Source organism: Pseudomonas sp. AK-TSAG1-1 (assembly GCF_056821665.1).
On the sequence record NZ_CM165965.1, the window covers coordinates 2,333,781 to 2,447,516 of the forward strand.

Sequence of the window (113,736 nt, forward strand, 5' to 3'; positions counted from 1 at the left end):
GGGCGAAGTGCGCCTGGGCTCCGAACGCTTCCCGATCCGCGAGGGCGATGTGATTGCCTGTCCGCCGGGCGGCCCCGAAATGGCGCATCAGATCATCAACACCAGTGACGCCGAGTTGCGTTATCTGGCGGTCAGTACCCAGCAACAGCCGGATATCTGTGAGTATCCGGACTCCAACAAATACGCGGTGATGGATAACTTCAAGGTCGATGCCCAGGGCAATGCGTCAGGCTTCGTCGCCGTGGCGCGGCTGGCGGATGGGGTGGATTACTGGGATGGCGAATAATCCGTAGATCCCATGCAGGCGTGAGCCTGCCCGCGATGGTGGCCTGTCAGGCAATGAATTTTTGAATGAGCCACCGCAATCGCGAGCAGGCTCACGCCTACAAGGGATTGTGGTGCTATTCGAGGCGGGCCAGGCGCTCTTCCAGTGCGGCGATCCGTGCTTCCAGCTCCTCGATGCGCTCGACCGAAACACCGCCGCTCGCGCGTTCCCCGGGATTGTGCCGCGCCGCCAGAATCGCCTCGATGTCCGCCGGATCGCCCAGTGCATGGGTGTAGCGGTCTTCCCGCTGACCGGCCTGACGCGGGATCAACACCGCGAGCCCGCGCGCGATCAGGCGCTCAAGCTGATGCACCACTTGTTCGGTATCTTCGAAATCATGCATGCGCCCGCTGCGGGTCAGCAGTTCGTTGACCGTCTGCGGGCCGCGCAGAAACATCAGCCCGGTGAGAATCACCTGGGCCGGCACCAACTCCAGCGCCTTGTCGATCTTGTGCTCCCAGCGATCAGCGCGACTGCCCATGACAAGCTTGGTGTAACCGTGGCTCTCCAGCGCCCGCAGGCTCTGGCCGACCTGGCCCTGCGTCAGGTTCATCACCGGTTCGCGGCTGGTTTTCTGATTGCAGGCCAGCACCAGTGCGTTGAGGGTCAGCGGGTAGGTTTCCGGGCTGGTGGCCTGTTTTTCGATCAGTGAACCCAGAATGCGAATTTCCGTGGCGTTGAGCCGTGGTTCGTCGGTGATGGTTTCAAGTTCGGTGGTCATCGCGCGTTCCCTCTGCAGTCGAAGGCGCCTAGCCTAATCCTTGGCTAACAAAAGGCAAGCCGTGTGGTCATCAAGCATGGCTATAATCGCCTCCACGTTCCACCCAGCCACCACACGAGACTGCCATGACCATTTCCCTGTACGCCGCATCCGTCCCGGTTTTTCAACAAATGCTCAACGCCCTGAGCGATGTCCTGAAAAAGGCTGAAGCCCACGCCACCGAGAAAAACATCGACCCGAACGCCTTCCTGCAAGCGCGCCTGTACCCGGACATGTTCCCGCTGGTGCGCCAGGTACAGATCGCCGTCGACTTCGCCAAGGGCGTTTCTTCGCGTCTGGCCGAAGTCGAAATCCCGAAATATGACGACACCGAAACCACCTTCGCCGAGCTGCAGGCGTTGATTGCCAAGGTCCTGGCCTACATCGGCGAGATCAAGCCTGAGCAGATCAACGGCAAGGAAGGCATCGAGATCGTTACCCGTCCGGGCACCCCGAAAGAAAAGCGCTTCAGCGGCCAGGCTTACCTGCTGAGCTACGGTCTGCCGCAGTTCTTCTTCCACGTCACCACCACCTACGCGCTGCTGCGTCACAACGGTGTTGAAGTGGGTAAACGCGATTTCATGGGCGCGTACTAAAACACCCGGCAACAAAAAAGCCCGCCAAGGTTTGCGCCTTGGCGGGCTTTTTCATTTCCCGTGCGGGACGGCGGTTATGCGGTGCGTTGGGCTTTCGCTTCTTCGCCCAGGCAAGCCGCAGCGGTAAACAGCACGTCGGTAGAGGAGTTCAGCGCGGTTTCAGCCGAATCCTGCAGCACACCAATGATGAAACCAACCGCCACCACCTGCATGGCGATTTCGCTCGGGATGCCGAACAGGCTGCACGCCAGCGGGATCAGCAGCAGCGAACCGCCGGCCACGCCCGAGGCGCCACAGGCGCAGATCGCGGCGACGAGGCTGAGCAGGATCGCGGTCGGAATGTCCACGGCAATGCCCAGTGTGTGTACGGCGGCCAGGGTCAGCACGGTGATGGTGATTGCCGCGCCGGCCATGTTGATGGTCGCGCCGAGCGGGATCGAGACCGAGTAGGTGTCTTCGTGCAGACCCAGACGCTTGCTCAGTTCCAGGTTGACCGGAATGTTCGCCGCCGAGCTGCGGGTGAAGAACGCGGTGATGCCACTCTCGCGCAGGCACTTGAGGGTCAGCGGGTAAGGGTTGCGGCGCAGTTTCCAGAACACGATCAGCGGGTTCATTACCAGCGCCACGAACAGCATGCAGCCCAGCAAAACCGCCAGCAGGTGCGCGTAACCGATCAGCGCGCCGAAGCCCGAGGTGGCGAGAGTCGAGGCCACCAGGCCGAAAATCCCCAGCGGAGCGAAGCGAATCACCACGCGTACGATCAGCGTCACACCGTTGGACAGGTCGCCGACCACTTCACGCGTGGTGTCGCCGGCATGGCGAATGGCGACGCCCATGCCGATCGCCCAGGCCAGAATGCCGATGAAGTTGGCGTTCATCAGCGCGCTGACCGGGTTATCGACCACGCTCAGCAACAGGCTCTGCAGGACTTCAGCGATACCGCCCGGCGCCGTCACTGCCACGTTGTCGGTGGACAGCACCAGGTGAGAAGGGAATGCCATGCTGGCGACAACCGCGACCACGGCCGCCGCGAAGGTACCGAGCAGGTACAGGAACAGAATCGGCCGGATGTGGGTTTCCTGGCCGTGCTTGTGGTTGGCAATCGAGGCCATCACCAGCACAAACACCAGAATCGGTGCCACGGCTTTCAGCGCCGAGACAAACACTTTGCCGATGAACGCCGAGCCTTTCGCCGCTTCCGGGGCGAACAGCGCCAGTGCGATGCCGGCAATCAGGCCGATCAGGATCTGCGTGACCAGGCTGAGATTTTTCAGGCGTTGCAATAGAGAAGGGGATGAAGCGGTCATAACGGCATCTCTGGTTTTTTATAGGGTGCAAGGTTGCGTGCAGCCGGTGATACATCGGGGGCAGGTCACCGGCACGAACCGAAAGGGTTGGTGCGCTACCAACGGCATTAAACCGGTCGTTGATCTGGGTGTACGTTTTTCGGGGCGCGGACTTTATCACAGCGTAGGCGTTATCCCTCAGGCCTGTGACGATCTGCCACCCGATTGATCGGCAAGTCGGCAGGTTTGTGCAAGTCAGCGCTGAAACACTCTGTTAAGATTCGCCATCCTCATTTTAATAGTTGCCAGCGGGCCTTTCGGTCATCGCTGGTGTCGTCGTTTTGCTGGAGTTGCTCATGCTGTTGCCCATTCTTCTGTTGTCCGCTGCCGGATTCACGGTGCTGACCACGGAGTTCGTCATTGTCGGCCTGCTGCCGGCGATTGCCCGCGACCTGGCGGTGACCATCCCGCAAGCCGGTCTGCTGGTGACTCTATTCGCGTTCACGGTAGCGATGTTCGGTCCATTCTTGACTGCCTATTTCGCCCGTTTCGAGCGGCGCAAACTGTTCATCACCATCCTGATCATGTTCGGCCTGGCCAACACCGTTGCGGCGCTGGCGCCGAACATCTGGGTGATGGCGATCGCCCGGTTGATCCCGGCGCTCGGCCTGCCGGTGTTCTGGGCGCTGGCCAGTGAAACGGCAGTGGACATCGTTGGTCCGGACTACGCCGGCCGCGCGATTGCCAAGATCGGCTTCGGTATTGTCTGCGCCACGGTGTTCGGCATCCCGGTGGGCACGTTGATCTCCGATGCGTTCGGCTGGCGCAGCGCGTTCGCGATTCTGGCGGTCATCGCCTTCGCCAAGGCCTTGCTGCTGTTTGTCTATCTGCCGAAAACCAGCCTGCATCAGCATCAGGTCAGCTTCGCCTCGCAGTTCAAGATCCTGCGCAGCCCACTGATGATCGGCCATGTGCTGTTGTCGATCCTGGTGTTCAGCGGCATGTTCACCGCGTACACCTATCTGGCCGACATCCTTGAGCGTCTGGCCGGGTTCAACGGCACCGTGGTCGGCTGGTGCCTGATGGGCTTTGGTGCGGTCGGGCTGATCGGCAACTCGCTGGGCGGCCGCGCGGTGGATCGTCATCCGCTGGGCGCTTCAGTGCTGTTCTGCGCGTTCATGATTGCCGGCATGGTGGCGCTGGTCCCGAACATTCACTCGACGTTGGGTCTGGCGGTTGCCATGGGCATCTGGGGCATCACCCAGGCCGCGCTGTTCCTGGTCAGCCATGTGCGTCTGATGAAAGCCGCACCCCAGGCACCGGCCTTTGCCGCCTCGCTGAACATCGCCGGGGCCAACCTCGGGATCGGCTTGGGTGCGATGATCGGCGGCCGGGTGATCGACAGTGCCGGTCTTGGGTTTCTCGGGTTCGCGGCGGCCGGGTTCATTCTGTTGTCGGTCTTCCTCGCCATGGTGCTGATGACGCTAAAGCCGCGCGAAGCCAGCGCCCAGGTGTCATAACGCAGTAAACAGTTCGCGTCGGGCACCTTCGGTAATCGCAACGATGCCGGGGTGCTTGACCTTGCGTTCCACCGAAATGGCATAGAACGACTCGGTCACCGCATCGGTCTGGCCAATCACCTCGACGCCGTACTGGCGTTTGACTTCGTCGGCAATCACGCTCGGGCCGATGAAAATCCCGCTGCCCGATTGGCCGAAGGCCTGCATCAGGGCGCTGTCATCGAATTCCCCAACGATTTGCGGCTGAATCTGCTGCTCGGCAAACCAGCGCTGCAAACGGCTGCGCACCACGGTTTCGGCGCCGGGAATCAACAACGGCGCGCCACTGAGACTGCGCGGGAAATCCTGTCCGTATTGCGCCGCCAACTGCGCGGTGGCGAAGAAACTGATCCCGCATTCCCCAAGCTTCTGGCTGTAGCCCTTGATGTCGAGGTGCGAGGGCATTGGGCTGTCGGAGATCACCAGATCCAGGCGCTGGATCGCCAGGTCCGCCAGCAGGCGTTCGAGTTTGTCTTCGCGACAGGTGATGCGCAGCGGCTCGTTGAGCTCCATGGTCGGCGCAATCAGGCGATAAACGATGGATTTGGGCACCACATCCGCCACCCCGACGCGGAACAGGATCTGCTGTTCGTTGGGCTGGGCACGCAGCATCAACTCCAGCTCGCCACCTAACTGGAACATCTGCTCGGCGTAGGGCAGGGCCTGGCGCCCGGCTTCGGTCAGTTCCAGTTGGCGGCCGACCCGTTGAAACAGTTCGATGCCATAAGTTTGTTCGAGCAGCGAAATCTGCCCGCTGATGGTCTGCGGCGTCAGGTTCAGCTGTTCGCAGGCGCGCACGATGCTGCCGGTCTTGGCGACCACCCAGAAGTAATGCAGTTGTCGGTAATTGAGCATCGCGCAATGGCCTCTGCGGGGAGAATGCTGGGTTCGTAAAAATCGAAGTATAGCCGCTAAAAATACGAATTTTCCTGAAGTGTTTGTCTCCCTAGAATGCCCAGCCATCGACGTGTGGTCTGTGACCCGGTCTGTTCATTCGAAGGAAACCTCATGAAATACACAATTCCAGCACTGATGTTTACGTCTTTACTGCTTATGGCCGGTTGCGACCAGGCCGAGAAAAGCGCTCAGCAGTTGATGGGCAAGGCGGCGGAAAGCGCCAAGCAGGCGATCGACGATACGCACAAAGCCGCTGAGCAAGCGCTCAGTGACGCCACCGGCGGCCTGATCGAGAAAAAAGAAGCACCGGAAAAAGACGCGGAAAAATCCGAATCTTCCTCCAAGACCATCTAAACCGTCTTACAAAGAGTCAGGACTGACCCATGGAATATCTGTTAGAACTCGCCGCCAGCCCCGCCGCCTGGGTTGCTTTGGCCACACTGGTGGTGATGGAAATCGTGCTCGGCATCGATAACCTGATCTTTATTTCGATCCTGACCAACAAGCTGCCCGTGCAGCATCGGCAGAAAGCCCGTCGTATCGGTATCGGCATGGCGCTGATCTTGCGTCTGGCCCTGTTGAGCACCATCGCCTTCATCGTCCAGTTGACCGAGCCTGTGCTCGACATCATGGGTCAGGCGTTCTCCTGGAAGGACATGATCCTGATCGCCGGTGGCCTGTTCCTGGTGTGGAAAGCCACGACCGAGATCCATCACAGCATGGACCCGGCGCCGCAAGACCCGAAAAGCGCAACATCGACCGTGACCCTCGGCTTTGCTGCCGCCATCGGTCAGATCCTGATGCTGGACATGGTGTTTTCCATCGACAGCATCATTACCGCGGTGGGCATGACTGAACACTTGCCGATCATGGTGATCGCAGTGGTGGTCTCGGTGATGGTGATGCTGTTCGCCGCTGAGCCGCTGGCCAAGTTCATCAACGACAACCCGACAGTGGTGATGCTGGCCCTGGGCTTCCTGATCATGATCGGCATGACGCTGATCGCTGAAGGCTTTGGCGCTCATGTGCCGAAAGGTTATGTGTACGCGGCCATGGCCTTCTCGGCAGCGATTGAAGTGCTGAACATGATGTCGCGCCGGGCGAAGCAGAAGAAACTGGCTGAGCACGTGTAAACACCGTAAAGCCAAAAGCCCCTTGAACACCGGATGTTCAAGGGGCTTTTTTTATGGCGGGTGCATTTGAGGTTTCAGTGCGCGGTCGCGTGGCGGGCGTTGTGTTTTTGCGGTTTCTCGACCGCTGCAGGCGGCAGTGGGTGATGGTGGCGCCGGGCAATGCGCAGCACGCCCCAGAGCATGGCGGCGGCAACGGCCAGCCAGCCGGCTATCAACATTACGATGGTCATGGTCAGGCTCATCAGTGCCTCCTCTTTGCCCTGCGTCGGGCACACACTTTTTCAATTCGCTCTGTTTCAGTGACAGTCTAGTCAATGAGGTGTTTCAGACTATTGACCAAAGGTCGGTGATGACCAATCAGTTCGCTCTATGCAATCGATCGGTCTGCGGTTTAAGGCTATACCGCAGGCGTGCGCCGCCCTATGATCGCAGGCGTTGCCGGAACACGATGACCGGCGTCTGATCAGAGAGTGACGATGGTGCAGGTATTGACTCGATTGCGAGGGGCGTTGCTGGTGGCCGGTTGCATGGCCGTGTTGGCGGGGTGTGCGGGCAGTGTGGCGCCGCAGGTCAAGCGCCTGCCGGAGCGGGTCGAACTCAGCGGCACCTTCTATCGGGGGGAAGCCAACCAGAGTGGTCCGCAAGTGCTGGCCAGCCTGTTGTCGCAACAGGGCGTCATGATCACGCCCGGTCTGCTGGAGAAGCCGTTGCATCTGCCAGGCGCGCAGGAACAGTTGCAGCAGAACCTGCAGAATCTTGCCCGCGAATACGGCATGGTGGTCTATCCGCTGGACAGCAACCTGCCGGCCTTGCTGACCCAGGTCGCGGCCGGTTATCCGGTGATGGTGCGTTTCAGCGAAGGCTCGGCGTTCTGGGCTGAACCGCGGTACGCAATTCTTTCCGGATATGACCGGCGCAAGCAGAAAGTGCTGTTGCGTGCTGGCATGAACCATCGTGAACTGATGAGCTTCAGCTCTTTTGAGTCGGCATTCGAAAAGTCGGGCGGCTGGGCCGTGCTGATCCAGAAACCCTCGCAGATTCCCGCCGAGGTCGACCGCCAGCGCTGGCTCAAGGCTGCTGACGAGTTGGCGCAGGCTGGTCAGGAGCGTGAAGCGGCGCAAGCCAAAAAGGCCTTGGCCGCACATTAAGTTCCGTTCGTCATCTGCCGGGCACCCTCACGTCCGGCAGACCTCTTATTGATAGAGCCCGAATGCGCGGGTGAATCAGGAGGCGAGCATGGCAGATTCCCCATCCCCGAAAGGCCCACACTCAAGCGAGCATTCCTCCGGTCATGAGCTGGGCTTCGATCCGGATTCGCCGGACCTCGACGATCCCCAGGTAGACCCGGTCGGCCCGGCCAAGGCACCGAAAGACGTGCAATCCGACGAAGGCAGCAAGCGCCAGGCCAAACCGTATGACCCGTTAGCCGATCTGAAACCCTGAAGTGAGGTGCGTATGAGTACCGATTCCAGCTTCGACGATAAACATCCGGACAGTCTGCCGACCACGCCTGAAGAGGAGGTGGACCCGGTGCTGGACCCGGACAGCCCGCTGCGTGATCCGTTGGCTCGGCCTAATGTGCTGACGCCTGAGCATCATCGTGATCCGAGTGCCGGCGATGGCATTCCCGATGACGAGCAGATGCCGCTGCCCAATGACTGATGCGCAGGCAATAAAAAGCCCCGACATGTCGGGGCTTTTTATTGTTTCGCGAATTACTTGGAGGCTTCGACCACGCCGCTCTGGCGTCCCTTGAGGTTTTTCTCGGCCTTATATTGCTGCGCTACTGCCGGGACGCTGGTGCTGCGCCCGGTTTCCATCCAGCTGCGGATGCGGCTCGCGTCGGCGAAATGGGTGTACTTGCCAAACGCATCGAGAATCACCAGCGCGACTGGGCGGTTGCCCATCCGGGTCACCAGCACCAGACAATGACCGGCCGGGTTGGTGAAGCCGGTTTTAGTGATCTTGATGTCCCAGTCGGCCTTGTTCACCAGGTGATCGGTGTTGCGGAAACCCAGGGTGTAATTGGGTTTGCGGAACGACACGGTTTTTTCCTTGGTGGTGGTCAGCTCACTGAGGATAGGGTGCTTGCTCGCGGCCACCAGCAATTTGCTCAGGTCGCGGGCTGTAGAGACGTTGCGCTCGGACAGACCCGTTGGCTCAACGTAGTGCGTGTTGGTCATGCCCAGCGCCTTTGCCTTGGCGTTCATTGCTGCGATGAACGCGGCATAGCCACCCGGATAGTGGTGGGCCAGGCTGGCGGCCGCGCGGTTTTCCGAGGACATCAGGGCGATCAGCAGCATCTCTCGGCGCGGCAGTTCGCTCTTCAGTTTGACTCGGGAGAACACACCTTTCATTTCCGGGGTGTGACTGATGTCGACGTCGATCCATTCGTCCATGTTCTGGTGCGCTTCAACCACGACCAGTCCAGTCATCAGTTTGCTCACCGAGGCGATCGGCACGATCACGTCCGGGTTGCTCGAATAGATGACTTTATTGGTCTGCAAATCCATAAGCAGGGCGCTGCCGGAGGCGATCTTCAGTTGCGAGGCATCGCGAGGCGCGGCGGTGGTTTCAGCGGCGTTGACGGTTGGCGTGACGAATGTGCCTGAAACAGCAAAAACCAGGCTCAGGATCGAAAGACGAATTTTCACGCGGGCGAACTCATAAAGGTTGGATATTCCGTTAGTTTGTAACGGGTTATTTCTTAGAAACGGCGCATTTTAGGAGTATGGCTGAAGAACTGTCGATGGTTGTTTGAATGAGCTGAAAATCTCGTGAAAACGCCTGTAAAAAGAGGGGTTTCCGGCGAACGGTTAGTGTTTTTTCTCAGATACAAAAAACCCCGCACAAGGCGGGGTTCTTTTACTGCTGAAAATTTGCCTCAGGCGTGCAGGGTTTCTGCTGCGTAGAGGGTATTTTCCAGCAGGCAGGCACGGGTCATCGGGCCAACGCCGCCCGGAACCGGAGTGATCCAGCCGGCGCGAGGCAGGGCGGTTTCGTACACCACGTCACCGACCAGCTTGCCGTCGTCCTGACGGTTGATGCCGACGTCGATCACGATCGCGCCTTCCTTGATCCACTCGCCCTTGACCAGGCCCGGCTTGCCGGCGGCCACGACCACCAGATCAGCGCGGCCGACGTGGCCGGCCAGATCCTTGGTAAAACGGTGCGTGACGGTCACGGTGCAACCGGCCAGCAGCAGTTCCATCGCCATCGGGCGACCGACGATGTTGGACGCGCCAACCACCACCGCGTCCAGGCCGTAAAGGTCTACGCCCGTGCTTTCCAGCAAGGTCATGATGCCTTTCGGGGTGCAGGGGCGCAGCAGCGGGATACGCTGGGCCAAGCGACCGACGTTATAAGGATGGAAGCCGTCGACGTCTTTGTCCGGGCGGATGCGTTCCAGCAGTTTGGAGGCGTCCAGATGCTCGGGCAGCGGCAGTTGCAGCAGCACGCCGTCGATGGCCGGGTCGTCGTTGAGGCGATCGATCAGATCGGTCAGCGCTTCTTGAGTGGTTTCGCAAGGCAGGTCGTAGGCTTGAGAGAGGAAGCCAACCTCCTCACAGTCTTTACGCTTGTGCGAGACATAAACCTGAGAGGCAGGATCGCTGCCGACCAGGATCACCGCGAGGCCGGGAGTGCGCAGGCCTTGCTGGCGACGCTCGGCAACTCGTTTGGCGATCTGCTGGCGCAGGCTGGCGGCGATCGATTTGCCGTCGATTAGTTGTGCAGTCATTGCGCGTGATTAACCATCGAGAGGGGAAAAAAAGAGAACGCATTCTCGCATGTCAGGCGGTGAGGGCAAAGGCGCTTGGTCAGCAAATTCCCCTAACTCCTTTAATTAAATGAATTTTTTTCAAAAAGGATTTGACGACCTTGGGAGCGCTCTATACTATTCGTCGCACTTGTCGGGCACAGCCTAGCACTGGTTAAGAAGGTCGAGCGGAATTAACGTTCTGCAAGACTGGAAAGCATTTAGTTTGTAGTCCTTCAAGGGTACAGATTAATAAGGCGCCCGTAGCTCAGCTGGATAGAGCATCCGCCTTCTAAGCGGATGGTCGCAGGTTCGAGTCCTGCCGGGTGCGCCATTAGGCAGCTTTGGCACAAGTAACGCGATATGGTGGGCGTAGCTCAGTTGGTAGAGCACGGGATTGTGACTCCCGTTGTCGTGGGTTCGATCCCCATCGTCCACCCCATATTTCGAAAGGCGCCAGATGTAACAGTCTGGCGCCTTTGCTTTAAAGCTTCATCTGCGGATGTGGTGGAATTGGTAGACACACTGGATTTAGGTTCCAGCGCCGCGAGGCGTAAGAGTTCGAGTCTCTTCATCCGCACCAATTAAAGCTTCATTCATGCCGCAGGCCTGATGAAGTTCCGCAAGCAAGTCGAAAGGCTTTTTTGCAATGCAATATGGTGGGCGTAGCTCAGTTGGTAGAGCACGGGATTGTGACTCCCGTTGTCGTGGGTTCGATCCCCATCGTCCACCCCATATTTCGAAAGGCGCCAGATTTAACAGTCTGGCGCCTTTTTTGTTTTACGGCTTGTGGTTGGGTTGCGCAGGTTTCGGGCCGTAAGGGCAGGGCGTTTCGTCGTGTTCGTGGGCCTGGGATTATCGTGCCGACCGCCGGCCATGTTCACGGGATCGGCCGTCAGGGAGATGGCGCGCAATGCTTCTATATATAGAAGCGGTTGAAGCAGAGCCCTGGCGTGATGATCTTTATTCGTCTTCGGGGTGGGGTGCATTGATGCATTCACACCTATAAATGGCCTGCTGTTTTTTTACCCGTTTTCAGTAGGGTGACTTCTTGAGTTTGACCCACTAGAATGCATGCCCTTGATTCTGGGGTCGGAAACGGCCGGCTTACGTCTGTGCAACGAGGAATATCCATGCAAGTTTCTGTTGAAAATACTACTGCTCTTGAGCGCCGCATGAGCGTCACCGTGCCGGCTGAGCGTATTGAGAGCCAGGTCAACAAGCGTCTGCAGCAGACTGCCCAAAAGGCCAAGATTGCTGGCTTCCGTCCAGGCAAAGTGCCAATGAGCGAAATCAAGCGCCGTTTCGGTGCTGACGCTCGTCAGGAAGCTGTTGGTGATGTCATCCAGTCGTCCTTCTACGAAGCTGTGGTTGAGCAGAAGCTGAACCCGGCCGGTTCGCCTTCGATCGAACCAAAATCGCTGGAAGCAGGCAAGGACCTGGAATACGTAGCCGTATTCGAAGTGTTCCCTGAGTTCACCGTTGCTGGTTTCGACGGCATCACTGTCGAGCGCCTGAGCGCTGACGTGGCTGACGCTGATCTGGACAAGATGCTGGACATTCTGCGCAAGCAGAACACCCGTTTCGAAGTGGCCGATCGCGCTGCTCAGAACGAAGACCAGCTGAACATCGATTTCGTTGGCAAGGTTGACGGCGAAGCATTCGCTGGCGGCTCCGCCAAAGGCACTCAGCTGGTGCTGGGTTCCGGTCGCATGATCCCGGGCTTCGAAGAAGGCCTGGTTGGCGCTAAAGCGGGCGAAGAGCGCGTTCTGAACCTGACCTTCCCAGAGGACTATCAGAACCTGGACCTGGCTGGCAAAACCGCCGAGTTCACCGTGACTGTCAACACCGTTTCCGAGCCTAAACTGCCTGAGCTGAACGAAGAGTTCTTCGCTCAATTCGGCATCAAGGAGAGCGGCATCGACGGTTTCCGCACCGAAGTTCGCAAGAACATGGAGCGTGAACTGCGTCAGGCCATCAAGTCCAAGGTCAAAAATCAGGTGATGGACGGTCTGCTGGCCACCAACCCGATCGAAGTGCCGAAGGCTCTGCTGTCCAACGAAGTTGACCGTCTGCGCGTGCAGGCTGTTCAGCAGTTCGGTGGCAACATCAAGCCTGACCAACTGCCGGCCGAGCTGTTCGAAGAACAAGCCAAGCGCCGTGTAGTGCTGGGTCTGATCGTGGCTGAAGTGGTCAAGCAATTCGACCTGAAGCCTGACGAAGCCCGCGTTCGTGAAATGATTCAGGAAATGGCTTCGGCTTATCAAGAGCCTGAGCAGGTCGTGTCCTGGTACTACAAGAACGAGCAGCAACTGAACGAAGTTCGTTCGGTTGTGCTGGAAGAACAAGTTGTGGATACTGTTCTGCAGAAAGCTAGCGTGACCGACAAATCGGTCTCTTACGAAGAAGCGGTCAAGCCGGTAGAAGCTCCAAAAGCCGACTGATTGTTTTTGCGTTAAGAAGTACACACATAAGCCAGCCTTCGAGCTGGCTTATGCGTATTCAAGACATAACTATTTGGGAGTGACTGCAGAGCATGTTCCGTAATTCGTATATTCAGCAGAACTCTGATATCCAGGCCGCAGGCGGCCTGGTCCCGATGGTTGTCGAGCAATCTGCTCGTGGCGAGCGCGCCTATGACATCTACTCGCGCCTTCTGAAGGAGCGCGTAATCTTTCTGGTGGGTCCTGTAGAGGACTACATGGCCAACCTGATCTGTGCGCAATTGCTGTTCCTTGAAGCGGAAAACCCGGACAAGGACATCCATCTTTACATCAACTCCCCAGGCGGTTCGGTGACAGCGGGCATGTCGATCTACGACACCATGCAGTTCATCAAGCCAAACGTATCGACGACCTGCATTGGTCAGGCCTGCAGCATGGGTGCATTCCTGCTGACGGCCGGTGCTCCCGGCAAGCGTTTCTGCCTGCCGAACTCGCGCGTGATGATTCACCAGCCACTGGGCGGTTTCCAGGGCCAGGCATCGGACATCGAAATCCATGCCAAGGAAATCCTCTTCATCCGCGAGCGCCTCAACACACTGATGGCCAAGCACAGCGGTCGTACGCTTGAAGAAATCGAGCGCGACACCAATCGCGACAACTTCATGAGTGCAGAAGCTGCGAAGGAATACGGCCTGATCGACGAAGTCATCAGCCAGCGTCCCGCGTAAAATAAGCAGCTCAAAATAAGGTTGGTCGGCAGGTCCGACCACCAGCGGGCTTGAAAAAGCCCGCAATAGCCTTCATCTTGTGTTGCAAGCCTATCGGATTTGGATCGAACGAATGACTGACACCCGCAACGGCGAGGACAACGGCAAGCTGCTCTATTGCTCCTTCTGTGGCAAAAGCCAGCATGAAGTGCGCAAATTGATTGCCGGCCCCTCGGTCTTTATCTGCGACGAGTGCGTCGACCTGTGCAACGACATCATCCGCGAGGAGGTGCAGGAAGCACAGGCCGAAAGCAGCGCGCATAAATTGCCTTCGCCTAAAGAAATCAGCGGCATCCTTGACCAGTACGTAATCGGTCAGGAACGTGCGAAAAAGGTTCTGGCCGTAGCGGTGTACAACCACTACAAGCGTCTGAACCAGCGTGACAAAAAGGCTGACGACGTCGAACTCGGCAAGAGCAACATCCTGCTGATCGGCCCGACAGGCTCGGGTAAGACCTTGCTGGCCGAAACACTGGCCCGCCTGCTGAACGTTCCGTTCACCATTGCCGACGCAACCACCCTCACCGAGGCCGGTTACGTAGGTGAAGATGTCGAGAACATCATTCAGAAACTGCTGCAAAAGTGCGATTACGACGTGGAAAAAGCCCAGATGGGCATTGTCTACATCGATGAAATCGACAAGATTTCCCGCAAGTCCGACAACCCGTCGATCACCCGCGATGTTTCCGGTGAAGGCGTGCAGCAGGCCTTGCTGAAGTTGATCGAAGGCACGGTCGCTTCCGTTCCGCCGCAAGGTGGCCGCAAGCATCCGCAGCAGGAATTCCTGCAGGTCGACACCCGTAACATCCTGTTCATCTGCGGTGGTGCGTTCTCTGGTCTGGAAAAGGTTATTCAAAACCGTTCCACCAAGGGCGGCATCGGTTTCAACGCAGAAGTGCGCAGCAAGGAAGAAGGCAAGAAAGTCGGTGAATCCCTGCGTGAAGTCGAGCCTGACGATCTGGTCAAGTTCGGTCTGATCCCGGAATTCGTCGGTCGTCTGCCGGTCCTCGCGACGCTGGACGAGCTTGACGAGGCTGCGCTGATGCAGATCCTCACCGAGCCGAAAAATGCTCTGACCAAGCAGTATGCCAAGCTGTTCGAGATGGAAGGCGTGGATCTGGAGTTCCGGACCGACGCACTGAAATCGGTCGCCAAGCGTGCCCTGGAACGTAAAACCGGTGCCCGTGGGTTGCGTTCGATTCTCGAAGGTGTGCTGCTCGACACGATGTACGAAATCCCCTCGCAGTCCGAGGTGAGCAAAGTCGTCATCGATGAAAGCGTGATCGAAGGCAAGTCCAAGCCACTGTATATCTACGAAAACAGTGAGCCGACGGCCAAGGCAGCGCCGGACGCGTAAGCGTTCACACTGCCGGAACAAAGAAGGGGCCTTCGGGCCTCTTTTTTTTTATGTCGTTTTTTACATCCGCTTTGCGCTTGTTTTTTTTCAAGGCAGCCCCCATCTTGGTTTCAAGCTTAATTCCATCTGATTACGGCCATATGGCCGCCGTAGAGGCGAAATCATGAAGACAACCATCGAATTGCCTCTCCTGCCATTGCGTGATGTCGTGGTTTATCCGCACATGGTTATCCCGCTGTTCGTGGGGCGCGAGAAATCCATCGAAGCCCTCGAGGCCGCGATGACGGGCGACAAGCAGATCCTGCTGCTGGCCCAGAGAAACCCGGCTGACGATGATCCCGGTGAAGACGCTCTCTATCGCGTAGGTACAATCGCCACCGTACTGCAGTTGCTGAAACTGCCGGACGGCACCGTCAAGGTTCTGGTCGAAGGTGAGCAGCGTGGGGCTGTAGAGCGCTTCAGCGAAGTCGACGGGCACTGCCGTGCCGAGGTCTCGCTGATCGACGAAGTCGACGCTGCCGAGCGCGAGTCGGAAGTGTTCGTGCGCAGCCTGCTGTCGCAGTTCGAACAATACGTTCAGTTGGGCAAGAAAGTCCCGGCTGAAGTCCTGTCGTCGCTCAACAGCATCGATGAGCCTGGCCGCCTGGTCGACACCATGGCCGCGCACATGGCGCTGAAAATCGAGCAGAAGCAGGAAATCCTCGAAATCATCGATCTGTCGGCCCGGGTCGAGCACGTGCTCGCCTTGCTGGATGCCGAGATCGATCTGCTGCAAGTTGAAAAACGCATTCGCGGCCGCGTCAAAAAGCAAATGGAGCGCAGCCAGCGCGAGTACTACCTGAATGAGCAGATGAAGGCCATTCAGAAGGAGCTGGGCGACGGTGACGAAGGTCACAACGAAATCGAAGAGCTGAAAAAGCGCATCGATGCTGCCGGCTTGCCAAAAGATGCCCTGGCCAAGGCCACCGCCGAGCTGAACAAGCTCAAGCAGATGTCGCCGATGTCCGCTGAAGCCACCGTGGTGCGCTCCTACATCGACTGGCTGGTGCAGGTGCCGTGGAAGGCGCAAAGCAAGGTACGCCTCGACCTGGCGCGTGCTGAAGACATTCTTGATGCCGATCACTACGGTCTCGAAGAGGTCAAGGAGCGCATCCTTGAATACCTCGCCGTGCAGAAGCGTGTGAAGAAGATCCGTGGCCCGGTGTTGTGCCTGGTGGGTCCTCCTGGCGTGGGTAAAACCTCGCTCGCGGAGTCGATCGCCCATGCCACCAACCGTAAATTTGTGCGCATGGCCCTTGGTGGTGTGCGTGACGAGGCGGAAATTCGTGGTCACCGCCGAACCTACATTGGTTCGATGCCGGGAAGATTGATTCAAAAGATGACAAAGGTGGGTGTACGCAACCCGCTGTTCCTGCTCGATGAAATCGACAAAATGGGCAGCGACATGCGTGGCGACCCGGCGTCGGCGTTGCTGGAAGTGCTCGATCCAGAGCAGAACCACAACTTCAACGATCACTATCTGGAAGTCGATTACGACCTGTCCGACGTGATGTTCCTGTGCACCTCGAACTCGATGAACATCCCGCCAGCACTGCTGGACCGGATGGAAGTGATTCGTCTGCCGGGCTACACCGAAGACGAAAAGATCAACATCGCCGTCAAGTACCTGTCGCCTAAGCAGATCACCGCCAACGGTCTGAAGAAAGGCGAGCTGGAGTTCGACGAAGAAGCCATCCGCGACATCATCCGTTACTACACCCGTGAAGCCGGTGTGCGTGGCCTTGAGCGGCAGATTGCCAAGGTCTGCCGCAAGGCCGTCAAAGAGCATGCGCTGGAAAAACGCTTCTCGGTGAAAGTGACAGCTGATGCGCTGGAACACTTCCTCGGTGTGCGTAAGTTTCGCTATGGTCTGGCTGAGCAGCAGGACCAGATCGGTCAGGTCACCGGCCTCGCCTGGACTCAGGTGGGCGGCGAACTGCTGACGATCGAAGCAGCCGTCGTGCCGGGTAAAGGCCAGCTGATCAAGACCGGTTCGCTGGGCGATGTAATGGTCGAATCGATCACCGCAGCCCTGACGGTGGTGCGCAGCCGCGCCAAGAGTCTGGGCATTCCGGTGGACTTCCACGAGAAGCGCGACACGCACATCCACATGCCGGAAGGGGCGACCCCGAAAGACGGTCCTAGCGCCGGTGTGGGCATGTGCACGGCACTGGTTTCGGCATTGACCGGGATTCCGGTACGCGCCGATGTCGCCATGACCGGCGAGATCACCCTGCGTGGTCAGGTGCTGGCGATTGGTGGTCTGAAGGAAAAACTGCTCGCGGCTCACCGTGGCGGAATCAAGATTGTGATTATTCCGGAAGAGAACGTGCGTGATCTGAAGGAGATTCCTGACAATATCAAGCAGGATCTGCAGATTAAACCGGTTAAATGGATTGACGAGGTCCTGCAAATTGCGCTGCAATACGCGCCGGAGCCCTTGCCGGATGTGGCTCCGGAGATAGTTTCCAAGGACGAAAAACGTGAGTCTGATTCAAAGGAAAGAATTAGCACGCATTAATACGTTTTTGCCTGGGGGGCTTCCTTGACAGCTTTTTAGAGCCCTTGTTATAAAGCGGCTCTTAAGTGTCTGTAGGCCATTCAGCACTCGTTTTTGCTTTCACCAAAAAACTTAGAATCATCTCAAAATAGATATAAGGGGACTTAGAGTGAACAAGTCGGAACTGATTGATGCTATCGCTGCATCCGCTGATATCCCGAAAGCTGCTGCTGGCCGTGCGCTGGACGCTGTAATCGAATCCGTCACTGGCGCTCTCAAGGCTGGCGACTCCGTTGTTCTGGTTGGTTTCGGCACTTTCTCCGTGACTGATCGTCCAGCTCGCGTTGGTCGTAACCCACAGACCGGCAAGACGCTGCAAATCGCTGCTGCTAAAAAGCCAGGTTTCAAAGCCGGTAAAGCACTGAAAGAAGCGGTTAACTAAGTTAGTTTGTTTCAGGTTTTTACCCATCCGGGTCGGGGTCATGCCTGACTTGGCAGCGGAGCGGTAGAGCAGGTCGCTGAAGCAGTGGCCTGTAACGCCGGGATCGAGGGTTCGAGCCCTGTCCGCTCCGCCAGTTACGAGAAGGCGCATCCTCGGATGCGCCTTTCTTCTATCCGGATTCTACCCACGCTCCACGGTTGCCAAATTTTTGAAGTTCAACCGTTTCTGGGGGACGCATGCTGCAGAATATCAGGGACAATTCACAAGGCTGGATTGCCAAGACCATTATCGGGGTCATCGTTGCACTGATGGCTTTGACCGGTTTCGATGCCATTTTCAAGGCCACCACGCACACCAACGATGCGGCCAAGGTCAATGGTGAAGAAATCAGCCAGAACGAGCTGAGCCAGGCCGTTGACATGCAACGCCGTCAGCTGATGCAACAGCTGGGCAAGGACTTCGATGCTTCCTTGCTTGACGAAAAAATGCTCCGCGAATCGGCCCTCAAGGGTCTGATCGATCGCAAGCTGCTGCTGCAAGGCGCAGAACAGTCGAAATTCGCTTTCTCCGAAGGTGCACTGGACCAGGTGATCCTGCAGACCCCTGAATTCCAGGTGGACGGCAAGTTCAGCTCCGAGCGCTTCGACCAGGTGATCCGTCAACTGGGCTATACCCGCATGCAATTCCGCCAGATGCTGGCTCAGGAAATGCTGATCGGTCAGTTGCGTGCCGGCGTGGCGGGCAGTGGTTTCGTCACTGACGCCGAAGTGCTGGCCTTTGCCCGTCTGGAAAAACAGACCCGCGATTTCGCCTCGCTGAACGTCAAGGCCGACCCTGCCGCAGTCAAGCTGACCGACGATGAGGTCAAGGCTTACTACGACGAGCACGCCAAGGAATTCATGACCCCTGAACAGGTGGTTGTCGATTACGTCGAGCTGAAGAAGTCTTCGTTCTTCGACCAGGTTGCCGTGAAGGACGAGGACCTGCAGGCGGCGTATCAGAAAGAGATTGCCAATCTGTCGGAACAGCGTCGCGCGGCGCACATCCTGATCGAAGTCAACGACAAGACCACCGATGCTCAGGCCAAGGCGAAGATCGAAGAAGTCCAGGCGCGTCTGGCCAAGGGCGAGAAATTCGAAGCGCTGGCCAAGGAGTTCTCGCAGGATCCGGGTTCGGCCAACAATGGCGGTGACCTCGGTTTCGCAGGTCCTGGCGTCTACGATCCAGCCTTCGAAAAAGCCCTGTACTCGCTGAACAAGGACCAGGTGTCCGAGCCGGTGCGTACCGACTTCGGTTATCACCTGATCAAGCTGCTGGGTGTTGAAGCGCCTGAAGTGCCGACCCTGGCCAGCCTGAAAGACAAGCTGACCCGCGAGCTGAAGACCCAACAGGTTGAGCAGCGTTTCGTCGAGGCGACCAAGCAACTGGAAGATTCGGCGTTCGAAGCATCTGACCTGGCCCAGCCAGCGGCTGATCTGAAACTGACCGTGCACACTTCCAAGCCGTTCGGCCGTGAAGGTGGCGAGGGTATCGCGGCCAACCGTGCTGTGGTGGCGGCTGCCTTCAGCCAGGAAGTGCTGGAAGAAAACGCCAACAGCACCGGCATTGAGCTGGATCCGGAAACCGTGGTTGTGCTGCGCGCCAAGGAACATCTGAAGCCTGAGCAGTTGCCGCTGGAAGCCGTGAACACGGCAATCCGTGCCCAACTGACCAAAGAGCACGCCAGCGCTGCTGCCAAGACCAAGGCTGATCAGTTGATTGCCAGCCTGCGCGATGGCAAGACTCCTCTGGACAAAGCGGTTGATGGTCAGAACTGGAAGGTTGTTGCTGCGGCGACTCGTGCTCAGGAAGGGGTTGACCCAACTGTGCTGCAGGCGTTGTTCCGTATGCCGAAACCAGTGTCCAAGGACAAGCCGACTTTCAGCAGCGTGACGTTGCAGGACGGTAGCCTGATGATCGTGCGCCTCAATGGCGTGAACGAAGCGGTGGCGCCGACTGATGAAGAGAAGGCGCAGTACCGTCGCTTCCTTGCTTCTCGTGAGGGGCAGCAGGACTTTGCGGCGTTCCGCAAGCAGTTGGAAAGTCAGGCGGACATCAAGCGGTATTGATGTTTGACTGAGTCGTGACAGGAAAGCCCCGATCTGATGGTCGGGGCTTTTTTTTGGCCTGGGTTTTTGGTCGTGGCGGCCTGACCGCCGAGCATTCCCCCACTGAACAAACCCAATCCCCCTGTGGGAGCGAGCCTGCTCGCGAAGGCGGCCTGACCGCCGAGCATTCCCCCACTGAACAAACCCAATCCCCCTGTGGGAGCGAGCCTGCTCGCGAAGGCGGCCTGGCAGCCACCCACCCCCTCAAAATCCCAATCAAGCAAACCCATGCCCCCGCGCCCTGACCGCCGCACCCAAGGTCAAAACCAGCAGCCCCACCACAATCCACGGAAAGCCCCCAACTCCCAGATTCCCCAGCAGCAAACCACCCGCCAGCCCACCCCCGGCAATCCCGACATTCCACAGCGTCACCAGCATCGATTGCGCCGTATCGGCAGCCTCTCCAGCGGATTTTGCCGAGGCAGTCTGCAGCAGGGAAGGCATCGCGCCGAATGCCAGACCCCACACGGCGACAGCGCTGTAGACCACTGACGCCGATTCACGCCACAGGCCAAGAGCGACGGCCGAGAGCATGAACAGCACCGTGCTGATCAGCACCAGTTCGCGCAGCCAGCGATCGATCAGGCTGCCGACGATCCACAGACTCAGCACCGAGGCCAGACCGAACACCAGCAACACCCGATCGATATCACTACCCAGTCCCGATGGTTGCAGGAACGGTGCGATGTAGGTGTACAGCAGGTTGTGGGCGATCACGTAGGACAGGGTTACGAACAGCACTGAGCGCACGCCGGGCAGGGTAAAGACCTGACGCAAGGGCAGGCGTTTTCCTGTGCGTTCGCCGGCGAAATCCGGCACTTGCAAACGCACCCAGATCACCAGCAGTAGCGTCAGTGCGGTCATGATGGCGAAGCTCAGGCGCCAGCCCACCAGGGTGCCGAGCAGCGTGCCGGCTGGTATGCCCAGCGACAGTGCAAGCGGCGCGCCCAGCATGGCGACGGTGATCGCCCGGCCTTGCAGGTGGGGGGCAACCATGCGGCTCGCATAGCCTGCCAGCAGCGCCCACAACAGTCCGGCAAAGACCCCGGCGAGCAAGCGTGCGATCAACGTCAGCCAGTACAGCTCCGACAGGGCGGTGATGCTGTTGGCGATGGCAAACCCGCCGATGGCTGACAACAGCAATGGTCGACGACGCCAGCCTCGGGTGGCGATGGTCAGCGGGATGGCCGCCAGCATCGAGCCGATGGCATACAGCGTTACCAGTTGCCCGATCAGCGCCTGTGAGACATTCAGGCCCGCGCTCATTTGTGGCAACAGGCCGGCGGGCATGGCTTCGGTCAGCACCGTGATGAAGCCGGCGGTGGCCAGGGCCAGCAGGGCGCCCAAGGGTAGTCGTTCGCGTGCCTCGGCCGGCTGGGTGAGGTCTGCGGAGGTCAGTTGTGCATCGTTCATGAGTCAGCGTCCATTTGCCCAAGAGGGTGAAGGCCATAGGCTAGGGCGCTGCGCATTAGAGAAAAATGGGTTACGGTTCCGAACATATCGGACACAAGTGTCGTGAATGGGAGGATCGGGATGGACAGCCTGGGCAGTATTTCGGTGTTTGTGCAGGTCGCCGAAACCCGCAGTTTTACCGAGGCCGGGCGGTTGCAGGGGGTCTCGTCTTCGGCGGTCGGCAAGAGTATTGCGCGGCTCGAAGCGCGACTCGGCGTACGGCTGTTCCATCGCACCACTCGCAGTATCACGCTGACCAGCGAAGGCGCGCTGTTCCTGGAGCGCTGTCGCAAAATTCTCGCCGAGGTGGAGGCCGCCGAGTTCGAACTGTGCAATTCGGCATCACAGCCGCATGGCAAGCTGCGCATCAGCCTGCCGCAGGTGCACGGGCTGGTGATGCCGGTGATGAACGCATTCATGGCGCTGTACCCGCAGATCGAGCTGGATCTGGACCTCACCGATCGTATGGTCGATGTGGTCGAGGAGGGCTTCGATGCGGTGATCCGTACCGGTAAACCGCGGGATTCACGGCTGATGGCACGGCCCCTGGGTGAATTTCACATGGTGCTGGTGGCAAGTCCGTCGTATCTGCAGCAGCGCGGTGTACCGCAGGCACCTGCCGATCTGGCAGAGCATGCCTGCCTGCGGCATACCTTCCACGCCACCGGCAAGCTGGAGCCTTGGCCGTTGATCCGCGAGGAGGGCGCGCCTGAGCCGAGTTTGCCGACGCGGCTGGTCAGTACCTCCATCGAAGCCGTCAGCCATGCCGCCCTCGCCGGGATGGGCATCGCCTGCCTGCCGGACTTCATGACCCACGAGGCGGTGGGGCAAGGACGCCTGCAACGAGTCCTCGATGAGCATCTGCAACATGTCGGTCAGTTCTGGGTGTTGTGGCCTTCAAGCCGCCATGCAACCGCCAAATTGCGGGTATTCATCGATCATTTATCGACGCGGCTTTTTCCAGACGCTCATCATCGGTAAAGTTGTAACTGTTTTAAGACACTAATCCATACGCCGCGGGGCCGCGATCTGTAGCACAATACGCCCCGGACCGTTTTCCCTCAGGATGTTTAATGTTGATTTCAACTCCCATGCGTGTCGTTGGGTTGGCGCTGTTGTTGACCGCTGTTGCCGGCTGTTCGAAAGACAAGCCGATCTATGAGCATGAGAATTTCGACGATTCCGGTACGTATTCTCGCAATTACCCGGTGGCCGATGTCGCCAGTTGCGAGGCGGCCCGTCGTGCGCTGCTCAGCCAGGGCTACATCATCACCAGCAGTGACCCGAAACTGGTCAGTGGCCACAAGAGCTTCCAGCAGACCGGTGAAACCCACCTGGAAATCAGCTTCAACGTAGTGTGTGCCGAAGACGGCAGTGCCAAGCACCATGCCACGGTGTTCGCCAACGCCTTGCAGGACCGCTATGCGTTGAAGAAGACCAACAACTCCGCCAGCCTTGGGGTCGGCGTGTTGGGTTCGGTGTCGATGCCGATCGGCTCCTCGGACGACTCGATGGTCAAGGTTGCCAGTGAGACTGTGACCTCGCAGAAATTCTATGAGCGTTTCTTCACCCTGGTTGAGCTGTTCCTGCCGGCCGATGCGAAGAAAGCCGCGCACATCGAAGAAAAGCCCAAGACTGATCTGGGTGTGCCGGAGCCGAAGCCTGCCGCTGTAGCGCCGACAACTCCTGCAACACCAGCGCCCGCAGTAGAGACAGCGCCCGCGCCACCTCCGGCAGGGATTGTCGAGCCAGCCCAGACGATCACACCGGCAGCCCCGGCAGCGACACCCGCGCCAGCCCCGGTTTTACCGGCGCCGGTGGGTTCCGAGCCGGTGGTGCCGCCGGCCGAGTCTGCGCCGATCACTCCGGCGCCGAGTGCAGACCCTGCACCGGCCACCGAGACGATCACGCCGCCGGCCAACCCGAGCAATATTCCGCCGCCCTCCGAGCCGATTCCTGCGATGCAGTAACCGGCCAACAAGCTGCGAACCCTGTGGGAGCGGGCTTGCTCGCGAAAGCGTTGTATCAGTCGACATAGGCATTGACTGGCACTGCGCCTTCGCGAGCAAGCCCGCTCCCACAGTTGTTTCTGCAACATGTGAAATCTCGTTACATTCCCCCGACAAAAATCCCGCGATAAATTCCTGACCACCTGCTACGTTTTATTCATGAAGGCCAGGTTTCACTTTTCCTTCATACGGGCACGATATGCTCGAGGCACTGGTCATTTGACCGGGCTATTTTTCAAGCGGGCAGTAGGGGGATGACACGATGGACGACTATCAAGAAGAACTGCTCGAATACCAGGCGTTTGAACTGGATCAGCCAGAGCCGGCCGAAGACGCTACCGAGTTGTAAGGTGTCAGGCGCTTTTGCGGTGACTGCGGCGAAACTCGCCGGGTGTCTGACTGCTCCAGCGTTTGAAGGCGCGCTGAAACGCCTCGGCTGAAGCAAAGCCCAGCAGGTAGGCAATCTCGCCGAACGCCAGTTCGGTGTCGCGAATGTAGGTCATTGCCAGGTCGCGGCGGGTGTCATTGAGGATCGCGCGAAACTGCGTGCCTTCCTCGGCCAGTTTGCGTCGCAAAGTCCAGGTCGGCAGCTTCAGGCGTGCCGCCACTTCTTCCAGATCGGGTTCCCTGCCACCATTGAGCAACGGCCCCAGCAACTGAGTGATGCGTTCACGCAGGCTGCGGGTGCGGGTCAATTGTTCCAGTTCCCGCTCACACAACGCGAGCAAATGCTTCCAGGTACTCGGGCAGTGTTCCGGGTTGCGCAGGGCCAGACTGTTCAGGTTCAGACGCAGTTGATTGCGTTCGGCACCGAACTGGATCGGGCAGTCGCCCAGTACGCTGTAGGCATCGCGGTAGTCCGGCTGGTCAAACTCGATGTCGATACGCTCGGCCCGCAGTGGCTCGCGGCCGACGCTGGACAGCTGATGCAGCCAGCCGGCGATGATCGAATCCACCACAAAGCGGTTATAGGCGTTGTACGGGCTGATCGAGTAGAAGCGCAGCCACGCGCCATGGGCGTCTTCGTGAAAACTCGATTGCCCACGGTAGTTGGAGCCATACAACGGCTCGAAACGGATCAGGCAGCGGGCCGCTTCGCGTACGGTCGGCGCTTGCGCGGCGGTGACTCCGGCGAGTCCAGCCTGGCTCAAGCGGCTGAGCTGGCCCATGCGCAGGCCCAGCGCCGGATCGCCGGTCAACTGGATCGCGCTGTGCCCCAGACGCATGTAGCGCGGGATCGACAGCCGCGCACCGGCCTCGGCCAGTCGCGCGGTGTCCAGGCCATACTGTTCGAGTAGCGGTTGCGGATCGGCGCCATGGCTGCGCACCGCATCGGCAAGGCTGTGGACGAAACCTACCGACAGATCCCCAAGGCGCATCGGCAGTGGTTTCATGGCTTACAACCAGATATTCAGCAGGCGCGCGCCACGGGCCTCGCCATCGGCGAATTGCTGACCGTTGCTGCTGAGGAAGCTTTGCCCCGCACTGGGCTTGTCCCAGAACTGCCCGCGCAGGAACACGCTCATGCCGGCGATGGCACGGCTGCTCGGTGGCTGCGCAGTCAGGGTCAGGCGATGCCAGGCCTGGCCTTCACTGATTTCCCCGGGCTTGAGGCTGACCGAGTCCGGTGTACTCGAACCCTTGTAACCGCCCCACGGCTGGTTCCACGCACCGTGACCGACCACAAACGCCGGGACCGCCACCAGTTGCGCGCCGAGTTCGTCGAGTTGGCGATAGTTGTCCGGGTACCAGCTGTCGCTGCCGATCAGCACGCCGAGACGCCCGGCCGGGGTATCGACCACGGTGATCGCATGCTCGTCTTCGCTTTCGATCACGTCGCGTTGTTCGAAGATCGGGTGCATCTGCCGCTGGGGCTGGCCCAGCGGCACGCCATCACGGCCAAACACCACGCTGCTGTTGAACAGCGAACCGCTGCCGGGCTTGAGTTGGCCATCACGGATGCTCGGCTCGGGCAGCACAATGGAGCCGGCCACCAGCGTTACATGGAACTCTTTGGCAAGACCGCCGAACAGGGCCTGGTAATCCTTGGCCATGGCCCTGGACTTCATGCGCAGGTGCGCGTCGTCGAGGCGGTTCTCGCCCTTGGCGCTGAGCCAGGCGCGGGCGAACAGCAGCGGATTGCTCGCCGCCAGCCAGTTCATTGCTTCAGCGAGGGTGGGAGCCTGATACAGCTCGTCTTTCTCGCCGCTGATCATCAGCCAGGTGCCGACATGCTCAGGCAGGACCACCACGGTTTTTTCGTTCAACAGCCCCTGATCCTGCGCCTGCTGCAGATAGGCCGCGAGTTTGCGGTGCAGGCGTTCAGGGCTTTGGTAGTCGGTAGGAAACAGTTCTGGCTGAATCCCCAGCAAGTTGCCGCGATCGGCCGGTGTGCCCTGATCGACCGCCAGTTTGATGCGCAGGTCAGACAGGTAATGCCCCGCCGGCCGGTCCGCCGCCCACATGGCGTAGGTGGTAAGGGCGGCAACGATGGCCATGGAAAAGAACAGGTACAGAAGTTTGCGCATGAAAACCAACAACAACCGGGTACAGAGAATGGCAACTAGGGTAGGGCGCATGCTCGCGCTTGCCAAGGGGCGCTGCGCATTTGGATCAATAAGTTGTCAGTTTCGGTCATTGAGTGACAGCAGTGCGACTCTTAGGCTGTCGAACATGACTGATGGGGGACGCAGAGCTCCCGCAATTTCCGTGATCGCTCGTTGTGGAGTTACCGATGACCGCCGCTCATTACCCGCACCTGTTGGCCCCGCTGGACCTGGGATTCACCACGCTGCGCAACCGTACCCTGATGGGCTCGATGCACACTGGCCTTGAAGAGAAACCGGGCGGCTTCGAACGCATGGCGGCCTACTTCGCCGAGCGCGCCCGTGGCGGTGTCGGCCTGATGGTTACCGGCGGCATTGGTCCGAACGACGAGGGCGGCGTGTACTCCGGCGCGGCCAAGCTGACCACCGAGGAAGAAGCGCTCAAACACCGCATCGTCACCCGCGCGGTGCACGAGGCGGGCGGCAAGATCTGCATGCAGATCCTCCACGCCGGGCGTTATGCCTACAGCCCGAAACAGGTCGCGCCGAGTGCGATTCAGGCGCCGATCAACCCGTTCAAGCCCAAAGAGCTGGACGAGGAAGGCATCGAGAAGCAGATCAGCGACTTTGTTACTTGCTCGGTGCTGGCGCAGACCGCTGAGTACGACGGTGTGGAAATCATGGGTTCGGAAGGTTATTTCATTAACCAGTTCCTCGCCGCACACACCAACCACCGCACCGACCGCTGGGGCGGCAGCTACGAGAACCGTATGCGCCTGCCGGTGGAAATCGTGCGCCGCGTGCGTGAAGCGGTCGGCCCGAATTTCATCATCATTTTCCGTCTGTCGATGCTCGATCTGGTCGAGGGTGGCAGCACTTGGGAAGAGATCGTGACCCTGGCCAAAGCCATCGAGCAGGCCGGCGCGACCATCATCAACACCGGTATCGGCTGGCACGAAGCGCGGATCCCGACCATCGCCACCAAAGTGCCGCGCGCGGCGTTCAGCAAGGTCACCGCCAAGCTGCGCGGATCGGTGAACATTCCGCTGATCACCACCAACCGCATCAACACCCCGGAAATCGCCGAGCAGATTCTCGCCGAAGGCGACGCGGACATGGTTTCGATGGCGCGGCCATTCCTCGCCGACCCGGACTTCGTCAATAAGGCAGCAGAAGGCCGTGCCGACGAAATCAACACCTGCATCGGCTGCAATCAGGCGTGCCTCGATCACACCTTCGGCGGCAAACTCACCAGTTGCCTGGTCAACCCGCGTGCCTGCCATGAAACCGAGCTCAACTACCTGCCGGTGCAGCAGATCAAAAAGATTGCCGTGGTCGGTGCCGGGCCTGCCGGTTTGTCTGCCGCGACCGTGGCTGCCGAGCGTGGCCATCAGGTGACCCTGTTCGATTCGGCCAGCGAGATTGGCGGCCAGTTCAACATCGCCAAGCGAGTACCGGGCAAGGAAGAGTTTTTTGAAACCCTGCGCTATTTCAAGCGCAAGCTGCAAACCACCCACGTCGAGGTGTGCCTGAACACCCGCGTCGACGTGGCGAAACTGGTTGAAGGTGGCTACGACGAAATCATCCTTGCCACCGGCATCGCGCCGCGGGTGCCAGCGATTCCCGGCGTGGAGAACGCCAAGGTGCTGAGCTACATCGACGTGATCCTTGAGCGCAAACCTGTTGGCAAACGTGTCGCAGTGATCGGTGCAGGCGGTATCGGTTTCGACGTCTCGGAATTCCTCGTGCATGAAGGCGTGGCCACCAGCCTGGATCGCACCGCCTTCTGGAAAGAATGGGGCATCGACACTCACCTGGAAGCACGGGGTGGCGTGGCCGGGATCAAAGCCGTACCTCATGCGCCGGCCCGCGAAGTATTCCTGTTGCAGCGCAAGAAAACCAAGGTCGGCGACGGTCTGGGCAAGACCACCGGCTGGATCCATCGTACCGGTCTGAAGAACAAGCAGGTGCAGATGCTCAACAGCGTTGAATACCTGAAGATCGACGACGAAGGCCTGCACATCCGCATCGGCGAAGCCGGCGAGCCGCAAGTGCTGGCGGTGGACAACATCGTGATCTGCGCCGGCCAGGATCCACTGCGTGATCTGCAGGAAGGTCTGGTGGCAGCGGGGCAGAACGTGCACCTGATCGGCGGCGCCGATGTCGCGGCGGAGCTGGATGCCAAGCGTGCAATCAATCAGGGTTCGCGCCTCGCCGCTGAACTTTAAGCTCCGCCGCTTAACCTGTGGGAGCGAGCCAGCTCGCGAAAGCGGAGTGTCAGCCAATACACATGTCGACTGACACGACGCCTTCGCGAGCAGGCTCGCTCCCACAGGGTTTGTGTTGTTCACAGATTCGGTGAGCACCATCGATCCAATGCAGGAGCGAGCCTGCTCGCGATGGCTGCTGATGAGCGACTAGAATGCCGGCTCTGTCCAGATCGAATCGCCGCCCATGCTTTTGCCTCCCTCCGATTGGCTACCCCAAGCCCCTCTCGAACGGCTTCAACTCGACTGGCTCACCCACGCCGCCATCGAAGTCGCGATCCTGCGTCTGGATCAGATCGACCCGCTGATCAGCGGCAACAAATGGTTCAAGCTCATCGAACACCTCAAGGTCGCTGACCGCGCCGGCGCGCAGGGCATCATCAGCCTCGGTGGCGCGCATTCCAATCATCTGCATGCGTTGGCGGCTGCCGGTAAGCGTCTGGGATTCGAAACCGTTGGCCTGTTGCGCGGGCATGCGCAGGAAACACCGACGGTGCGGGATCTGCAGGCGTTTGGCATGCAGTTGCACTGGCTCGGTTACGGCGGCTATCGGGCGCGGCATGAACCGGGGTTCTGGGAGCCTTGGCAGGCGCAGTACCCGAATCTGCACGCAGTACCGGAGGGCGGTGGCGGATTGACAGGTGCCTTGGGCTGCAAGGCGCTCAAGGAACAGGTGAGCGCGCAACTGAGCAAGCTGGGCTGGCGCGATTATCACGGCTGGTGGCTGGCCTGCGGCACCGGGACGACGCTGGCCGGGCTGGTGCTCGCCGAGGCCGGGGAGCATCCGGTGTACGGCGCGCTGGCGGTGCCTGATGATCATGGCGTGGCACCGCAGGTTGAGGCGATTGTGCGGGAAGCGGGACTGAGTGCGGCGGGTTACGCGTTGTTCGATGCTAGCCGGGGTGGCTTCGCCAAGGTTGATCCGGTGTTGCTTGAGTTCATCGAGCATGCTGAACAGAGCAGCGGCGTCCCCTTGGAGCCGCTGTATACCGGCAAGGCATTATTGGCGCTGAAGCAGCAGGTTGCAGCGGGCAGGTTCGAGCAAGGCACGCGGCTGATCTTCGTGCATACGGGAGGGTTGCAGGGGCGTCGAGGATTCATCCCCGGCAGTTGAACGTCTGTGGCGAGCGAGCAAGCTCCCTCGCCACAGGGGAATTTCACCGAGGCCATGTTCAGCCGCGCTTGGGCATCATCCGCAACAACGTGTTATCGCCCACCACATAATGGTGATAAAGCCCCGCCAGCGCATGCAGGCCGATCAGCCAGTAGCCGGTGTTGCCGATCAACACGTGCCAGTGCTCCACCTGCTTGGCGAAAGCTTTGTCTTCATGGACCAGCAACGGCAAGTCGAAACCGTAGAACATCACCTGATGCCCCTCGGCGCTGGTGATCAGCCAGCCGAGAATCGGCATGCTGATCATGAACAGGTACAACAGCCAGTGCATCACCCGCGCCAACAGGGTTTGCCACTGCGGCGAAGCCGGGAAGATTTTCGGTGCCGGGCCAATGCTGCGCGCCACAAGACGAAACCACACCAGCACGAACACGGTCAGGCCGAGCATGTAATGCACTTCGCGGATCAGCGTGCGCCCGCCACTGCCTTTGGGAAAGATCCCGCGCAACTCCATGCTGGCATACACCAGCACCAACAGGACCAGCATCAGCCAGTGCAGCAGGACGGACACGGTGCTGTAGCGTGATTCGGAACTTGTCCACGGCATACGGTATTTCCTCACAGATCAGGGTCACTACTGCCGCTCTTGTGCGACGGCATGCTTTAACTGTAATCCGCTTTGGCGGATTTGCCTGATGCTGATCGGTCTTTCAATGCGCTGAATCAGGGGTTCTGCTGCTTTTTCATGAAAAAACGCCAGTGTCGTAAAGACTCTGGCGTTTTTTAGTGCTGCAACGACTGCGTAAGTGGCGCGATCAGCTCGATTGCGGCATTTCACCCTTGGCCAGGCGTTTGTTGATGTCGGCAATCACCTCCGGCAAATCGCTGATGGTGTCGATCATGTAGTGCGGACGCGAACTGGCGAACAGCGCGTGGATGCGCTCGCGCTCGCTGGCCAGTTCGTCGCTGCCCAGCGCGCGGTAGCCGGCGTAATCCAGGCCCAGCGCATTGCCCGAGCAGATCAGCGCCACGGTCCACATCCCGGCACGGCGGCCTTCGAGAATGCCCGGCACGGTGTCGTCGATCTTCACGCAGGCGCCGACGTCGTCGATGCCCAGCGCGATCACGTTGGCCAGGGCCTGAGCCGGCCATGGGCGACCGTTCGGCACTTCGTCGGTGGCGACAACATAGTCGGCGACGTAGCCGTTGGTGGCGGCGAGGGCCACGACCTTGTCCATCACCTGTTTCGGGTAGCCGGAGCAGGAACCGATCTTGATCCCTTGCTGGCGCAGGTTGGCGATGGTTTCCAGCGCGCCGGGAATCAACGCCGAGTGTTCGGCGATCTTCTCGATCTGCAGCGGCATGAAGCGGTTGTAGATCGCGGTCACGTCATCGTCGGTCGGGGAGCGGCCGAACGCTTTGCGATAACGCTCGGCGACCTGCGGTTGGTCGCACAGGGTGCGGATGTGGTCCCACTTGCCCATGCCCATCGGGCCACGGGCCTCTTCGATGGAGACCTGAACGTCGAACTCGGCGAAGGCTTCGACGAAGATCTGGGTTGGCGCGAACGAGCCGAAATCGACCACGGTGCCGGCCCAGTCGAGGATGGCGGCTTGCAGTTTGTTTGGGTTTACATAGTTCATGGCAATCAATTCCTGAGTTGGCAATGCAATTCAAAATGGTGGGAGCGGGCTTGCTCGCGAATGCGCTGGCACATTCAACATTGATGGCGGCTGACACGACGCCTTCGCGAGCAAGCCCGCTCCCACAAGGGATTTTTGGTGTGGGTCAGATTTCCAGCACTTCCATCTCGCGCAGCACTTCACCCACTGCCGCCACGGCCTGGCGCATTTCGTCCGGGCTGACGTGGCCGATGCAGCCGACGCGGAAGGTTTCGACTTGGGTCAGTTTGCCGGGGTAGAGGATGTAGCCCTTGGCCTTGACTCGCTCGTAGAAATCCTTGAACTGGTAGCGCGGGTCCTGCGGGGCATGGAAGGTGGCGATGATCGGCGCCTGGATCGCGGCCGGCAGGAAGCTGCGTAGCCCCAGCTTGCCCATTTCTTCCATCAGTGCCTGACAGTTGGCGGCGTAACGTGCATGGCGCGCCGGCAGGCCACCTTCTTCGTTGTATTGCAGCAACGCTTCGTGCAGCGCGGCGACCACGTGGGTCGGCGGGGTGAAGCGCCACTGGCCGGTCTTCTGCATGTAGGCGTGCTGGTCATGCAGGTCCATCGCCAGCGAGTGCGAATTGCCGGCCGCTGCAGCCAGCGATTCCTTGCGAGCGAACACGAAGCCCATCCCCGGTACGCCTTCCAGGCACTTGCCGGAGGCGGCGATCAGCGCATCGAACGGCACTTTTTGCGCATCCACCGGCAATGCGCCGAAGGAGCTCATGGCGTCGATGATCAGGCGCTTGCCGTGTTGCGCCACAACCTCGGCAATTTCCGGCAGCGGGTTGAGGATACCGGTGCTGGTTTCGCAGTGGATCAGCGCGACGTGGGTGATGTCGCCATCGGCGCGCAGCAGACGGTCGACGTCAGCGGCGGTGGTCGGTTCGTCTTCAGCGGTTTCGAAGGTGCTGAACGAGCGCCCGAGCACTTCGCAGATCTTCGCCAGACGCTTGCCGTAGGCGCCGTTGATCAGCACCAGGACTTTACCGTCACGCGGCACCAGCGTGCCAATGGCCGCTTCGACAGCGAAAGTGCCGCTGCCCTGCAACGGCACGCAATGGTGAGTGGCGGCACCGTCAAGGATCGCCAGCAATTGTTCGCAAAGGCTGGCGGTCAGTTGGTTGAAGCGGTCATCCCATGACCCCCAGTCAACCATCATTGCCTGGCGGGTGCGGGCCGAGGTGGTCAACGGGCCGGGAGTGAGCAGGATGGGTGCGGCAGTACTCATTCGTGTGTCCTCGCGATAGCGCTGTGGGATGAAGCTACGGGGCATACGTTGCAATTGAGCGTCGCATCAATCAAATTGTTTGTTGTTATGCCAGCCATCAGTGAGGGTTATTCATGAATCTGTTCCAGCTGCGCGCCTTCGACGCCGTGGCCCGGGAAGGCAGCTTCACCCGCGCCGCCGCGCGGTTGTTCATCAGCCAGCCGGCGGTCACCGGGCACATCAAAGCGCTGGAGGAGCATTACCAGATCACCTTGTTACGGCGTACCGCGCGACGCGTGGAGCTGACCGAGGAGGGCATCAAACTGGCGGCGATCACTCGGGCCATGTTCGGTCTGGCCGAGGAAGCGCAGACCCTGCTCGAAGCCAACCGCCAGTTGCTCACCGGGCGCCTGGAAGTGGCGGCAGACGGCCCGCACATGGTCATGCCGATGCTCGCGAGCCTGCGCGCGCGGTATCCAGGGATCACGGTGAACCTGCGACTGGGCAATGCCCAGGAAACCCTCGCCGCGTTGTTGTCGGAGCACGCCGATGTGGCGGTGCTGACCGAAGTCGAACCGCGCAAGGGCCTGCACCTGCAAGCCTTGAGCGAATCGCGGATCTGCGCGCTGGTGCCCGCGACGCATCCTTGGGCGCAGCGCGCTGGCGAGGTGCGGCTCAAGGAGCTGGATCAGGTGATCATGGTCCTGCGTGAGCCGGGTTCGATTACCCGGCGCACGTTTGATCAGGCGTGCGCGCAGGCAGCGGTCAATCCGCGAGTGTTGCTGGAACTGGACAGCCGCGAGGCGGTGACCGAGGCGGTGGCAGCTGAGCTGGGAGTGGGCGTGGTGTCATCGGTGGAGGTCAGCCATGACCCACGGGTGGTGGCGATTCCGATTGTCGGGGACGGGCTGGTCAATCGGCACATGATCGGGTGCATGGAGCGGCGGCGGGAGTTGCGCCTGATTCAGGCGTTTTTTGGTCTGGCGCCGGCCTGATACACCGTGGTGCGTCCTTCGCGAGCAGGCTCGCTCCCACATTGGTCTTGCGGCACATACAAATTCCCTGTGGGAGCGAGCCTGCTCGCGAAGGGGCCAGAACTGTTCACACCAGACTCTCGCGAACCATATCGAGGAATGTCGCCACCACCCGCCGCGAGCTCTGCTCACGCAAGCACACCAGGGTCTCGGTCAAACGCCGGGTGCAATCGGTGATCGGCAACGCGCACACCCGCGAGTCGGCACCAAATTCCGCCGCCGACACCACCCCCACACCAATTCCTACCACCACCGCCTCGCGCGCCGCCTCCCGGCCCTCGACCTGAATCGCCGGACGAATGCGAAATCCGGCCCGCGCCATTTCCTCTTCCAGCGTCTGTCGGGTCACCGAGCCGTGCTCGCGCAGCACCAGCGGCGTGTCATCCAGATCCGCCAGGCAGATCGACTCACGCTCGGCCCATGGGTGATGGCGCGAGACGAACGCCACCATCGGGTCGTTGCGCAGCGGCACGCAGAGCAGGCGCTCATCACTGACATCGCGCCCGAGCAGCGCCAGATCGGCCTGATAGTTGAACAGGCGAAACAGCGACTCATCGGTGTTGCCGGTCTCGATTTTTACGCTGATTCCCGGGTAGCGCTCGCAGAACCGCGCAATCTGCGGCAGCACGTGCACCGGGGCGTCGACCGCGAGGATCAGGCTGCCGGTCTGCAGGGCCTGTGATTCCTGCAGCAGTTCCTGCGCCTCGGCCTCAATCACAAACAACCGCTGGGTGATTGCCAACAGGCGCTCACCGAGATCGGTCAGGCGCACCGAACGTTTATTGCGGTGAAACAGCAACACGCCGAAGCGTTCTTCGAGCTTGCGCACCTGGTCGGAAATCGCTGGTTGGGTGAGGAAAAGCCGTTCGGCGGCTTTGGTGAAGCTTCCATGCACGGCCACGGCGTGGAAGGCTTTGAGCTGGGCGTGGGAGACAGACATCGTGACTCCAGTAACAAGCTGAGCTTATGTGTGAAATACGATAAATCGATTTTATTTATTAAACAGTAATTGCTTTGATCCGCTCACGCCAGCGCTGACTGCCCGTTCGGGCAGCAACGCTGGCGATGAGCCTGGGCGTGCATCAACAGGACTCATCTGACCGTTATCGCCATAGGGATGGGGGCGATAGCGCAGTGCTCAACAATAAAAAACACAGGCGTTTACTCAACGATTCTGCCGGCACACTCACACCCTGAGGTCAGAACCACAATGAACAAGCACATTGGCACCATTGCGCGTTGGCGCATGCAGATCTTCGCTGTCACCTGGCTCGCGTACGCGGCTTTCTACTTCACCCGCAAAGCCTTTTCGGTGGCCAAACTGGGCATCGCCGAAGACCCGACCTTCATGCTCGACAAGATGGCCATGGCCAACCTCGACGCAATCTATCTGGCGGCCTACGCCATCGGTCAATTCACCTGGGGCATGCTCGCCGACCGCTTTGGCCCGAGGGTCGTGGTGCTCGGCGGCTTGTTGATTTCCGCTGGTGCAGCGTTGGTGATGGGCAGTTTCGCGACGCTGCCGATCTTCGCCACGTGCATGTTGATCCAGGGGCTGGCGCAGTCCACCGGGTGGTCGGGGTTGTGCAAAAACCTCGGCAGTTTCTTCCCCGCCGAACAGCGCGGGCGCGTGCTCGGTTTGTGGAGTTCCTGCTACGCGTTTGGTGGTCTGGTCGCCTCGCCGTTCGCCGGCTGGTGGGCGTATACGCTGATGGGCACCTGGCACGCGGCGTTCATTTCCAGCGCAGCGGTAGTGGCGGTGGTGGCGGTGCTGTTCTTTATCTTCCAGCGCAACAAACCGGAAGACGTCGGCCTGCCGGCGGTAGAGCCGGAGCCGGAATTGAGCGCAGAAGAAACCGCAGCCAACAGCAAACTCAGCGTCTGGGAGCCGTTGAAGGAAATCCTGCGCAACCGCACGGTGCTGGTGCTGGGCCTGGCGTACTTCATGTTGAAACCGGCGCGTTACGCGATTCTGCTGTGGGGGCCGGTGATCGTCTTCGAACAGATGCCGAGTGTCGGCAAGGTCGGCGCGGCGATCATTCCCACTTCGTTCGAGCTGGCCGGGTTGCTTGGGCCGATCATGATCGGCATGGCCTCGGACAAACTGTTCGGTGCCCGGCGCATGCCAGCCTGCGTGCTCAGCCTGCTGGCGCTGACCGTGACCCTGGCGCTGTTCATGGGTGCGCTACACACCGGCAGCGTGATGCTGGTGGTGGCGCTGCTGTTTGTCATGGGCCTGACCCTGTACGGGCCGGACTCGATGATCAGCGGTGCCGCTGCCATCGATTTTGGCAAGGCCAAGGCCGGTGCCACGGCGGCCGGGTTCGTCAACGGTTGCGGCTCGGTCGGCGCGGTGCTCGGCGGGTTGCTGCCGGGTTACTTCGATTCGGTGACGGTGTTCATCGTCTTCGCTGGCTGCGCATTGTTCTCGGCGCTGGTGCTGATTCCGCACTGGAACAGTCGCCCGGTCGGGGTGATGGAGCCGCGCGCGTCCATTCCCAATTGCCCGCTGACAATCAAACCGCTGCGTTCCTGAAACCCTTAGCCTCGCGGCCTGCTGCGGTGTTCGCGGCAGGCTGTGGCGTGGCCGTATGACTGGAGAATCCCATGAGACCGTTTTGGCTCGAGCAAGCCTTGCAGGCTGATCCATCCCCGACTTGCCCGCCGTTGCAAGGCGAAGTGCGCACTGACGTGTGCATCGTCGGCGGCGGCTACACCGGGTTGTGGACGGCGATCATGCTCAAGCAGCAGAACCCTGAACTCGACGTGCTGCTGATCGAAGCCGACATCTGCGGCGCCGGTGCCAGTGGGCGTAACGGTGGGTGTGCGCTGTCGTGGTCAGCCAAGTATTTCACCCTGGAGCGCCTGTTCGGCGTCGAGGAAGCGGTGCGCCTGGTCAAGGAATCCGAGCGCAGCATTCACGCCATCGGCGCGTTCTGCGAACAGTACGGCGTCGATGCCGATTACCGCCTCGACGGCACGCTGTACACCGCGACCAACAAGGCGCAGGTCGGCTCGACCGACGCGGTGATCGCGGCGCTGGAGCGCAATGGCATCAACTCCTTCACGCAGCGCCCGGTGGCCGACGTGCAGCGCATGGCCGGTTCGAGTAAGCATCTGGAAGGCTGGTTCTCGCCGGCGGCAGCCAGTGTGCAACCGGGCAAACTGGTGCGCGGGCTGCGTCGGGTGGCGTTGCAACTGGGCGTGAAGATCCACGAAAACACGGCGATGACCGGTCTGGAAGAAGGCCGTCCGGCGCGAATCCACACCGCCAATGGCTGGGTGATCGCCGACCGAGTGGTGCTGGCGATGAACGCGTGGATGGCTCGGGCGTTCCCGCAGTTCGAGCGCAGCGTGGCGATCGTTTCCAGCGACATGCTGATCACCGAACCGCGTCCGGATCTGCTGCAGGAAATCGGTTTGACCAGTGGCGTCACCGTGCTCGACTCGCGGATTTTCGTGCACTACTACCACAACACCCCGGACGGCCGGATCATGCTCGGCAAGGGCGGCAACACCTTCGCTTATGGCGGGCGGATGCTGCCGGTGTTCGATCAGCCTTCGCCGTATGCCGGGTTGCTCAAGCACAGCCTTGGCGACTTCTTCCCGGCGTTTGCCGAGGTAAAAGTGGATGCGACATGGAACGGGCCGTCCGATCGCTCGGTCACCGGTTTACCGTTTTTCGGGCAGATGAGCGCCAGTGGCAATGTGTTTTATGGTTTCGGTTATTCCGGCAGTGGCGTCGGTCCGTGTCATATGGGCGGGCAGATTCTTGCCTCGCTGGTACAGGGGCTCGACAACCCTTGGACGCGCTCGCCATTGGTCAACGGGCCGCTGGGGTATTTCCCGCCGGAGCCGATCCGTTATCTGGGGTCGTTGATGGTGCGCAACGCCATTCGCCGCAAGGAGCGTGCCGAAGATCATGGGCGTCGGCCGCGGCATCTGGACGTGCGTCTGGCGAAGTTGGCGGCGGCGGCGGGTAAGGCTGACAAGGGTTGAATGCACCGGGAAAATCCATTGCTGATGTACCCGAACCCACTGTGCGGGCTTGCTCGCGAAAGCGGCCAACCGGTTTCCGGCAGGTGTACTCGAATCCACTGTATGGAGCGGCTACGGATCGGCGCTGTTGAGCAGCCAGTCGAGTAACAGGCTGCTGTCGCGGTTTGGCGCAGTTTCACGCGGTGGCGCTGGGCGCGGGTTGGCGAGGCACAGGATCGGTCGATCCGGATCGGCGTCGAGGAAACTCACCCATACTTCGCTGCCGGCGTGGGGCAGTTCGTGGGCGGCGAGGCGGCCATTGGCGCCGGTCAGCGCAATCGGCAACCACAGACAATCAACATCCTCAGTCTGCGCAGGCCACAAGTTGACAGCGATGCGCCCCAGATCATCCAGTTGCGCGGGCTGACCGGGCGAACCCACCACCCGTGCCAAGAAATAGCCACCAATATTCGGACGTGGCTGTACCAGCGGCGGGCGAAAGTCGGTGGACCAGGGCAGGGCGCTGAAGTCGTTGTGGTAGTGATGCACATTGGTTGTCGGATCGAGGATCGAGGGGTGCTGGCCTTGATGCTGAAGCTCGGTGATCAGCCATTGCTCGTTGAACGCATTGATCGGGTGCCCGTTGATCTGCAGCAGGTGCCCGCTGCGCAGTGCGCTGCAATCGCTGCGCCCCTGGATCGAGCGGGACTGGCAGCGTTGGCGCTGCAAGTGGCGACGGCTGCGTTGTTCGGCGTGGCGCTGTGCGCCCGACAGTTGCAAGGGGACAAGTGTGGGCACGGGGTGATTGGCCGCGTCTTCGGCAATCACCTGCTGGCCCCGGTTGCGAATGCCCTGTGCGGGCATGAACGGTGTCGCGTCATGGCGCTGAAAAAGTGTGCTGAGGCGAGGAGAGGGGATGTCGTCAGCGACGGCGAACGGCAGCGGCAGCGGCTCCTGGGGCAGGCTCAGGTTGTCATCGGCAAACACCACGACGTGGCCATCCGGGCGATGTTCGAAGTGATAGTGAATGCCTTCCTCCTCGCACAGGCGTTGCAGCAAGGCGAGATCGCTTTCCTCGTATTGAATGCAAAACGGCCGAGGCGGGTAATGGCCGACGTTCATCTCGATCCGGTAATCGTCTGCAGTCAGCCGGTGTTCGCCAAGTATCTGGGCGAGGATCGCCGGTACGCTCGATTGCACGAAGACCCGGCGCCGCGGCGCCTGCGCCAGCCCCAGCAGCTGCGGAACCAGAATCAGCCGATAGCCGATCCGATGGCTGGCGCGGTGCTCGCAACTGACGCTGTGGATCAGGCCGTGAATTCCGTGATCGGCGCCCAGGCGCAAATATGCCGGTTGGTGCAGCAGGCTGCCTGGAGGCAGGGCCGGGGCCAGACCGATCACGTCAATCTCGAATCGAAAAGGCTGGTTGAGTGCTTCCGTGCCGCTGAAACGCAGCACCGGCAGGCACAGTGGGCCGTCGGTCAGGGTCAGGGTGAACGGGCTTTGCTGATCATTGAGCATGCATACGGGCTCTGTGGGGCAGTACGGACGGCAGAGGGTACGAAAACGCGAGCACGAATGGTCATGGCCAGTGGGTTTTTCAGAATCGCCCTACAAGGTGTGGTGAAGATGTCGATTCAACAATGCATTTTTTTGGTCGATTGCCGACTTTAGGCCGTATAAACTTGGCGCCACGCGTCGGCCAATAGATGTCTCGGCGCCACAGATCAAGAGAGTGAGTAATGGGCGCACAGTGGAAGGTTAAACACAAAGAAGCGGCAGCCAACGCCAAGGGCAAGATCTTCGGCAAACTGGTGAAAGAAATCACCATCGCTGCCCGCAACGGTGCCGATACCGCCACCAACGCACACCTGCGTCTGGTGGTCGAACAGGCCAAGAAAGCCTCGATGCCCAAGGAAACCCTGGACCGCGCCATCAAAAAAGGCGCCGGTCTGCTGGGCGAAACCGTGCAATACCACCGTGTGACCTACGAAGGTTTCGCGCCGCATCAGGTTCCGTTGATCGTCGAGTGCGTCACCGACAACATCAACCGCACCGTCGCGGAAATCCGCGTGGCATTCCGCAAGGGTCAACTGGGTGCTTCCGGTTCCGTGGCCTGGGACTTCAACCACGTCGGCATGATCGAAGCGTCGCCGGATACTCCGGACGCCGACCCGGAAATGGCCGCGATCGAGGCCGGTGCCCAGGACTTCGAACCGGCTGAAGAGGGCGCGACCCTGTTCCTGACCGATCCGACCGACCTCGACGCTGTGCAGAAAGCGCTGCCTGAGCAAGGCTTCACCGTGCTGTCGGCGAAACTCGGCTACCAGCCGAAGAACCCGGTCAGCGGACTGAGCGCCGAGCAGATGGCTGAAGTCGAAGCGTTCCTCGAAGGCCTCGACAACCACGATGACGTGCAGGACATGTTTGTCGGTCTGGCAGGTTGATCGGCTGAGTCACTGATACCGTCTTCGCGAGCAGGCTCGCTCCCACACTGGATCTGTGGCGTTCACAAATCCCCTGTGGGAGCGAGCCTGCTCGCGATTGACCGCCCAACGGTCACAGCCGCTCCAGCACCTCAATCACTTCGCTGAACCCCGGTCGCGCCAGCACATCCGCCTGGCAGCAACGCCGTTCCAGATCCTCCAGTACCTTGCGCCGTTCGACACTCAACCCCGCGTCGATGCGCGCCAGCAATTCGCCGAGCAGAACCCCGAACGCCCGTACTTCGATGCGTTGCAGCGCCTGTGTTTCCAGATTGTCGGTCGTGGCATGGAACGACGCCGCGCCAAAATCCCCCAGCAGGCAATCGCCCTGATCGTTCAACAGAATGTTGTGCCCGTAGAGATCACCGTGAGTGATGCCCTGCTGATGCAGGTGCTCGGCCGCCGAAGCGATGCCTCGGGCAATGTTCAACGCGACCTCGGCACTGAACCGGCAATCCTCGCTGTAAACATCCCGCGAGCAGCTCGCCAGGCTTGGCAGTGCCGCAAGGTTGCGAAAGCTCGGGTCGATCAGTTGCATCACCAGCCCCTGTTGCCCGTCAGGATGCCCCTGAATGCGGCCCTCCACACGGATCAGGTTCGGGTGCAGGCCGGCGGTGATGCAGGCGTTCATTTCGTGCAGCGGCGAACCGTCGCTGGTCATTTCACCTTTGTACAGCTTCACCGCGACCGGCACCGCCGAGTGTTCGGTGCGCTGCCACAGCGCCCGGGAAATCACCCCGGAAGCGCCTTCGCCCAAACGTTGTTCCAGACGCAGCCGCGACCAGTCGATCAGCGGCGTGGCCTCTAGTGCGGCGGCGTCGGCTTCGGTTTCCAGTGGATTGCCGGCATACGCCAGCCAGGTCAGGCTCGGCAGGGTCAGCAGCCACTGCGGCAGTTCGCGCATCTGGTTGGCGGCGATGCGGATCAGCTCCAGGCGATGACATCGGTGCATGGACGCCGGCAGCGCTTGCAGGCGATTGCCGGCCAGCAGCAATTTTTGCAGATAGGGGCGCTCGCCCAGTTCGCTCGGCAGGGTTTCGATGCAGTTGTCGGTCAGGATCAACCAGCGCAACAGCGGCGGAAGGGCTGCGCCCGGCACGTGACTGATGCGGTTGGCCTTGAAGCCGATCATCGTCAGCGCCGCACATTGACCGACGCAGGCCGGTACCTCGGTGAAGTGGTTGTCCGAGCAAAACAGAATGCGCATCTTCGTCAGCCGATGCAGGTCGTCCGGCAGGCTGCTCAAGGCATTGCCGCTGAGGTTGAGCACCTCCAGCGTATCGGCCAGCTCGAAAATTTCCCGGGGAAACTCGGTCAGTCCGCAGGACAGGTCCAACCGGGTGATGCCCGACAACTCGCCGGCGCGCAATTGAGCAAGGGTGTGCATGAAGGTGGTCACTATCAAGGGAAAGAAGCGCCAGGCGCCTGGAATGGGCGACATGATAACGGCAATGGCTGGATTTGCACTGATCTGACCCTCGATAACTCCGCAAACCCTGTGGGAGGGGGCTTGCTCGCGAAGGCGTACTGTCAGTCAGTAATCCGTCGCTGACACTCCGCTTTCGCGAGCAGCCCGCTCCCACAAAAGGGGATCTCCAGGGTCAGTGGATTTCCTGCAACTGCCCCAAACGGCTGCGCGTGCGAGCGAGGTCGATGGCGTTGCCGCCAAGGGCCTCGCGCAGCGGCAAGCGGCTGAGCAGGGTCAGGTGTTTGTCCTGGTCGTAAAGCACGTCGATCAGGTTGATGAAGCGCTGTTGCGCAGCGATCGAGCATTCATCCAGTTCCGGCAGATCGTCGATGATCCACTGGTCGAAACGCCGGCACAGCTCCAGATAGTCCATCACTGCCGTCGGTTGCTCGCACAGATCGTCGAAGGTGAAAGCGACCCGGCGGCCATCGCACAGGCGCGTCTGAACGTGCCGGCTGCCGACCGCCAATGCAATGGCCGGGGCACCCTCGGGGGGCAGGTTCAGGGTCTGGCGCTGTGTCGGTGTGGCCGGCCATACATAGTGGCCCTGAGTGAACAGTTGGTGCGCGTGGTTGCTCGCGTGACTGCGGTAATCGAGCGGGCCGCCGACCTCCATGACTTGCATCCGTGCGTTGATCAGGTCGATCACCGGCTTGAAACGAGCGTGATAGAGCGGATTGGGCAGCAAGCCTTCCGGCGGATAGTTGGAGGTCACCAGCAACAGGATGCCGCGCTGGAACAGGGCCTTGAACAATCGGGTGATGAGCATCGCATCGCCGATGTCATGCACATGAAATTCGTCGAAACACAGCACCCGGCAATCGTCCAGCAACTCATCGAGGGTAACGGCGAGGGCATCGTCATGTTCACGGTGGTTGAACATGCCCTTATGCAGTCGGGCAAAGAACGCATGGAAATGCACCCGTTGTTTCTGCGCAGTCGGCAGCGCCTGGAAGAAGCCGTCGAGCAGCCAGCTCTTGCCGCGTCCGACCGCGCCGTGCAGGTACAGGCTCACTGGCGTTTGCGCGCGGGCGGTGAACAACTGGCTGGCCTGTTGCGCCATGCAGTCGATCACCCGCTGTTGGCTGTGGCTGAGGGTGTAACCCTGGCCATGGGCCTTGTGGCGAAAGTAATCACGGATTGCCTGGCCACTGGCGTCATGCCCGCAATTGCCCGGCCGGCCATTGGCGAGCCAGCGGCGCAGCGCCGACCAGCGTTGGGTCAGTGGCGATCGTTTGGGCGCTCGAGAGGGCACAGTGCGGTCACTCCGTGTTCATCAGACCGGCTCCCGGGAGCGCGGCGACGTAGTGTAACCAGAGGCTGCAGCAGCCTGCCATCGCGGCTCGTCGACAGTGGGCGATAACTGAACAGCATTGTGCGGTACGTACAGCAATTTTCAGCGATGTAATTCGCCTTGTTGCCAACCTTTCGAAACATATCCCGACAGTTCGATGGATCCAATCGACTGGCGGATTCGTCGACCGTTGCTAACCTGAAACACAGTAACGTCATCCAGGTGTTCCCTCACAAGGAATGGGACAGTGATTGCACGTGTGGTGGTGGGCCTGCTCGGGTTGCTTGGCGGCTTGGTGTACGCGGCGGATCTTCAGGTCGAAGTCCGCGTTGACGTGCAGCGTGGTTGCCAACTGGTCGGCCAGCAACGTGAGGCGGGCATTGAACAACTGGGCGTGCTGGATTTCGGCAGCACTGCGCGTCTCGACGACCCGGCCGGGCCGTTGGGTGCGGCGCTGACCAACCAACGGTTGCCACGCCTGGAGTGCAACCCCGACACGCCGTATCAGTTGCGTGTCGACGGTGGCTTGCATGGTGGTGTCGGTGAGGTTCGTTACATGGCGGGGGCCGCGGGGAGCAAGCCGATTCCGTATCGCTTGTATCAGGACGCGGCGCGCCGGGTGCCGCTGGTGGTAGACGTGCCGCTCAGCGGCCGGGTGCCGGACACCGGCACCGTGGAACTGCCGCTGTACGCACGCATCGAGCGTCTGGCGCAGGTGCCGCAAGTCAGCCGCTATTCGGATCTGGTCAAGGTCACCGTGACCTGGTGACGGCAGGATTTCAGGCATTCCGCTGGAGGCGGTTTGCGCAGGGAAGGGGCGTTCAATGATGAACGCAAGGTTCGCAAGCATCCTGAAGGAGTAGGGACGGGCGCAATGACAGGCAAGCACTGGATGGTCATCGCCACAGGCACGCTGCTGTTGCTCGCTGAAGACGCACAGGCGGCGGTCAGTGGGCAGATACATGCGCGGCTGATCCTGATCGCCGGCTGCGAAGTCACCAACAGCGCCACGCCGGCAATCCCCGTGAGCAATCTGGGTACCCTCGATTTCGGTCAGCAGGGGCCGACCTGGACCGCACCGATCAAGGCCAGTCTCGACGGTGACAGCAGCGGCAAGCTGAATGTCGCCTGCAATCCTTCGGTCACCGGATTCACCGTCTCCATCGACGGCGGCTCCCACGGTGACGGCACCACTCGCCGCCTGAGCAACGGGCGCCAGACCCTGCCTTATCAGCTGTTCCTGGACGCCTCGGGCAGCCAGCGTTACAGCATCGGCCAACAACACAATTTCGCTGTCACCAGCGGTGCGCAGATACCGATTCCGGTATTTGGCTCGGTGGTGGCGAATACCCGCGCGGTACCGGCAGGTGTCTATACCGACACGCTGACAGTGACGCTCGACTGGTAACCCCGTAGAGGACGGACACCATGCGCAAGTTTGCATCAAGGATTGGTTTGTCGTTGCTTGGCCTGACGCTGGTTTCCAGTGTCAACGCCGCCACCACTGTCACCGGCCAGATCACTGCCAGTCTGACCCTGATCAGCAGCTGTCAGGTCAATGGCGCCGGTGGTTCCACCGGGCTGAACTTCGGTGCCCTGAACTTCGGCACCGCCAACAGCCTGTTCACCACCGCCAGTGGTCAGGTATTGGGCGGTGGCGGCGGCGCGCTGTCGATTCTTTGCTCCAGCGGCACGACACCGGTGGTCAAAGTGCGCGCCGGCGCTCACGACGGACAATCGCCGGGTGGCGCTCGTGCGCTGTACGACGGTGTCGCCAACTACGTGCCGTACGACTTCTACACCGATGCCGGGCATTCGACGCTGCTGCCGATTGACGGGACGATCAACCTGGCAACCAGCACCGGTGTGGCGCAAACGGTGAACCTCTATGGTCAGGCAGTGGGCAAGGCCGGGTTGCCGGCGGGGACGTACACCGACACCGTCGCTGTTGAACTGACATTCTGATGCCATGCGCCGCCATGGCTGCGTCGCGCTGTTCCTGCTCTGTGCGGGCAGTGTGCCAATTCCCGTCGGAGCGGCGACCAGTCAGAGCTTTCAGGTCAGCGCCACCATCACCCCGGGGTGCCTGGTGGTCGGCGGGGTATCGAACTATGGCGGGCTGAATTTTGGCTCGAATTCGGCGCTTTCCACCGGCACCGTGAAAGTGGCGCTGACCGGAGGCGTGCAACTGCAATGCACACCGGGAGTGACGCTGAACATGAGCGTCGATGGTGGTCAGTACAACAGCAGTGGCCGTCACATGCAGCTCAACAGCGGCAGTGCGCGGGTGGCATACGCGCTGTTTCGCGATGCGGCTTACAGCCAGAGCCTGGGCATTGGCCAGAGTGTGGCGGTGGCCTACAGCGATGCGAACAACATCAGCCTGCCGATTTACGGTCAGGTGCAATTGCCGGGCAATCAGCCTGGGGGGGCGTACAGCGACGTGTTGCAGGTGCAACTGTCGTGGTGAGGCGAATTTGAATGGCCGACAAGGAGCAGGTTCATGGGGGCAGTTACGTCACGGCATGGGTGTGTGCAGTACGCGATGTTGGCGTTGGTCATGCTCGGAACCGGCAGTGCGCAGGCCGCCAGTTCGGTGCTGATCTGGCCGATCGATCCGGTGCTGGAAGCCGATCAACAGGCCAGTGCGCTGTGGCTGGAGAACCGCGGTACGGAAACCGCCAACCTGCAGATCCGCGTATTCGGCTGGAGCCAGAGTGGCTTTGAAGAGCAATACCAGAACCAGCGCGACGTGATCGGCAGTCCGCCGGTGGCGAAGATCGAGCCGGGCCAAAAGCAACTGGTGCGCCTGACCCGAACCAAGGACGTGCCGCCGGGGCAGGAACTGGCCTACCGGATCATCATCGACGAAATCCCTTCCGCTCAGCCGCCTGCTGCCGAGGGCGGCAAGACTGCGGCTGCGATCCGCTTCCAGATGCGTTATTCGGTGCCGTTGTTTGCCTACGGCGCGGGGCTGTGGAGCAAGGAAGACACCACCCGTCCACGTGATCCCAAGGGGATCGGCCTGCCACAGTTGAGCTGGCGCACGGTGGCGATCGACGGTCGGCCTTATGTCGAAGTGCGCAACCAGGGCGCGGTGCATGCGCGGCTGACCGACGTGGTGCTCAAACAGGGTGGACAGAGCAAGCCAGTGGCCGAGGGGCTGTTGGGTTACGTGCTGCCGGGCGCAGCGATGCGCTGGCCGGCACCCGGGCCGCTGGCCGGCGAGTCGGCGCTGCAGGTGCGGGTCAATGGCGGAGCGCAGGTGCAGAGTATTGCGCCAGCGAAGTAATGGCCGGGCCGAGCAGTGCTCGTTAAGTGATTCTGTGGCGAATGAGCTTGCCCCCGTCCAACGGCGCTGCAGTTGTGATACGCGCCACTCAGTGGCGTGGGTAAAAGCAAGGGCGCTTCGCAGCCCAACGGGAGCAAGCACCCTCGCCACAATGAGGTGATCAGCCTCTTGTAGAGGGCAGTGGTATCAGGAGGATTCAGTCCATTGACGGACGTAAAGCGTGTATGAGCCCGGGATGGGCTCGCCGTATTCAGCGTCCGTTGTGGCTCATGACCGGCGCGTGGTGCCTGATGTTCGTTCAACCATCCGGGGCCGGGGAACTGCCGCCGCCTCCCAGCGGCATGGAGGCCGTGAGTGATGCACAGTTGTTTCTGGAATTGGTGGTCAATCAGATGAACACCGGGCGGGTGGTGGCGGTGCAGCAGCGTGACGGGCATCTGTTCCTGCCGGCTACCGCGTTGCGTGAAACCGGGATGACGCTGCCAGACAGCAGCGGTGAAGACGTCGACCTCGACGGTCTGCCGGGGCTGCACAGCGAATACGACAGCGTCGGCCAGCGCCTGCTGCTGGAGGTGCCGCCGCAGTGGCTGCCGGACCAGTTCATCGGCAACCGTCAGAACTATCCGCGCACCCCGGCCCTGAGCAGCTTCGGCGCACTGTTCAACTATGACTTGTACCTCAACGACACCGACGATGCCGGCACCTATCTGGCGGCATGGAACGAGGTGCGACTGTTCGACAGTTGGGGCACGCTGTCCAACACCGGGCAGTACCGGCGCACCTTGTCGGGTGACTCGGTCAGCACGCTCGACAACGGCTATTTGCGCTACGACACCACCTGGCGCTACTCCGATGACGAACGAATGCTCACTTACGAGGGCGGCGACGTGATCAGCGGCGCCTTGCCCTGGAGTAACTCGGTGCGTCTGGGCGGCGTGCAGTTCTCGCGGGACTTCGCCGTGCGCCCGGATCTGGTGACCTATCCACTGCCGCAGTTTGCCGGTGAAGCGGCGGTGCCGTCGTCGGTGGATCTGTTCATCAACGGCTACAAGTCCAGCAGCGCCGACCTGCAACCGGGGCCGTACACCTTGACCAACATTCCGTTCATCAACGGTGCGGGGGAGGCGGTGGTGGTGACCACCGATGCGCTGGGGCGGCAGGTGTCGACCACGGTCCCGTTCTATGTCACGAGCAGTTTGCTGCAAAAAGGCCTGAGCGATTTTTCCGTGGCAGCCGGTACGTTGCGCCGCGATTACGGTTTGAAGGACTTCAGCTACGGCACCGGCGTCACCTCCGGCAGCCTGCGTTATGGCGTCAGTGACAGTTTCACCCTGGAAAGCCATGCCGAAGCAGCAGACTCGCTGACCCTCGGCGGGATTGGCGGCAACCTGCGCCTGGGCAACTTCGGCGTGCTCAACAGCGCCATCAGTCAGAGCCGTTTCGAAGGTGACGGTGGCGACCAGTTGAGCCTCGGTTATCAGTACAGCAGCCAGCGCTACAGCTTTTCCTATCAACGCCTGCAACGCCGCGACCAGTATGCCGACCTGAGCGTGATCGATACCCCATACGTAAGCCTCAGCCGTCGTAGCGAACAGGCGACCCTGAGCGTCAACCTCGACCGCTGGGGCAGCCTCGGTGCCGGCTATTTCGACGTGCGCGCGGCGGACGATTCGCGCACGCGACTGCTCAACCTGAGCTGGAGCAAGCCGTTGTGGCGCAACAGCAGTTTCTACCTGTCGGCCAACCGCGAGATTGGTGACAGCAACTGGGCGGTGCAGGCGCAACTGGTGATCCCGTTCGATCTGCGCGGCAGCCTGGCGATCAGCAGCGAACGCAGCAAGACCGGGCAAAGTCAGCAACGGGTCAATTACAGCCGTTCGGTGCCGACCGAGGGCGGGGTCGGCTTCAATCTGGGGTACGCCAAGGGTGATGGTGCGGATTATCGACAGGCCGACGTGACCTGGCGTCTGCAATCGGTACAGTTGCAGGCCGGGGTCTACGGCACCTCAGACGCCGAAACCCGTTGGGCCGATGCCAGTGGTTCGCTGGTGTGGATGGATCGGCAGGTGTTCGCTGCCAATCGTATCGACGACGCATTTGTGGTGGTCAGCACTGAGGGCTTTGCCGACATTCCGGTACGCTACGAAAACCAGCAGGTCGGTCAGACCGACAAGAATGGCCATTTACTGGTGCCGTGGAGCAGCGCTTACTACCGAGGCAAATACGAAATCGATCCACTGAATCTGCCGGCCAATGTGCGCAGTCCCAATGTCGAGCAGCGTATTGCCGTGCGTCGGGGCAGTGGCTATTTGCTGGAGTTTCCACTGACCCGAGTGATCGCCGCGAGCCTCGTGCTGGTGGACGCGCAGCAACGAGAACTGCCGCTTGGCGCGGGCGTGCTGCATGAGCAGAGCGGCACGCGCACGGTAGTCGGCTGGGATGGCCTGGTCTATCTGGAAAACCTGCAGGCGCAGAACTCGTTGCAGGTGACACTGGCGGACGGCAAGACCTGCAAGGCGCAGTTCAGCGTGGACATGCAGCAGAGCCAGGTGCCGCTGATCGGCCCATTGGTGTGCCAGTGATCGCCACCCGGATCTGTCTGTGCCTGGTGTTGCTGCTGCCGGGGGCAGCGCATGCCCTGTGTTCGGTGACCAGCACCACGCCGGCGGCGTTCGGCTCGATCAGTTCGATTGCCGTGCGCACCACGACCCAGCCCAGTTCCACGCTCAATGCCGGGTTGAGTTGCACCGGCTCGCTGCTGTCACTGCTGACCAGCAACGACCACTTCTACGCCACCATCACATCGACCCAGAGCGGTCTGCTCGGACCCACGGGCGATGTCATCGGCTACACGATCTACGCCAACAACAGCACCAGCTACCCGGTGACCCGTGGCACCGCCTACGACTTTGCCCGCAACGGCATCATCGACGCCTTGGGGCTGCTCAATGGCACCACGCCGAAAACCGTGCCGCTGTACCTGGGCACGACCATTGGCAGCAACGTCGCCGCCGGGGTCTATACGGAAACCCTGAGTATTTTCTGGAACTGGAATTACTGCTCGGGCATTGGCATCGGTGCCATCTGTCTCGGGCGTGATATCGCCAACGGCACTGCCACGTTGACGGTGAACCTCACCGTGTCCAACGATTGCACGATCAGTGCGCCGAACATCGCCTTCGGCAGCGCGCCGGTGATCAGCGCTTTCACCCCGGTGACCGGGCAGACAATCAATCTGGCCTGCACCAAGGGCAGCGCCTACACCGTCGGTTTGAGCGACGGGCAAAACCCGGTCAGCGTTGGCGGCCGACGGCGGATGATTTCCGGGAGCAATTATCTGGCCTACGACATCTTCAAAAGTGCCGGCACCACCCGTTGGGGCAGTGTTGGCAGTGCACGTCGCAACAGCACCGACGCCGAGGTCAATCCGGGGAACGGTCTGGGCACCGGGAGCCAGATCTTCAATTACAACGCGAAGATCTACACCGACCAGACCACGCCACCGGCTGGAACGTATCTGGACAATGTGGTGCTCGACGTGGGGTTTTGAATTCACACAGTCCCTGTTGGAGTGAGCCTGCTTGCGATAGCTTTCTGTCAGTTACATCTGATCTGACGGGTACACCGCTATCGCGAGCAGGCTCACTCCTGGAGGGGATTTGAGGCGCTTTCAGAATTGCATTGATTGCTTGAGTTGTTTTGCCGCTGGCGAATCTGTCGGGCTGACCATCGCATAGTTGTACCCGCCACCGGACCAGTAATCGGCCTGCAGATCACCATCGCTGCGGCTGCCGCGCGGCAGGAAGGTGTTCTTCGGCCCCGGTGGGCGTACGTAGAAACTGACCTTGTGGCCGCCGCGATCCTCGTACATCACCATCGCCGCCGGGCCTTCGTCGGTGCTGAGCAGACGGCCGCTGACCGGTTCGAATCCAGCGGATTTCAGGTCCGGCAGGCGACTGGCCCGAGTGAAATAACGGTCGAGCCAACGCTGCATGTCGCCGTCGGAGTCGACCTTGTAGTCCGCCGGCAAAATCCCTTGCTGAGCGATCAGTCGATAGGCCTGCAGGGCGTCGGTCATCGGTAGCAGGGAGGAGCGCACCAAGGTCATCTCCCGCGCCTGCCAGCCACTGAAACCGCCGATGCCCACTGCGATCAGCAACACCGCCGCGCTGGCCAGGTGACGCCGCGCCTGTCGCTTTAGGCGCTGGCGAATCAACGCCGGATCCAGATCTGGATTGGCTGGTTGCTGCAATGCGCCGCCCAGTGCCGCACGCAATTGTTGGGCATCCTGCTGCCAGGCATGAACCTGCGCGGCTGCGTCCGGGTGATTGGCCAGCCAGGCGTCGAGTACGCGCCGATCGGCTTCGCTGAGTTGGTGGTCGACGTAAGCGTGCAGGTCGCGCTCGCTGGGGGGCATGCTGATCATTTGAGAATCCGCAAAGAAGGGCTGCTGATTTCGCCGTCGCTGAGCTGGCGTAACGCCTGGCGCGCACGGGACAGGCGTGACATCACGGTGCCGGTGGGGACGTCGAGGATGTCGGCGACTTCCTTGTACGTCAGGCCTTCCACCGAGACCATCAATAGCAGGGCACGCTGCTCGGTGGGCAGGCGATCGAAGGCTTGCAGGGTCGCTTGGGCGATCACCGTGCGCTCGGTCGACGGCTCGGCATCGTCGCGGCCGGTGAAGAACTCCAGCATCCGCGCATAACGGCGGGAACGGCGATGGGCATCGAGAAACTGCCGGTAGAGGATCGAGAACAGCCAGGCGCGTACGTCGCCGTCGGCACGTTTGCCACCCCAGCCGGACAGGGCCCGCTCAAGGCTGGCCTGCACCAGATCGTCGGCGCTGCTGCTGTTGCGGGTCAGTGACACGGCAAAGCGGCGCAATCTGGGAATGATTTCTCTCAACTGTTCGTCGAATTCGCTCATGAAATTCTGCTAGTCACTACGCTGTGGACTAGGGAGACGTCTACCGTTCGAGGTTATTCCACGTTCGGAAAAATAAATACCGGGCCATGGAATAAATCCTGCCGGGGTGCGTCTTGCTGATTCTTCCTACTTGTGGCCGATGGCCCTGGAGTTGTTCATGGTTGATCGCACTTCACCGCCGGGCAGGCCGCCGCGTCCGCCCTTGAGTGCCGCAAGCGCAGTGTTGCGCCTGACGGCCATAGCCGTGGTGGTTGCCGCAGTGGCCGGGGCGTTTGCCTACGTGCACGGTAACCTTGACCCACAACGTCTGACGCCCAAGGCACTGGTCGATGTGCTGGAGAAAAACAACGGCGTGCATCCCGGGTTTCGTCGCAACCATGCCAAGGGCGTGTGCGTGATCGGGCATTTCGAGAGCAGCGGCGAAGCGCGGGCGTTTTCCTCCGCGCAGGTGTTCAACGAGCCGCAGACCCCGGTGGTCGGTCGTTTCGCACTGCCGGCGGGTAATCCTTACGCACCGGACAATAGCGTGCCGATCCGCAGCCTGGCATTGCGTTTCACCCAGGCCAACGGTCAGCAATGGCGCACCGGGATGAACAGTATGCCGGTGTTTCCGGTTGGCACGCCCGAGGCGTTCTATCAGTTGCAGCAAGCCCAATCGCCGGATCCGGCCACTGGCAAACCGGACCCGTCGAAGGTGCCAGCGTTCTTTGCCGCACACCCGGAGGCCGTGCCATTCCTGACTTGGGTGAAGACTGCCAAACCGTCGGCCAGCTATGCCACCGAAACCTACAACAGCGTGAATGCGTTCTATCTGGTCAACGCCAGTGGCCAGAAGCAGGCTGTGCGCTGGAGCGTCACGCCACTGGCGCGTGATGCCGCCGTAGCCACGGCGCCGGAGGGTGCGGATTTTCTCGAGAAGGATCTGGTGCAGCGTCTGGCGGAAGGGCCGTTGCGCTGGCAGTTGAACATCACCCTGGCCAATCCCGGTGATCCGGTGAACGACGCCAGCAAGACCTGGCCCGAGGGGCGCAAGGTGTTGAACGCCGGCACGCTGGTGCTGGAGAAGACTCAGCCGCAACTCAGCGGCGAATGCCGTGACATCAACTACGATCCGCTGGTGCTGCCGGCCGGTATCGAAGGCTCCGACGACCCATTGCTCGCCGCGCGTTCTGCCGGTTACGCCGATTCTTACCTGCGGCGTACCAGTGAAGTCAGCCAATTGCCCGCCGCCAAGCAGGAGGCTCGCCCATGAGCACGCAACCGACTCATTTTGCACTGCTGGCGCGGCTGCTGCACTGGCTGATGGCGCTGATGATCATCGCCATGTTGTTCATTGGCGCCGGCATGGTCACCTCCGTTTCGCAGCGGCATGAATGGCTGATTCACCTGCACAAACCGCTGGGCATCGCGATTCTGCTGCTGGTGGTCGTGCGCCTGTTTGTGCGGTTTTCCACCCGACAGCCGCCGTTACCGGCAGATCTGCCCGGCTGGCAGGTGATGGCGGCCAAGGCGTCGCATGTGTTGTTGTACGCGTTGATGCTGGTGCTGCCGGTGCTCGGCTGGGCGATGATCAGTGCGTCAGGCGAGCCGGTGATGCTCAGCAGTACGTTGCAGTTGCCGTCGATCCTGCCGGCCGATGCGCAGCTGTTTGCCTTGCTGCGCAAGGCGCATGGCTACCTGGCATATCTGCTGTTCCTGACCGTGCTGTTGCACCTGGCGGCGGCGCTGTTCCATGGTTGGGTGCGCCGCGACGAGGTGCTCGACAGCATGCTGCGTGGTCGGGATCGCGACTAGCCTGCCTGGGTGGCGCACCGCTGCGGTGCGCCACTGTTCAGGGTCAGCCACCAGTAACCCAGCGCCAGCGCATTGATACCGGCGCCGAGCAGGCACACACCGGTCCAGCCGGCCCATGCGTACATCGCCGTCGAAATGAGCGAACCCACTGCGCTGCCGATCGAATAAAACAGCATGTAGCCGGCGGTGAGGCGGCTTTGTGCTTCGGGGCGCACGCTGTAGATCATGCTCTGGCTGGTGACGTGCACGGCCTGCAAGCCCAGATCGAGCGTGATCACGCCGAGCAACAGGGCCCACAGCGACGACTGAGTGAGGGCGATCGGCAGCCACGACGCCAGCATCAGCAATAACGAAAGTCCACTGACCCATTGGCCAAGCCCCCGGTCAGCCAGATGTCCGGCGCGTGCCGCAGCCAGTGCACCGGCGGCACCGGCCAGGCCGAACAAACCGATTTCACTGTGGGACAACGACAGCGGCGGCGCGGCCAGCGGCAGCACCATCGGCGTCCACAGGACCATGGCGCTGGCGAAGGTCAGCAAGGCGAGTATCGCCCGTTGTTGCAGCACCGGCTCTTGCCTGAACAGGCTGAACACCGAAGTGATCAGCGCGCCGTAGCCGCTGGCCGGCTGCGCGGACTCATCCTTAGGCAAGACGCGCAACAGCAACAGCGCCATCAGCAGCGTCAGCCCTGCCGACAGCATGTAGATCGCCCGCCACCCGGCCAGGTCAGCCATGGCCCCGGCCACAGTACGCGCGAGCAGGATACCGACGACGATGCCGCTGGTGACGACCCCGACGACCCGGCCACGTTGCGCCGGGAGGGCCAATGTCGCGGCGTAGGCGACCAAAACCTGCGTTACCACCGCGAGCAGGCCGGTCAGGGTCATGCCGAGCAGTAGCCACACGCTGCTGGGGGCCAGCGCGATCAGCAGCAGGGCGGCTGCCGAGAGCAGGGTCTGGGTGACGATCAGCCGTCGTCGGTTGAGCAGGTCGCCGAGCGGCACCAACAACACCAGACCGATGCCATAGCCGATCTGCGTCAGGGTGATGACGATGCCGATGGTTGCCGGCGACATGGCAAATGCCTCGGCCATGGCGTCCAGCAGCGGCTGCGCGTAATACACGTTGCCCACGGCCAGACCGCAGGCAACGGCGAACAGCAGCACCACGCTGCTTTTGAGTGATTGAGGTTGCATGCCCTGATTCCTTTTCGGGTTTCAAAATAAAACCAGAATCACGGTAAGCATTCTGGTTTTAATTTGCAACCTTGTTGGTCGTGGCGTTTGATAGCGCAAAAAAAAGATCGCAGACACAGCTGCGATCTTTTGGGTGTGGCGGGGGAGGGATCAGCGCAGGGTATCGACCATGTCGGCGATGGTGGTCAGTACGTCCTTGCCCAATTGTTTAGAGCGCTTGCCCGACCAGCCAGTGAGCGGATTCGGCGCGTCATCGTGGTCCTTGAACGGCATTTCCAGAGTCAGCGACAGGCAGTCGTATTTCTCGCCAACGCTGTTGCACGCCAGGGTCATGTTGGCCTGGCCTGGTTCGTCGCGGGTGTAGCCGTATTTGGTCTGGAAGTCTTTGGTGGTGTGCTTGAGGTGCGTGCGGAAATGCTCTTCGAGCTTCTCGATACGCGGCGTGTACCCCGGGTTGCCTTCGCAACCGGCAGTGAACACGTGGGGGATTTCCTCGTCTCCGTGTACGTCGAGGAACAGATCGACGCCGTACTTTTCCATCTGCTGCTGTACGAAAAGGACTTCAGGGCTGATGTCCTGACTGGCGCTTTGCCAGGCACGGTTCAAGTCCTGACCCATGGCGTTGGTACGCAGGTGGCCGTGGAAGGCACCGTCCGGGTTCATGTTCGGCACCAGATACAGGTCGGCACTGGCCAGCAGTTTGTTCAGCACCGGATCTTCGTGGCGTTCCAGACGCTCGATTACGCCTTCCATGAACCATTCGGCCATGTGCTCGCCCGGGTGCTGTTGCGCGATGATCCAGACTTTGCGCTGGCCCTCGGCGCCGCTGCCCTTGCGCAGCAACTGAATGTCACGACCTTCGACGCTTTTGCCGGTGGCCAGCAGTTCAGTGCCGGCCTTTGTCAGCGCCTGTTCGATCAGCCAGTCATGACGGCCACGGCTGTAGGGTTCGAAGTAGGCGAACCAGGCGTGGGTCTGCTCGGCTTCGAGGCAAAAGCGCAGGCTATCGCCTTCGAAACTGGTAGGAATGCGGAACCAGTTGACGTGGTCGTAGGAAGCAACGGCCTGATAGCCGGTCCAGGCTTTGTTATAGGAGGATTGGCTGGCGTTGACCAGGCGAAACCAGTGCTCTTGATGAACATGCAGGCCGCTGGCCTTGAAGTGAAACCACTGAAAATGCGCGCTGCGGGTATCCGGGCGGATGGCCAGAACCGGGTTGAGCGGGTTGGAGATGTCGATGACTTGAATGTTGCCGCTGTCGAAGTTGGCGCTGATGTCGAACGAAGATTTGGCCACGGTCATAATCGGTTCCTGAATATGATTTTTATGGCGGCTACTTTACACGCAAGACTGGGGGGAAACCGAGGGAAATTGCGGGGTTGCGGTGGGGGGGCGTCTTCCATGACGCGCAAGCAGCTTAGAGACTGTGCGATTGATTCTCAAGTGCTAATTGTCATTAGTTTGCCCCAATCTGGCCGGGCTTCGCTTGCCAAGCGATATTCTTTTGATATTATCCGCGCCATCGAATTTGCAGCACCTAAAGACTTCATTAGCCTGAAGCCATAAGCCCGAAAACGGGCAAAAAAAGACCCGGCAAAAAGCCGGGTCAAAAACCGTGATTAGCCTGATGAGGAGATAGTCCAGAAGACCGACCTAAGGTCTCTGGTCCATCGACTGATCTCGCGACCAGTTGCTTGCAATAATAATCATTATCATTTGCAAGTCAAATGTTTTTATCTGTGCGATGGGGAAATTCTTTCCTGTCCTCTGTTTCAGTGTTCTTCAGAGCTGTTCGCCATCAATTGAATGGTCGACCATCGCTCGCGCCATATCCACCATATGCACCACCGAAAATGCCAGGTCGCGACTCGCGCCCTGCAGGTTTTCTGCTGCCTTGAAGGCGGTGGCGGCTGCACAACGCAACAGGTCGGAGGCATGCACCAGAGCCTCTTCGCCACTGAGATGACGTTTTACATCGAAAAAACGCTCTTCGACCTCGGGTTCTGACACAGCCGGTTTCAAGTAATAATCCAGCGCCCGCTGCGCTGCCGCGTTGCCTTGAGGGGAGGTGAACGTGGTGTCCATCTGCAGATCGGGCAAGTCTTTGCTGCTGATATTCATGGTGAAAGGTCACTCCTTGTTCGATTGAAAATCCGTGCTTTCAGAATAGTACGGTACGTAGTTGTGACCAGAATTTAAATACTACAATATGTGTTTTGCTGGCCGAAGGCGTCCACGTAAGGTGCCCCATATGGATAAATGGATTGAGTTGGTCAAGGCCAAGATGAGTGAACTCAAAATCACTCAAACAGAGCTCGGAGAGCGCGTCGGCATGTCCCAGGGCGGCATCGGCCATTGGCTGAACAAGCGTCGCGAACCGGGCATCACCCAAATGAACCGAGTGTTGCAGGCGCTGGGGATGGAGTTCCTCGAAGTGGTGCTGGTGATCCGTGAACCGCAGGAAGCGGCGGATGACGAAATGCCGCTGGCGCAGAAGTACAACCCGTACTTTCGCTACCCGGTCAGCGACTGGCGCGCCTCGTGCGAAACACGTGAGAGTGCAACCACGGCTTATGCCCCGGCGCAGGACAAGCAGCGCTTCGAGTTGACGGATTATCACGCCCGTGGTGCGGCGTTCTGGCTGACGGTGGCGGGGGATTCGATGACCGCACCCACCGGCCAGAGCATTGCCGAAGGCATGCTGATCCTGGTGGACCCGGAAGTGGAGGCGGTGCCCGGCAAACTGGTGATTGTCCAGTGGCAGGCGAGTGAAGAAGCGATCTTCCGCAAACTGGACGAAGAGGGCGGCCAGCGTTACCTGGTACCGCTCAATCCGACCTGGCCGAAAGCCCTGTTCACCGACGAGTGTCGAATTATCGGCGTAGTGGTTCAGGCAACGGCGCGTTTCTAGTCAGATCGATCCTCGCCCGGCGTAGGATCGATCTGTCCATTTACACGGCTTCCAGTTCAACCAAGGCGCTGCCTTCGCCAACCATTTCGCCTTCCTGGCAATACAGCGCCTTGATCACTCCCGCATGGGGCGCACGGATGCTGTGCTCCATCTTCATCGCCTCCAGTACCACCAGTTGCGCGCCGGCCTCGACCGCTTGCCCGGCCTCCACCAACACCCGCACGATGCTGCCATTCATCGGTGCAGTCAGCCCGCCCTGATGGCTATGGCTCGCGTCTACGGCGCTGATCGGGTCGTAGGCCTCGATGCGGCGCAACTCGCCGTCCCATTGCAGATACAGTGAATCGCCTTGGCGAAGGGTGCGCAAAGTACGGCGCACGCCATCGTGCTCGACCACCAGTGCTTCATCCGACAGTTTGGCGTTGCCGGCGCTGCCCAAGGTCAGCGCTCGATCCTGACCTTCACAGCTCAAGTGCAAAGTGATTTCCGCCGGCAGCCCCGCGCGCAAACCATTGTTCAATGCCCATGGCGAGCCCAGGTCGTCCGCTCGCACCGCGCCCGGCAGACTCTGCGCGAAAGCCTGCGCTGCGGCATTCCAGAAGTCGTCGCTGAGCGCGCCTGGTGCCGGCAACAGCTGCTCCTGATACCGCGGAATAAAGCCGGTATCCAGCTCCGCCGCGGCAAAGGCCGGGTGCGCGATGATTCGCCGCAGGAAGTTGATGTTGGTCTTCAAACCGCCAATCGCGAACTCGTCGAGCATGCTCAACAGCCGCAGCCGCGCCTGCTCGCGATCCTCGCCCCAGGCGATCAGCTTGCCAAGCATCGGGTCGTAGAACGGCGAAATCTCGTCACCTTCTTCAACCCCACTATCAACCCGTCGCCCCGGGCCGGCAGCCGATTCGCGGTACAACGCCAGACGCCCGGTGGCTGGCAGGAAATCATTCGACGGGTCTTCAGCATACAGCCGCACTTCAATCGCGTGACCGTTGAGCGGCACTTGATCCTGAGTGATCGGCAACGCTTCACCGCGTGCCACGCGAATCTGCCACGCCACCAGATCGAGGCCGGTAATCGCTTCGGTCACCGGGTGCTCGACCTGCAACCGGGTGTTCATTTCCATGAAGAAGAATTCGCCACGGGCGTCGAGCAGAAACTCCACGGTACCGGCACCGACATAACCGATCGCCTGCGCCGAACGCACCGCCGCTTCGCCCATGGCACGGCGCAGCTCTGGGGTCAGGCCCGGCGCCGGTGCCTCTTCGACGACTTTCTGATGGCGGCGCTGGATCGAGCAATCGCGCTCGTTGAGGTACAGGCAGTTGCCGTGCTGATCGGCGAACACCTGGATTTCCACGTGACGTGGTTTGAGCAGGTATTTCTCCACCAGCATCCGCGAGTCACCGAACGATGATTGCGCCTCACGCTGAGCCGAGGCCAAGGCTTCGGCCAGTTGGCTGACGTCCTCGACCACTTTCATGCCCTTGCCGCCGCCACCGGCAGTGGCCTTGAGCAGTACCGGATAGCCAATGCGTTCACAGGCATCGCGGAAGGTTTCCAGATCCTGCGCCTCGCCGTGATAGCCCGGCACCAGCGGCACGCCAGCGTTTTCCATCAAGGCTTTGGCGGCAGACTTGCTGCCCATGGCGTCGATGGCCGAGGCGGGCGGGCCGAGGAAAATCAGTCCGGCCTGCTCAATGGCGCGGGCGAATCCGGCGTTCTCGGAGAGAAAGCCGTAGCCCGGATGAATCGCCTGCGCGCCGCTGGCCTTGGCCGCCGCGATCAGTTTGTCGATTTGCAGATAGCTGTCCGCCGCTTTGCTGCCGCCCAGGTCGACGCGGATATCCGCTTCCCGGCTGTGCCGCGCTTCGCGGTCGGTGGCGCTGTGCACGGCGACGGTGGTCAGGCCCAGTGCCTTGGCGGTACGCATTACCCGGCACGCGATTTCGCCGCGGTTGGCCACCAGCAGGGTGGTGAGAACAGGTGCGCTCATCAACGCGGCTCCTTGGTGGTGGTTGCGGCTTGCCAGCTCGGCGCACGTTTTTGCAGGAAGGCGCGCAAGCCTTCCTGGCCCTCAGGGCTGACTCGGATGCGGGCGATGGCGTTTTCGGTGTAGCGGCGCAGGGCCGGAGTCAGCGCGCCGTTGCCGACTTCACGCAGCAGATCTTTACTGGCGCGCATCGCGGCGGGGCTGTTGAGCAGCAGGTTGTTGATCCATTGTTCAACCTGTTGATCCATTTCTGCAGTTGGATAGCTCTCGGATAACAAGCCGATTTCCCGCGCACGCTGGCCGCCAAAACGCTCAGCGGTCAGCGCATAACGACGTGCGGCGCGTTCGCCGATGGCCTGCACCACGAACGGGCTGATCACCGCGGGTGCCAGGCCGATGCGCACTTCCGACAGGCAGAACTGCGCGTCATCGGTGCCAATCGCCATGTCGCAGCAACTGATCAGGCCCAGCGCGCCGCCGAACGCCGCACCTTGCACCACGGCCAGCGTCGGGATTTTCAGCTTGGCGAGGTTGTACATCAGCTCCGCCAACTCGCGCGCATCGTCCAGGTTGGTGTGGTAATCGAGTTCGGCCGACTGCTGCATCCACGCCAGATCGGCGCCGGCGCTGAAGTGTTTGCCACGCCCGCGCACCAACAGGAAACGCAGGCTGGCGTCGCTGGCGACCTTGTCCAGCGCCAGAATCAGCTCGCGGATCATCTCGGCGTTGAACGCGTTGTTCTTTTCTGCGCGGTTGAGCCACAGGGTCGCGAAACCGCGTGGGTCGTTCTGCAGCTCAAGGGTGTTGAAATCGCTCATATTCATCCGTCTCCACGGTTTCTGCGGGAGCGAACCGGCTCGCGAAGAACGATGACGCGGTCAGGCCGACAAACCGCGCGGAAGCCTTCGCGAGCAGGCTCGCTCCCACAAAAAAGCATCACATCCGGAACACGCCGAAGCGGCTCGGTTCGATAGGCGCGTTCAACGACGCGGACAAGGCCAGGGCCAGCACATCGCGGGTCTGCGCCGGGTCGATGACCCCGTCGTCCCACAGCCGTGCGCTGGAGTAGTAAGGGTGACCCTGTTCCTCGTACTGGTCGAGGATCGGTTGCTTGATCTCCGCTTCCTGCTCGGCACTGAAGGCCTGGCCGCTGCGTTCAGCCTGCTCGCGCTTGACCTGCACCAGCACGCCGGCCGCCTGCTCGGCGCCCATCACGCCGATGCGTGCGTTTGGCCACATCCACAGGAAGCGCGGGTCGTAAGCGCGCCCGCACATGCCGTAGTTACCGGCGCCGAAGCTGCCACCGATGATCACGGTGAACTTCGGCACCTTGGCGCAGGCCACCGCCGTCACCAGTTTCGCGCCGTGTTTGGCGATGCCGCCGGCCTCGTATTTCTGCCCGACCATGAAGCCGGTGATGTTCTGCAAGAACAGCAGCGGGATGCCGCGCTGGCAGGCCAGCTCGATGAAGTGCGCGCCTTTCTGCGCGGCTTCGGCAAAGAGAATGCCATTGTTCGCCAGAATCGCGATCGGGTAGCCGTGCAGGTGTGCAAAACCACACACCAGCGTGGTGCCGAACAGCGCCTTGAACTCATCGAACACCGAGCCGTCGACCAGCCGCGCAATCACTTCACGGACATCGAACGGTTGCTTGGCGTCGGCCGAGACCACGCCATACAACTCATCGCTGGCGTACAGCGGCGCAACCGGCGCACGTTGCTGCACCTCGCCGAGCTTGCGCCAGTTGAGGTTGGCGACGCTGCGGCGGGCGAGGGCGAGGGCGTGTTCGTCGCTCTCGGCGTAATGGTCGGCCACCCCGGAAATTTTGCAGTGCACATCGGCACCGCCGAGGTCTTCAGCGCTGACCACTTCGCCGGTCGCCGCTTTCACCAGCGGCGGGCCGGCGAGGAAGATTGTCGCCTGATTGCGCACCATGATCGCTTCGTCCGCCATCGCCGGCACATACGCGCCTCCGGCGGTGCACGAGCCCATGACCACGGCGATCTGCGGAATGCCCATGGCACTCATGTTGGCCTGGTTGAAGAAAATCCGGCCAAAGTGTTCACGATCTGGGAACACTTCGTCCTGACGTGGCAGGTTGGCGCCGCCCGAGTCCACCAGATAGATGCACGGCAGGCGGTTCTGCTGGGCGATGGTCTGCGCGCGCAGGTGTTTTTTCACGGTCAGCGGGTAGTACGAGCCGCCCTTCACCGTCGCATCGTTGGCGACGATCATGCACTCGACGCCTTCGACCCGGCCGATCCCGGCGATCACGCCTGCGGCGGGTACGTCTTCGCCATACACGGCGTGTGCGGCGAGCTGGCTGATTTCCAGAAAGGGCGAGCCAGGATCGAGCAGGCGATTGATGCGTTCACGCGGCAGCAGTTTGCCCCGCGAGGTGTGACGCTCCTGGGCTTTCGCGCCACCGCCCTGTGCCACTTGGGCGAGCAGGGTGTGCAGGGCGTCGACCTGTGTGAGCATCGCCGCGCTGTTGGCAGCGAACTCCGCTGAACGAGGGTTGAGCTGGGTATGCAGGATAGCCATGGACAGCTCCGTTAGCGGGTTTCGTTGAACAGTTCGCGACCGATCAGCATGCGACGGATCTCACTAGTGCCGGCGCCGATTTCGTACAGCTTGGCGTCACGCAACAGACGGCCGGCGGGGAATTCGTTGATGTAACCGTTACCGCCGAGAATCTGGATTGCGTCGAGGGCCATTTGTGTGGCGCGCTCGGCGGTGTAGAGGATCACCCCGGCGGCGTCTTTGCGGGTGGTTTCGCCGCGTTCGCAAGCCTGGGCCACCGCGTACAGGTAGGCGCGGCTGGCGTTGAGCTGGGTGTACATGTCGGCGACTTTGCCCTGGATCAGCTGGAATTCGCCGATGCTCTGGCCGAACTGTTTGCGGTCGTGGATGTACGGCACGATCAGGTCCATGCACGACTGCATGATCCCGGTCGGTCCGCCGGACAGCACCACGCGTTCGTAATCGAGGCCGCTCATCAGCACTTTCACGCCGCCGTTGAGCACGCCCAGAATGTTTTCTTCCGGCACTTCGACGTCATCGAAGAACAGCTCGCAGGTATTGGAGCCGCGCATGCCGAGCTTGTCGAACTTGTTGCTGCGGCTGAAGCCTTTCCAATCGCGCTCGACGATGAATGCGGTGATGCCGTGCGGGCCTTTTTCCAGATCGGTCTTGGCGTAGATCACGTAGGTGTTGGCGTCGGGGCCGTTGGTGATCCAGGTCTTGCTGCCGTTGAGCACGAAACGGTCGCCGCGTTTGTCGGCGCGCAGTTTCATCGAAACCACGTCGGAACCGGCGTTCGGCTCGCTCATCGCCAGTGCGCCGACGTGTTCGCCGCTGATCAGTTTCGGCAGGTACTTGGCTTTCTGTTCGTGGTTGCCGTTGCGGTTGATCTGGTTGACGCAGAGGTTGGAATGCGCGCCGTAGGACAGTGCCACCGAGGCCGATCCACGGCTGATTTCTTCCATCGCCACCACGTGCGCCAGGTAACCCAGGCCCGCGCCGCCGTACTCTTCCGGGACGGTGATGCCGAGCAGGCCCATGTCACCGAACTTGCGCCACAGATCGGCCGGGAACAGGTTGTCGCTGTCGATTTGCGCGGCGCGCGGAGCGACCTCTTTGGCGACAAAGGACTGAACCTGATCGCGCAGCATGTCGATGGTTTCACCGAGGGCGAAGTTCAGGGATGGATAGCTCATGGGTCACCTTTTGGCTTTTTTGTAGGGCGGGGAGAGCGGCGGTTCGGCTCTCACCTTTACGTTAACGTAAGCCTGCGGCGAATGGCTGTCAATCACCCTTTACGTTAACGTCAACTTGAGCGAGAGTAGGGACAGTTCTGAATGGTCGGAGCTGATATGGCTCCGGTCCAACACCCGCTAATAAAGACAATAGGGGTCGTCATGGATCAACCCAGTGCAAACCCGCAGCGCAGCTATACCCGTGGTTCCCAGGACAAAGCCTTGCTGGCGATGACCATCGGAAAGAAGTTCGACGAAACCGTCGCGCAGTACCCGGATGGCGAAGCGCTGGTGGTGCGTCATCAGCAGCAGCGTTACACCTGGCGGCAATTGGCCGGGGCGGTGAACGTACACGCCAGAGCCTTGCTGGCGCTGGGTTTGCAAGCAGGGGATCGGCTCGGCATCTGGGCACCGAACTGCGCGCAGTGGTGCATCACGCAAATTGCCACGGCGAAAATCGGCGTGATTCTAGTCAATATCAACCCGGCCTACCGCAGCTCCGAGCTGGAATACGTGCTCAAGCAGTCAGGCTGTCAGTGGCTGGTGTGTGCCGGGGCATTCAAGTCTTCGAACTACCACAGCATGTTGCAAGGCCTGGTGCCGGAACTGGCTGAGCAATCCATCGGTGAACTGCGCAGCGAGCGTCTGCCGGATTTGCGCGGGGTGATCAGCCTCGACGCACAACCCCCTTCAGGTTTCCTGCCGTGGTCACAATTGACCGACATGGCGTGCGGCGTTACCCCAGAACAACTGAGCGAACGCAGCGACAGCCTGCACTTCGATCAACCCGTGAATATCCAGTACACCTCCGGCACCACCGGTTTTCCCAAAGGTGCGACCCTCAGTCACTACAACATCCTCAACAACGGTTACATGGTCGGCGAAAGCATCGGCCTGACCCCGAGCGATCGTCTGGTGATTCCGGTACCGCTGTATCACTGCTTCGGCATGGTCATGGGCAATCTCGGCTGCATCACCCACGCCAGCACCATGATTTACCCCAATGATGCGTTCGATCCGTTGCTGACATTGCAAACCGTCGCCGAAGAACAGGCCACCGGTCTGTACGGCGTGCCAACCATGTTTATCGCCATGCTCGATCAGCCGCTGCGCGCCGAGTTCGATCTGTCGAGCCTGCGCACCGGGATCATGGCCGGGGCCACTTGCCCGATCGAGGTGATGCGCCGGGTCATCAGCGAGATGCACATGAGCGAAGTGCAGATTGCCTACGGCATGACCGAAACCAGCCCGGTGTCACTGCAAACCGGTCCGGCGGATGAGCTGGAACTGCGCGTGACCACCGTCGGCCGCACGCAGCCGCAACTGGAAAGCAAGATCATCGACGAGGCCGGCAACCTGGTGCCGCGCGGCACCATCGGCGAACTGTGCACCCGCGGTTACAGCGTAATGCTCGGTTACTGGAACAACCCGCAGGCCACCGCCGACGCCATCGATGAGGCCGGCTGGATGCACACCGGCGACCTGGCGAGCATGAATGATGAGGGGTACGTGAACATCGCCGGGCGTAACAAGGACATGATCATCCGTGGTGGCGAGAATGTTTACCCGCGTGAACTGGAAGAGTTCTTCTTCACCCATCCGGCGGTGGCCGACGTGCAGGTGATCGGCATTCCGTGCTCGCGTTACGGTGAAGAGATTGTCGCCTGGATCAAATTCCACCCCGGGCACAATGCCTCTGAGCTTGAGCTGCAAACCTGGTGCAAGGAACGCATCGCGCACTTCAAAACGCCGCGTTACTTCAAGTTTGTCGAAGAGTTTCCGATGACGGTGACGGGCAAGATCCAGAAATTCCGGATGCGCGAGATCAGTATCGAAGAATTACGCGAAAAGCACGCCTGACAAAGATCAAATGTGGGAGCGGGCTTGCTCGCGAATGCCGTGTTCTATTCACCAAGCATGTTGACTGACCTGACGCATTCGCGAGCAAGCCCGCTCCCACAAAGGGGGCGGCGGTGAAAACAGGAATCACAGGAAGCACAAAGGGGAGCCGAAGCTCCCCTTTAATTTTGTCGTCGCGTGCTCTTTTTTATTATTGAGGGGCGGTCTGTTGTTGTTTTTGGCAACCGTGGCCCTTTACCGCTGTTTTTTGGCGACCCCCATCCGGGGTCAAGAGCAAACGTATTTTTTTGAGCGCTGATCTGCTTTCTCGCCAAGCGATCCAACCGATTCGGGAGCTACCTGAAGGTAGTTTTATTGTTCTCTGCCCGGTTGCGGGTCACTCCTGAGAGCACCCTGAAAAGCACACCTTCTCCAAAAAAATCTGTTAGCTGCGTCTCTGCCGTGTTGTTTTTGTTATGTCAGAGTCGGTACGTCTTATTTTTATTGGTTTGCTGCTTTTTATTCTTGTTATGCCATAGAGATAGCAGAAGCCGTGCCAACTTTTAAAAATCCTTTTAAATCAATGAGTTGAGTTTTTGAAGGAATTTTCCTTCAGTGCAAACCAGACAATTTGTTTCCGTGTTACTCGTCTATGCCCACGTTTCGGACACAGCGGTAACACCTTCGCCCTCACTGTGCGCTGCGGGCCTTGGCCACGCGCGAACCGCTTGGGCGACCGAGTACTGCGCTGATCTGCTGACCCGCAGCAATCAAGGCGTCGAGGTCGATACCAGTCTCGATCCCCAGGCCGTTGAGCAGGTACACCACGTCTTCGGTGGCGACGTTACCGCTCGCGCCTTTGGCATACGGGCAGCCGCCGAGGCCGGCGATAGAGCTGTCGAACACCGCGATGCCTTCGAGCAGGCTGGCATAGATGTTGGCCATGGCCTGGCCGTAAGTGTCGTGGAAATGGCCGGCGAGCTTTTCCCGTGGCACTTGTGCCGAAACCACTTCGAACAATCTGCGGGTCGCGCCAGCGGTGCCGGTGCCGATGGTGTCGCCGAGAGAGACTTCATAGCAGCCCATCGCATACAGCTCGCGGGCGACCATCGCCACTTGCTCCGGGGCGACCGAGCCTTCATACGGACAGCCGAGCACGCAGGACACGTAACCGCGCACGGTAACGCCGTGCTGTTTCGCCGCTTCCATGATTGGCGCAAATCGCGCCAGGCTTTCGTTGATCGAGCAATTGATGTTGCGCTGCGAGAACGCTTCGGACGCGGCGGCGAACACGGCGACTTCTTTCACGCCGGCGGCCAGCGCGTCCTCAAAACCGCGCAGGTTTGGCGCCAGCGCGCCATAGGTTACGCCGGGCTTGCGCTGGATTTGCGCGAACACCTCGGCCGAACCGGCCATCTGCGGTACCCATTTCGGTGAGACAAAACTGCCGACTTCGATGTAACCCAGACCAGCGGCGCTCAGGGCGTCGACCAGTTGCACCTTGTCAGCCACGCTGATCGGCTGGGCTTCGTTCTGCAGGCCATCACGCGGGCCGACTTCGATCAGGCGTACTTGGGAGGGGAGGGACATGGCGGTTGACCTGCTCATTTTCGGAATGACATGAGTTCCCCTGTGGAAGCGGGCTTGCTCGCGAATGCGGAGTGTCAGATACCAATGTGTCGACTGTCACAGTGCATTCGCGAGCAAGCCCGCTCCCACAGTGGGAGATGTTGGGTTCAATTACTGCGCTATCTGCTGACTCTTGAGCGTCTGCTCCAGTGCCTGCACGCAGCGCTCCTCAGCGGTATCGAGTTCCAGTTTCATCTGTTCGATGTCGAGCAACTGCTGCTCCAGCTGCTCGCGGCGTTCGCTGATTTTCGCCAGCATGCTGTTCAGCTGTTTGGTGTTACCGCTGGACGGGTCGTAGAGTTCGATCAACTCGCGACACTCGGCCAGCGAGAAGCCGATGCGTTTGCCGCGCAGGATCAACTTCAGGCTGACCTTGTCGCGTGGTGAATAGATGCGTTCCTGGCCACGGCGCTCAGGGCTGAGCAGGCCTTGCTCTTCATAAAAGCGGATCGCCCGGGTGGTGATGTCCAGCTCGCGGGCGAGGTCGGAAATGCTGTAGGTCTGGCTGCTCATGAAAGCGCTCGAAAAAAGGTCTTGGCGCTAAGCTAATGGGTGGTTGACGTTTACGTCAAGGTTCAAGGTTCAAGGTTCAAGGTGTGTGGTGTGAGTGCTGGCCTCTTCGCGAGCAAGCCCGCTCCCACAAGGGCACCGTATTCCAATGTGGGAGCGAGCCTGCTCGCGAAGAACGATGACGCGGTAAAAAGCCCTACACCTTATCCAGCTTCTTCTCCTGCGCCGCCACCTGCTGGCACAACTCGATGATCTGCTCGCGCATCCAGCGGTTGGCCGGGTCCTGATCAGTGCTTTCATGCCAGTACAGGTGGGTCTCCACCGGCGGCACGTCGTTGACCGGCAGGTTGACGGCATGCAAGTCGTTACGCCGGGCAAAGCGTTCGGGCACGGTCATCACCATATCGGTCTGCTGCATCACCTGAGACGCCATCAGGTAATGCTGCGAGCGCAGGGCGATCTTGCGCTGAATGCCCATTTTACCCAGCGCCAGATCGACATAACCCAGACCGCTGCGGCGGCTGGAGATGTGAATGTGGGTCATTGACAGGTAATCGTCGAGGCTGAGTTTTTCCTTGCCCGCCAGCGGATGGCCCTTGCGCATTGCACAGACATAACGGTCTTCCATCAGCTTGACGTGGCGTACCTGCGGGTCGGTATTGAGCGGTGCATCCACGGCGAAATCCAGACGCCCGGCCGCCAGTTCCTTGGTGGTCTCGCGGCGTTTGGACAGGAAACTTTCGATGATCACTGTCGGTGCCAGACGGCGCAAACGCTGGAACAGCGGCGGCAGAATGACGGCCTCGGTGAGGTCGGTCATGCTGATGCGGTAAGTCTTCACCGCCTGGGCCGGGTTGAAGATCCGGCTCTCCTGCACCGACACCCGCAGCAATGACAGCGCATTGCGCACCGGACCGATGATGTTCTGCGCCATCGGCGTCGGCACCATGCCCTGGGCGGTACGTACGAACAGCGGATCGTTGAAGGTCTCGCGCAGCCGCGCCAACGCGTTGGACACCGCCGGCTGGGTGATGCCGACAATCTGCCCGGCGCGGGTCAGGTTGGCTTCGGTGTAGATCGCGTCGAAGACGATGAAAAGGTTGAGGTCGACCTTACTCAGATTCATAACGCGGCTTCTCTTGTTCTATGGGCTGACAATCAGCGAATCATATATCGGTGATGAATGTTTATACACGCCGAGAATAGGCTAGGTAAATTATCAGCGCTGTTCTAGCATCGATTGCATGATCTGAACAACCTCTGCCCATAGAAGGTAATTGCTCATGGATTTCGCTTATTCGCCCAAGGTGCAAGAACTGCGTGAGCGCGTGACCGCGTTCATGGACGCTTACGTTTACCCGGCCGAAGCCGTATTCGAACGCCAGGTTGCCGAGGGCGATCGCTGGCAGCCGACCGCGATCATGGAGGAGCTCAAGGCCAAGGCCAAAGCCGAAGGCCTGTGGAACCTGTTCTTGCCGGAATCGGAACTCGGCGCGGGCTTGACCAACCTGGAATATGCGCCGCTGGCGGAAATCATGGGCCGCTCGTTGCTCGGCCCAGAGCCATTCAACTGCTCGGCGCCGGACACCGGCAACATGGAAGTGCTGGTGCGCTACGCCAACGAAGAACAGAAACAGCGCTGGCTCGAACCGTTGCTGCGCGGCGAAATCCGCTCGGCGTTCGCCATGACTGAACCGGACGTGGCTTCGTCCGACGCCACCAACATGGCCGCCCGCGCCGTGCGTGATGGTGACGAGTGGGTGATCAACGGCAAGAAGTGGTGGACTTCAGGCGCCTGCGATCCACGCTGCAAGATCCTGATCTTCATGGGCCTGAGCAACCCGGATGCTCCGCGCCACGCGCAGCACTCGATGATCCTCGTGCCGGTCGACACCCCCGGGGTGAAAATCGTCCGTCCGCTGCCAGTGTTCGGTTACGACGATGCACCGCACGGTCACGCCGAAGTGCTGTTCGACAACGTGCGGGTGCCGTACGAAAACGTCCTGCTCGGTGAAGGCCGCGGTTTTGAAATCGCTCAGGGTCGCCTTGGCCCGGGGCGGATTCACCATTGCATGCGTTCGGTCGGCATGGCTGAGCGTGCGCTGGAATTGATGTGCAAACGCTCGGTCAGCCGCACCGCATTCGGCAAGCCGCTGGCGCGGCTGGGCGGCAACGTCGACAAGATCGCCGACTCGCGGATGGACATCGACATGGCCCGCCTGCTGACCCTGAAAGCGGCGTACATGATGGACACCGTGGGCAACAAAGTGGCGAAGAGCGAGATTGCGCAAATCAAGGTCGTCGCGCCGAATGTCGCGTTGCGCGTGATAGATCGGGCGATCCAGATGCATGGCGGGGCCGGGGTGTCGAACGATTTCCCGCTGGCCTACATGTATGCCATGCAGCGCACCCTGCGCCTGGCCGACGGCCCGGACGAAGTGCACCGCGCGGCGATCGGCAAGTTCGAGATCGGCAAGTATGTGCCGAAGGAACTGCTGCGCAGCGGTCATTAAGACCGCGTCGCCTGCTTCGCAAGCAGGCTCGCTCTCACATTCGACCGCATTCCTGTTGGAACAATGCGATCAAAAGTGGGAGCGGGCTTGCTCGCGAAGGGGCCGATGCAGCCAACACATCACCATCAGGCTCAGTACACCCAAACCTCAACCCGCCGATTCTTGATCCGCCCCTCATCCGCGCTGTTCGCCGCCACGGGCATCAACGCACCAAACCCGCGCACCTCGCGTAACACCACGCCGTTCTTCACCAACTCGCGCCGTACTGCCATCGCCCGCAGCTTCGACAGCAAGTCGGCCCGCGCCGGGTCGTCTTTCTCGTCACCAAAGCCCACCAGCGTCACCGCACGTTCGGTCTTGTCGTGGCGCTTTATATAGTCGAGCACCCGCGCCAGATCCTGTCGCGCCTTGTTATCGAGGCTCGCGCTGCCTTCTTCAAAACGGAAGTTCACTGTCAGACGCTGGGCATGTCGGCTGAGCGATTGATAACCCTCGGGCATCAGCGCATTCGGCGTGACGGTCATCGCGTGCACGGTCTGGCTGATAAAACCGTTGCCCGCGACAATCTTCTGACCCTGCGGACTTTGCGCAAACGCCACCAGCGCCGATGCCCAGGGATTTTTGCTGATTGGAGGCAGGTAAAAGAACAGGCGACGTGACAGTGGATAGTCTTCGGTGGCAATCAGGCTGTTGAGCGGCAACATCGATTGCGACGCACCGTCAGCGATTGCCACAGCTTTGGCCTGGCGCACATACGGCAGGCCGATGAAACCGATGCCTTGCGGATCACTGCTTACCGCATCGGACAATTGCTCACTGGACTCGAAGCGTTTCGCCGTGGCACTCAGATTTTTCCCACGACGACCCAGTACCAGTTCCTTGAACGTGTCGTAGGTGCCGGACTGATCATCGCGCGCATATAAATGAATCGCACCGCCGCGACCGCCAAGGTCTTCCCAGGTTTTCACCTCTCCGGCGAAGATCCGCGCCAGTTGCTCGGTGTCCAGCTGCTGCAGCGGGTTGTCGGGATGCAGGATGATCGCCAGGCCATCGATGGCGATGACCTGTTCGGCGGCGGGGCCTTTCAGATCGCCGAGTGCTTGCAGGCCGAGCAGTTCGCTGTCCTTGATCGGACGGGAGGATGCAGCGAGATCGGCACTGGCGGTTTTCAGTGCCGTGAAACCGGTGCTGGAACCGTGGGCGGCGACCTCAATCACGACCCGTTGACCTTGTGCGGTCTGGCCGACGATGTGTTGTTCATTGGCGGTGTCGGGGTTTTCGCGGTGAATCTTCAGCAGGCCCTGTTCCTGCAGGAAACCTTCGACCAGCGCGGGGCCGAGGTCGGCGCCAATGGTGTTGGAGCCCTGAATGCGCAGTGCCGGACCGTTTTCGGGGATGGGCAGGGCGGCGGCGGACACCGACAGCCATGCACTCAACACACAGACGAACAGAACACGCAGGGTCATGCCGGCACCGAATCAAGCCAAGGGGATTGCCGGGGAGATTAAGTCAGGCGCATGACCAAAACATGACAGCCAGGCCCTGCGGGAGCGGGTTTGCTCGCGAATGCGCAGTGTCAGTCGACAAATGTGTTTCTGATAAACCGCGTTCGCGAGCAAGCCCGCTCCCACAAGGAGATTTCAAGCGATTTGCAGGTCAGGCCAACTCAAGCCAGATCGGCGCATGATCCGACGGTTTTTCCATGCCGCGCAGTTCGTAGTCCACACCCGCATCCTTCACCCGAGGCAGCAAGCCATGGGAGGCGAGGATCACGTCGATGCGCAGGCCACGCTTGGGCTCATCCTCAAACCCGCGGCTGCGGTAGTCGAACCAGCTGAACATGTCGGTCACGTCTGGATTGAGGTGACGATAGCTATCCGTCAGGCCCCAGTTTTTCAGGCGGGCCATCCACTCGCGCTCTTCCGGCAGGAAGCTGCATTTGCCGGTTTTCAGCCAGCGCTTCATGTTGTCCGGGCCGATGCCGATGTCGCAGTCTTCCGGGGAGATGTTCACATCGCCCATCACCACCAGCGGCTGTTCGTTGTGGAACTGGCTTTCCAGCAGGGTTTGCAGGTCGCTGTAAAAGCGTTGCTTGGCCGGGAACTTGGTCGGGTGGTCGCGGCTTTCGCCCTGTGGGAAGTAGCCGTTCATGATGGTCACCGGCACGCCGTTGGCGTCGGCGAAGGTGCCCCAGATGAAGCGGCGCTGGGCGTCTTCTTCATCACTGGCGAAGCCCTTGTGAATGGCAATCGGCTCGTTGCGCGAGAGCAGGGCAACACCGTAATGGCCTTTCTGCCCGTGGAAATAAACGTGATAACCCAGCGCGCGCACTTCTTCCAGCGGGAACTGGTCGTCGTGGACCTTGGTTTCCTGCAGGCCGATCACGTCTGGCTGATGCTTTTCGATCAGCGCTGCCAGCTGATGCGGACGGGCGCGCAGTCCGTTGATGTTGAAGGAAACGATCTTCATGGTCGGCAGTCCTGGCAAAAGGGCGATGCTAGCTGACATGTGGGGTGGGGGCCAGTGTGGGGTGGGAGAAATCATTTTCATCTGTGGGATTTGCGTTGCCTGGACAGGCCTCTTCGCGAGCAAGCCCGCGCCCACAGGGGCATGCATTCCAAATGTGGGAGCGGGCTTGCTCGCGAAGGCGTCAGTCGAGTCGATGAAGATCCAGCCGTGGTCTATACCTGTGGGGAACCGCACCACCCGCAAAAGGTTCGTACCAACAAGAGCGCCGCCCTTTGCATGCGCCCCGGGGGAGAATCACTGTCATGCCTGAAACCCAGACTGCCATCGCCGACATTCATATGCTCGACCGCGGTTACTCGCGTGAAGCCCGATCGCTGCTGTATCAGGCCTATCGCCACGAGCCGACCTTCGGCTACCTGTTCGAGGCCGAGCGCCCGGGCTACGAGCAACGCGTGCGGGCGACGGTGCGCGAGCTGGTCAAACAGCATTTTCTGCAGGATCTGCCGGCCATCGGCCTGCTGGTCAACGATCGCCTGATCGGCATCGCCCTGATCGCTCCGCCGCAGCGTCGTCTGGGCATCACCGAGAGTTGGGCGTGGCGCCTGCGCATGGTGCTCAGCACCGGTTTTCGCTGCACCCGGCGTTATCTGGAATATCACGATGCGGTGACCGCGTGTGTGCCCAGCGACTCGGTGCACATGTTGCCGCTGCTGGGGATTCATCCGCAGTTTCAAGGCAAACACTTCGGCGAGCAGTTGCTGACAGCGGTGCACAATTGGTGCGCAGTCGACGAAACCTCCCAAGGCGTGGTGCTCGACACCGGCAACCCGCGTTACCTGGAATTCTATAAACGTCAGGGTTATGAGGAGATTGGCGAAGTTGCCGTCGGCCCGGTGCGCGAACACGTATTTTTCCACGCCAATCCGCAGGTGTTACAAACTGCAACAGCATGACAATCGAACTTCTTGGGAAATTTCCTGTTCTATCACGCTCCCAAGCCCGTGATAGCATCCGCGCCTATGAAGTTTCCAGGAAGATTTACCAGTGGCGTGCTCATGCTGTTAACCAGCTGCGCGGCGCTGGCGCAAAGTGAATTGGACGTGCGGATCAAACCGTCCAACGATGAACTGAAAGCCAACATAGAAGGCTATATCGGTAGCCTCGGCGATCGTGACGAAGAAGCCTTGCTGCGCTTCAGTCGCGGGGCCGAAGAACAGGCGCGCAAAGCAGCGCAGGCCCTGGGCTATTATCAGCCGCAGATCGACAGTGACGTGAAGGGCGGTGAAAAACCGCGCCTGGTGCTGAACATCGATCCCGGCGAACCGATTCGCCTGCGCAACGTCACCCTCCGGGTCGACGGGCCTGCTGCCTCCCTCAAATCCTTTCGTGTGCCGAGCAGCGACACGCTCAAGTCCGGTGCCGTCCTCAACCATGGGCGTTATGAAGACGCCAAACGCCTGATCCAGAACCAGGCGTCGCGCTTCGGTTTTTTCAGCGGCCATTTCACCAGCCAGAAACTGCTGGTCGACCCGCGCGCCGGGGTGGCCGATATTGAATTGATCTACGAAAGCGGCCCGCGTTATGCGCTGGGCAAAGTCAGTTTCGAGGGCGACACGCCGTTCGACGAAGACCTGTTGCAGCGCATGGTGCCGTTCAAGGCGGGCGACCCATACGACTCCGAACTGATCGCCGAACTCAACCGCGACCTGCAATCGAGCGGCTACTTCGAAGGCGTGCGGGTCGATGCCGCACCGACCGCAGCGAAGAACGACGTAATCCCGGTGGACGTCAAACTCGACACGCGCAAGCCGCGCACCATGGGCCTGGGCCTCGGTTATTCGACCGACGTCGGCCCACGGATCAAGGCCAACTGGACTCGCCACTGGGTCAACCCACAAGGTGACAGTTATGGCTGGGAGGCCGAACTGTCGGCGCCACGGCAAAACGTCGGACTGTTCTATGACATCCCGCTCGACCCGCCGCTGACCGACAAACTGCGTTGGGCCGGCGGTTATCAATATGAAGACATCGACGGTTCCGACACCCTGAGCAAGCTGCTGACCTTCGGCCCTGAATGGCACAGCAAGTTGCCCAGCGGCTGGCAGCGGGTCATCTCGCTGAAATGGCAGCGCGAGGAATATCAGCTCGGCGACGACTCGGGGCTCAGCACCTTGTTGATGCCCGGCATCAGCTATTCCTACCTGAAGAGCGACAACCGCATCGACCCGCACAACGGCTATCGCCTGACCTTTGAAAGCAAAGTGGCGAAGGAAGGCCTCGGTTCGGACAACAACCTGTTGTACGGCACCGCGTTGATCAAAGGCCTGACCACCGTATTCGACAACCACCGCTTCCTTGGTCGGGTGCAGGTCGGCGGCAGTGCCACCAACGGCTACAACTCGGTACCGCCATCGCTGCGCTTCTTCGCCGGTGGCGATCAGAGCGTGCGCGGTTACGACTACCAGAGCCTGTCTCCGGAGAACTCCAAGGGCGACCGCATCGGCGGACGCTACATGGTCGCCGGCAGCGTCGAGTATCAATATTCGATTGCCGAGAAATGGCGAGTCGCGACCTTCGTCGACCAAGGCAACTCCTTCAATAAACTCGAATTGCCGAACCTCAAGACCGGGGTCGGTATCGGTGTGCGCTGGGTCTCGCCGGTGGGGCCGATCCGCCTCGACCTGGCCCACGCGCTGGACGACGATGGCGGCATCCGGCTGCACTTTTCCATGGGGCCTGAGCTGTGAAGCGTGGTTTGAAAATGACTGCACTGGCGCTGTTGGCGCTGGTGTTGCTGGTGGTATTGAGTATCGCCACTGTACTCGGAACACAGGCTGGCAGCCGTTGGGTGCTGGGTCTGGTGCCGGGTTTGAGCGTAGAGAATTTCCAGGGCCGCCTCGGCGGGCAATGGAGCGCCGATCACCTGATATGGCAGCAGGACAGCAGCCGGGTCGAGCTGAACAAGCCGATCTTCGCCTGGTCGCCGCTGTGCCTGACCCGCATGACCCTGTGCATCGAACAGCTCAAGGCTGATCAGGTCATTCTGCAATTCCCGCCGAGCGCAGACACCGGCGACAGCGGCCCGATCAAACTGCCTGACCTGCAACTGCCGCTGGCGATCGAGCTGGGCGACGTGCAGGTCGGCAGTCTGCTGTTCAACGGCAGCGAGCAACTCAAAGGCCTGCAACTGGCGGCGCACTGGAGTGCCCAAGGCCTGCAGATCGACAGCGTGAAACTGCAGCGCGACGACCTCAGCCTGAACCTCTCCGGCCTGCTGCAGCCGACTGGCAACTGGCCGTTGAACATGGCCGGCGACCTGACCCTGCCATCGCCCGGTGTCGGCCCCTGGACGCTGGCGCTGAAGGTTGACGGCGATCTGCTGAAAACCCTCAACCTGCATGCCGACAGCCACGGTTACCTCGACGGTCAGTTGAGCGGTGAGCTGCAACCACTGACGAAAAACCTGCCGGCCAAGGTGCGCATCACCGCGGACGCGTTCAAACCCAGCGCCGACCTGCCGGATACCCTGCAACTCAATCAATTGGTATTGACCGCCGACGGCGACCTGAAAAACGGTTACCAGTTAAACGGCAATGCCACGCTGCCCGCCGATAAAGGCCCGGTGGCGTTGCTGCTCAAAGGCAAGGTAGATGCCAGCGGTGCGCAGATCGCCGGCCTCGACCTGACGGCCAGCGACAAGCAAAGCCTCAAGCTCACCGGCAGTGTCGATTGGAGCAAAGGCCTTGCCGCGCAAGCCAACATCAACTGGCAGGATTTCCCGTGGCATCGGCTCTATAACGAAATCGACGAGCCGCAAGTCGCGTTGCGCACCTTCACTGGCGAAGTCTCCTACACCGACGGCCAATACATCGGTAACTTCGCCGCCGCACTGGACGGCCCGGCGGGGGCGTTCAGCCTGAGCAGTCCGTTCAGCGGCAGCCTGAAACAGATCGCCTTGCCGCAACTGAAGATGGAAGCCGGGCAGGGCAAGGCCGAAGGTCATGTCAACGTGCAGTTCGCCGACGGCATCGCCTGGGACACCGCGCTCGAACTGTCGGCGCTGAACCCGGCGTACTGGGTCGCGGAGTTGCCGGGCACTTTAGCTGGACCGCTGAAAAGCACGGGCGAAATGAAGAACGAGCGCGTGAGCCTCACCGCCGACCTCGACCTGAAGGGCAAACTGCGCGGCCAACCGGCGATCCTTCAGGCCAAGGCTGACGGTGCCGGCGAGCAGTGGAACCTCAACGCCCTGCAAATCCGCCTGGGTGACAACAGCATCAGCGGCAAAGGCAGCCTGCAACAGAAACTCAGCGGCCAGATCGACATCAAGCTGGCGCGGCTGGCCCAACTTTGGCCGCAGCTGCGCGGGCAGGTTACCGGCCAGGTCAACGTCGCCGGGACGCTGAAGGCGCCGCAAGGCAAACTCGGTCTGCAAGGTTCGCAACTGGCGTTCCAGGACAATCGCCTGCAAAGCCTCAACCTCGACGCCAGCCTCGACAGTGTGCAACGGGCGAAGATCGATCTGAAAGGCAGCGGGATTCAGGCCGGCGATACCAACCTCGGCGTGTTGACCGCCAGCGCTCAGGGCGACATCAAGAGCCAGAAACTCAACCTCGATTTGCTTGGGCCGAAGCTGAAACTGGCCCTCGGCCTGGACGGCAATCTGGACAAGGGCAACTGGCGCGGACGTCTGGCCAGCGGTGACATTCAGGCCGGCGGCCAGGACTGGAAACTGCAGAATCCGGCCAAGCTCGAACGCCTGGCTGACGGCAAGATCAACTTCGGCGCGCATTGCTGGATGTCTGGCAATGCCAGCCTGTGCGGTGAAGACCAGCGGCTGATGCCCGAGCCGAAACTGCGTTACCACCTCAAGCAGTTCCCGATCGAAAGCCTCGCGCAATGGTTGCCGAAAGACTTCGCCTGGCAGGGCAAGCTCAACGCCGACCTGCAACTGGACCTGCCGGCCAGCGGCCCGAACGGCGTGGTCAGCATCGACGCCAGCGGCGGCACCTTGCGCATGAAGGAAAAGGATCAGTGGCTGGACTTTCCGTACCAGACCCTGAAACTCACCAGCAAACTCACACCGAAGCGCATCGACACGGACCTCAACTTCGTTGGCGGCAAACTCGGCGAATTGATGGTGCAGGCGCAGCTCAATCCGCTGCCGAAAAACAAACCGTTGAGCGGCTCGTTCCGTCTCAGCGGGCTGGACTTGTCGGTGGCGCGGCCGTTTGTGCCGATGGTCGAGAAACTTACCGGGCGCCTGAACGGCAGCGGGACGATTTCCGGTGGCCTGCTGGCACCGTTGGTCAACGGCACGGTGAAGCTCAGCGACGGGGAAGTGTCCGGCGCCGAGTTGCCGATGGAGTTGCAGGACCTGCAACTGCAAGCGGTGATTGCCGGTGAGTCGGTACGTCTGGACGGCGGCTGGAAAAGCGGCAAGACCGGCCAGGGCAGCCTCAACGGCAATGTCGCTTGGGGTCAGGCGCTGGTGGTCGATCTGGCGCTCAAGGGCACGCAGCTGCCAGTCACCGTTGAGCCGTACGCCAAGCTGGAAGTGGCGCCGGACCTGAAAATTTCCATGGCCGATGATGAGCTGAAGATTGCCGGCAAGGTGCAAGTGCCGAGAGGCGAAATCACCGTGCGTGAATTGCCGCCATCGACGGTGAAAGTCTCCGACGACACGATCATCGTCGGCGCGCAGACCGAAGAGGGCAAACCGCCGATCGCCATGAAAATGGACATCGACGTGGTAGTCGGCGAAGACAAACTGAGTTTTGCCGGGTTCGGCCTGACCGCCAACCTGCAAGGTCACGTGCACATCGGCGACAACATGGACACCCGTGGCGAGCTGTGGCTCAACGACGGCAAGTACCGCGCCTATGGCCAGCGCCTGAGCGTGCGCCGCGCGCGGCTGTTGTTTGCCGGCCCCATCGATCAGCCGTATCTGGACATCGAAGCGATTCGCCAGACCGACGACGTCATCGCCGGCATTCGCCTGAGCGGCAGCGCCGAGCAGCCGACCACGCAGATTTTCTCCGAGCCGGCCATGAGCCAGGAGCAGGCGTTGTCGTACCTGGTGCTCGGGCGTCCGCTGAGCACCAACGGCGAAGACAACAATATGCTCGCGCAAGCGGCGTTGGGTCTGGGCTTGATGGGCAGTTCCGGGGTCACCAGCGGTCTGGCCAAAGACCTCGGCATTCAGGATTTCCAGCTCGACACCCAGGGCAGTGGCAACACCACCAGCGTGGTCGCCAGTGGCAACATTTCCGAGAAGCTCAGTCTGCGTTATGGCGTCGGCGTGTTCGAACCGGCCAACACCATCGCGCTGCGTTACAAGCTGAGCAAGAAGGTTTATCTGGAAGCAGCGAGCGGCGTCGCCAGCTCGCTGGATATCTTCTACAAACGCGATTTTTAGGTCGCGCAATCAATAGCCGGATCGCACCGCCGCGATCCGGCTTTTCCAGAATGAATTAGACTCATCGCAGTTCAAGCGCTGCGCGGTTGGCGGCTGCCCGAAGAGAACAGGGGCGCATATGATCCGCTTGAGTATGGTTTTGCTCGGTAACGACTTTGTCCGCAAACGCTGGTCAACGCTGGCGCTGACCGGCATTGTCTGGGGCGCGGCCGGGGTGGCCATCTTCATCGATGCGCTGGACGGCGTGCTGTATTTCCCGCTGCATGTCTTTGGCTACCTGTTGTTGCTCGAAGCGCTGATCATTCTGCTGGTGCCGGCACCGCAAACCGGGACTGCGGCGGCGTTGCGCAAAGCGCGGGGGCTGGCGTTCCTGATACTCGGGCTGCTGATCGTCGACCGGCAACATGCCGCCAGCCTGATTCTGGCGGTGCTGTTTGGTGTGGCGTTTCTGCTTGATGGCGGTTTTCGGCTGGCGGCTGCGGTGGTGGTGCGCTTTGTCGGTTGGCGACTGTCGCTGCTGACCGGTTTGTTCGAAATCGGCTTTGGCCTGTTCATCCTCGAACCGTACCCGACGCTGTACAAGGGCACGGTGCCGTTTTGCATTGGCATGAGCATCTTTCTCTCGGGTTGTGCCTTGCTGCAGCAGGCGGTGCGCTTCAAAAAACAGCCGGCGATGACAAGCTCTTCTGCGGTCAGTGTGCCGGCACACGACACCGCGCTGGTGATCCATGTCTGGACACCCAGTGGCACCGTTGATGACGTCCTGGTGCGCAACCGGTTGCTCAACCGCTACATCGCGGCAGTCGACATCAACGGTGTGATTTCCGCCGGCCACGCGGCCCTCGAATGTGGCCCGGATATCTACATCAGCCATTACCCGCTGGACGACATCGACCGGTCGGCGGGGGACTTCGTGCGCTTGCTGCGGGCGACGCCGAACAACGATGTTGCCGGCCGGTTTCTGCCGGACTATGCCGGCGAGGTGGCTGACTGGTGCCCGTCTTCGGTGCAAGTCAGTTTTGCCCACTATGACGCGCGGCGGTTGCAGGCATTCTGGGCCGAGTATCGGCGCAACAGCACGTACAACCTCACCAGCCGCAATTGTTCGAGTGCCGTTGCCCATAGCCTTGAAGCGGCCCTTGAAGGGGCGATGAACCGGGGGCATTCGAGCATGCGTGATTTCGCCCGGGTCTTTCTCAGTCCAGAGTTCTGGGTGGCGGCTCAAGTGCGTAAACGCGCCGAGGTGATGGCCTGGACACCCGGGCTGGTGCTCGACTACGCACTGGCGCTGCACGCGGCCATCGAGCCCGCGCCGCCGGGTTGGCACAGCATGTACGCGGGGGCCAAGCGCGCCTGGGGTTATGCGGTGACGGCCATGCGCGGGCGCGAGGTGCATCCGCTGCAACCGTCAGCGCCTGCCAAATCTTCCGACGAGAACTGACCGGCGTTCCACCGAATTACGGCCTTCGCGAGCAGGCTCGCTCCCACATTGAATCTCTGGCGGACACACATTTGTGTGCGCTGTGGAACCCTGTGGGAGCGAGCCTGCTCGCGACGGCGCCCGCGTGCTCAGCGCAAAAACCAACTCCATTGGTCAACTAATTACAAAGCAACCTAACTATTACGTTGACATTCGCTGCCTAGGCAGTAACATCTCGACATACATTCACTGCCTAGGCAGTTATTAGGTGAGCACATGAAGCACTTCACCCCGGACGAATTCAAACATTGCCATCTCGGCCTGTTGCTTGGCCGTGCTGCGCTGCTCAAGGACCGGATCATCGACACCCACATGGAACCCCACGGCATCACCGCCGCGCAGTTCAAGGTGTTGATCATCATGGCCCAGTACGGCGTCGATACCCCGGCCGAGTTGTGCCGGCACCTGTCGCTGGACAGCGGTTCGATGACGCGCATGCTCGATCGTCTGGAGCAGAAAGGTTTCCTGGCTCGCCAACGCAGCGAAGGCGATCGCCGGCAGGTGCAGCTCAAGCTCACCGAGCAAGGCCAGCAACTGGCCGATCGCCTGCCGCACATCGGCGCCGACGCAATGAATGAACTGGCCGGTGCCGTCACTACGGACGAGTTGAAAACCCTGGAATACATCCTCAAGAAAATCCTGCTGGCAGCCGGTGACCCGATCACTATCCAGCGGTTAGGTGAACACAATGAGCGGTAAAACCTTGCGCAGCAGCCTGACCCTGGTGCTGTCGGCGATGATCCTCGCCGGCTGTGCCAACTACAGCGGCCTCGACACTCAAGGCAAAAACCTTGATGCGAAAAACCTCAACGTCAGCCAGACCCTCAACGGTGTCAGCTTGTCGCCGGCCGCGTGGCCGAAGAGCGACTGGTGGACCAGCCTCGGCGACCCGCAACTCGACGGCCTGATTCGCGAAGCGTTGCACGACAGCCCGGACATGCAGATCGCCCAAGCCCGTGCGCATCAGGCCAGCGCCGCGGCGTATGCCGCCGATGCCGAACGCTATCCGACCCTCGACGCCAGCGCCGGCATCAGCCGTTCGCGTCTGGCCAAGGATCAGGACCCGCGAGGGCAGGGCGATGCCTACGCCACCGTGCGTAACGTCAGCGCCGGCTTCAATTACAACTTCGACCTGTGGGGCGGCCAGCGGGATGCGTGGGAAGCCGCACTCGGTCAGGCCCGCGCCGCCGAAGTCGACCGTCAGGCCGCGCAACTGACCCTCGCCGCCGATGTGGCCCGGGCCTACAGCGATCTGGGGCAGGCACACATCGTCTACGACCTGTCCAACGACGATCTGAAACGCACCCAACAGATGCTCGACCTGAGCCAGCGTCGCTTGAGTGCCGGGATCGACAGCCAGTATCAGTTCCAGCAGACCCAAAGCCTTGAGGCCAGCTCCGAAGCCAGTCTGATCGATGCGCAAAAACGCTTGAACAGCGCCAAGATCGCCCTGGCCGTGTTGCTCGGCAAAGGCCCGGATCGTGGCAACGAAATCGCCCGGCCGAAAGTTCTGCAAGCCAGCGCCGTGGCCGTGCCGTCGGTACTGCCGGCAGAGCTGCTCGGTCGTCGCCCGGATCTGGTCGCCGCGCGCTGGCGCGTGGAGGCGGCGAGCAAAGACATCGACTCGGCGAAGACCCGCTTCTACCCCAATCTGAACCTTACGGCGTCCGCCGGTGCCGAATCCTTGTTGGGTGACGCAATGTTCGGTTCGGCCAGTCGTTTCTTCAGCATCGCCCCGACCATTTCGCTGCCGATCTTCGACGGTGGGCGCCTGCGCGCCAACCTCGATGCACGCGACGCCGATTACGATCTGGCGGTGGCGCAGTACAACAAAAGCCTGGTGAAAGCACTGGGCGATGTCAGCGACACGATCAACCAGCTGCGTGATATCGGCCGGCAGATCGGCGCGCAACAACACGCCACCGACATTGCTCAGGATTCTTACAACACCGTCGTCCAGCGTTACGGTTCCGGCATCGGCAACTACCTGGACGTGCTCAGCATCGAGCAGCAATTGCTGCAGGCCCAGCGTCAGTTGGCCAACCTCAATGCCGAGCAGATCGACCTGTCGATTCAACTGATGCAAGCGCTGGGGGGCGGCTTCCAGGGTGAAGCCCTGACCGCCGCCAACACCACCCCAGCCACGTCGCACAACTAATTCAGGTATTTGTCATGGCCACTGCCGAAAACACTCAAACTCAAGACAACACCCCGGACACCGGCAATCCGCGCAAGCGCAAAGTGATGCTGCTGGTGCTGGCCGTGGTGGTCCTGCTCGCCGGTGCCGGCGTCTGGGCGTATCACGAATTCATCGGGCGCTTTAACGAAAGCACCGACGACGCCTACGTCAACGGCAACGTGGTGGAAATCACCCCGTTGGTCACCGGCACTGTGGTCAGCATTGGCGCTGACGATGGTGATCTGGTTCACGAAGGCCAGGTATTGATCAACTTCGACCCCAACGACGCTGAAGTCGGCCTGCAAAGTGCCCAGGCGAAACTGGCGCGCACCGTGCGTCAGGTGCGCGGCCTGTACAGCAACGTTGATGGCATGAAAGCCCAGGTCAACGCGCAACAGGCTGAAGTGCAGAAAGCCCAGGACAACTTCAACCGCCGGAAAAACCTCGCCGCTGGCGGGGCAATTTCCCAGGAAGAACTGTCCCACGCCCGCGACGACCTGACCTCGGCGCAAAACGCCTTGGCCAACGCTAAACAGCAACTGAAAACCACCAGCGCGCTGGTCGATGACACGGTGGTTTCCTCGCACCCGGACGTGATGTCGGCGGCTGCCGATCTGCGTCAGGCTTACTTGAACAATGCGCGCAGCACCCTGATCGCGCCGGTCACCGGTTACGTCGCCAAGCGCACCGTGCAACTGGGCCAGCGCGTTCAGCCGGGCACCGCGCTGATGGCGGTGATTCCGCTGGATCAGTTGTGGATCGACGCCAACTTCAAGGAAACCCAACTGCGCGACATGCGCATCGGCCAGCCGGTGGACATCGAGTCCGACATCTATGGCAGCAGCGTGAAGTACAGCGGCACCGTCGACAGCCTCGGCGCCGGTACCGGCAGTGCGTTTGCCCTGCTGCCGGCGCAGAACGCCACCGGTAACTGGATCAAGATCGTGCAGCGCGTGCCGGTGCGGATTCACATCAACGCCGAAGAGCTGGCGAAACACCCACTGCGGGTCGGTCTGTCGACCAACGTTGAAGTGAACCTGCACGACCAGAGCGGTCCGGTGCTGGCGCAGCAGCCGCCGCAAAAGGCCTCGTTCAGCACCAACGTCTACGACCAGCAACTGGCCGAAGCCGACGCGATGATCGCCCAGCTGATTCACGACAACAGCGCTGCGGTCAGCAAAACCGCGCAACGCTGATATCGACTCCGGCCCAATGGGAGCGGGCTTGCTCGCGAATGCTGACTGACATTCAACATGGATGTTGACTGACGCACTGCTTTCGCGAGCAAGCCCGCTCCCACATAGGGCGCAGCGCCAACCCGGTTTCATAGGATTCACAATGAGCAATAACGCCTCTTTCACGCCGCCCAGCCTGTTGCTCAGCACCATCGGCCTGTCGCTGGCGACGTTCATGCAAGTGCTCGACACCACCATTGCCAACGTGGCCCTGCCGACGATTTCCGGCAACCTGGGGGTGAGTTCGGAGCAGGGCACCTGGGTGATCACCTCGTTCGCCGTGAGTAACGCCATTGCGCTGCCGCTGACCGGTTGGCTCAGTCGGCGTTTCGGCGAAGTGAAGCTGTTTCTGTGGGCCACCATTCTGTTTGTGCTGGCCTCGTTCCTCTGCGGTATTTCCACGTCGATGCCGGAACTGATCGGCTTCCGCGTACTGCAAGGCCTGGTGGCCGGGCCGCTGTACCCGATGACGCAAACCCTGTTGATCGCCGTGTATCCACCGGCGAGGCGCGGGATGGCGTTGGCGCTGTTGGCGATGGTCACGGTGGTGGCGCCGATTGCAGGTCCCATTCTCGGTGGCTGGATTACTGACAGCTACAGCTGGCCGTGGATCTTCTTCATCAACGTGCCGATCGGCATCTTTGCGGTGATGGTGGTGCGCTCGCAACTGGCCAAGCGCCCAGTGGAAACCAGTCGCCAGCCGATGGATTACGTTGGCCTGATCTCGCTGATCATTGGTGTGGGTGCGTTGCAGATCATCCTCGACAAGGGCAATGACCTAGACTGGTTCGAATCGAACTTCATCATCATCGGTGCGGCGATTTCGGTGATTGCGCTGGCGGTGTTCATCATCTGGGAAATGACTGACAAACATCCGGTGGTCAACCTGCGATTGTTCGCTCACCGCAACTTCCGCATCGGCACGCTGGTGCTGGTGTTGGGTTACGCCGGGTTCTTCGGCATCAACCTGATCCTGCCGCAGTGGTTGCAAACCCAGATGGGCTACACCGCGACCTGGGCCGGTCTCGCCGTGGCGCCAATCGGTATCCTGCCGGTATTGCTGTCGCCGTTTGTCGGCAAGTACGCGCACAAGTTCGACCTGCGTCTGCTGGCCGGGCTGGCGTTCCTGGCGATTGGCCTGAGCTGCTTCATGCGGGCCGAGTTCACCAACGAGGTGGACTTCCAGCACATCGCCCTGGTGCAACTGTTCATGGGGATTGGCGTGGCGCTGTTCTTCATGCCGACCCTGAGCATCCTGATGTCGGACCTGCCGCCGAGCCAGATTGCTGACGGCGCCGGGCTGGCGACTTTTCTGCGGACCTTGGGCGGTAGCTTTGCGGCGTCGCTGACCACGTGGATCTGGATTCGCCGCGCCGATCAGCACCATGCGTACATGAGCGAAAGCATCAGCACCTTCGAGCCGGCGACCCGCGAGACCTTGAATCATTTAGGCGGGGCGAGCCAATCGGCTTACGCGCAGATGGACCAGATCCTTACCAGCCAGGCGTACATGCTCTCCACCGTGGATTACTTCACGTTGTTGGGTTGGGGGTTCATGGGGCTGATTCTGATTGTGTGGCTGGCGAAACCGCCGTTTGCTGCAAAAGCAGGCCCGGCTGCTTCCGGGCACTGACCTGCAACACGATCAAATGTGGGAGCGAGCCTGCTCGCGAATGCAGTGTGTCATTCAGCACTGAAGTGCCTGACACAACGCTTTCGCGAGCAGGCTCGCTCCCACATTTGTTTTGTGCCAGGGTTTTAGATTGACGGGGCGGGCAGGGCTGGAGGCGGGGCGAAATCGAACGGCGCCAGGGCAAACCCGTTCTCATCCACCTGCAACGCCCAGCCCTGACGATCCCAATCCCCCAGTACAATCCGCTTCGCCGCCTGCTCGCCGAGCTGCAGCTTGTGGATCGCCGGGCGGTGGGTGTGGCCGTGAATCAGGGTTTTCACCCGGTATTGCTGCATGAGCCGCGGAATCTCTTCCGGGGTGACGTCAACAATGTCATTGGCCTTCATCCGCGTCTGCGCCTTACTCTCGCTGCGCAGTTTGCGCGCCAGTTTGTGGCGGGTGCTCAGGGGCAAATGGCGCAGGATGAACAGGGTGATCGGGTTGCGCAGGTAGCGACGCAGCTTCATGTAGCCGACGTCGCGCGTGCACAGGCTGTCGCCGTGCATCAGCAATACCGGTTCGCCGTAAAACTGCACGACACTCGGGTCTTTCAACAGCGTACAGCCGGCCGCTTTGCAGAAGGCCTTGCCGAGCAGGAAGTCGCGATTGCCGTGCATCACAAAGATGGCCGTGCCGCTGTCGCTCAATTCGCGCAGGGCCTGGCAGATGGAACGCTGGAAGGGCGTCATGGCATCATCGCCAATCCACGCTTCGAAAAAGTCGCCCAGAATGTACAACGCACTCGCCGAGCGGGCGCGTCCGGCGAGCAAATCCAGAAACGCCCGGGTAATGTCCGGGCGCTCCTCTTCCAGATGCAAGTCTGAAATCAGCAATATCACGCTTCGATGATCTCGGCTTTCTCGATGATCACGTCGTCTTTCGGTACGTCCTGGTGGCCAGCCTTGGAAGTGGTCGCAACGCCTTCGATCTTGTCGACAACGTCGGTGCCTGCAACGACTTTACCGAACACGGCGTAGCCCCAACCCTGAGCGGTCTTGGCGGTGTGGTTGAGGAAGCTGTTGTTGGTGGCGTTGATGAAGAACTGCGCCGAGGCCGAATGCGGCTCCATGGTGCGGGCCATGGCCAGGGTGTACTTCTCGTTCTTCAGGCCGTTGTCCGCTTCGTTCTGGATGCTCGGGCGCTTGTCTTTCTTTTCCTGCATGCCAGGCTCGAAACCGCCGCCTTGGATCATGAAACCCTTGATCACGCGGTGGAATACCACGTTTTCGTAGTGACCGTTTTTAACGTATTCGAGGAAGTTGGCAGCGGTGATCGGCGCTTTTTCCGCGTCCAGTTCGATGACGATGTCGCCGTAGTTGGTGGTCAGTTTGACTTGAGTCATGATCGGTGCTCTTTTTCAATGAAGCATTTTATAAAGAATTCGTGGTTCTGGGACATTCAGCCCCACAACCGGTTCAGCCTGCTTCGGCCAAGGTGCGCAGTTTAGCGTGACAGGCGCGAATTTCGAGGCTGTTTTTCAAATCCCGGCGATTAAATGCGCTCCTTTATAAGCCGCGCTCTGTCAGCCCCTTGACAGCATCGGCTATGATAGCGGCTTTGTTTTGTCTGGCCCCCTTTTGCGGCCGCGCACATGTAAGTCAAGGATCCTAATGAGCAAGCCCACTGTCGACCCTACCTCGAATGCCAAGTCCGGCCCTGCCGTGCCGGTCAATTTCCTGCGGCCGATCATCCAGGCAGACCTGGACTCGGGCAAGCACACCCAGATCGTTACCCGTTTCCCGCCTGAGCCCAACGGCTACCTGCACATCGGCCACGCCAAGTCGATCTGCGTGAACTTCGGCCTGGCCCAGGAGTTCGGCGGCGTCACGCACCTGCGCTTCGACGACACCAACCCGGCCAAGGAAGACCAGGAATACATCGACGCGATCGAAAGCGACGTCAAATGGCTGGGCTTCGAGTGGTCCGGCGAAGTGCGCTACGCCTCGCAGTATTTCGACCAGTTGCACGACTGGGCCGTCGAGCTGATCAAGGCAGGCAAGGCCTACGTCGACGACCTGACCCCTGAGCAGGCCAAGGAATACCGTGGCAGCCTGACCGAGCCGGGCAAGAACAGCCCGTTCCGCGACCGTTCGGTTGAAGAGAACCTCGACTGGTTCGCCCGCATGCGCGCCGGTGAGTTCCCGGACGGCGCCCGCGTGCTGCGCGCGAAGATCGACATGGCCTCGCCGAACATGAACCTGCGCGACCCGATCATGTACCGCATCCGTCACGCGCATCACCATCAGACCGGTGACAAGTGGTGCATCTATCCGAACTACGACTTCACCCACGGTCAGTCGGACGCCATCGAAGGCATCACCCACTCGATCTGCACCCTGGAATTCGAAAGCCATCGTCCGCTGTACGAGTGGTTCCTCGACGCACTGCCAGTGCCGGCGCACCCGCGTCAGTACGAGTTCAGCCGCCTGAACCTGAACTACACCATCACCAGCAAGCGCAAGCTCAAACAACTGGTCGATGAAAAGCACGTCCATGGCTGGGACGACCCGCGCATGTCGACGCTGTCGGGATTCCGCCGCCGTGGCTACACCCCGGCGTCGATCCGCAACTTCTGCGACATGATCGGCACCAACCGCTCCGACGGTGTGGTCGACTTCGGCATGCTCGAATTCAGCATCCGTCAGGACCTGGACGCGAACGCCCCGCGCGCCATGTGCGTGTTGCGCCCGTTGAAGGTCGTGATTACCAACTACCCGGAAGATCAGGTCGAGAACCTCGAACTGCCGCGTCATCCGCAGAAAGAAGAACTCGGCGTGCGCAAGCTGCCGTTCGCCCGTGAAATCTACATCGACCGCGATGACTTCATGGAAGAGCCGCCAAAGGGCTACAAGCGCCTGGAGCCGAACGGCGAAGTGCGTCTGCGCGGCAGCTACGTGATCCGTGCCGACGAAGCGATCAAGGATGCCGACGGCAACGTCGTCGAACTGCGTTGCTCGTACGATCCGGACACATTGGGCAAGAACCCTGAAGGCCGCAAGGTCAAGGGCGTGATCCACTGGGTGCCGGCCGCTGCCAGCATCGAGTGCGAAGTGCGTCTGTACGATCGCCTGTTCCGTTCGGCCAACCCTGAGAAGGCCGAAGACAGCGCGAGTTTCCTGGACAACATCAACCCTGACTCGCTGCAAGTGCTGACCGGTTGTCGTGCTGAGCCATCGCTCGGCAATGCACAGCCGGAAGACCGTTTCCAGTTCGAGCGCGAAGGCTACTTCGTCGCGGATATCAAGGACTCGAAACCAGGTCAGCCGGTATTCAACCGTACCGTGACCCTGCGTGATTCGTGGGGCCAGTGATCAAGTCTTAAGGAACCATCGTGCTTTCGATCTACAACACGCTCACCAAGAGCAAAGAAGTCTTCAAGCCGCTGGATGGCAACAAGGTGCGCATGTACGTCTGCGGGATGACCGTGTACGACTACTGCCACCTGGGCCACGGCCGCAGCATGGTCGCGTTCGACCTGGTGACCCGCTGGTTGCGGTTCAGCGGTTATGACCTGACCTACGTGCGCAACATCACCGACATCGACGACAAGATCATCAACCGGGCCAACGAGAACGGCGAGTCGTTCGAAGCGTTGACCGAACGCATGATCGCGGCGATGCACGAAGACGAAGCGCGCCTGAACATCAAGAAGCCGGACATGGAGCCGCGCGCCACGGATCACATTCCGGGCATGCACGCGATGATCCAGACCCTGATCGACAAGGGTTACGCCTACGCCCCGGGCAATGGCGACGTGTACTACCGCGTCGGCAAGTTCATGGGCTACGGCAAGCTGTCGCGCAAGAAGATCGAAGACCTGCGCATCGGTGCGCGGATCGAGGTCGACGAAGCCAAAGAAGATCCGCTGGACTTCGTGCTGTGGAAAGGCGTCAAGCCGGGCGAACCGAGTTGGGAATCGCCGTGGGGCGCCGGGCGTCCGGGCTGGCACATCGAGTGCTCGGTGATGTCCACCTGCTGCCTGGGTGAGACTTTCGACATTCATGGTGGCGGCAGCGACCTGGAATTCCCGCACCACGAAAACGAAATCGCCCAGAGCGAAGCGGCCTCCGGCAAGACCTACGCCAACGCGTGGATGCATTGCGGCATGATCCGTATCAATGGCGAGAAGATGTCCAAGTCCTTGAACAACTTCTTCACCATTCGCGACGTGCTCGACAAGTACCACCCGGAAGTCGTGCGTTACCTGCTGGTGTCGAGCCACTACCGCAGCGCGATCAACTACTCGGAAGACAACCTCAAGGACGCCAAGGGCGCACTCGAGCGTTTCTACCACGCGTTGAAAGGCCTGCCGAACGTTGCGCCGGCTGGCGGTGAAGCGTTCGTCGAGCGTTTCACCACGGTGATGAACGACGACTTCGGCACGCCGGAAGCCTGCGCCGTGCTGTTCGAGATGGTTCGTGAGATCAACCGTCTGCGCGAGAGCGATCTCGATGCAGCGGCCGGTCTGGCGGCGCGTCTGAAAGAACTGGCGAGCGTGCTGGGTGTGTTGCAACTGGAAGCCGACGACTTCCTGCAGGCCGGCGCCGAAGGGCGTGTCGATGCAGCCGAAGTCGACGCGCTGATCGCTGCGCGTCTGGCGGCTCGGGCTGGCAAAGACTGGGCCGAGTCCGACCGCATCCGCGACCAGCTCACCGCCATGGGCGTGGTGCTGGAAGACGGCAAGGGCGGCACGACCTGGCGTCTGGCTGACTGACTGCTGTACCTGTTACAGACAAAACCCGCCTTGTGCGGGTTTTTGTTTTTCTGCTGTTCAGGCGGTGGTTGCTTTTGCTCTGCGCGTAGGTCTTGATGTCTGACGCGGCCAACATGGGCTGCAGCCCTTGCAGCGGGATGCTGGTCGGCGACGTTTATGGAATGGAGACATCATGGCAAACCACTATCGCGAACTCCTGACAACTCCTGGTGCAACGGGGTTGGTGCTCGCGAGCGCTATCGCGCGATTGCCGCAGGCAATGATCGGCATTGGCATCATTACCATGCTGGTGGAGCAAACCGGGGTCTACTGGCTGGCCGGTGCAGTCGCCGGTACGTTTACCCTCGCCAACGCACTGATCGGCCCCTACATCTCGAAACTGGTTGATCAGCGTGGCCAAAGCCGTGTGCTGCCTGTCGTGTCGACGTTCAGCATTGGCATGTTGCTGGCGCTGATCAGCGCCGTCTACATGAGGGCGCCGGCGGCATTGCTTTTCGTTCTGGCGGCATTGGCCGGGACAATGCCAAGCATGCCGTCGATGATCAGGGCCCGCTGGACGCAATTGTTCCGGGGCAAACCGCAGCTGCACACGGCGTTCTCTCTGGATACGGTGCTGACCGAGCTCGCTTATATCATTGGCCCGCCACTGGCGATCGGCCTGAGCGTGAGCTTTTTCGCCGAAGCCGGGCCGCTTGTCGCGGTCGCGTTGCTGGCCGTCGGAGTGACGGCGTTTCTCCTGCAGCGCCAGACTGAACCCCAGGTTGTCGTGGGTCATGCGAGGCATACGGGCTCAACCCTGCGGATTCCCGGCGTTCCGACCATCGTGCTGGCGCTGTTGGCGATGGGCGCAATCGGCGGCTCAATCGATGTCGCCGTTGTAGCCTTCGCCAATGCGCAAGACTGGCCTGCTTCTGCGACCTTCATTCTCGCAGCCTATGCGTTCGGATCGCTGGTGGCGGGCCTGACGTTCGGTGCCTTGAGGGTTTCCCTGCCAATCGAAAAACAGTTCTTTATCGGCATACTGGTCACGGCCATCACAGGCGTATTACCGATGTTTTCTCCTGACGTTTATGTCCTCTCGGCGATGCTGTTTATTGCCGGCATATCGTTTGCACCCACGATGGTCGTGGTCATGAAGCTGGGGACGATCATCATCCCACCGTCAAGGATCACCGAAGGGCTGACATGGATGACCACCGGCATCAGCATCGGGGTGGCGCTTGGCGGCATGCTGGCGGGGTTGATCATCGATGCCTGCGGTGCTCGGGCAGGGTTTGGCGTATCGATTTTTGCGGGATTGGTGATGGTGTCGGTAGTGCTGATCGGGCTGCGTACATTGAGTGCCGTTTCAACCAGGAGTGTTGAGTCGGCTTACCCGTAATGTGCTGTGTGCACAGGCATTAAAAACAAAACCCGCCAAGTGCGGGTTTTGTTTTTCTCGCTCAAATCAACTCAACAGCCCGGTACTGACCGCAACGATCAGGAAAATCCCCAGCACTGCGCGGTAGATGACAAATGGCCAGGTGGAGAACTTCTCCAGAAAGCGCATCAGGCCCCAGATCGCGAAGAACGCGGAGATGCTGGCGATCACCAGACCGAAAATCAGATGCCCCCAGACTGAGGCGGGAAGGTCGGCATGGAACAGCACCCACAGCTCTTTCAGGCCCGCGAGCGCAATCGCCGGCAAACCCAGCAGGAACGAGAAGCGCGCCGCTTCTTCACGTTTGAAGTTGAGGAACAGTGCCGCCGTCAGCGTCGACCCGGAGCGCGACACCCCGGGAATCAGCGCGCCGATCTGCGCAATGCCGACGATCAGCGCATCACGCAGGCGCATTTCGCTCACCGTGCGGCGATGCCGGCAGGTGAGCTCGGCCGCAGCCAGCAGAATCGCCATGACCACGCAGGAGATCCCGATCACCATCAGTCCGCGCAGGGGCGAGTTGCAGGCATTGAGCGTCGAAGACAACGCTATGCCGGCGATACCGATGGGAATGGTTGCCAGCACGATGGCCACCGCGAGGATGAACCACTGATTGTTGAAGTCACGTTGACGCACTGCCTCGACGCTGCCGCCCACCACCTGCCTGACGTCACGCCAGAAATAACTGACCACTGCGGCCAGCGCTGCGAGCTGCATGGCAGCGGAAAACGCCGAGCCCGGATCCGGCCAGCCGAGCAGGGCCGGGACGATGCGCATGTGCGCGGTGGAGGAAACAGGCAGCAGCTCAGTGATGCCTTGAATGATGCCGAGGATGCCGATCTGCAGGTAGTCCAGAGAGGCAAAGCCGATATCAAGGCCGGTAGAACAGATGTTGGTCAAAGCACTTATCCTGTGAGAATCAGGAGGAGGGAGGTGTCTGGATCAAAGGCATGGCGAAAAGCTGAAACATTTCGTCACAGTCTAGTCGGTTCGGTCAATGGGGGCGGATTGATAGTTGTGTGGTGACGGGGCTGGCGCCTTCGCGAGCAAGCCCGCTCCCACACTGGATTTTGGGCATGTCTGACTTTTGTGTACGACATTCCCCCCTGTGGGAGCGGGCTTGCTCGCGAAGAGGCCGGTTCAGCCACCCTGTCACTCAGCCTGACGCAAGCGCTTGTAGAGGGTATTGCGACTCACCCCCAGCCGCCGCGCCAAATGCGAAATATTCCCCCCCGCCGCCAACAACTCGCGGTTCAACGCCTCGCCATCATTCAGATCAACCCCCAGCGGCTGCGCCACCTCAACCGGTTCCATCTCCAGATCGACAAAAAAATCATCCGGCAAATGCTCCGGTCGCACCGGTTGTTCCTCGGCCATCGCCAGTGCCACCTGCATCACGCTGCTGACCTGACGCAGATTGCCCGGCCACGGATGCCGGCTGAACAGCTCCAGCACCTCGTGGCTCAGGCCGGCCCATTGCGTCGGTTCGCGATGCTGCTCCCACAGGCGCTTGAACAACGCTTGCTTGTCACTGCGTTCGCGTAACGGTGGCAATTCCAGGGTCAGGCCGCCAATGCGGTAATACAGGTCCTCGCGAAACCGCCCCAATTGCACTTGCTCGCGCAGCGAACGGTTGGTCGCCGAAATGATCCGCAGGTCTACCGGGAACAAGTCGCTGCTGCCCACCGGCTGCACGCAGCGCTCCTGCAACACCCGCAACAGCCGTGCCTGAGTCGGCAGCGGCATGTCACCGATTTCGTCAAGAAACAGCGTGCCTTTGTCAGCCTTGCGGATCAGGCCGATGCTGCCTTTCTGGTTGGCGCCGGTGAATGCGCCTTTCTCATAACCGAACAGCTCCGACTCCACCAGTTCGGCGGGGATCGCCGCGCAGTTGACGGCAATGAATGCCTGTTTGCTGCGCGAGCTGGCTTGATGCAGGGCTTTGACGAAGACTTCCTTGCCGACCCCGGTTTCGCCGTGGATCAGCAACGGGATGTCTTTTTCCAGCAGCCTTTCGGCCTGGCGCACGGCTTTTTCCACGCGGCTGTCGCCGAAGTGCAGGGCGTTGAGGCTGATCGCCCCCGGCACCGTGGCAGGCGTTGGCGCGGATTTCGGTTCGGCAAAGATTCGAGGCTGAACCGGCGCCTGTTTCGGTCGCTTCAACAAGCACTGGAAGCGGTTGCGTCCAGCGGTCTGTAGAGCGAACGGCAAGCCGTCGGGCTGGTTCATCAGTTCCAGCAGCGACACGTTGAACAGGCTTTCGACACTGACCCGCGACAGGCGCACACCGAGCAGATTGTCCGCCCGGCGATTGGCCGAGAGCACCTGACCGCTCTCATCGAAAATCAACAACCCGGCCCATTGACTGTCGAGGTTGTTCAACCCTGTGTTGAAGGTCAGTTGAAAGTGCTGACCGTGGAACAGGTTGAGGATCAGCCGGTTTTCCACGGTCTGGCTCATCATCTTGACCATGCCCAACGTGTGCGAGGGCGGCAGGTAGCTGTCGCTGGACACGTCGAGCACCGCGATGACCTTGCGCTCGGCGTCGAAAATCGGTGCGGCGGAACCGGTCATGAACCGGTTGGCCTTGAGGAAATGCTCATCGTGCTCGATGTGCACCGCTTGTTCGCAGGCCAGTGCGGTGCCGATCGCGTTGGTGCCGCTGGCGCGTTCCATCCAGCTCGCCCCGGCGCTGAATCCTCGGGCCAGGTTCGGTTCGATAAAACGCTGGGTACCCCACGACGTCAGCACCTGGCCCTGATTGTCGGCGAGCATGATCAGGCAATTGGAGTTGCTCAGGATGTTCTCGTAGTACGGCAGCACTTCCTGATGGGTGGTTTGCACCAGCGAATGGTGACTGTCGAGCAATTGGGCGATACCGGAGGAAGGCAGCTGATCGAATGCCGGGACACTTTGATGCTTGAGGCCGAAGGCGCGGCAACGGGACCAGGAGTCCTGAACGATGGCCTCATGGGAAAGCGGCGGGACAGGTGCGGCCATGGCAGTGGGCCTCTGATGCAGCGATTTTTATTGTTGTTATGAACCCAAATCTCGAGAACAGCACAGATCGAAACTGTGGGAGCGGGCTTGCTCGCGAATGCGGTGTTTCAGTCAATCAACCAGTTGAATGACACACCGCATTCGCGAGCAAGCCCGCTCCCACATTTGGATCTTCAGCGGTTATGAGATCGGGTAAAAAGCGTTCATAGAGTGTTGTTCACGATTGTTCATTGTCAATCGCCCAACTGTTCAAATGTGTTCAGCAATGAACCCCCGTTCCCCTCGGTTTCGGCACTTTTCGCGACAAATCAACCACTTGCCATTTCTGGCACGAATGTCGCTCTGCTGCACAGGTCGCTTGACTCCAATAATAAAAAAGGCCGAGCCATGTCACTCACCCTGGAGCACGTCAGCCGTACCGTCGAGGGCCAGATCTGGATCGACGATGCCTGCCTGAAATTCGAACCCGGATCCTTCAACGTTCTGCTCGGCCGCACACTGTCCGGCAAGACCAGCCTGATGCGCCTGATGGCAGGTCTGGACAAGCCCGACAGCGGGCGCATCCTGATGAACGGCGTCGACGTCACCCAGCGCCCGGTGCGGTTGCGCAATGTGTCGATGGTCTATCAGCAGTTCATCAATTACCCGACCATGACCGTGTTCGAGAACATCGCCTCGCCGCTGCGTCAGGCTGGGGTCTCGAAAGACATCATTCACGGCAAAGTGCTGGAAACCGCGAAGATGCTGCGCATCGAGAAGTTCCTGCAACGCTATCCGCTGGAGCTTTCCGGCGGTCAGCAGCAGCGCACGGCGATGGCCCGGGCGCTGGTCAAGGACGCCGAGCTGATCCTGTTCGACGAGCCGCTGGTCAACCTCGACTACAAGCTGCGCGAAGAACTGCGCCAGGAAATGCGCGAGTTGTTCAAGCTGCGCCACACCATCGCGATCTACGCCACCACCGAGCCCAACGAAGCGCTGGCACTGGGCGGCACCACCACCATTCTTCACGAGGGCCGGGTGATTCAGAGCGGCCCGTCGACCTCGGTGTATCACCAGCCGCAATCGGTGCTGGCGGCGGAGTTGTTCTCCGAGCCGCCGATCAACCTGATGCCCGGGCGCATTGTCGGCAATGAAGTCAGCTTCGCCAACTTCGTGCACTTCCCGTTGAACGTCGATCTGCGCCCGGTGGGTGAGGGCGAGTTCCGCTTTGGCGTGCGCCCAAGCCATATCTCGCTGGTGCCGAGCAACGATGACGACCTGGAACTGGCGGTCACTGTCGAAGTGGCGGAGATCAGCGGTTCGGAAACTTTCCTGCATGTGCGCAACGAGCATTTCCTGCTGGTGCTGCACCTGCCCGGGGTTCACGAGTACGACGTCGATGCGCCGATCCGCATTTACATCCCGACCCACAAGCTGTTCGTGTTCGATGCGCAGGGCCGTCTGGTGCAGGCACCGGGCCTGCGTGTCGCGAGGGTTGCCTGATGGCCGAAATCCGTTTGCAGCACCTCGCCCACAGCTACAGCAAAACCCCGAGCGGGCCTGATGATTATGCGATCCGCGAGATGGATCACGTCTGGGAACAGGGCGGTGCCTATGCCTTGCTCGGCCCTTCGGGATGCGGCAAGTCGACGTTGCTCAACATCATTTCCGGCCTGCTCAGCCCCTCGCAGGGCCATGTGTTGTTCGACGGCAAAGCGGTCAACGACCTGACGCCGGAGAAGCGCAACATCGCCCAGGTGTTCCAGTTTCCGGTGGTCTACGACACCATGACCGTGTTCGATAACCTGGCTTTTCCCCTGCGCAATCAGGGCATGGCCGAGGCGAAAGTGCACAGCAAGGTGCAGGAAATCGCCGAAGTCCTCGACCTGCAAAACCTGTTGAGCAAGAAGGCGCGCAACCTCACTGCCGACGAAAAACAGAAAGTCTCCATGGGCCGTGGCCTGGTGCGCGACGACGTTTCGGCGATCCTCTTCGATGAACCGCTGACGGTGATCGACCCGCACCTGAAGTGGAAGCTGCGGCGCAAGCTCAAGCAGATCCACGAGCAGTTCAACATCACCATGGTCTACGTCACCCACGATCAACTCGAAGCCTCGACCTTTGCCGACAAGATCGCGGTGATGTACGGCGGCCAGATCGTGCAGTTCGGTACGCCCCGCGAATTGTTCGAGCGGCCCAGCCACACCTTTGTCGGCTACTTCATCGGCAGCCCCGGGATGAATCTCATCGAAGTGCAGCCGCAGCCGGGCGGGGTCGGTTTCGCTTCGACGCACCTGCCGCTGTCCGAGGCCTTGCAGCGGCATATCGAACACGGTCAGTGGAAAAATCTGAAGGTCGGCATCCGTCCTGAATTCATTCACGTCTGGGACGAGCCGTTTGACGACGCGATGCAGGCCCGGGTGGTACACGTCGAAGACCTCGGCACCTACAAGATCCTCACCCTCGACCTCGATGGTGCGCCGCTGAAGGTGCGCCTGGCGGAAGACAAACCGGTGCCGCAAGGCACGGCGTACATCAGTTTTCCGGCGCAGTGGCTGATGGTCTATGCCGACGAGTTCCTCCTGGAAGACACCGACCCTGCCGAGGTGCAGCCATGAACAAGGTACAGAACAACAAGGCCTGGTGGCTGGTGTTGCCGGTGTTCCTGCTGGTGGCGTTCAGTGCGGTGATCCCGATGATGACCGTGGTCAACTATTCGGTGCAGGACATCTTCGACCAGTCCAGCCGCTACTTCGTCGGTGCCGACTGGTACAAGCAGGTGCTGCTCGACCCGCGTCTGCACGATTCCTTGCTGCGTCAGTTCATCTACTCGGCGTGTGTGCTGCTGATCGAAATCCCGCTGGGCATCGCCGTCGCCCTGACCATGCCGACCAAGGGCCGCTGGTCGTCGGTGGTGCTGATCATTCTGGCGATTCCGCTGCTGATTCCGTGGAATGTGGTCGGCACCATCTGGCAGATCTTTGGCCGCGCCGATATCGGTTTGCTCGGGTCGAGCCTGAATGCGCTGGGCATCAGCTACAACTATGCGGCCAACACCATGGACGCCTGGGTCACGGTGCTGGTGATGGACGTCTGGCACTGGACTTCGCTGGTGGCGCTGCTGTGTTTTTCCGGGCTGCGGGCGATTCCCGACGTGTATTACCAGGCCGCGCGCATCGATCGTGCTTCAGCGTGGGCAGTGTTCCGGCACATTCAGTTGCCGAAGCTCAAGAGCGTGCTGCTGATCGCGGTGATGCTGCGCTTCATGGACAGTTTCATGATCTACACCGAGCCGTTCGTGCTCACCGGCGGCGGGCCGGGCAATGCCACGACCTTCCTCAGCCAGACGTTGACCCAGATGGCTGTCGGCCAATTCGATCTGGGACCGGCAGCGGCGTTCTCGCTGGTGTACTTCCTGATCATCCTGTTGGTCTCGTGGCTGTTCTACACCGCCATGACCCATTCCGACGCCAATCGCTGAGGCCCGGCCATGAGCAAAAGAAAGCTTATCCCGCTGCTGGTGTACATCCTGTTTCTGCTGGTGCCGATCTACTGGCTGCTGAACATGTCGTTCAAGAGCAACACCGAGATCCTCGGCGGCCTTACCCTGTTTCCGCAGGACTTCACCTGGCACAACTACAAGGTGATCTTCACCGACCCGAGCTGGTACAGCGGCTACATCAACTCGCTGTACTACGTCAGCCTGAACACGGTGATCTCGCTGAGCGTGGCGTTACCGGCGGCGTACGCGTTTTCGCGCTATCGCTTCCTGGGCGACAAGCATCTGTTCTTCTGGCTGCTGACCAATCGCATGGCGCCGCCGGCGGTGTTTTTGCTGCCGTTCTTCCAGTTGTACTCATCGATCGGGCTGTTCGATACGCACATCGCCGTAGCGCTGGCGCATTGTCTGTTCAACGTGCCGTTGGCGGTGTGGATTCTTGAAGGCTTCATGTCCGGCGTGCCCAAGGAAATCGACGAAACCGCCTACATCGACGGCTACAGCTTTCCCAAGTTCTTCGTGAAGATTTTCATCCCGCTGATCGGCTCCGGGATCGGCGTCACGGCGTTTTTCTGCTTCATGTTTTCCTGGGTCGAACTGTTGTTGGCGCGCACGCTGACCTCGGTCAACGCCAAGCCGATTGCCGCGGTGATGACGCGCACGGTCTCGGCGTCAGGCATTGACTGGGGCGTGCTGGCGGCGGCGGGGGTGCTGACCATCCTGCCGGGCATGCTGGTGATCTGGTTTGTTCGCAATCACGTGGCCAAGGGCTTTGCCTTGGGTCGGGTCTGAGGAACGCATGATGGAATGGATGAGCTGGACCACCCCCACGGCGGGGTTCTTTATCGCCATCGGCCTGTTGCTGGTGGGCATGACCACCTGGGAATTGCGCTCGCCGAGCATCCTGCGGCGAGGTTTTCTACCGATTGCCACCACCCGTGGCGATCGCTTGTTCATCGGTCTTCTCGGCAGCGCCTACCTGCATTTGCTGGTCATCGGCGCCACCGACTGGAGCATCTGGGTAGCGTCCGCGCTGTCTCTGGTGTGGCTGTTGGTTGTGATGCGCTGGGGCTAGTCGAGTCGCTCGGCAATCGTGCTCCGAAACTCTAACTGGAGGTCTCTATGTTCGATAAAAACAATAAGCTGCGACATAGCATTTCATTGGCAGCCATGCTGGCACTCAGCGGTTTGAGCGCATCTGCCTGGGCCGATGCCTACGAGGACGCTGCGAAAAAATGGATCGGCAGCGAATTCAAACCGTCCACCCTGACGGCCGATCAGCAGCTCGAAGAATTGAAGTGGTTCATCAAGGCTGCCGAGCCGTTTCGCGGCATGGAAATCAAGGTGGTTTCCGAGACCCTGACCACCCACGAATACGAGTCCAAGGTGCTGGCCAAGGCCTTCACCGAAATCACCGGGATCAAGCTCACCCACGACCTGCTGCAAGAAGGTGACGTGGTGGAAAAAATGCAGACGGTGATGCAGTCCGACAAGAACATCTACGACGGCTGGGTCAACGACTCGGACCTGATCGGTACGCACTTTCGCTACGGCAAGACTGAATCGATCACCGACCTGATGGCCAACGAAGGCAAGAACTTCACCTCGCCGACCCTCGACATCAAGGACTTCATCGGCATCTCGTTCACCACCGCGCCGGACGGCAAGATCTATCAACTGCCCGATCAGCAGTTCGCCAATCTGTACTGGTTCCGCGCCGACTGGTTTGAACGGGCGGACCTGAAAGCCAAGTTCAAGGAAAAGTACGGCTATGAACTCGGCGTGCCGGTGAACTGGTCGGCCTATGAAGACATCGCCAAGTTCTTCAGCGAAGACGTCAAGGAAATCGACGGCAAACGCGTCTACGGGCACATGGACTATGGCAAGAAAGACCCATCGCTGGGCTGGCGCTTCACCGATGCCTGGTTCTCCATGGCCGGCGGCGGCGACAAGGGCCTGCCCAACGGCTTGCCCGTGGACGAGTGGGGGATTCGCGTCGAGGACTGCCACCCGGTCGGTTCCAGCGTGACCCGCGGCGGCGACACCAACGGCCCGGCCGCGGTGTTCGCCACGCAGAAATATGTCGACTGGCTCAAGGCCTACGCACCACCGGAAGCGGCGGGCATGACCTTCTCCGAGTCGGGGCCGGTGCCGTCGCAGGGCAACATCGCGCAGCAGATTTTCTGGTACACCGCGTTCACCGCCGACATGACCAAACCCGGCCTACCGGTGGTCAACGCCGACGGCACGCCGAAATGGCGCATGGCGCCGTCGCCGCGCGGGCCGTATTGGGAAGAGGGCATGAAGCTGGGGTATCAGGACGTGGGTTCGTGGACGTTCATGAAGTCCACGCCTGAGAAACAGAAACTCGCGGCGTGGCTGTACGCGCAGTTCGTGACGTCGAAAACCGTCTCGCTGAAGAAAACCATCGTCGGTCTGACACCGATTCGTGAGTCGGACATCAACTCGCAGGCGATGACCGATCTGGCGCCGAAACTCGGTGGCCTGGTCGAGTTCTACCGCAGCCCGGCCCGCGTGCAATGGACCCCGACCGGGACCAACGTGCCGGACTATCCACGGCTGGCGCAACTGTGGTGGAGCCACATCGCGGAAGCTGCCAGCGGCGAGAAGACCCCGCAACAGGCGCTGGATGGCCTGGCCAAGGATCAGGACGCGATCATGACGCGCCTGGAACGCTCCAAGGCCCAGGCCACTTGCGCACCGAAGATGAACCCGGAACGCGACGCGCAGTATTGGTTCGATCAGCCGGGCGCACCAAAACCGAAACTGGCGAACGAGAAGCCGAAAGGCGAGACCGTGAGCTACAACGAACTGCTGAAATCGTGGGCGGATGCGCGCAAGTGATAGCGGCACTGTGAAAGGCGAACGGCACCGAAAGGTGCCGTTTTCATGTGTGCCTGATCGGCCGCCTTCGCGAGCAAGCCCGCTCCCACAGGTTTCGGCGGCGTCCACACATTTTGCGGATGACCGCGATCACTGTGGGAGCGGGCTTGCTCGCGAAGGCGGTGTGTCAGATAACAAAAAGGTGCCTGACCCAACGCCTTCGCTTGCAGGCAAGCTCCCACAGGTTTCGCGGTGTTCACAACTGCAGGGCTCACCGCCGATCACTGTGGGAGCGGGCTTGCTCGCGAATGCGATGTCTCAGATAACAAAGAGGGGACTGACCCGCCGCCTTCGCTTGCAGGCAAGCTCCCACAGGTTTCGCGGTGTTCACAACTGCAGGGCTCACCGCCGATCATTGTGGGAGCGGGCTTGCTCGCGAAGGCGGTGTGTCAGATAACAAAAAGGTGCCTGACCCGACGCCTTCGCTTGCAGGCAAGCTCCCACAGGTTTCGCGGTGTTCACAACTGCAGGGCTCACCGCCGATCATTGTGGGAGCGGGCTTGCTCGCGAAGGCGATGTCTCAGATAACAAAGAGGTGACTGACCCGCCGCCTTCGCTTGCAGGCAAGCTCCCACAGGTTTTGAAGTGTTCACAACGCCGATCATTGTGGGAGCTTGCCTGCAAGCGATGGGGGCGTTCCTGTCACCGCAGGAAAACCAAGCCTGAATACCGTCATCACCCCCGGCAGGCTCTTCACCTCGGCCACCCCCTGATGCAGGCTCATGATCGAGCGCACGATGGCCAGGCCCAGCCCGGTGCTGCCTTGCGAGCGCGAGCGGGCGCTGTCGACGCGGTAGAAACGGTCGAACAGGTGCGGCAGATGCTGAGCCTCGATGCCGGGCCCAGGATTGCTCACCAGCAGCGAGCTTTGCGTTGCACCTTGCTCGATCAGCAATGTCACGGTTTTACCGTTCGGGCAGTGTCGCAACGCATTCGACAGCAGATTTGAAATCGCCCGCTGAATCATCAGCCGATCGCCCGCCACCGTCGCGCAGCCCACCACGCTCAGGTGAATGTCCTTGTCCTGCGCCGACAGCGAAAACATCTCCGCGACCTTCGCTGCTTCATCCTCCAGCGCCACCGGCTCAAACGGCGCCAGCGCCGACGGATGGCTGACCTGCGCCAGAAACAGCATGTCCGAGACAATCCGCGCGACGCGCTCCAGCTCCTCGGTGCAGGACTCCAGCACGTCCTTGTACTCTTCGGTCGTGCGCTCGCGGGACAAGGTTACCTGCGCCTTGCCCATCAGGTTATTGATCGGCGTGCGCAATTCGTGGGCCAGATCATCGGAAAACTGCGACAACTGCTGCACGCCGGCGTCCAGCCGATCCAGCATGAAATTGATGCCTTGTGCCAGTGCGCTCAACTCCTGCGGCATGTTCACCACCGACAGTCGATGCTCCAGATCCTGGGTCGAGACCATCGCCGCCACCTTGCGGAACTCGCGCAGCGGTGCCAATCCGCGTTGCACTGCGCCCCAGGCGGTCAGGCCGATGAACACCAGCAGCAACGGCAAGGCAACCAGCGTCGAACGCAAATAGGCACTGAGCAGCGCCTGATCATGGGCATTGTCCATCGACAACAGCACCGGCACGCTGCTGCCATCCTTGAGGCGAATCAGCTTCGAGGCAGTGAGGAATCTGGCGCCTTCGGCATCGGTGCTGTCGCTGTAGGTCAGTTGATCGGTGGTCCCGCGAACAGCTCTGAGTTCCACCCGTGGATCGGTCAGCCCCGAGCCAGACTTGAGCAGCGGCGAGCGCAGATTCAAACGGTCATAAATCGTCAGTGTCAGGTTGTCGTGGCCCATCACCTGATCAAGCAGAATGTGCGGCTTGCCGCTGACTTCATTGGCATCGATGTACAGCGACAGGCTGTGTTCAACCTGCGCCATCTTCTTTTGCAGGCTGTCGCGGGACAGCGCATTGAGCTCATGGGTCAGGGCGAAATACGCCAGGATCGCCAGAAACACCACCAACATTGCGCCCAGCGTACTCACCGTCAGACCAAGGCGCATCGACAGGCTGGCGGGCTTCATTCCCGCGCCTCCAGCACGTAGCCGACACCGCGCAGGGTGTGGATCAGCTTGTGGTCGAACGGGTCGTCGATCTTTGCCCGCAAGCGGCGGATCGACACTTCGACCACGTTGGTGTCACAGTCGAAATTCATGTCCCACACCAGCGAGATGATCTGCGTACGTGTCAGCACCTCGCCAGACTGGCGCATCAACAGATGCAGCAGGGCGAATTCCTTGGTGGTCAGGTCGATGCGCTGCTCGCCACGAAACGCCCGATGTCGGCCCGGATCGAGTTCCAGATCAGCGACTTTCAGCACCTGCGGCACCGGGATGTTTTCGCTGCGGCGCATCAATGTACGCACCCGCGCCAGCAGTTCGGGAAATTCGAACGGCTTGACCAGATAGTCGTCGGCACCCAGATCCAGACCACGAATCTTGTCGGCCAGGCGCCCGCGTGCGGTGAGCATCATCACCCGCGTTGAGTGCGTGCGGCGCAGTTGTTCCAGCACGCCCCAGCCGTCGAGTTCCGGCAAGTTTACGTCGAGAATGATCAGGTCATACGTCTGCTGTTGCGCCAGATGCAAACCGTCGGCGCCATTGATGGCGTGGTCAACGACATAACCACTTTCGGTCAAACCCTGATGCAAGTATTCGGCCGCTTTAAGCTCGTCCTCGACGACAAGGATTCGCATGATCTATCACCACTTTTATTTAATGGATATTTAATTAAGGTGGTCGGGAAAGTTATTGTTTTTGTAAGAGCTTCCGGACGGATTTCAATAAGTGAATGGCATATACGGTAAAGGCTGTAGCGGCTACAGGGTCAACCAAAAAGGCCTTTAAAATGGCCATCCGCGACAGCCTGTCGCAGCTTGAGTGCGCTAAAAACATGTATTGCATTCAGGCAAGTGCTGTTCGGCAGATAACTACTGTGTATTTGTTTCCATGTGTTGCGGCAAAGCCTTTTGCACTTCGCATCCTAGAACAAAACAACTTCCGTAAACCGTGGATAACGGATTTGTAATGTTTCAGTCACCTTGTCGATAAGTTCAAAACCCTACCGTGGCGGCATCGAAAAATCCTGAACTAAAGGAAGTCTTCCATTGCCCGGTTTAATAGAACTGACGGCGCGATCACGCCTGAAAAAAACCGCCAGCGGGCTCTTGTTGCTGGTCGGCAGCAGCCTGGCCAGCGCATCGACCCTGACCCTGGATCAAGCCCTGCAAAGCGCCTTCGCCGGCAACCCGGATCTGGCCGCCGCGCAATGGGAAATCGGCATTGCCGAGGGCGACCGCAAGCAGGCGGGCCTGATTCCCAACCCCGAAGTTTCCTGGGAAGCCGAAGACACCCGGCGCAACTCGCGCACCACCACAGTGATGCTCAGCCAGCCGATTGAGCTGGGCGGCAAACGCGGCGCCCGCATCGACGTCGCCAGCCGCGCGCAGGATGCTGCCGGCATCGAGCTGGAGCGCAAGCGCAACGCCTTGCGTGCCGATGTGATTCAAGCCTTCAACAGCGCGCAAACTGCGCAGCAACGTCTGCAGCTGTCGCGCCAGTCATTGCAACTGGCCGAGCACGGATTGCGTGTGGCCCAAGGGCGCATCGAGGCCGGCAAATCGTCGCCGGTCGAAGGCACGCGAGCACAGGTGCAGCTTTCTGAAGTGCGCCTGGAACTGAGTCGCGCCGAGCGCGATCAGGCCAACGCCTATCAGCAACTGGCGCAGGTCATGGGCGCACCGTTGCCGACTTCGACCAACGTGCAGGCCGCCACACAAAACCTCACCAGTGTGCCGCCGCCGACCCGTTTGCTCGAGCGTTTGAACGAGACTGCCGAACTGCGTCTGGCGAAGTTGCAGATCGACCAGCGCGAAGCGTCGCTGGGCCTGGAAAAGTCCCAGCGCATTCCCGACCTGACCGTGAGCATCGGCAGCCAGTACAGCGAGACCGAGCGCGAGCGGGTCAACGTGGTCGGGCTGTCGATGCCGATTCCGCTGTTCAACCGCAATCAGGGCAACGTCCTCGCGGCTGCACGCAGAACCGATCAGGCGCGCGATCTGCGCAACGCCACCGAGCTGCGCTTGCGCACCGAAATCCAGACCAGCCTCGAGCAATGGCAGACCGCCAACGGCGAAGTCAAAGCGTTCAACCAGACCATCCTGCCCGCCGCGCAAAGTGCGGTGGACAGCGCCACGCGCGGCTTCGAAATGGGCAAGTTCGGTTTCCTCGACGTGCTCGATGCCCAGCGCACGCTGATCGCCGCCCGCAGCCAATACATCCAGGCCGTCAGCGAGGCGACCGACGCTCGCGTGCGCATCGAACGGATCTTCGGCGACCTCAGCGTCCGCCCTTGAATTTCACTTTCAGACAACTGCGCGATGGCACGGCGCAGAGGAGTTTCCATGGACAAAAGACTGATGGTTGTCGCGGTGGCGACGTTGGCATTGGGCATCGGCATCGGCGCGATGTGGCCGGCCTCGAGCAATATCGAAGCGCACGCCGACGAGGCTTCCGAACACGCTGATCACGCCGAGGAAGGCGCTGCGGCCGACGGCGAACATGACGAAGAAGGGCACATCGAACTAAGCACCGAGCAGATCACTGCCGCAGGCATTCAACTGGCCGAGGCGCGGGCGCAGAGCATCAGTCTCGGCCTGTCGTTCCCCGGCGAAGTGCGCTTCGACGAGGATCGCACGGCGCATGTCGTGCCGCGAGTGCCAGGGGTGGTCGAGTCGGTGGCGGTCAACCTCGGGCAATCGGTGAAAAAGGGCCAGTTGCTGGCGGTGATCGCCAGTCAGCAGATCTCCGATCAACGCAGCGAACAGGCTGCCGCGCAACGGCGTCTGGTTTTGGCGCGGACTACCTACGAACGCGAGAAAAAGCTGTGGCAGGACAAAATCTCCGCCGAGCAGGATTTCCTGCAGGCGAAGCAGGCGCTGGAAGAGGCGGAAATCGCCATGAACAACGCCCGACAGAAAATCAGCGTGCTCAGCGGCAGCGTGGTCGCCACTGGCGGCAATCGTTACGAACTGCGCGCACCGTTCGACGGCGTGGTGGTGGAAAAACACCTGACGCCGGGGGAGGTGGTCGATGAGACCACAGCAGCGTTCACCCTTTCGGATCTGTCGCGGGTGTGGGTCACCTTCGGTGTTTCGCCCAAGGATCTGAACAAAGTGCAGGTGGGCAAACCGGTCACCGTCAGCGCTGCGGAATTGAAAGCCGAGGTCACCGGCACCGTGGCCTATGTGGGCAGCTTGCTTGGCGAACAGACCCGTACCGCGACTGTTCGCGTCACCCTGGAAAACCCGCAAGGCTCGTGGCGCCCGGGGCTGTTCGTCAGCGCGCTGGTCGCCACCGACAGCCGTCAGGCAAAAGTCGCCGTGCCGGAAACCGCGATCCAGACCGTCGAGGACAAACCCACGGTATTCGTGCGCACCGACGATGGCTTCAAGGCGCAAGCGGTGGAGCTGGGCAGTCGAGCCGCCGGTTTAGTGGAAGTCACTCAAGGGCTGGACGCCGGCGCGCAAGTCGCCAGCGCTGGCAGCTTCGTTCTCAAGTCGGAGCTGGGCAAAGCCTCAGCCGAGCACAGTCATTAATTCTGGAAGGTCCTCATGTTCGAACGCCTGATCCAGTTTGCCATCGAGCAGCGCATCATCGTGCTGCTCGCCGTTCTGCTCATGGCCGGCCTCGGCATCGCCAGTTATCAAAAGCTGCCGATCGACGCCGTGCCCGACATCACCAACGTCCAGGTGCAGATCAATACCGGCGCCGCCGGATTCTCACCGCTGGAAACCGAGCAGCGCATTACCTTTGCGATTGAAACCGCGATGGCCGGTTTGCCGGCGCTGGAGCAGACTCGTTCGCTGTCGCGCTCCGGGCTGTCGCAAGTGACGGTGATCTTCAAAGACGGCACCGACCTGTTCTTCGCCCGCCAACTGGTCAACGAGCGTCTGCAGATCGCCAAGGAGCAATTGCCCGAAGGCGTGGAAGCGATGATGGGGCCGATTTCCACCGGCCTCGGCGAGATCTTCCTGTGGACGGTGGAAGCCAAGGAAGGTGCTCTCAAGGATGACGGCAGCGCCTACACGCCGACCGATCTGCGGGTGATTCAGGACTGGATCATCAAGCCGCAACTGCGCAACGTGCCTGGCGTGGCCGAGATCAACACCATCGGTGGCTTTGCCAAGGAATACCAGATTGCGCCTGATCCGAAACGCCTGGCCGCGTACAAACTCACGCTCACCGATCTGATCACTGCGCTTGAGCGCAACAACGCCAACGTCGGCGCAGGTTATATCGAGCGTAGTGGCGAGCAGTTGTTGATTCGCGCCCCAGGCCAAGTCGCGAGCACCGAGGACATCGCCAACATCGTCATGGCCAATGTCGACGGCACGCCGATCCGGGTGAAGAACGTCGCCACCGTGGAAATCGGTCGTGAACTGCGCAGCGGTGCGGCCACGGAAAATGGTCGCGAAGTGGTGCTTGGCACGGTGTTCATGCTGATCGGCGAGAACAGTCGCACAGTGTCGCAAGCGGTCGCGAGCAAGCTTGAACAGATCAACAAATCCCTGCCGCAAGGCGTGATCGCTGTACCGGTGTACGACCGCACGCACCTGGTCGATAAAGCCATCGCCACGGTGAAAAAAAACCTCGTCGAAGGCGCGATTCTGGTGATCGCGATTCTGTTCCTGTTCCTCGGCAACATCCGTGCGGCGCTGATTACCGCGATGGTGATTCCGCTGTCGATGTTGTTCACCTTCACCGGCATGTTCAGCAACAAGGTCAGTGCCAACCTGATGAGCCTGGGTGCGCTGGACTTCGGCATCATCGTCGATGGCGCCGTGGTGATTGTCGAAAACACCCTGCGCCGCCTGGCCCATGCGCAGCAGCATCACGGGCGATTGCTGACCCGTGCCGAGCGTTTCAAGGAAGTCTTTGCGGCGGCGAAAGAGGCGCGGCGTCCGCTGATTTTCGGCCAGTTGATCATCATGGTGGTGTACCTGCCGATCTTCGCCCTGAGCGGTGTCGAAGGGAAAATGTTCCATCCGATGGCGTTCACCGTAGTCATCGCATTGCTCGGTGCGATGTTGTTGTCGGTGACCTTCGTGCCGGCGGCGATTGCGTTGTTCGTGACCGGCAAGGTCAAGGAAGAAGAGGGCGCGGTGATGCGTGGCGCACGTCGTGTGTACGCACCGGCGTTGGGCTGGGTCATGGCGCATCGCACGGTGGCTGTGGGCGCGGCGTTGGGCGTGATCGTGTTCAGCGGCGTGTTGACCAGTCGCATGGGCAGCGAGTTTGTACCGAGCCTCAGCGAGGGTGATTTCGCCCTGCAAGCCTTGCGCGTACCGGGCACCAGCCTGACGCAATCGGTGGACATGCAGCAGCGTCTGGAAAAGTTGATTCTGGCCAAAGTGCCGGAGGTCGAACGCGTCTTTGCCCGAACCGGCACCGCGGAAATCGCTTCCGATCCGATGCCGCCAAACATCTCCGACAGCTACGTGATGCTCAAGCCCAAGGATCAATGGCCGGACCCGGGCAAGTCCCGCGAAACCCTGATGGCCGAACTGCAAGCGGCCGCCGCGACGCTGCCGGGCAGCAACTATGAACTGTCGCAGCCGATCCAGCTGCGCTTCAACGAACTGATCTCCGGCGTGCGCAGCGATGTCGCGGTGAAGGTGTTCGGTGATGACATGGACGTGCTCAACGCCACGGCGGCGAAGATCGCGGCGGCGATGCAGAAGGTCACCGGCGCCTCTGAAGTGAAGGTCGAGCAGACGAGCGGGCTACCGGTGCTGACCATCAACATCGACCGCGACAAGGCCGCGCGTTATGGCCTCAACGTTGGCGATGTGCAGGACACCATCGCCGTGGCGGTGGGCGGGCGTCAGGCCGGCACCTTGTACGAGGGTGATCGACGTTTCGACATGGTGGTGCGTTTGTCCGATGCCATGCGCAAGGACATCGACGGTTTGTCGGCGCTGTTGATTCCGGTACCGGCGCTGAGCGGCGCGGCGAACCAGATCGGGTTTATCGCACTGAAGGACGTCGCCAGCCTCGACCTGGTGCTCGGGCCGAATCAGGTCAGCCGTGAAAACGGCAAGCGTCTGGTGATCGTCAGCGCCAACGTTCGTGGGCGCGATATCGGCTCGTTCGTCAGCGAGGCCGCTGAGGTGATCGAACGCGACGTGCAAGTCCCGGCCGGTTACTGGACCAGTTGGGGCGGGCAGTTCGAGCAACTGCAATCGGCGGCCAAGCGCCTGCAGATTGTGGTGCCGGTGGCGTTGCTGCTGGTGTTCGGCTTGTTGTTCATGATGTTCAACAACCTCAAGGACGGTTTGCTGGTGTTTACCGGGATCCCGTTTGCCTTGACCGGCGGCGTGATGGCGCTGTGGCTGCGCGATATTCCGTTGTCGATATCGGCGGGCGTCGGGTTTATTGCCTTGTCCGGGGTGGCGGTGCTCAACGGCCTGGTGATGATTGCGTTCATTCGTAATCTGCGTGAGGAAGGGCGGTCGCTGGCGGATGCGATTAATGTCGGCGCGCTGACACGATTGCGCCCGGTGTTGATGACCGCGCTGGTGGCGTCGCTGGGCTTTATTCCGATGGCGCTGGCGACGGGTACGGGGGCCGAAGTGCAGCGACCGCTGGCCACCGTAGTGATCGGCGGAATCCTGTCCTCCACGATCCTCACGTTGCTGATCCTGCCCGCGCTCTATCAACTTGCCCACCGCCGGGATGAGGATCCGCTTCTCACTCAGTAGGTGATTTCCCCTGTGGGAGCGGGCTTGCTCGCGAAGAGGCCGTGTCAGTCGACATCAATGTTGAATGCCACACCGCCTTCGCGAGCAAGCCCGCTCCCACCGTTTTTTGTCTGGTCTGGAACCTGTGCCAGGCACATTACGGATATGTAATTTCCACGCCACCGTCACGAAAGGTTCGGATTGTTACCTTGATCCCGTCAGTTACTTAAACGAGGAATCAAAGATGAAGATCGTACAGATGGGTGCTTTTGTAGTGGCGTTGGCGATGTCTTCCCTGGTCATGGCTGAAGGCGGCGGCGACCGCACATTCGACCGGATGATGACCAACAACGACCGCTCCATGGAGCTGTTCGTGGCCAAGGAAAAAGCCGCCGGCAACCCGGTGGTGGTCAATGAAAAAGCCGTCGACAACAGCAAGAGCCTGTAAGCGACAGCACTTGATCAAGCCCGTCATCGCGCATCGATGCTGGGCTTTTTTTTAAGCCTGGGTGGGAAGGAAATGGATATGAAAATGCTCAAGTTGATCGCGTTCGCCGGTGTCATGGCGATGTCTTCTCTGGTCATGGCCGAAGGCGGCGGTGACCGCACCTTCGAGCGCGCCTTCAGCGCCAACGCCAAAGCCATGGAGCAATACGCCGCCGAGCAAGGCAAAGCGGCGCCAGTGGTGAAGGACTACGAATACGGCATGAAGCTGGACGTGGTGAAAATCGTCAGTGTGGTGAAGCCGCAGCCAGGTTGCGCGGTGGTCCCGACGGCCATGACCTACGAGGATTCGAAAGGACAGCTCAATACGCTCAAGTACAGCGTGGCGGGTGTGTGCCGCAACAGCGGTGGCTGAGGACGCACACGTTGCGTATTTCAATTCGGAATGTTTAAAACTTGTGTGGGAAATGCTGAGCTTTCCCACACAAGTTTTCAGGTTGCCCGTCGGACATCCGCTCTCTACCCAATGTTCCAACCTGCGTACAACTTCCCCCTTTCCTTCGCCTCGGCCACGGTGATGCTCGGCGACTTTGCTGCGTTGCTGGAAGGCACGCATTGCAAGACGCTGCTCGGCATCGCCCAAGTCGTCATGCTCGGCGAACTGGCGGTGAACAAGGCACTGGATAACGTCAATCCTGCCGCATAACTCGGTGGGAGCGGGCTTGCTCGCGAAAGCGGTGTGTCCATTCAATATTGATGTCGACTGACACGGCCTCTTCGCGAGCAAGCCCGCTCCCACAGGTATCTGCGGTGTGATATCGATCGGGGCACAAAAAAGGCGTCCCGAAGGACGCCAAAAATTCACCTCTGACCAAAGGAGCAAGGAGCTTCTAAAAGGTGAATGGTATTGCTCGTTAAACTCAGAGAATCGCCAGCGGGTATTCGACGATCACGCGTACTTCATCCAGGTCGGATTCGAACGCCGTGGCGCGGGTGGTGGCCTGACGCAGGCGCAGCGACAGGTCTTTCATCGAACCGCTTTGCACCACGTATTTGACTTCGACATCCCGCTCCCAGCGCTTCTGGTCGGTCAGCGGATTACCCTCGGCATCGCGGCGCATGTACACGGCGTTGGCGTTGGAATAGTCCGCGTCAGTGCCGCGTGCGTAGCGGGTCATGAAGGACAAACCGGGTACGCCGTACGCGGTCATGTCGAGGTCATAACGCGCCATCCATGAACGTTCTTTCGGCGAGTTGAAGTCGCTGTACTGGATGGAGTTGTCGAGGAAGATCGAGTCGGACTGGCGCAGGTAATCGAAGTCGTCGTTTCCGTTGTTGCGCTGGTGGGAGAGGGCGACGGAGTGGGCGCCGAATTTCACGCCGACACGGCCGCTCCAGATGTTGTTGTCGAACCGCCCGAGCAACTGCTTGCCTTCGTCGACAGCCTTGTAATAGTTCAGGCCAGCGAACAATGACACGTCATCGGACAGTGGATAGGTCCATGCGGTGCCGGCGTAATACTGATTCCAGGCGTCCTTGAGGCGACTGGAATAGAGGCTGAAGCTGAGGTTCTTGTTCAGCGCATAATCGCCACCGCCGTAAGCGATCCACGGCGAATTGACCGGGCCTGCGTAGAAGGTTGCGAAGTTCTCGCGCATGTCGCTGGAAACCGGTTGGCTCATCGCGTGCAAGCGCCCGCCCTGAACCGACAGGCCTTCGATGCTGGTGTTGGTTGCCGTCACACCGCGAAAGCTTTCCGGCAACAAGCGTGAGTCACCTGCTGCAACGACTGGCGTCGCAGGGAACACATCGCCCACCTTGATCACCGTATCGAACGCCCGCACTTTCGCGGCGCCACCGACCTTGGTGTACTCGTCCCGCGCCTGGCCGTCACTGTTGACCGGCAACACATCAAACGAACTGCGGCCACCGTTGCGCCCGTCGCCGGTGTCGAGCTTCAGCCCGATCATCGCAAACGCATCGACACCCACCCCGACGGTGCCCTGGGTGAAACCGGATTCGAACTTGCTGATTACCGCATGCGCCCAGGCTTCGGAATAACCGTTGCCGGTGGGGCTGGACTGGCCGTTTCGATGATCACGATTGAAGTAGAAATTGCGGTTGAGCACCGTCAGGCTGCTGCCTTCGACAAAGCCCTCGGGCTTGTCTTCGGCAAACACCATGGACGGCCCGGAGCCGACCACCACCGCTAAAGCGGCCATCGACATTTTTTTATGGTTAACCATCAAACACTCCTTGGGATCGGCAGAGCGGGAACGTGCTTCGGCGTAAGTTTTATTGTTCGGCGGGGCAGGGCCCGCCGGCATTGGTCGCCGGGTGACATCGTTACAAGCTGCGGATAACGCCAAGGTGATGGGGGAATTACAATTTCGTCATGTGAGTGGAGTGAAAACGGTCAGGTCAGGGCTGCGAGCTGTTCGATCGTTTGGGGGAAACGTTCGACCAGACGGATCAGGGTTGTGGCCTGAGCATTGGGCGTTGCTCGTCCTTGCTCCCAGTTTTCGAGTGTTCGCGTGTTGGTGCGTAGATACATCGCGAATACTGACCGGGAAAGATTAAGTTGCTGACGGATGGCTACGACTTCCTCCGCAGTGATCGGCATCAGTTTTGGCAACTGAACCTTGTGGGTACGCAAGGTGATTTTGCCTTGGCGTTCATCGGCCAGTGCTTCCAGTCCATCCATCAATTCGGAAAAAATGTCACGTTTCATAGTGGGTTCTCGCGTTGAGTTCTCTATCCAGTGTTTTTCTGAAAAGTTTTTTCTGGGCAGGTGTCAAATCGTCCTGCTCGTTTTTGTTGTAGACGGTAAAGAGCCAGAACTGATCGAAGCCTGACCACCAGTAATAAATCACTCGTAATCCGCTGCGCTTACCTTTGCCTCTTCGTTGGTCGCTAAAGCGAATTTTACGAAGCCCGCCTGTGTCCTCAATGAGATCGCCCGCTTGCGGATTTTTCAGCAACTCCAGTTGAAAGCTGCGAAACAGTTCGTCATCCAGATAGTCGTCTCGGTGCTTCTGAAACACAGGCAATTCGATAAATAGAGCATCCATGTTCTGTACGCTACCTACGTATAGTGTTGTCTCGATAATCGAATCGGTCAAGGCCTCCTGGCCTTGCTTTTCGTCCCTTTTTCAACGGTAGACGCCGGTCGTAAAAACACCTGTAGGACGAATTGACGGGAGCTGTAGGAACGTTCGACTGATCTGTGAAGAGGCTTCGCAACTGGCGTGTCGGAACAATCGCGCAGCAGTGTCCAGCGCCGAATGGCGAAAGTGGCGGGGTGTGAAGCTATGAAGAGGGTGGATGTGCCGACGCCATCGCGGGCAAGCCACGCTCCTGCAGTAATCCGGGGTGGCACAGAATTTGTGAATGACACACAACCTGTAGGAGTGAGCCTGCTCGCGATAGCGGAGTCTCAGGCACTGAATATGGTGGAAGTGCCGACGCCTTCGCGAGCAGGCTCGCTCCCACATTGGTTTTTGGGTGTCCCCGGATTTTGTGAACGACGCACAAACCTGTCGGAGCCGGGCTTGCCCGCGATGAGGACAGCGCAAGCGCTCGAGATATCGAATCCTGTAAAAACAAAAACGGCACCCGAAGGTGCCGTTTCTTTTGTTGCCAGTTCTAACGGAGCAATCAGCCCGCCAGACCCGCCTGCTGAACCAGTGTCAGCAATGGCTGCGGATACACACCCAGGAAGAATGCGACCAGGGCGATGGCCAGCAGCATTACGCCGCCTGCCTTCTGTTCCCAGTGCAGCTGGGCGTCGTGGCGACGCAGGTTTGGCTCGATCAGGTACAGGGTGACCATCACGCGCAGGTAGTAGAAGACGCCGATGGCGCTGCCCAGTACCAGCGAACCTACCAGCCACCACTGGTGCGATTCGACACCGGTCGCGATGATGTAGAACTTGCCGATGAAGCCCGCGGTCAGCGGGATACCGGCCAGGGACAGCATCATCACGGTGAGTACGGCGGTCAGGTACGGACGGCGCCAGAACAGGCCGCGGTACTCGTACAGTGCGTCGGCGTCACGGCCGTTGTACGGCGAGGACATCAGCGTGATCACGCCGAACGCGCCGAGGCTGGTGATCACGTAGGTGACCAGGTAGACGCCGATGGCTTCCACCGCCAGACCCTTGCTCGCCACCAGTGCGATCAGCAGGTAGCCGAAGTGCGCGATGGACGAGTAACCGAGCAGACGCTTGAGGTTGCTCTGAGTCAGGGCCAGCAGGTTACCGAACAGGATCGAGGCAATGGCGATGACGGTCAGTACGTCGCTCAGCACGCCACTGCTGGCAGCAGGGGAGATCTGGAACAGACGCACCATGACCGCAAACACCGCAACCTTCGAAGCGGTCGCAAGGAAGGCTGCGACCGGTGCCGGAGCACCTTCGTAGACGTCAGGCGTCCACAGGTGGAACGGTACCAGCGACAGCTTGAACGCCAGACCGATCAGCATCATGCCCAGGCCCAGTTGCGCCAGCGAGCTAGGCAGGCCGGTTGCAGCCAGTGCCTGACCGATACCGACGAAGCTCAGCGAACCCGAGTCGGCGTACAGCAGCGCCATACCGAACAACAGGAACGCGGAACCGGCGGCCGACAGCACCATGTACTTGATGCCGGCTTCCAGCGAACGCTTGTTGAAGAAGGCGTAAGC

The 113,736-nt window shown here is 60.6% G+C and carries 97 protein-coding genes, 4 tRNA genes and 1 pseudogene (2 of these 102 running past the window's edge); 62 read left to right on the top strand and 40 right to left on the bottom strand.

What is annotated here, in order from left to right; all coding sequences use genetic code 11:
* A protein-coding gene (locus AC1UK9_RS10520) for a cupin domain-containing protein (RefSeq protein ID WP_025108900.1) crosses the window boundary here: on the top strand, positions 1 to 286 show its 3' portion. 233 nt of this gene lie to the left of the window's left edge; the window shows 286 of its 519 coding nt (coding positions 234-519); its start codon lies beyond the left edge, outside the window; the stop codon is at positions 284 to 286.
* A gap of 115 nt (positions 287 to 401) precedes the next feature.
* Here the strand turns inward: AC1UK9_RS10520 and AC1UK9_RS10525 are convergent, their stop codons facing one another.
* Positions 402 to 1,046, bottom strand: a complete 645-nt coding sequence (locus AC1UK9_RS10525; RefSeq protein WP_482580002.1) for a YceH family protein — start codon at positions 1,044 to 1,046, stop codon at positions 402 to 404.
* 125 nt (positions 1,047 to 1,171) lie between these two features.
* Between AC1UK9_RS10525 and AC1UK9_RS10530 the strand changes: the two genes are divergently transcribed.
* Positions 1,172 to 1,681 (top strand): DUF1993 domain-containing protein, encoded by a 510-nt coding sequence (locus AC1UK9_RS10530; RefSeq protein WP_025108902.1) that lies wholly within the window; start codon positions 1,172 to 1,174, stop codon positions 1,679 to 1,681.
* 74 nt (positions 1,682 to 1,755) lie between these two features.
* Here the strand turns inward: AC1UK9_RS10530 and sstT are convergent, their stop codons facing one another.
* The gene (gene sstT, locus AC1UK9_RS10535; protein ID WP_482580003.1) at positions 1,756 to 2,988 is read right to left on the bottom strand and encodes a serine/threonine transporter SstT; all 1,233 of its coding nucleotides are present in this window, start codon (positions 2,986 to 2,988) and stop codon (positions 1,756 to 1,758) included.
* 335 nt (positions 2,989 to 3,323) lie between these two features.
* Here sstT and AC1UK9_RS10540 point away from each other — a divergent pair, with 335 nt between their 5' ends.
* Positions 3,324 to 4,487 carry an MFS transporter gene (locus AC1UK9_RS10540; protein WP_025108904.1) on the top strand — a complete coding sequence of 388 codons (1,164 nt, stop codon included), beginning with the start codon at positions 3,324 to 3,326 and terminating at the stop codon, positions 4,485 to 4,487.
* Here AC1UK9_RS10540 and nhaR read toward each other — a convergent pair.
* A complete protein-coding gene (gene nhaR, locus AC1UK9_RS10545; RefSeq protein ID WP_025108905.1) occupies positions 4,482 to 5,381 on the bottom strand; it encodes a transcriptional activator NhaR in 900 nt (299 codons plus the stop codon). The two genes, AC1UK9_RS10540 and nhaR, sit on opposite strands and share 6 nt — an antisense overlap.
* Before the next feature lie 153 nt (positions 5,382 to 5,534).
* Between nhaR and AC1UK9_RS10550 the strand changes: the two genes are divergently transcribed.
* On the top strand, positions 5,535 to 5,777 hold the full coding sequence (locus AC1UK9_RS10550) for a hypothetical protein (RefSeq protein ID WP_025108906.1): 243 nt from the start codon (positions 5,535 to 5,537) through the stop codon (positions 5,775 to 5,777).
* Positions 5,778 to 5,806: 29 nt separating this feature from the next.
* The gene (locus AC1UK9_RS10555) at positions 5,807 to 6,556 is read left to right on the top strand and encodes a TerC family protein (protein ID WP_473015147.1); all 750 of its coding nucleotides are present in this window, start codon (positions 5,807 to 5,809) and stop codon (positions 6,554 to 6,556) included.
* Positions 6,557 to 6,630: 74 nt separating this feature from the next.
* Here the strand turns inward: AC1UK9_RS10555 and AC1UK9_RS10560 are convergent, their stop codons facing one another.
* A complete protein-coding gene (locus tag AC1UK9_RS10560; RefSeq protein ID WP_482580535.1) occupies positions 6,631 to 6,786 on the bottom strand; it encodes a hypothetical protein in 156 nt (51 codons plus the stop codon).
* 246 nt (positions 6,787 to 7,032) lie between these two features.
* Here AC1UK9_RS10560 and AC1UK9_RS10565 point away from each other — a divergent pair, with 246 nt between their 5' ends.
* The 3 genes from AC1UK9_RS10565 to AC1UK9_RS10575 all read left to right on the top strand — a co-directional run bounded on the left by AC1UK9_RS10565 (position 7,033) and on the right by AC1UK9_RS10575 (position 8,218).
* The gene (locus AC1UK9_RS10565) at positions 7,033 to 7,704 is read left to right on the top strand and encodes a peptidase C39 family protein (RefSeq protein WP_482580004.1); all 672 of its coding nucleotides are present in this window, start codon (positions 7,033 to 7,035) and stop codon (positions 7,702 to 7,704) included.
* Positions 7,705 to 7,792: 88 nt separating this feature from the next.
* The gene (locus tag AC1UK9_RS10570; RefSeq protein WP_482580005.1) at positions 7,793 to 7,999 is read left to right on the top strand and encodes a DUF6021 family protein; all 207 of its coding nucleotides are present in this window, start codon (positions 7,793 to 7,795) and stop codon (positions 7,997 to 7,999) included.
* A gap of 12 nt (positions 8,000 to 8,011) precedes the next feature.
* Entirely contained in the window at positions 8,012 to 8,218 is a 207-nt protein-coding gene (locus AC1UK9_RS10575; protein WP_473015151.1) for a hypothetical protein, read from the top strand.
* Between the two features lie 53 nt (positions 8,219 to 8,271).
* On the opposite strand, the gene pbpG is transcribed toward AC1UK9_RS10575, so the two are convergent.
* Positions 8,272 to 9,210 (bottom strand): D-alanyl-D-alanine endopeptidase, encoded by a 939-nt coding sequence (gene pbpG, locus AC1UK9_RS10580; protein WP_025108911.1) that lies wholly within the window; start codon positions 9,208 to 9,210, stop codon positions 8,272 to 8,274.
* A gap of 230 nt (positions 9,211 to 9,440) precedes the next feature.
* Positions 9,441 to 10,295 carry a bifunctional methylenetetrahydrofolate dehydrogenase/methenyltetrahydrofolate cyclohydrolase FolD gene (folD, locus tag AC1UK9_RS10585; protein ID WP_025108912.1) on the bottom strand — a complete coding sequence of 285 codons (855 nt, stop codon included), beginning with the start codon at positions 10,293 to 10,295 and terminating at the stop codon, positions 9,441 to 9,443.
* A gap of 275 nt (positions 10,296 to 10,570) precedes the next feature.
* On the opposite strand from folD, the gene AC1UK9_RS10590 reads away from it, so the two are divergent.
* From AC1UK9_RS10590 to AC1UK9_RS10635, 10 genes are all read left to right on the top strand, one after another.
* Positions 10,571 to 10,647: transfer RNA gene (locus AC1UK9_RS10590), tRNA-Arg, on the top strand.
* A 32-nt stretch (positions 10,648 to 10,679) separates the two neighbouring features.
* Positions 10,680 to 10,755: transfer RNA gene (locus AC1UK9_RS10595), tRNA-His, on the top strand.
* Between the two features lie 56 nt (positions 10,756 to 10,811).
* Positions 10,812 to 10,896: transfer RNA gene (locus AC1UK9_RS10600), tRNA-Leu, on the top strand.
* Between the two features lie 76 nt (positions 10,897 to 10,972).
* Positions 10,973 to 11,048, top strand: a tRNA-His gene (locus tag AC1UK9_RS10605).
* Between the two features lie 398 nt (positions 11,049 to 11,446).
* Entirely contained in the window at positions 11,447 to 12,757 is a 1,311-nt protein-coding gene (tig, locus tag AC1UK9_RS10610) for a trigger factor (RefSeq protein WP_025108913.1), read from the top strand.
* Between the two features lie 92 nt (positions 12,758 to 12,849).
* Entirely contained in the window at positions 12,850 to 13,485 is a 636-nt protein-coding gene (gene clpP, locus AC1UK9_RS10615; protein ID WP_003223631.1) for an ATP-dependent Clp endopeptidase proteolytic subunit ClpP, read from the top strand.
* A 112-nt stretch (positions 13,486 to 13,597) separates the two neighbouring features.
* Positions 13,598 to 14,881, top strand: coding sequence for an ATP-dependent Clp protease ATP-binding subunit ClpX (clpX, locus tag AC1UK9_RS10620; protein ID WP_003223632.1), 1,284 nt, complete (start codon positions 13,598 to 13,600; stop codon positions 14,879 to 14,881).
* Between the two features lie 163 nt (positions 14,882 to 15,044).
* Positions 15,045 to 17,441 (top strand): endopeptidase La, encoded by a 2,397-nt coding sequence (gene lon, locus AC1UK9_RS10625; protein ID WP_025108914.1) that lies wholly within the window; start codon positions 15,045 to 15,047, stop codon positions 17,439 to 17,441.
* Between the two features lie 148 nt (positions 17,442 to 17,589).
* Positions 17,590 to 17,862, top strand: coding sequence for an HU family DNA-binding protein (locus AC1UK9_RS10630; RefSeq protein WP_008077714.1), 273 nt, complete (start codon positions 17,590 to 17,592; stop codon positions 17,860 to 17,862).
* Positions 17,863 to 18,098: 236 nt separating this feature from the next.
* Positions 18,099 to 19,970, top strand: coding sequence for a SurA N-terminal domain-containing protein (locus tag AC1UK9_RS10635; protein ID WP_473015153.1), 1,872 nt, complete (start codon positions 18,099 to 18,101; stop codon positions 19,968 to 19,970).
* A 255-nt stretch (positions 19,971 to 20,225) separates the two neighbouring features.
* Here AC1UK9_RS10635 and AC1UK9_RS10640 read toward each other — a convergent pair whose 3' ends face one another.
* On the bottom strand, positions 20,226 to 21,422 hold the full coding sequence (locus AC1UK9_RS10640) for an MFS transporter (RefSeq protein ID WP_473015154.1): 1,197 nt from the start codon (positions 21,420 to 21,422) through the stop codon (positions 20,226 to 20,228).
* Positions 21,423 to 21,542: 120 nt separating this feature from the next.
* Between AC1UK9_RS10640 and AC1UK9_RS10645 the strand changes: the two genes are divergently transcribed.
* Both AC1UK9_RS10645 and AC1UK9_RS10650 read left to right on the top strand, forming a co-directional pair.
* A complete protein-coding gene (locus tag AC1UK9_RS10645) occupies positions 21,543 to 22,442 on the top strand; it encodes a LysR family transcriptional regulator (RefSeq protein ID WP_473015155.1) in 900 nt (299 codons plus the stop codon).
* 92 nt (positions 22,443 to 22,534) lie between these two features.
* Positions 22,535 to 23,431 (top strand): DUF2242 domain-containing protein, encoded by an 897-nt coding sequence (locus AC1UK9_RS10650; RefSeq protein ID WP_473015156.1) that lies wholly within the window; start codon positions 22,535 to 22,537, stop codon positions 23,429 to 23,431.
* Positions 23,432 to 23,823: 392 nt separating this feature from the next.
* Here AC1UK9_RS10650 and AC1UK9_RS10655 read toward each other — a convergent pair whose 3' ends face one another.
* Together AC1UK9_RS10655 and AC1UK9_RS10660 are read right to left on the bottom strand one after the other, a co-directional pair.
* On the bottom strand, positions 23,824 to 24,864 hold the full coding sequence (locus AC1UK9_RS10655) for an AraC family transcriptional regulator (RefSeq protein WP_025108920.1): 1,041 nt from the start codon (positions 24,862 to 24,864) through the stop codon (positions 23,824 to 23,826).
* A gap of 3 nt (positions 24,865 to 24,867) precedes the next feature.
* Entirely contained in the window at positions 24,868 to 25,998 is a 1,131-nt protein-coding gene (locus tag AC1UK9_RS10660) for a nitrilase-related carbon-nitrogen hydrolase (RefSeq protein ID WP_473015157.1), read from the bottom strand.
* A gap of 206 nt (positions 25,999 to 26,204) precedes the next feature.
* Between AC1UK9_RS10660 and AC1UK9_RS10665 the strand changes: the two genes are divergently transcribed.
* Both AC1UK9_RS10665 and AC1UK9_RS10670 read left to right on the top strand, forming a co-directional pair.
* The gene (locus AC1UK9_RS10665) at positions 26,205 to 28,244 is read left to right on the top strand and encodes a 2,4-dienoyl-CoA reductase FMN-binding domain-containing protein (protein ID WP_482580006.1); all 2,040 of its coding nucleotides are present in this window, start codon (positions 26,205 to 26,207) and stop codon (positions 28,242 to 28,244) included.
* Positions 28,245 to 28,470: 226 nt separating this feature from the next.
* The gene (locus tag AC1UK9_RS10670; RefSeq protein WP_482580007.1) at positions 28,471 to 29,397 is read left to right on the top strand and encodes a 1-aminocyclopropane-1-carboxylate deaminase/D-cysteine desulfhydrase; all 927 of its coding nucleotides are present in this window, start codon (positions 28,471 to 28,473) and stop codon (positions 29,395 to 29,397) included.
* A 58-nt stretch (positions 29,398 to 29,455) separates the two neighbouring features.
* Here the strand turns inward: AC1UK9_RS10670 and AC1UK9_RS10675 are convergent, their stop codons facing one another.
* The 3 genes from AC1UK9_RS10675 to AC1UK9_RS10685 form a co-directional block, all read right to left on the bottom strand.
* Positions 29,456 to 30,004 carry a cytochrome b gene (locus AC1UK9_RS10675; protein WP_025108924.1) on the bottom strand — a complete coding sequence of 183 codons (549 nt, stop codon included), beginning with the start codon at positions 30,002 to 30,004 and terminating at the stop codon, positions 29,456 to 29,458.
* A 208-nt stretch (positions 30,005 to 30,212) separates the two neighbouring features.
* Entirely contained in the window at positions 30,213 to 31,040 is an 828-nt protein-coding gene (gene phnX / locus AC1UK9_RS10680; RefSeq protein ID WP_482580008.1) for a phosphonoacetaldehyde hydrolase, read from the bottom strand.
* Between the two features lie 145 nt (positions 31,041 to 31,185).
* Complete coding sequence (locus tag AC1UK9_RS10685) at positions 31,186 to 32,295, bottom strand: 2-aminoethylphosphonate--pyruvate transaminase (RefSeq protein ID WP_482580009.1); 1,110 nt, start codon at positions 32,293 to 32,295, stop codon at positions 31,186 to 31,188.
* Between the two features lie 113 nt (positions 32,296 to 32,408).
* Between AC1UK9_RS10685 and AC1UK9_RS10690 the strand changes: the two genes are divergently transcribed.
* Positions 32,409 to 33,269, top strand: coding sequence for a LysR substrate-binding domain-containing protein (locus AC1UK9_RS10690; RefSeq protein WP_482580010.1), 861 nt, complete (start codon positions 32,409 to 32,411; stop codon positions 33,267 to 33,269).
* A 106-nt stretch (positions 33,270 to 33,375) separates the two neighbouring features.
* On the opposite strand, the gene AC1UK9_RS10695 is transcribed toward AC1UK9_RS10690, so the two are convergent.
* Positions 33,376 to 34,248: a LysR family transcriptional regulator gene (locus AC1UK9_RS10695; RefSeq protein WP_473015163.1), complete on the bottom strand. Its 873-nt coding sequence runs from the start codon at positions 34,246 to 34,248 to the stop codon at positions 33,376 to 33,378.
* Positions 34,249 to 34,518: 270 nt separating this feature from the next.
* Between AC1UK9_RS10695 and AC1UK9_RS10700 the strand changes: the two genes are divergently transcribed.
* A complete protein-coding gene (locus AC1UK9_RS10700) occupies positions 34,519 to 35,844 on the top strand; it encodes an MFS transporter (RefSeq protein WP_482580011.1) in 1,326 nt (441 codons plus the stop codon).
* 71 nt (positions 35,845 to 35,915) lie between these two features.
* Entirely contained in the window at positions 35,916 to 37,307 is a 1,392-nt protein-coding gene (locus AC1UK9_RS10705; RefSeq protein ID WP_482580012.1) for an FAD-dependent oxidoreductase, read from the top strand.
* A 111-nt stretch (positions 37,308 to 37,418) separates the two neighbouring features.
* Here the strand turns inward: AC1UK9_RS10705 and AC1UK9_RS10710 are convergent, their stop codons facing one another.
* A complete protein-coding gene (locus AC1UK9_RS10710) occupies positions 37,419 to 38,807 on the bottom strand; it encodes a type VI secretion system Vgr family protein (RefSeq protein ID WP_482580013.1) in 1,389 nt (462 codons plus the stop codon).
* A 221-nt stretch (positions 38,808 to 39,028) separates the two neighbouring features.
* Between AC1UK9_RS10710 and AC1UK9_RS10715 the strand changes: the two genes are divergently transcribed.
* Positions 39,029 to 39,733: a YebC/PmpR family DNA-binding transcriptional regulator gene (locus AC1UK9_RS10715; RefSeq protein WP_025108932.1), complete on the top strand. Its 705-nt coding sequence runs from the start codon at positions 39,029 to 39,031 to the stop codon at positions 39,731 to 39,733.
* Positions 39,734 to 39,845: 112 nt separating this feature from the next.
* Here the strand turns inward: AC1UK9_RS10715 and AC1UK9_RS10720 are convergent, their stop codons facing one another.
* Complete coding sequence (locus AC1UK9_RS10720; protein ID WP_482580014.1) at positions 39,846 to 41,159, bottom strand: protein kinase; 1,314 nt, start codon at positions 41,157 to 41,159, stop codon at positions 39,846 to 39,848.
* 214 nt (positions 41,160 to 41,373) lie between these two features.
* Positions 41,374 to 42,495, bottom strand: a complete 1,122-nt coding sequence (gene zapE / locus AC1UK9_RS10725) for a cell division protein ZapE (protein ID WP_482580015.1) — start codon at positions 42,493 to 42,495, stop codon at positions 41,374 to 41,376.
* Between the two features lie 286 nt (positions 42,496 to 42,781).
* Here zapE and AC1UK9_RS10730 point away from each other — a divergent pair, with 286 nt between their 5' ends.
* The 7 genes from AC1UK9_RS10730 to AC1UK9_RS10760 all read left to right on the top strand — a co-directional run bounded on the left by AC1UK9_RS10730 (position 42,782) and on the right by AC1UK9_RS10760 (position 49,376).
* The gene (locus tag AC1UK9_RS10730) at positions 42,782 to 43,303 is read left to right on the top strand and encodes a Csu type fimbrial protein (protein ID WP_482580016.1); all 522 of its coding nucleotides are present in this window, start codon (positions 42,782 to 42,784) and stop codon (positions 43,301 to 43,303) included.
* Between the two features lie 105 nt (positions 43,304 to 43,408).
* Entirely contained in the window at positions 43,409 to 43,942 is a 534-nt protein-coding gene (locus tag AC1UK9_RS10735) for a Csu type fimbrial protein (RefSeq protein ID WP_025108936.1), read from the top strand.
* A 20-nt stretch (positions 43,943 to 43,962) separates the two neighbouring features.
* Positions 43,963 to 44,499, top strand: coding sequence for a Csu type fimbrial protein (locus tag AC1UK9_RS10740; RefSeq protein WP_025108937.1), 537 nt, complete (start codon positions 43,963 to 43,965; stop codon positions 44,497 to 44,499).
* A 4-nt stretch (positions 44,500 to 44,503) separates the two neighbouring features.
* On the top strand, positions 44,504 to 45,004 hold the full coding sequence (locus AC1UK9_RS10745; protein WP_025108938.1) for a Csu type fimbrial protein: 501 nt from the start codon (positions 44,504 to 44,506) through the stop codon (positions 45,002 to 45,004).
* Between the two features lie 33 nt (positions 45,005 to 45,037).
* On the top strand, positions 45,038 to 45,826 hold the full coding sequence (locus AC1UK9_RS10750) for a fimbrial biogenesis chaperone (RefSeq protein ID WP_025108939.1): 789 nt from the start codon (positions 45,038 to 45,040) through the stop codon (positions 45,824 to 45,826).
* Between the two features lie 224 nt (positions 45,827 to 46,050).
* Entirely contained in the window at positions 46,051 to 48,408 is a 2,358-nt protein-coding gene (locus AC1UK9_RS10755) for a fimbria/pilus outer membrane usher protein (protein ID WP_473015173.1), read from the top strand.
* Positions 48,405 to 49,376, top strand: a complete 972-nt coding sequence (locus AC1UK9_RS10760) for a Csu type fimbrial protein (RefSeq protein ID WP_482580017.1) — start codon at positions 48,405 to 48,407, stop codon at positions 49,374 to 49,376. Before AC1UK9_RS10755 ends, AC1UK9_RS10760 begins: the two co-directional genes overlap by 4 nt.
* 120 nt (positions 49,377 to 49,496) lie before the next feature.
* Here the strand turns inward: AC1UK9_RS10760 and AC1UK9_RS10765 are convergent, their stop codons facing one another.
* Positions 49,497 to 50,252 carry an anti-sigma factor family protein gene (locus tag AC1UK9_RS10765; RefSeq protein ID WP_482580018.1) on the bottom strand — a complete coding sequence of 252 codons (756 nt, stop codon included), beginning with the start codon at positions 50,250 to 50,252 and terminating at the stop codon, positions 49,497 to 49,499.
* Positions 50,249 to 50,755, bottom strand: coding sequence for an RNA polymerase sigma factor (locus AC1UK9_RS10770; RefSeq protein ID WP_025108943.1), 507 nt, complete (start codon positions 50,753 to 50,755; stop codon positions 50,249 to 50,251). Before AC1UK9_RS10770 ends, AC1UK9_RS10765 begins: the two co-directional genes overlap by 4 nt.
* Before the next feature lie 157 nt (positions 50,756 to 50,912).
* Between AC1UK9_RS10770 and AC1UK9_RS10775 the strand changes: the two genes are divergently transcribed.
* On the top strand, positions 50,913 to 52,007 hold the full coding sequence (locus AC1UK9_RS10775) for a catalase family peroxidase (protein ID WP_482580019.1): 1,095 nt from the start codon (positions 50,913 to 50,915) through the stop codon (positions 52,005 to 52,007).
* The gene (locus AC1UK9_RS10780) at positions 52,004 to 52,549 is read left to right on the top strand and encodes a cytochrome b (protein WP_482580020.1); all 546 of its coding nucleotides are present in this window, start codon (positions 52,004 to 52,006) and stop codon (positions 52,547 to 52,549) included. Before AC1UK9_RS10775 ends, AC1UK9_RS10780 begins: the two co-directional genes overlap by 4 nt.
* On the opposite strand, the gene AC1UK9_RS10785 is transcribed toward AC1UK9_RS10780, so the two are convergent.
* Together AC1UK9_RS10785 and AC1UK9_RS10790 are read right to left on the bottom strand one after the other, a co-directional pair.
* On the bottom strand, positions 52,546 to 53,745 hold the full coding sequence (locus tag AC1UK9_RS10785; protein ID WP_482580021.1) for an MFS transporter: 1,200 nt from the start codon (positions 53,743 to 53,745) through the stop codon (positions 52,546 to 52,548). The genes AC1UK9_RS10780 and AC1UK9_RS10785 overlap by 4 nt on opposite strands.
* A gap of 150 nt (positions 53,746 to 53,895) precedes the next feature.
* On the bottom strand, positions 53,896 to 55,047 hold the full coding sequence (locus AC1UK9_RS10790; protein ID WP_025108947.1) for a M14 family metallopeptidase: 1,152 nt from the start codon (positions 55,045 to 55,047) through the stop codon (positions 53,896 to 53,898).
* A gap of 99 nt (positions 55,048 to 55,146) precedes the next feature.
* Between AC1UK9_RS10790 and AC1UK9_RS10795 the strand changes: the two genes are divergently transcribed.
* Positions 55,147 to 55,311, top strand: coding sequence for a hypothetical protein (locus AC1UK9_RS10795; RefSeq protein WP_157836049.1), 165 nt, complete (start codon positions 55,147 to 55,149; stop codon positions 55,309 to 55,311).
* A 216-nt stretch (positions 55,312 to 55,527) separates the two neighbouring features.
* Here the strand turns inward: AC1UK9_RS10795 and AC1UK9_RS10800 are convergent, their stop codons facing one another.
* On the bottom strand, positions 55,528 to 55,866 hold the full coding sequence (locus AC1UK9_RS10800) for a DUF6124 family protein (protein ID WP_025108948.1): 339 nt from the start codon (positions 55,864 to 55,866) through the stop codon (positions 55,528 to 55,530).
* Positions 55,867 to 55,996: 130 nt separating this feature from the next.
* Between AC1UK9_RS10800 and AC1UK9_RS10805 the strand changes: the two genes are divergently transcribed.
* Positions 55,997 to 56,656, top strand: a complete 660-nt coding sequence (locus tag AC1UK9_RS10805; RefSeq protein WP_482580022.1) for a LexA family protein — start codon at positions 55,997 to 55,999, stop codon at positions 56,654 to 56,656.
* A 40-nt stretch (positions 56,657 to 56,696) separates the two neighbouring features.
* Here the strand turns inward: AC1UK9_RS10805 and AC1UK9_RS10810 are convergent, their stop codons facing one another.
* From AC1UK9_RS10810 to AC1UK9_RS10825, 4 genes are all read right to left on the bottom strand, one after another.
* On the bottom strand, positions 56,697 to 58,646 hold the full coding sequence (locus AC1UK9_RS10810) for an acetyl/propionyl/methylcrotonyl-CoA carboxylase subunit alpha (RefSeq protein WP_482580023.1): 1,950 nt from the start codon (positions 58,644 to 58,646) through the stop codon (positions 56,697 to 56,699).
* Entirely contained in the window at positions 58,646 to 59,461 is an 816-nt protein-coding gene (locus tag AC1UK9_RS10815) for a gamma-carboxygeranoyl-CoA hydratase (protein WP_473015180.1), read from the bottom strand. The genes AC1UK9_RS10810 and AC1UK9_RS10815 overlap by 1 nt, the downstream gene beginning before the upstream one ends.
* 118 nt (positions 59,462 to 59,579) lie before the next feature.
* Positions 59,580 to 61,187 carry a carboxyl transferase domain-containing protein gene (locus AC1UK9_RS10820; RefSeq protein WP_482580024.1) on the bottom strand — a complete coding sequence of 536 codons (1,608 nt, stop codon included), beginning with the start codon at positions 61,185 to 61,187 and terminating at the stop codon, positions 59,580 to 59,582.
* Between the two features lie 11 nt (positions 61,188 to 61,198).
* Entirely contained in the window at positions 61,199 to 62,362 is a 1,164-nt protein-coding gene (locus tag AC1UK9_RS10825; protein ID WP_482580025.1) for an isovaleryl-CoA dehydrogenase, read from the bottom strand.
* A 201-nt stretch (positions 62,363 to 62,563) separates the two neighbouring features.
* On the opposite strand from AC1UK9_RS10825, the gene AC1UK9_RS10830 reads away from it, so the two are divergent.
* A complete protein-coding gene (locus AC1UK9_RS10830; protein WP_482580026.1) occupies positions 62,564 to 64,261 on the top strand; it encodes an AMP-binding protein in 1,698 nt (565 codons plus the stop codon).
* A 669-nt stretch (positions 64,262 to 64,930) separates the two neighbouring features.
* Here the strand turns inward: AC1UK9_RS10830 and AC1UK9_RS10835 are convergent.
* The 3 genes from AC1UK9_RS10835 to AC1UK9_RS10845 form a co-directional block, all read right to left on the bottom strand.
* Positions 64,931 to 65,830, bottom strand: a complete 900-nt coding sequence (locus AC1UK9_RS10835; RefSeq protein ID WP_473015185.1) for a hydroxymethylglutaryl-CoA lyase — start codon at positions 65,828 to 65,830, stop codon at positions 64,931 to 64,933.
* Between the two features lie 150 nt (positions 65,831 to 65,980).
* Positions 65,981 to 66,382, bottom strand: coding sequence for a MerR family transcriptional regulator (locus AC1UK9_RS10840; protein WP_003223708.1), 402 nt, complete (start codon positions 66,380 to 66,382; stop codon positions 65,981 to 65,983).
* Between the two features lie 193 nt (positions 66,383 to 66,575).
* Positions 66,576 to 67,505: a LysR family transcriptional regulator gene (locus tag AC1UK9_RS10845; protein ID WP_025108956.1), complete on the bottom strand. Its 930-nt coding sequence runs from the start codon at positions 67,503 to 67,505 to the stop codon at positions 66,576 to 66,578.
* Between the two features lie 157 nt (positions 67,506 to 67,662).
* Between AC1UK9_RS10845 and AC1UK9_RS10850 the strand changes: the two genes are divergently transcribed.
* Complete coding sequence (locus tag AC1UK9_RS10850; protein WP_473015189.1) at positions 67,663 to 68,892, top strand: acyl-CoA dehydrogenase; 1,230 nt, start codon at positions 67,663 to 67,665, stop codon at positions 68,890 to 68,892.
* Between the two features lie 131 nt (positions 68,893 to 69,023).
* On the opposite strand, the gene AC1UK9_RS10855 is transcribed toward AC1UK9_RS10850, so the two are convergent.
* Positions 69,024 to 70,358: a substrate-binding domain-containing protein gene (locus AC1UK9_RS10855; RefSeq protein WP_482580027.1), complete on the bottom strand. Its 1,335-nt coding sequence runs from the start codon at positions 70,356 to 70,358 to the stop codon at positions 69,024 to 69,026.
* 190 nt (positions 70,359 to 70,548) lie between these two features.
* Positions 70,549 to 71,361 carry an exodeoxyribonuclease III gene (gene xthA / locus AC1UK9_RS10860; protein WP_007961102.1) on the bottom strand — a complete coding sequence of 271 codons (813 nt, stop codon included), beginning with the start codon at positions 71,359 to 71,361 and terminating at the stop codon, positions 70,549 to 70,551.
* A gap of 302 nt (positions 71,362 to 71,663) precedes the next feature.
* Between xthA and AC1UK9_RS10865 the strand changes: the two genes are divergently transcribed.
* From AC1UK9_RS10865 to AC1UK9_RS10900, 8 genes are all read left to right on the top strand, one after another.
* Positions 71,664 to 72,314: a GNAT family N-acetyltransferase gene (locus AC1UK9_RS10865; protein ID WP_482580028.1), complete on the top strand. Its 651-nt coding sequence runs from the start codon at positions 71,664 to 71,666 to the stop codon at positions 72,312 to 72,314.
* Between the two features lie 66 nt (positions 72,315 to 72,380).
* Positions 72,381 to 74,108 (top strand): autotransporter assembly complex protein TamA, encoded by a 1,728-nt coding sequence (locus AC1UK9_RS10870; RefSeq protein WP_025108959.1) that lies wholly within the window; start codon positions 72,381 to 72,383, stop codon positions 74,106 to 74,108.
* Positions 74,105 to 77,779 carry a translocation/assembly module TamB domain-containing protein gene (locus tag AC1UK9_RS10875; protein ID WP_482580029.1) on the top strand — a complete coding sequence of 1,225 codons (3,675 nt, stop codon included), beginning with the start codon at positions 74,105 to 74,107 and terminating at the stop codon, positions 77,777 to 77,779. The genes AC1UK9_RS10870 and AC1UK9_RS10875 overlap by 4 nt, the downstream gene beginning before the upstream one ends.
* A 118-nt stretch (positions 77,780 to 77,897) precedes the next feature.
* A complete protein-coding gene (locus AC1UK9_RS10880; protein WP_482580030.1) occupies positions 77,898 to 79,220 on the top strand; it encodes an HdeD family acid-resistance protein in 1,323 nt (440 codons plus the stop codon).
* Between the two features lie 255 nt (positions 79,221 to 79,475).
* Complete coding sequence (locus tag AC1UK9_RS10885; protein WP_025108962.1) at positions 79,476 to 79,958, top strand: MarR family winged helix-turn-helix transcriptional regulator; 483 nt, start codon at positions 79,476 to 79,478, stop codon at positions 79,956 to 79,958.
* A complete protein-coding gene (locus AC1UK9_RS10890) occupies positions 79,948 to 81,417 on the top strand; it encodes an efflux transporter outer membrane subunit (RefSeq protein ID WP_482580031.1) in 1,470 nt (489 codons plus the stop codon). Before AC1UK9_RS10885 ends, AC1UK9_RS10890 begins: the two co-directional genes overlap by 11 nt.
* A gap of 14 nt (positions 81,418 to 81,431) precedes the next feature.
* Positions 81,432 to 82,634, top strand: coding sequence for an EmrA/EmrK family multidrug efflux transporter periplasmic adaptor subunit (locus AC1UK9_RS10895; protein ID WP_473015198.1), 1,203 nt, complete (start codon positions 81,432 to 81,434; stop codon positions 82,632 to 82,634).
* A 142-nt stretch (positions 82,635 to 82,776) separates the two neighbouring features.
* Complete coding sequence (locus AC1UK9_RS10900) at positions 82,777 to 84,306, top strand: DHA2 family efflux MFS transporter permease subunit (protein WP_473015199.1); 1,530 nt, start codon at positions 82,777 to 82,779, stop codon at positions 84,304 to 84,306.
* Between the two features lie 125 nt (positions 84,307 to 84,431).
* Here the strand turns inward: AC1UK9_RS10900 and lpxH are convergent, their stop codons facing one another.
* Together lpxH and AC1UK9_RS10910 are read right to left on the bottom strand one after the other, a co-directional pair.
* Positions 84,432 to 85,184, bottom strand: a complete 753-nt coding sequence (gene lpxH / locus AC1UK9_RS10905) for a UDP-2,3-diacylglucosamine diphosphatase (RefSeq protein WP_473015200.1) — start codon at positions 85,182 to 85,184, stop codon at positions 84,432 to 84,434.
* Positions 85,181 to 85,687: a peptidylprolyl isomerase gene (locus tag AC1UK9_RS10910; RefSeq protein WP_473015201.1), complete on the bottom strand. Its 507-nt coding sequence runs from the start codon at positions 85,685 to 85,687 to the stop codon at positions 85,181 to 85,183. Before AC1UK9_RS10910 ends, lpxH begins: the two co-directional genes overlap by 4 nt.
* A gap of 268 nt (positions 85,688 to 85,955) precedes the next feature.
* Here AC1UK9_RS10910 and AC1UK9_RS10915 point away from each other — a divergent pair, with 268 nt between their 5' ends.
* The 3 genes from AC1UK9_RS10915 to AC1UK9_RS10925 all read left to right on the top strand — a co-directional run bounded on the left by AC1UK9_RS10915 (position 85,956) and on the right by AC1UK9_RS10925 (position 90,440).
* Positions 85,956 to 87,656, top strand: a complete 1,701-nt coding sequence (locus tag AC1UK9_RS10915; RefSeq protein WP_482580032.1) for a glutamine--tRNA ligase/YqeY domain fusion protein — start codon at positions 85,956 to 85,958, stop codon at positions 87,654 to 87,656.
* A 20-nt stretch (positions 87,657 to 87,676) separates the two neighbouring features.
* Positions 87,677 to 89,059, top strand: coding sequence for a cysteine--tRNA ligase (gene cysS, locus AC1UK9_RS10920; RefSeq protein ID WP_482580033.1), 1,383 nt, complete (start codon positions 87,677 to 87,679; stop codon positions 89,057 to 89,059).
* 172 nt (positions 89,060 to 89,231) lie between these two features.
* Positions 89,232 to 90,440 carry an MFS transporter gene (locus AC1UK9_RS10925; protein ID WP_482580034.1) on the top strand — a complete coding sequence of 403 codons (1,209 nt, stop codon included), beginning with the start codon at positions 89,232 to 89,234 and terminating at the stop codon, positions 90,438 to 90,440.
* A gap of 66 nt (positions 90,441 to 90,506) precedes the next feature.
* Here AC1UK9_RS10925 and AC1UK9_RS10930 read toward each other — a convergent pair whose 3' ends face one another.
* Together AC1UK9_RS10930 and AC1UK9_RS10935 are read right to left on the bottom strand one after the other, a co-directional pair.
* A complete protein-coding gene (locus AC1UK9_RS10930) occupies positions 90,507 to 91,379 on the bottom strand; it encodes an undecaprenyl-diphosphate phosphatase (RefSeq protein WP_025108971.1) in 873 nt (290 codons plus the stop codon).
* A gap of 252 nt (positions 91,380 to 91,631) precedes the next feature.
* A complete protein-coding gene (locus tag AC1UK9_RS10935) occupies positions 91,632 to 93,479 on the bottom strand; it encodes a sigma-54-dependent Fis family transcriptional regulator (RefSeq protein ID WP_482580035.1) in 1,848 nt (615 codons plus the stop codon).
* A 387-nt stretch (positions 93,480 to 93,866) separates the two neighbouring features.
* Here AC1UK9_RS10935 and AC1UK9_RS10940 point away from each other — a divergent pair, with 387 nt between their 5' ends.
* The 6 genes from AC1UK9_RS10940 to AC1UK9_RS10965 are packed head-to-tail and all read left to right on the top strand — an operon-like array spanning position 93,867 to position 99,822.
* Positions 93,867 to 94,961, top strand: coding sequence for an ABC transporter ATP-binding protein (locus AC1UK9_RS10940; protein WP_025108973.1), 1,095 nt, complete (start codon positions 93,867 to 93,869; stop codon positions 94,959 to 94,961).
* Entirely contained in the window at positions 94,961 to 96,076 is a 1,116-nt protein-coding gene (locus AC1UK9_RS10945) for an ABC transporter ATP-binding protein (RefSeq protein ID WP_025108974.1), read from the top strand. The genes AC1UK9_RS10940 and AC1UK9_RS10945 overlap by 1 nt, the downstream gene beginning before the upstream one ends.
* Positions 96,073 to 96,939 carry a carbohydrate ABC transporter permease gene (locus tag AC1UK9_RS10950; protein ID WP_007961995.1) on the top strand — a complete coding sequence of 289 codons (867 nt, stop codon included), beginning with the start codon at positions 96,073 to 96,075 and terminating at the stop codon, positions 96,937 to 96,939. Before AC1UK9_RS10945 ends, AC1UK9_RS10950 begins: the two co-directional genes overlap by 4 nt.
* A 9-nt stretch (positions 96,940 to 96,948) precedes the next feature.
* The gene (locus AC1UK9_RS10955; RefSeq protein ID WP_025108975.1) at positions 96,949 to 97,749 is read left to right on the top strand and encodes a carbohydrate ABC transporter permease; all 801 of its coding nucleotides are present in this window, start codon (positions 96,949 to 96,951) and stop codon (positions 97,747 to 97,749) included.
* A 10-nt stretch (positions 97,750 to 97,759) separates the two neighbouring features.
* Entirely contained in the window at positions 97,760 to 98,032 is a 273-nt protein-coding gene (locus AC1UK9_RS10960; RefSeq protein ID WP_025108976.1) for a DUF2160 domain-containing protein, read from the top strand.
* A 47-nt stretch (positions 98,033 to 98,079) separates the two neighbouring features.
* On the top strand, positions 98,080 to 99,822 hold the full coding sequence (locus AC1UK9_RS10965) for an ABC transporter substrate-binding protein (RefSeq protein WP_482580039.1): 1,743 nt from the start codon (positions 98,080 to 98,082) through the stop codon (positions 99,820 to 99,822).
* A gap of 640 nt (positions 99,823 to 100,462) precedes the next feature.
* Here AC1UK9_RS10965 and AC1UK9_RS10970 read toward each other — a convergent pair.
* Both AC1UK9_RS10970 and AC1UK9_RS10975 read right to left on the bottom strand, forming a co-directional pair.
* Positions 100,463 to 101,896, bottom strand: coding sequence for a heavy metal sensor histidine kinase (locus AC1UK9_RS10970; protein WP_482580041.1), 1,434 nt, complete (start codon positions 101,894 to 101,896; stop codon positions 100,463 to 100,465).
* Positions 101,893 to 102,567 carry a heavy metal response regulator transcription factor gene (locus AC1UK9_RS10975; RefSeq protein ID WP_482580043.1) on the bottom strand — a complete coding sequence of 225 codons (675 nt, stop codon included), beginning with the start codon at positions 102,565 to 102,567 and terminating at the stop codon, positions 101,893 to 101,895. Before AC1UK9_RS10975 ends, AC1UK9_RS10970 begins: the two co-directional genes overlap by 4 nt.
* A 411-nt stretch (positions 102,568 to 102,978) precedes the next feature.
* Here AC1UK9_RS10975 and AC1UK9_RS10980 point away from each other — a divergent pair, with 411 nt between their 5' ends.
* The 6 genes and pseudogenes from AC1UK9_RS10980 to AC1UK9_RS11005 form a co-directional block, all read left to right on the top strand.
* Positions 102,979 to 104,226 carry a TolC family protein gene (locus AC1UK9_RS10980; RefSeq protein ID WP_473015213.1) on the top strand — a complete coding sequence of 416 codons (1,248 nt, stop codon included), beginning with the start codon at positions 102,979 to 102,981 and terminating at the stop codon, positions 104,224 to 104,226.
* A 48-nt stretch (positions 104,227 to 104,274) separates the two neighbouring features.
* Complete coding sequence (locus tag AC1UK9_RS10985; RefSeq protein ID WP_482580045.1) at positions 104,275 to 105,468, top strand: efflux RND transporter periplasmic adaptor subunit; 1,194 nt, start codon at positions 104,275 to 104,277, stop codon at positions 105,466 to 105,468.
* 15 nt (positions 105,469 to 105,483) lie between these two features.
* Positions 105,484 to 108,633: a CusA/CzcA family heavy metal efflux RND transporter gene (locus tag AC1UK9_RS10990; RefSeq protein WP_482580047.1), complete on the top strand. Its 3,150-nt coding sequence runs from the start codon at positions 105,484 to 105,486 to the stop codon at positions 108,631 to 108,633.
* A 223-nt stretch (positions 108,634 to 108,856) separates the two neighbouring features.
* Positions 108,857 to 109,060 (top strand): co-regulatory protein PtrA N-terminal domain-containing protein, encoded by a 204-nt coding sequence (locus AC1UK9_RS10995; RefSeq protein WP_108182327.1) that lies wholly within the window; start codon positions 108,857 to 108,859, stop codon positions 109,058 to 109,060.
* Positions 109,061 to 109,138: 78 nt separating this feature from the next.
* Positions 109,139 to 109,471, top strand: coding sequence for a co-regulatory protein PtrA N-terminal domain-containing protein (locus tag AC1UK9_RS11000; protein WP_025108986.1), 333 nt, complete (start codon positions 109,139 to 109,141; stop codon positions 109,469 to 109,471).
* Between the two features lie 141 nt (positions 109,472 to 109,612).
* Positions 109,613 to 109,762 (top strand): annotated as a pseudogene (locus AC1UK9_RS11005) (DUF6124 family protein); the annotation flags it as partial.
* 214 nt (positions 109,763 to 109,976) lie between these two features.
* Here AC1UK9_RS11005 and AC1UK9_RS11010 read toward each other — a convergent pair.
* From AC1UK9_RS11010 to nuoN, 4 genes are all read right to left on the bottom strand, one after another.
* Positions 109,977 to 111,302, bottom strand: a complete 1,326-nt coding sequence (locus AC1UK9_RS11010; protein ID WP_482580050.1) for an OprD family porin — start codon at positions 111,300 to 111,302, stop codon at positions 109,977 to 109,979.
* 170 nt (positions 111,303 to 111,472) lie between these two features.
* Positions 111,473 to 111,787, bottom strand: a complete 315-nt coding sequence (locus AC1UK9_RS11015; protein WP_007964870.1) for a helix-turn-helix domain-containing protein — start codon at positions 111,785 to 111,787, stop codon at positions 111,473 to 111,475.
* Positions 111,777 to 112,127, bottom strand: a complete 351-nt coding sequence (locus tag AC1UK9_RS11020; protein WP_473015219.1) for a toxin — start codon at positions 112,125 to 112,127, stop codon at positions 111,777 to 111,779. Before AC1UK9_RS11020 ends, AC1UK9_RS11015 begins: the two co-directional genes overlap by 11 nt.
* Before the next feature lie 586 nt (positions 112,128 to 112,713).
* Positions 112,714 to 113,736: the 3' portion of an NADH-quinone oxidoreductase subunit NuoN gene (nuoN, locus tag AC1UK9_RS11025; protein WP_007920173.1), read on the bottom strand. The gene runs 441 nt beyond the window's last position; 1,023 of the gene's 1,464 nt are visible here — the last part of the coding sequence; the start codon falls outside the window, past its right edge; its stop codon occupies positions 112,714 to 112,716.

Excerpts from the sequence above, each read along its gene's own strand:
- AC1UK9_RS10525 (WP_482580002.1), bottom strand. The coding sequence starts at position 1,046 with ATGACCACCGAACTTGAAACCATCACCGACGAACCACGGCTCAACGCC.
- AC1UK9_RS10530 (WP_025108902.1), top strand. The coding sequence starts at position 1,172 with ATGACCATTTCCCTGTACGCCGCATCCGTCCCGGTTTTTCAACAAATG.
- sstT (WP_482580003.1), bottom strand. The coding sequence starts at position 2,988 with ATGACCGCTTCATCCCCTTCTCTATTGCAACGCCTGAAAAATCTCAGC.
- AC1UK9_RS10540 (WP_025108904.1), top strand. The coding sequence starts at position 3,324 with ATGCTGTTGCCCATTCTTCTGTTGTCCGCTGCCGGATTCACGGTGCTG.
- nhaR (WP_025108905.1), bottom strand. The coding sequence starts at position 5,381 with ATGCTCAATTACCGACAACTGCATTACTTCTGGGTGGTCGCCAAGACC.
- AC1UK9_RS10550 (WP_025108906.1), top strand. The coding sequence starts at position 5,535 with ATGAAATACACAATTCCAGCACTGATGTTTACGTCTTTACTGCTTATG.
- AC1UK9_RS10555 (WP_473015147.1), top strand. The coding sequence starts at position 5,807 with ATGGAATATCTGTTAGAACTCGCCGCCAGCCCCGCCGCCTGGGTTGCT.
- AC1UK9_RS10560 (WP_482580535.1), bottom strand. The coding sequence starts at position 6,786 with ATGACCATCGTAATGTTGATAGCCGGCTGGCTGGCCGTTGCCGCCGCC.
- AC1UK9_RS10565 (WP_482580004.1), top strand. The coding sequence starts at position 7,033 with ATGGTGCAGGTATTGACTCGATTGCGAGGGGCGTTGCTGGTGGCCGGT.
- AC1UK9_RS10570 (WP_482580005.1), top strand. The coding sequence starts at position 7,793 with ATGGCAGATTCCCCATCCCCGAAAGGCCCACACTCAAGCGAGCATTCC.
- AC1UK9_RS10575 (WP_473015151.1), top strand. The coding sequence starts at position 8,012 with ATGAGTACCGATTCCAGCTTCGACGATAAACATCCGGACAGTCTGCCG.
- folD (WP_025108912.1), bottom strand. The coding sequence starts at position 10,295 with ATGACTGCACAACTAATCGACGGCAAATCGATCGCCGCCAGCCTGCGC.
- tig (WP_025108913.1), top strand. The coding sequence starts at position 11,447 with ATGCAAGTTTCTGTTGAAAATACTACTGCTCTTGAGCGCCGCATGAGC.
- clpP (WP_003223631.1), top strand. The coding sequence starts at position 12,850 with ATGTTCCGTAATTCGTATATTCAGCAGAACTCTGATATCCAGGCCGCA.
- clpX (WP_003223632.1), top strand. The coding sequence starts at position 13,598 with ATGACTGACACCCGCAACGGCGAGGACAACGGCAAGCTGCTCTATTGC.
- lon (WP_025108914.1), top strand. The coding sequence starts at position 15,045 with ATGAAGACAACCATCGAATTGCCTCTCCTGCCATTGCGTGATGTCGTG.
- AC1UK9_RS10635 (WP_473015153.1), top strand. The coding sequence starts at position 18,099 with ATGCTGCAGAATATCAGGGACAATTCACAAGGCTGGATTGCCAAGACC.
- AC1UK9_RS10640 (WP_473015154.1), bottom strand. The coding sequence starts at position 21,422 with ATGAACGATGCACAACTGACCTCCGCAGACCTCACCCAGCCGGCCGAG.
- AC1UK9_RS10645 (WP_473015155.1), top strand. The coding sequence starts at position 21,543 with ATGGACAGCCTGGGCAGTATTTCGGTGTTTGTGCAGGTCGCCGAAACC.
- AC1UK9_RS10650 (WP_473015156.1), top strand. The coding sequence starts at position 22,535 with ATGTTGATTTCAACTCCCATGCGTGTCGTTGGGTTGGCGCTGTTGTTG.
- AC1UK9_RS10655 (WP_025108920.1), bottom strand. The coding sequence starts at position 24,864 with ATGAAACCACTGCCGATGCGCCTTGGGGATCTGTCGGTAGGTTTCGTC.
- AC1UK9_RS10660 (WP_473015157.1), bottom strand. The coding sequence starts at position 25,998 with ATGCGCAAACTTCTGTACCTGTTCTTTTCCATGGCCATCGTTGCCGCC.
- AC1UK9_RS10665 (WP_482580006.1), top strand. The coding sequence starts at position 26,205 with ATGACCGCCGCTCATTACCCGCACCTGTTGGCCCCGCTGGACCTGGGA.
- AC1UK9_RS10670 (WP_482580007.1), top strand. The coding sequence starts at position 28,471 with ATGCTTTTGCCTCCCTCCGATTGGCTACCCCAAGCCCCTCTCGAACGG.
- AC1UK9_RS10675 (WP_025108924.1), bottom strand. The coding sequence starts at position 30,004 with ATGCCGTGGACAAGTTCCGAATCACGCTACAGCACCGTGTCCGTCCTG.
- phnX (WP_482580008.1), bottom strand. The coding sequence starts at position 31,040 with ATGAACTATGTAAACCCAAACAAACTGCAAGCCGCCATCCTCGACTGG.
- AC1UK9_RS10685 (WP_482580009.1), bottom strand. The coding sequence starts at position 32,295 with ATGAGTACTGCCGCACCCATCCTGCTCACTCCCGGCCCGTTGACCACC.
- AC1UK9_RS10690 (WP_482580010.1), top strand. The coding sequence starts at position 32,409 with ATGAATCTGTTCCAGCTGCGCGCCTTCGACGCCGTGGCCCGGGAAGGC.
- AC1UK9_RS10695 (WP_473015163.1), bottom strand. The coding sequence starts at position 34,248 with ATGTCTGTCTCCCACGCCCAGCTCAAAGCCTTCCACGCCGTGGCCGTG.
- AC1UK9_RS10700 (WP_482580011.1), top strand. The coding sequence starts at position 34,519 with ATGAACAAGCACATTGGCACCATTGCGCGTTGGCGCATGCAGATCTTC.
- AC1UK9_RS10705 (WP_482580012.1), top strand. The coding sequence starts at position 35,916 with ATGAGACCGTTTTGGCTCGAGCAAGCCTTGCAGGCTGATCCATCCCCG.
- AC1UK9_RS10710 (WP_482580013.1), bottom strand. The coding sequence starts at position 38,807 with ATGCTCAATGATCAGCAAAGCCCGTTCACCCTGACCCTGACCGACGGC.
- AC1UK9_RS10715 (WP_025108932.1), top strand. The coding sequence starts at position 39,029 with ATGGGCGCACAGTGGAAGGTTAAACACAAAGAAGCGGCAGCCAACGCC.
- AC1UK9_RS10720 (WP_482580014.1), bottom strand. The coding sequence starts at position 41,159 with ATGCACACCCTTGCTCAATTGCGCGCCGGCGAGTTGTCGGGCATCACC.
- AC1UK9_RS10735 (WP_025108936.1), top strand. The coding sequence starts at position 43,409 with ATGACAGGCAAGCACTGGATGGTCATCGCCACAGGCACGCTGCTGTTG.
- AC1UK9_RS10740 (WP_025108937.1), top strand. The coding sequence starts at position 43,963 with ATGCGCAAGTTTGCATCAAGGATTGGTTTGTCGTTGCTTGGCCTGACG.
- AC1UK9_RS10745 (WP_025108938.1), top strand. The coding sequence starts at position 44,504 with ATGCGCCGCCATGGCTGCGTCGCGCTGTTCCTGCTCTGTGCGGGCAGT.
- AC1UK9_RS10750 (WP_025108939.1), top strand. The coding sequence starts at position 45,038 with ATGGGGGCAGTTACGTCACGGCATGGGTGTGTGCAGTACGCGATGTTG.
- AC1UK9_RS10755 (WP_473015173.1), top strand. The coding sequence starts at position 46,051 with ATGAGCCCGGGATGGGCTCGCCGTATTCAGCGTCCGTTGTGGCTCATG.
- AC1UK9_RS10765 (WP_482580018.1), bottom strand. The coding sequence starts at position 50,252 with ATGATCAGCATGCCCCCCAGCGAGCGCGACCTGCACGCTTACGTCGAC.
- AC1UK9_RS10770 (WP_025108943.1), bottom strand. The coding sequence starts at position 50,755 with ATGAGCGAATTCGACGAACAGTTGAGAGAAATCATTCCCAGATTGCGC.
- AC1UK9_RS10775 (WP_482580019.1), top strand. The coding sequence starts at position 50,913 with ATGGTTGATCGCACTTCACCGCCGGGCAGGCCGCCGCGTCCGCCCTTG.
- AC1UK9_RS10780 (WP_482580020.1), top strand. The coding sequence starts at position 52,004 with ATGAGCACGCAACCGACTCATTTTGCACTGCTGGCGCGGCTGCTGCAC.
- AC1UK9_RS10785 (WP_482580021.1), bottom strand. The coding sequence starts at position 53,745 with ATGCAACCTCAATCACTCAAAAGCAGCGTGGTGCTGCTGTTCGCCGTT.
- AC1UK9_RS10790 (WP_025108947.1), bottom strand. The coding sequence starts at position 55,047 with ATGACCGTGGCCAAATCTTCGTTCGACATCAGCGCCAACTTCGACAGC.
- AC1UK9_RS10795 (WP_157836049.1), top strand. The coding sequence starts at position 55,147 with ATGACGCGCAAGCAGCTTAGAGACTGTGCGATTGATTCTCAAGTGCTA.
- AC1UK9_RS10800 (WP_025108948.1), bottom strand. The coding sequence starts at position 55,866 with ATGAATATCAGCAGCAAAGACTTGCCCGATCTGCAGATGGACACCACG.
- AC1UK9_RS10805 (WP_482580022.1), top strand. The coding sequence starts at position 55,997 with ATGGATAAATGGATTGAGTTGGTCAAGGCCAAGATGAGTGAACTCAAA.
- AC1UK9_RS10810 (WP_482580023.1), bottom strand. The coding sequence starts at position 58,646 with ATGAGCGCACCTGTTCTCACCACCCTGCTGGTGGCCAACCGCGGCGAA.
- AC1UK9_RS10815 (WP_473015180.1), bottom strand. The coding sequence starts at position 59,461 with ATGAGCGATTTCAACACCCTTGAGCTGCAGAACGACCCACGCGGTTTC.
- AC1UK9_RS10820 (WP_482580024.1), bottom strand. The coding sequence starts at position 61,187 with ATGGCTATCCTGCATACCCAGCTCAACCCTCGTTCAGCGGAGTTCGCT.
- AC1UK9_RS10825 (WP_482580025.1), bottom strand. The coding sequence starts at position 62,362 with ATGAGCTATCCATCCCTGAACTTCGCCCTCGGTGAAACCATCGACATG.
- AC1UK9_RS10830 (WP_482580026.1), top strand. The coding sequence starts at position 62,564 with ATGGATCAACCCAGTGCAAACCCGCAGCGCAGCTATACCCGTGGTTCC.
- AC1UK9_RS10835 (WP_473015185.1), bottom strand. The coding sequence starts at position 65,830 with ATGTCCCTCCCCTCCCAAGTACGCCTGATCGAAGTCGGCCCGCGTGAT.
- AC1UK9_RS10840 (WP_003223708.1), bottom strand. The coding sequence starts at position 66,382 with ATGAGCAGCCAGACCTACAGCATTTCCGACCTCGCCCGCGAGCTGGAC.
- AC1UK9_RS10845 (WP_025108956.1), bottom strand. The coding sequence starts at position 67,505 with ATGAATCTGAGTAAGGTCGACCTCAACCTTTTCATCGTCTTCGACGCG.
- AC1UK9_RS10850 (WP_473015189.1), top strand. The coding sequence starts at position 67,663 with ATGGATTTCGCTTATTCGCCCAAGGTGCAAGAACTGCGTGAGCGCGTG.
- AC1UK9_RS10855 (WP_482580027.1), bottom strand. The coding sequence starts at position 70,358 with ATGACCCTGCGTGTTCTGTTCGTCTGTGTGTTGAGTGCATGGCTGTCG.
- xthA (WP_007961102.1), bottom strand. The coding sequence starts at position 71,361 with ATGAAGATCGTTTCCTTCAACATCAACGGACTGCGCGCCCGTCCGCAT.
- AC1UK9_RS10865 (WP_482580028.1), top strand. The coding sequence starts at position 71,664 with ATGCCTGAAACCCAGACTGCCATCGCCGACATTCATATGCTCGACCGC.
- AC1UK9_RS10870 (WP_025108959.1), top strand. The coding sequence starts at position 72,381 with ATGAAGTTTCCAGGAAGATTTACCAGTGGCGTGCTCATGCTGTTAACC.
- AC1UK9_RS10880 (WP_482580030.1), top strand. The coding sequence starts at position 77,898 with ATGATCCGCTTGAGTATGGTTTTGCTCGGTAACGACTTTGTCCGCAAA.
- AC1UK9_RS10885 (WP_025108962.1), top strand. The coding sequence starts at position 79,476 with ATGAAGCACTTCACCCCGGACGAATTCAAACATTGCCATCTCGGCCTG.
- AC1UK9_RS10890 (WP_482580031.1), top strand. The coding sequence starts at position 79,948 with ATGAGCGGTAAAACCTTGCGCAGCAGCCTGACCCTGGTGCTGTCGGCG.
- AC1UK9_RS10895 (WP_473015198.1), top strand. The coding sequence starts at position 81,432 with ATGGCCACTGCCGAAAACACTCAAACTCAAGACAACACCCCGGACACC.
- AC1UK9_RS10900 (WP_473015199.1), top strand. The coding sequence starts at position 82,777 with ATGAGCAATAACGCCTCTTTCACGCCGCCCAGCCTGTTGCTCAGCACC.
- AC1UK9_RS10910 (WP_473015201.1), bottom strand. The coding sequence starts at position 85,687 with ATGACTCAAGTCAAACTGACCACCAACTACGGCGACATCGTCATCGAA.
- AC1UK9_RS10915 (WP_482580032.1), top strand. The coding sequence starts at position 85,956 with ATGAGCAAGCCCACTGTCGACCCTACCTCGAATGCCAAGTCCGGCCCT.
- AC1UK9_RS10925 (WP_482580034.1), top strand. The coding sequence starts at position 89,232 with ATGGCAAACCACTATCGCGAACTCCTGACAACTCCTGGTGCAACGGGG.
- AC1UK9_RS10935 (WP_482580035.1), bottom strand. The coding sequence starts at position 93,479 with ATGGCCGCACCTGTCCCGCCGCTTTCCCATGAGGCCATCGTTCAGGAC.
- AC1UK9_RS10940 (WP_025108973.1), top strand. The coding sequence starts at position 93,867 with ATGTCACTCACCCTGGAGCACGTCAGCCGTACCGTCGAGGGCCAGATC.
- AC1UK9_RS10945 (WP_025108974.1), top strand. The coding sequence starts at position 94,961 with ATGGCCGAAATCCGTTTGCAGCACCTCGCCCACAGCTACAGCAAAACC.
- AC1UK9_RS10950 (WP_007961995.1), top strand. The coding sequence starts at position 96,073 with ATGAACAAGGTACAGAACAACAAGGCCTGGTGGCTGGTGTTGCCGGTG.
- AC1UK9_RS10955 (WP_025108975.1), top strand. The coding sequence starts at position 96,949 with ATGAGCAAAAGAAAGCTTATCCCGCTGCTGGTGTACATCCTGTTTCTG.
- AC1UK9_RS10960 (WP_025108976.1), top strand. The coding sequence starts at position 97,760 with ATGGAATGGATGAGCTGGACCACCCCCACGGCGGGGTTCTTTATCGCC.
- AC1UK9_RS10965 (WP_482580039.1), top strand. The coding sequence starts at position 98,080 with ATGTTCGATAAAAACAATAAGCTGCGACATAGCATTTCATTGGCAGCC.
- AC1UK9_RS10970 (WP_482580041.1), bottom strand. The coding sequence starts at position 101,896 with ATGAAGCCCGCCAGCCTGTCGATGCGCCTTGGTCTGACGGTGAGTACG.
- AC1UK9_RS10975 (WP_482580043.1), bottom strand. The coding sequence starts at position 102,567 with ATGCGAATCCTTGTCGTCGAGGACGAGCTTAAAGCGGCCGAATACTTG.
- AC1UK9_RS10985 (WP_482580045.1), top strand. The coding sequence starts at position 104,275 with ATGGACAAAAGACTGATGGTTGTCGCGGTGGCGACGTTGGCATTGGGC.
- AC1UK9_RS10990 (WP_482580047.1), top strand. The coding sequence starts at position 105,484 with ATGTTCGAACGCCTGATCCAGTTTGCCATCGAGCAGCGCATCATCGTG.
- AC1UK9_RS10995 (WP_108182327.1), top strand. The coding sequence starts at position 108,857 with ATGAAGATCGTACAGATGGGTGCTTTTGTAGTGGCGTTGGCGATGTCT.
- AC1UK9_RS11000 (WP_025108986.1), top strand. The coding sequence starts at position 109,139 with ATGAAAATGCTCAAGTTGATCGCGTTCGCCGGTGTCATGGCGATGTCT.
- AC1UK9_RS11010 (WP_482580050.1), bottom strand. The coding sequence starts at position 111,302 with ATGGTTAACCATAAAAAAATGTCGATGGCCGCTTTAGCGGTGGTGGTC.
- AC1UK9_RS11015 (WP_007964870.1), bottom strand. The coding sequence starts at position 111,787 with ATGAAACGTGACATTTTTTCCGAATTGATGGATGGACTGGAAGCACTG.
- AC1UK9_RS11020 (WP_473015219.1), bottom strand. The coding sequence starts at position 112,127 with ATGGATGCTCTATTTATCGAATTGCCTGTGTTTCAGAAGCACCGAGAC.